This is a genomic window from Okibacterium endophyticum, from assembly GCF_054780075.1.
Map to the genome: position 1 here is coordinate 735,078 of NZ_BAAGXA010000005.1, position 115,343 is coordinate 850,420.

100 protein-coding genes, 3 tRNA genes, 1 other RNA gene and 3 pseudogenes (2 of these 107 cut by a window edge) are annotated in these 115,343 nt (G+C 65.1%); 65 read left to right on the forward strand and 42 right to left on the reverse strand.

Going from position 1 to position 115,343, the window contains the following annotated elements:
* The 3 genes from ACYVF5_RS07775 to surE all read left to right on the forward strand — a co-directional run.
* Positions 1–1,101: the 3' portion of a glycoside hydrolase family 3 N-terminal domain-containing protein gene (locus tag ACYVF5_RS07775; protein ID WP_460944980.1), read on the forward strand. Its footprint begins 99 nt before the window's first position; the window shows 1,101 of its 1,200 coding nt (coding positions 100–1,200); the start codon falls outside the window, past its left edge; its stop codon occupies positions 1,099–1,101.
* A gap of 90 nt (positions 1,102–1,191) precedes the next feature.
* On the forward strand, positions 1,192–2,211 hold the full coding sequence (locus ACYVF5_RS07780) for a PfkB family carbohydrate kinase (RefSeq protein ID WP_460944982.1): 1,020 nt from the start codon (positions 1,192–1,194) through the stop codon (positions 2,209–2,211).
* Positions 2,212–2,281: 70 nt separating this feature from the next.
* Positions 2,282–3,079, forward strand: coding sequence for a 5'/3'-nucleotidase SurE (surE, locus tag ACYVF5_RS07785; RefSeq protein ID WP_460944984.1), 798 nt, complete (start codon positions 2,282–2,284; stop codon positions 3,077–3,079).
* Between the two features lie 4 nt (positions 3,080–3,083).
* Here surE and ACYVF5_RS07790 read toward each other — a convergent pair whose 3' ends face one another.
* From ACYVF5_RS07790 to ACYVF5_RS07815, 6 genes are all read right to left on the reverse strand, one after another.
* Positions 3,084–4,121 carry an FUSC family protein gene (locus tag ACYVF5_RS07790; RefSeq protein ID WP_460944986.1) on the reverse strand — a complete coding sequence of 346 codons (1,038 nt, stop codon included), beginning with the start codon at positions 4,119–4,121 and terminating at the stop codon, positions 3,084–3,086.
* Positions 4,122–4,125: 4 nt separating this feature from the next.
* Positions 4,126–5,256: a winged helix DNA-binding domain-containing protein gene (locus ACYVF5_RS07795; RefSeq protein ID WP_460944988.1), complete on the reverse strand. Its 1,131-nt coding sequence runs from the start codon at positions 5,254–5,256 to the stop codon at positions 4,126–4,128.
* 82 nt (positions 5,257–5,338) lie between these two features.
* Positions 5,339–6,361, reverse strand: a complete 1,023-nt coding sequence (locus tag ACYVF5_RS07800; protein ID WP_460944990.1) for an App1 family protein — start codon at positions 6,359–6,361, stop codon at positions 5,339–5,341.
* 114 nt (positions 6,362–6,475) lie between these two features.
* Positions 6,476–7,144 (reverse strand): DedA family protein, encoded by a 669-nt coding sequence (locus tag ACYVF5_RS07805; RefSeq protein ID WP_460944992.1) that lies wholly within the window; start codon positions 7,142–7,144, stop codon positions 6,476–6,478.
* A gap of 18 nt (positions 7,145–7,162) precedes the next feature.
* The gene (locus tag ACYVF5_RS07810) at positions 7,163–8,128 is read right to left on the reverse strand and encodes a M56 family metallopeptidase (RefSeq protein ID WP_460944994.1); all 966 of its coding nucleotides are present in this window, start codon (positions 8,126–8,128) and stop codon (positions 7,163–7,165) included.
* 18 nt (positions 8,129–8,146) lie between these two features.
* Positions 8,147–8,527, reverse strand: a complete 381-nt coding sequence (locus ACYVF5_RS07815) for a BlaI/MecI/CopY family transcriptional regulator (protein WP_460944996.1) — start codon at positions 8,525–8,527, stop codon at positions 8,147–8,149.
* Positions 8,528–8,647: 120 nt separating this feature from the next.
* Between ACYVF5_RS07815 and ACYVF5_RS07820 the strand changes: the two genes are divergently transcribed.
* From ACYVF5_RS07820 to holA, 8 genes are all read left to right on the forward strand, one after another.
* Complete coding sequence (locus ACYVF5_RS07820; protein ID WP_460944998.1) at positions 8,648–10,060, forward strand: cytochrome ubiquinol oxidase subunit I; 1,413 nt, start codon at positions 8,648–8,650, stop codon at positions 10,058–10,060.
* A 9-nt stretch (positions 10,061–10,069) separates the two neighbouring features.
* Positions 10,070–11,107: a cytochrome d ubiquinol oxidase subunit II gene (cydB, locus tag ACYVF5_RS07825; RefSeq protein WP_460945000.1), complete on the forward strand. Its 1,038-nt coding sequence runs from the start codon at positions 10,070–10,072 to the stop codon at positions 11,105–11,107.
* Positions 11,104–12,756, forward strand: a complete 1,653-nt coding sequence (cydD, locus tag ACYVF5_RS07830; RefSeq protein ID WP_460945002.1) for a thiol reductant ABC exporter subunit CydD — start codon at positions 11,104–11,106, stop codon at positions 12,754–12,756. Before cydB ends, cydD begins: the two co-directional genes overlap by 4 nt.
* Positions 12,753–14,459, forward strand: coding sequence for a thiol reductant ABC exporter subunit CydC (gene cydC, locus ACYVF5_RS07835; RefSeq protein ID WP_460945004.1), 1,707 nt, complete (start codon positions 12,753–12,755; stop codon positions 14,457–14,459). The genes cydD and cydC overlap by 4 nt, the downstream gene beginning before the upstream one ends.
* 128 nt (positions 14,460–14,587) lie before the next feature.
* Positions 14,588–17,152, forward strand: coding sequence for a leucine--tRNA ligase (leuS, locus tag ACYVF5_RS07840; protein WP_460945321.1), 2,565 nt, complete (start codon positions 14,588–14,590; stop codon positions 17,150–17,152).
* Between the two features lie 216 nt (positions 17,153–17,368).
* Positions 17,369–18,022 carry a ComEA family DNA-binding protein gene (locus ACYVF5_RS07845; RefSeq protein ID WP_460945006.1) on the forward strand — a complete coding sequence of 218 codons (654 nt, stop codon included), beginning with the start codon at positions 17,369–17,371 and terminating at the stop codon, positions 18,020–18,022.
* Positions 18,019–20,367, forward strand: coding sequence for a ComEC/Rec2 family competence protein (locus ACYVF5_RS07850; RefSeq protein ID WP_460945008.1), 2,349 nt, complete (start codon positions 18,019–18,021; stop codon positions 20,365–20,367). Before ACYVF5_RS07845 ends, ACYVF5_RS07850 begins: the two co-directional genes overlap by 4 nt.
* 29 nt (positions 20,368–20,396) lie before the next feature.
* Complete coding sequence (holA, locus tag ACYVF5_RS07855; protein ID WP_460945010.1) at positions 20,397–21,443, forward strand: DNA polymerase III subunit delta; 1,047 nt, start codon at positions 20,397–20,399, stop codon at positions 21,441–21,443.
* On the opposite strand, the gene ACYVF5_RS07860 is transcribed toward holA, so the two are convergent.
* Positions 21,444–22,283, reverse strand: coding sequence for an alpha/beta hydrolase (locus tag ACYVF5_RS07860; RefSeq protein WP_460945012.1), 840 nt, complete (start codon positions 22,281–22,283; stop codon positions 21,444–21,446). It abuts the gene before it with no gap.
* 222 nt (positions 22,284–22,505) lie between these two features.
* On the reverse strand, positions 22,506–22,847 hold the full coding sequence (locus ACYVF5_RS07865; RefSeq protein WP_460945014.1) for a helix-turn-helix transcriptional regulator: 342 nt from the start codon (positions 22,845–22,847) through the stop codon (positions 22,506–22,508).
* A gap of 337 nt (positions 22,848–23,184) precedes the next feature.
* On the opposite strand from ACYVF5_RS07865, the pseudogene ACYVF5_RS07870 reads away from it, so the two are divergent.
* Positions 23,185–23,647 (forward strand): annotated as a pseudogene (locus ACYVF5_RS07870) (transposase); the annotation flags it as partial.
* 615 nt (positions 23,648–24,262) lie between these two features.
* Positions 24,263–25,530, forward strand: a pseudogene (locus ACYVF5_RS07875) (IS3 family transposase).
* Between the two features lie 270 nt (positions 25,531–25,800).
* On the opposite strand, the gene ACYVF5_RS07880 reads toward ACYVF5_RS07875, so the two are convergent.
* The 3 genes from ACYVF5_RS07880 to ACYVF5_RS07890 form a co-directional block, all read right to left on the reverse strand.
* Positions 25,801–26,280, reverse strand: a complete 480-nt coding sequence (locus ACYVF5_RS07880; RefSeq protein ID WP_460945016.1) for an RHS repeat-associated core domain-containing protein — start codon at positions 26,278–26,280, stop codon at positions 25,801–25,803.
* Positions 26,281–26,485: 205 nt separating this feature from the next.
* Positions 26,486–26,746 (reverse strand): 30S ribosomal protein S20, encoded by a 261-nt coding sequence (gene rpsT, locus ACYVF5_RS07885; RefSeq protein ID WP_460945018.1) that lies wholly within the window; start codon positions 26,744–26,746, stop codon positions 26,486–26,488.
* A 110-nt stretch (positions 26,747–26,856) separates the two neighbouring features.
* Complete coding sequence (locus tag ACYVF5_RS07890) at positions 26,857–27,600, reverse strand: alpha/beta fold hydrolase (protein WP_460945020.1); 744 nt, start codon at positions 27,598–27,600, stop codon at positions 26,857–26,859.
* A 126-nt stretch (positions 27,601–27,726) separates the two neighbouring features.
* On the opposite strand from ACYVF5_RS07890, the gene lepA reads away from it, so the two are divergent.
* From lepA to hemW, 3 genes are read left to right on the forward strand one after another with little or no spacing between them, the layout of a single operon-like run.
* Positions 27,727–29,592, forward strand: a complete 1,866-nt coding sequence (gene lepA / locus ACYVF5_RS07895) for a translation elongation factor 4 (RefSeq protein WP_460945022.1) — start codon at positions 27,727–27,729, stop codon at positions 29,590–29,592.
* Between the two features lie 3 nt (positions 29,593–29,595).
* Positions 29,596–30,249, forward strand: a complete 654-nt coding sequence (locus tag ACYVF5_RS07900; RefSeq protein ID WP_460945024.1) for a DUF1990 family protein — start codon at positions 29,596–29,598, stop codon at positions 30,247–30,249.
* The gene (gene hemW / locus ACYVF5_RS07905; protein ID WP_460945323.1) at positions 30,249–31,472 is read left to right on the forward strand and encodes a radical SAM family heme chaperone HemW; all 1,224 of its coding nucleotides are present in this window, start codon (positions 30,249–30,251) and stop codon (positions 31,470–31,472) included. The genes ACYVF5_RS07900 and hemW overlap by 1 nt, the downstream gene beginning before the upstream one ends.
* A gap of 6 nt (positions 31,473–31,478) precedes the next feature.
* On the opposite strand, the gene ACYVF5_RS07910 is transcribed toward hemW, so the two are convergent.
* Positions 31,479–32,105, reverse strand: coding sequence for a DUF4870 domain-containing protein (locus tag ACYVF5_RS07910; protein WP_460945026.1), 627 nt, complete (start codon positions 32,103–32,105; stop codon positions 31,479–31,481).
* Positions 32,106–32,335: 230 nt separating this feature from the next.
* On the opposite strand from ACYVF5_RS07910, the gene hrcA reads away from it, so the two are divergent.
* From hrcA to leuA, 13 genes are all read left to right on the forward strand, one after another.
* Positions 32,336–33,364, forward strand: coding sequence for a heat-inducible transcriptional repressor HrcA (gene hrcA / locus ACYVF5_RS07915; RefSeq protein ID WP_460945028.1), 1,029 nt, complete (start codon positions 32,336–32,338; stop codon positions 33,362–33,364).
* An 82-nt stretch (positions 33,365–33,446) separates the two neighbouring features.
* The gene (gene dnaJ, locus ACYVF5_RS07920) at positions 33,447–34,547 is read left to right on the forward strand and encodes a molecular chaperone DnaJ (RefSeq protein ID WP_460945030.1); all 1,101 of its coding nucleotides are present in this window, start codon (positions 33,447–33,449) and stop codon (positions 34,545–34,547) included.
* 9 nt (positions 34,548–34,556) lie between these two features.
* A complete protein-coding gene (locus ACYVF5_RS07925) occupies positions 34,557–35,288 on the forward strand; it encodes a 16S rRNA (uracil(1498)-N(3))-methyltransferase (RefSeq protein WP_460945032.1) in 732 nt (243 codons plus the stop codon).
* Between the two features lie 39 nt (positions 35,289–35,327).
* Positions 35,328–35,681 (forward strand): histidine triad nucleotide-binding protein, encoded by a 354-nt coding sequence (locus ACYVF5_RS07930; protein WP_460945034.1) that lies wholly within the window; start codon positions 35,328–35,330, stop codon positions 35,679–35,681.
* A gap of 52 nt (positions 35,682–35,733) precedes the next feature.
* Entirely contained in the window at positions 35,734–36,756 is a 1,023-nt protein-coding gene (locus ACYVF5_RS07935; protein WP_460945325.1) for a PhoH family protein, read from the forward strand.
* Positions 36,753–37,220: an rRNA maturation RNase YbeY gene (gene ybeY / locus ACYVF5_RS07940; RefSeq protein WP_460945036.1), complete on the forward strand. Its 468-nt coding sequence runs from the start codon at positions 36,753–36,755 to the stop codon at positions 37,218–37,220. The genes ACYVF5_RS07935 and ybeY overlap by 4 nt, the downstream gene beginning before the upstream one ends.
* Positions 37,217–38,503 carry a hemolysin family protein gene (locus tag ACYVF5_RS07945; RefSeq protein WP_460945038.1) on the forward strand — a complete coding sequence of 429 codons (1,287 nt, stop codon included), beginning with the start codon at positions 37,217–37,219 and terminating at the stop codon, positions 38,501–38,503. Before ybeY ends, ACYVF5_RS07945 begins: the two co-directional genes overlap by 4 nt.
* 2 nt (positions 38,504–38,505) lie before the next feature.
* Complete coding sequence (gene era / locus ACYVF5_RS07950) at positions 38,506–39,399, forward strand: GTPase Era (RefSeq protein ID WP_460945040.1); 894 nt, start codon at positions 38,506–38,508, stop codon at positions 39,397–39,399.
* 91 nt (positions 39,400–39,490) lie between these two features.
* On the forward strand, positions 39,491–40,693 hold the full coding sequence (locus ACYVF5_RS07955) for a sensor histidine kinase (RefSeq protein WP_460945042.1): 1,203 nt from the start codon (positions 39,491–39,493) through the stop codon (positions 40,691–40,693).
* Positions 40,690–41,376, forward strand: a complete 687-nt coding sequence (locus ACYVF5_RS07960; protein WP_460945044.1) for a response regulator — start codon at positions 40,690–40,692, stop codon at positions 41,374–41,376. Before ACYVF5_RS07955 ends, ACYVF5_RS07960 begins: the two co-directional genes overlap by 4 nt.
* A 58-nt stretch (positions 41,377–41,434) precedes the next feature.
* Positions 41,435–42,196, forward strand: coding sequence for an ABC transporter ATP-binding protein (locus ACYVF5_RS07965; RefSeq protein ID WP_460945046.1), 762 nt, complete (start codon positions 41,435–41,437; stop codon positions 42,194–42,196).
* A gap of 2 nt (positions 42,197–42,198) precedes the next feature.
* Positions 42,199–43,584, forward strand: a complete 1,386-nt coding sequence (locus tag ACYVF5_RS07970; RefSeq protein ID WP_460945327.1) for an ABC transporter permease — start codon at positions 42,199–42,201, stop codon at positions 43,582–43,584.
* Positions 43,585–43,763: 179 nt separating this feature from the next.
* A complete protein-coding gene (gene leuA, locus ACYVF5_RS07975) occupies positions 43,764–45,566 on the forward strand; it encodes a 2-isopropylmalate synthase (RefSeq protein WP_460945047.1) in 1,803 nt (600 codons plus the stop codon).
* A gap of 208 nt (positions 45,567–45,774) precedes the next feature.
* Here the strand turns inward: leuA and ACYVF5_RS07980 are convergent, their stop codons facing one another.
* Complete coding sequence (locus ACYVF5_RS07980) at positions 45,775–46,452, reverse strand: trimeric intracellular cation channel family protein (RefSeq protein WP_460945049.1); 678 nt, start codon at positions 46,450–46,452, stop codon at positions 45,775–45,777.
* A gap of 81 nt (positions 46,453–46,533) precedes the next feature.
* On the opposite strand from ACYVF5_RS07980, the gene recO reads away from it, so the two are divergent.
* Together recO and ACYVF5_RS07990 are read left to right on the forward strand one after the other, a co-directional pair.
* Complete coding sequence (gene recO / locus ACYVF5_RS07985) at positions 46,534–47,259, forward strand: DNA repair protein RecO (RefSeq protein WP_460945051.1); 726 nt, start codon at positions 46,534–46,536, stop codon at positions 47,257–47,259.
* Positions 47,260–47,355: 96 nt separating this feature from the next.
* Entirely contained in the window at positions 47,356–48,165 is an 810-nt protein-coding gene (locus ACYVF5_RS07990; protein WP_460945053.1) for an isoprenyl transferase, read from the forward strand.
* 276 nt (positions 48,166–48,441) lie between these two features.
* Here the strand turns inward: ACYVF5_RS07990 and ACYVF5_RS07995 are convergent, their stop codons facing one another.
* Positions 48,442–49,116: a DsbA family oxidoreductase gene (locus tag ACYVF5_RS07995; protein ID WP_460945055.1), complete on the reverse strand. Its 675-nt coding sequence runs from the start codon at positions 49,114–49,116 to the stop codon at positions 48,442–48,444.
* A 95-nt stretch (positions 49,117–49,211) separates the two neighbouring features.
* Positions 49,212–49,715 carry an aminoacyl-tRNA deacylase gene (locus tag ACYVF5_RS08000; protein ID WP_460945057.1) on the reverse strand — a complete coding sequence of 168 codons (504 nt, stop codon included), beginning with the start codon at positions 49,713–49,715 and terminating at the stop codon, positions 49,212–49,214.
* A gap of 34 nt (positions 49,716–49,749) precedes the next feature.
* Between ACYVF5_RS08000 and dusB the strand changes: the two genes are divergently transcribed.
* From dusB to ACYVF5_RS08040, 8 genes are all read left to right on the forward strand, one after another.
* The gene (dusB, locus tag ACYVF5_RS08005; RefSeq protein WP_460945059.1) at positions 49,750–50,910 is read left to right on the forward strand and encodes a tRNA dihydrouridine synthase DusB; all 1,161 of its coding nucleotides are present in this window, start codon (positions 49,750–49,752) and stop codon (positions 50,908–50,910) included.
* Positions 50,911–50,920: 10 nt separating this feature from the next.
* Positions 50,921–52,165: a deoxyguanosinetriphosphate triphosphohydrolase gene (locus ACYVF5_RS08010; RefSeq protein WP_460945061.1), complete on the forward strand. Its 1,245-nt coding sequence runs from the start codon at positions 50,921–50,923 to the stop codon at positions 52,163–52,165.
* Between the two features lie 36 nt (positions 52,166–52,201).
* Entirely contained in the window at positions 52,202–54,100 is a 1,899-nt protein-coding gene (dnaG, locus tag ACYVF5_RS08015) for a DNA primase (protein ID WP_460945063.1), read from the forward strand.
* 9 nt (positions 54,101–54,109) lie between these two features.
* Positions 54,110–54,937: an ABC transporter ATP-binding protein gene (locus tag ACYVF5_RS08020; protein ID WP_460945065.1), complete on the forward strand. Its 828-nt coding sequence runs from the start codon at positions 54,110–54,112 to the stop codon at positions 54,935–54,937.
* A 145-nt stretch (positions 54,938–55,082) separates the two neighbouring features.
* A complete protein-coding gene (locus tag ACYVF5_RS08025) occupies positions 55,083–55,694 on the forward strand; it encodes a PadR family transcriptional regulator (RefSeq protein WP_460945067.1) in 612 nt (203 codons plus the stop codon).
* Positions 55,691–56,416 carry an ABC transporter ATP-binding protein gene (locus ACYVF5_RS08030; RefSeq protein ID WP_460945069.1) on the forward strand — a complete coding sequence of 242 codons (726 nt, stop codon included), beginning with the start codon at positions 55,691–55,693 and terminating at the stop codon, positions 56,414–56,416. Before ACYVF5_RS08025 ends, ACYVF5_RS08030 begins: the two co-directional genes overlap by 4 nt.
* On the forward strand, positions 56,413–59,346 hold the full coding sequence (locus ACYVF5_RS08035) for a hypothetical protein (RefSeq protein WP_460945071.1): 2,934 nt from the start codon (positions 56,413–56,415) through the stop codon (positions 59,344–59,346). Before ACYVF5_RS08030 ends, ACYVF5_RS08035 begins: the two co-directional genes overlap by 4 nt.
* 17 nt (positions 59,347–59,363) lie before the next feature.
* The gene (locus ACYVF5_RS08040; RefSeq protein ID WP_460945073.1) at positions 59,364–59,837 is read left to right on the forward strand and encodes a DUF1990 family protein; all 474 of its coding nucleotides are present in this window, start codon (positions 59,364–59,366) and stop codon (positions 59,835–59,837) included.
* Between the two features lie 382 nt (positions 59,838–60,219).
* Here the strand turns inward: ACYVF5_RS08040 and ACYVF5_RS08045 are convergent.
* Positions 60,220–60,292, reverse strand: a tRNA-Asn gene (locus ACYVF5_RS08045).
* A gap of 63 nt (positions 60,293–60,355) precedes the next feature.
* Positions 60,356–60,925, reverse strand: coding sequence for a peptide deformylase (gene def, locus ACYVF5_RS08050; protein ID WP_460945075.1), 570 nt, complete (start codon positions 60,923–60,925; stop codon positions 60,356–60,358).
* A 42-nt stretch (positions 60,926–60,967) separates the two neighbouring features.
* On the opposite strand from def, the gene ACYVF5_RS08055 reads away from it, so the two are divergent.
* The 3 genes from ACYVF5_RS08055 (at position 60,968) to ACYVF5_RS08065 (ending at position 63,401) form a co-directional block, all read left to right on the forward strand.
* Positions 60,968–61,891: a DMT family transporter gene (locus ACYVF5_RS08055; protein WP_460945077.1), complete on the forward strand. Its 924-nt coding sequence runs from the start codon at positions 60,968–60,970 to the stop codon at positions 61,889–61,891.
* Between the two features lie 135 nt (positions 61,892–62,026).
* Positions 62,027–63,310: a glycosyltransferase gene (locus ACYVF5_RS08060; RefSeq protein WP_460945079.1), complete on the forward strand. Its 1,284-nt coding sequence runs from the start codon at positions 62,027–62,029 to the stop codon at positions 63,308–63,310.
* 17 nt (positions 63,311–63,327) lie between these two features.
* Positions 63,328–63,401: transfer RNA gene (locus ACYVF5_RS08065), tRNA-Ile, on the forward strand.
* A 116-nt stretch (positions 63,402–63,517) separates the two neighbouring features.
* Here ACYVF5_RS08065 and ACYVF5_RS08070 read toward each other — a convergent pair.
* The 4 genes from ACYVF5_RS08070 to ACYVF5_RS08085 all read right to left on the reverse strand — a co-directional run bounded on the left by ACYVF5_RS08070 (position 63,518) and on the right by ACYVF5_RS08085 (position 65,767).
* A complete protein-coding gene (locus tag ACYVF5_RS08070) occupies positions 63,518–64,093 on the reverse strand; it encodes a DUF3618 domain-containing protein (protein WP_460945081.1) in 576 nt (191 codons plus the stop codon).
* The gene (locus tag ACYVF5_RS08075; RefSeq protein ID WP_460945083.1) at positions 64,090–64,506 is read right to left on the reverse strand and encodes a phage holin family protein; all 417 of its coding nucleotides are present in this window, start codon (positions 64,504–64,506) and stop codon (positions 64,090–64,092) included. Before ACYVF5_RS08075 ends, ACYVF5_RS08070 begins: the two co-directional genes overlap by 4 nt.
* The gene (locus ACYVF5_RS08080) at positions 64,503–65,258 is read right to left on the reverse strand and encodes a hypothetical protein (RefSeq protein ID WP_460945085.1); all 756 of its coding nucleotides are present in this window, start codon (positions 65,256–65,258) and stop codon (positions 64,503–64,505) included. The genes ACYVF5_RS08075 and ACYVF5_RS08080 overlap by 4 nt, the downstream gene beginning before the upstream one ends.
* Positions 65,259–65,431: 173 nt before the next feature.
* Complete coding sequence (locus ACYVF5_RS08085) at positions 65,432–65,767, reverse strand: 4a-hydroxytetrahydrobiopterin dehydratase (RefSeq protein WP_460945087.1); 336 nt, start codon at positions 65,765–65,767, stop codon at positions 65,432–65,434.
* Positions 65,768–65,967: 200 nt separating this feature from the next.
* Here ACYVF5_RS08085 and ACYVF5_RS08090 point away from each other — a divergent pair, with 200 nt between their 5' ends.
* The gene (locus ACYVF5_RS08090) at positions 65,968–66,471 is read left to right on the forward strand and encodes a DUF3145 domain-containing protein (RefSeq protein ID WP_460945089.1); all 504 of its coding nucleotides are present in this window, start codon (positions 65,968–65,970) and stop codon (positions 66,469–66,471) included.
* Between the two features lie 177 nt (positions 66,472–66,648).
* Here ACYVF5_RS08090 and ACYVF5_RS08095 read toward each other — a convergent pair whose 3' ends face one another.
* The 6 genes from ACYVF5_RS08095 to aceE form a co-directional block, all read right to left on the reverse strand.
* On the reverse strand, positions 66,649–67,884 hold the full coding sequence (locus ACYVF5_RS08095; protein ID WP_460945091.1) for a beta-ketoacyl-[acyl-carrier-protein] synthase family protein: 1,236 nt from the start codon (positions 67,882–67,884) through the stop codon (positions 66,649–66,651).
* Between the two features lie 93 nt (positions 67,885–67,977).
* Complete coding sequence (locus ACYVF5_RS08100; RefSeq protein WP_460945093.1) at positions 67,978–68,226, reverse strand: acyl carrier protein; 249 nt, start codon at positions 68,224–68,226, stop codon at positions 67,978–67,980.
* 73 nt (positions 68,227–68,299) lie between these two features.
* Positions 68,300–69,325: a beta-ketoacyl-ACP synthase III gene (locus ACYVF5_RS08105; RefSeq protein ID WP_460945095.1), complete on the reverse strand. Its 1,026-nt coding sequence runs from the start codon at positions 69,323–69,325 to the stop codon at positions 68,300–68,302.
* Between the two features lie 13 nt (positions 69,326–69,338).
* Positions 69,339–70,259, reverse strand: a complete 921-nt coding sequence (locus ACYVF5_RS08110) for an ACP S-malonyltransferase (RefSeq protein WP_460945098.1) — start codon at positions 70,257–70,259, stop codon at positions 69,339–69,341.
* Between the two features lie 79 nt (positions 70,260–70,338).
* On the reverse strand, positions 70,339–71,550 hold the full coding sequence (locus ACYVF5_RS08115) for a PucR family transcriptional regulator (RefSeq protein ID WP_460945329.1): 1,212 nt from the start codon (positions 71,548–71,550) through the stop codon (positions 70,339–70,341).
* The gene (gene aceE, locus ACYVF5_RS08120; protein ID WP_460945100.1) at positions 71,547–74,273 is read right to left on the reverse strand and encodes a pyruvate dehydrogenase (acetyl-transferring), homodimeric type; all 2,727 of its coding nucleotides are present in this window, start codon (positions 74,271–74,273) and stop codon (positions 71,547–71,549) included. Before aceE ends, ACYVF5_RS08115 begins: the two co-directional genes overlap by 4 nt.
* Positions 74,274–74,505: 232 nt before the next feature.
* Between aceE and ACYVF5_RS08125 the strand changes: the two genes are divergently transcribed.
* Together ACYVF5_RS08125 and ACYVF5_RS08130 are read left to right on the forward strand one after the other, a co-directional pair.
* Positions 74,506–74,985 carry a peroxiredoxin gene (locus ACYVF5_RS08125; protein ID WP_460945102.1) on the forward strand — a complete coding sequence of 160 codons (480 nt, stop codon included), beginning with the start codon at positions 74,506–74,508 and terminating at the stop codon, positions 74,983–74,985.
* 41 nt (positions 74,986–75,026) lie between these two features.
* Positions 75,027–75,099: transfer RNA gene (locus ACYVF5_RS08130), tRNA-Val, on the forward strand.
* Positions 75,100–75,253: 154 nt separating this feature from the next.
* Here the strand turns inward: ACYVF5_RS08130 and ACYVF5_RS08135 are convergent.
* Both ACYVF5_RS08135 and ACYVF5_RS08140 read right to left on the reverse strand, forming a co-directional pair.
* Entirely contained in the window at positions 75,254–75,901 is a 648-nt protein-coding gene (locus tag ACYVF5_RS08135; RefSeq protein ID WP_460945104.1) for a response regulator, read from the reverse strand.
* Entirely contained in the window at positions 75,879–77,168 is a 1,290-nt protein-coding gene (locus ACYVF5_RS08140; protein WP_460945106.1) for a sensor histidine kinase, read from the reverse strand. Before ACYVF5_RS08140 ends, ACYVF5_RS08135 begins: the two co-directional genes overlap by 23 nt.
* 123 nt (positions 77,169–77,291) lie before the next feature.
* Between ACYVF5_RS08140 and ACYVF5_RS08145 the strand changes: the two genes are divergently transcribed.
* Complete coding sequence (locus tag ACYVF5_RS08145) at positions 77,292–78,035, forward strand: ABC transporter ATP-binding protein (protein ID WP_460945108.1); 744 nt, start codon at positions 77,292–77,294, stop codon at positions 78,033–78,035.
* Positions 78,032–79,381, forward strand: coding sequence for a hypothetical protein (locus ACYVF5_RS08150; protein WP_460945110.1), 1,350 nt, complete (start codon positions 78,032–78,034; stop codon positions 79,379–79,381). Before ACYVF5_RS08145 ends, ACYVF5_RS08150 begins: the two co-directional genes overlap by 4 nt.
* Before the next feature lie 84 nt (positions 79,382–79,465).
* Here ACYVF5_RS08150 and ACYVF5_RS08155 read toward each other — a convergent pair whose 3' ends face one another.
* The 4 genes from ACYVF5_RS08155 to ACYVF5_RS08170 all read right to left on the reverse strand — a co-directional run bounded on the left by ACYVF5_RS08155 (position 79,466) and on the right by ACYVF5_RS08170 (position 81,486).
* Positions 79,466–79,843: a hypothetical protein gene (locus ACYVF5_RS08155; RefSeq protein WP_460945111.1), complete on the reverse strand. Its 378-nt coding sequence runs from the start codon at positions 79,841–79,843 to the stop codon at positions 79,466–79,468.
* A gap of 138 nt (positions 79,844–79,981) precedes the next feature.
* A complete protein-coding gene (locus tag ACYVF5_RS08160; protein ID WP_460945113.1) occupies positions 79,982–80,377 on the reverse strand; it encodes a DUF1304 domain-containing protein in 396 nt (131 codons plus the stop codon).
* 121 nt (positions 80,378–80,498) lie between these two features.
* On the reverse strand, positions 80,499–80,843 hold the full coding sequence (locus ACYVF5_RS08165; RefSeq protein ID WP_460945115.1) for a hypothetical protein: 345 nt from the start codon (positions 80,841–80,843) through the stop codon (positions 80,499–80,501).
* Positions 80,844–80,988: 145 nt separating this feature from the next.
* Positions 80,989–81,486 carry an anthrone oxygenase family protein gene (locus ACYVF5_RS08170; protein ID WP_460945117.1) on the reverse strand — a complete coding sequence of 166 codons (498 nt, stop codon included), beginning with the start codon at positions 81,484–81,486 and terminating at the stop codon, positions 80,989–80,991.
* A gap of 124 nt (positions 81,487–81,610) precedes the next feature.
* On the opposite strand from ACYVF5_RS08170, the gene ACYVF5_RS08175 reads away from it, so the two are divergent.
* The 4 genes from ACYVF5_RS08175 to rnpB all read left to right on the forward strand — a co-directional run bounded on the left by ACYVF5_RS08175 (position 81,611) and on the right by rnpB (position 84,585).
* Positions 81,611–82,573, forward strand: a complete 963-nt coding sequence (locus ACYVF5_RS08175) for an AraC family transcriptional regulator (RefSeq protein ID WP_460945119.1) — start codon at positions 81,611–81,613, stop codon at positions 82,571–82,573.
* A 9-nt stretch (positions 82,574–82,582) separates the two neighbouring features.
* Positions 82,583–83,404, forward strand: a complete 822-nt coding sequence (locus ACYVF5_RS08180) for a Nif3-like dinuclear metal center hexameric protein (protein ID WP_460945121.1) — start codon at positions 82,583–82,585, stop codon at positions 83,402–83,404.
* A gap of 32 nt (positions 83,405–83,436) precedes the next feature.
* Positions 83,437–84,174 carry a zinc ribbon domain-containing protein gene (locus ACYVF5_RS08185; protein ID WP_460945123.1) on the forward strand — a complete coding sequence of 246 codons (738 nt, stop codon included), beginning with the start codon at positions 83,437–83,439 and terminating at the stop codon, positions 84,172–84,174.
* 47 nt (positions 84,175–84,221) lie between these two features.
* An RNA gene (rnpB, locus tag ACYVF5_RS08190) (RNase P RNA component class A) lies at positions 84,222–84,585 on the forward strand.
* Positions 84,586–84,769: 184 nt separating this feature from the next.
* Here the strand turns inward: rnpB and ACYVF5_RS08195 are convergent.
* Both ACYVF5_RS08195 and map read right to left on the reverse strand, forming a co-directional pair.
* Positions 84,770–85,645, reverse strand: coding sequence for an ROK family protein (locus ACYVF5_RS08195; RefSeq protein ID WP_460945126.1), 876 nt, complete (start codon positions 85,643–85,645; stop codon positions 84,770–84,772).
* A 2-nt stretch (positions 85,646–85,647) separates the two neighbouring features.
* A pseudogene (gene map / locus ACYVF5_RS08200) lies at positions 85,648–86,525 on the reverse strand (type I methionyl aminopeptidase).
* 34 nt (positions 86,526–86,559) lie between these two features.
* Between map and ACYVF5_RS08205 the strand changes: the two are divergent.
* The 4 genes from ACYVF5_RS08205 to ACYVF5_RS08220 all read left to right on the forward strand — a co-directional run bounded on the left by ACYVF5_RS08205 (position 86,560) and on the right by ACYVF5_RS08220 (position 91,842).
* Complete coding sequence (locus ACYVF5_RS08205) at positions 86,560–86,748, forward strand: SPOR domain-containing protein (RefSeq protein ID WP_460945128.1); 189 nt, start codon at positions 86,560–86,562, stop codon at positions 86,746–86,748.
* A 170-nt stretch (positions 86,749–86,918) separates the two neighbouring features.
* On the forward strand, positions 86,919–88,274 hold the full coding sequence (locus tag ACYVF5_RS08210; protein WP_460945130.1) for a glutamine synthetase family protein: 1,356 nt from the start codon (positions 86,919–86,921) through the stop codon (positions 88,272–88,274).
* A 29-nt stretch (positions 88,275–88,303) separates the two neighbouring features.
* Positions 88,304–91,312, forward strand: coding sequence for a bifunctional [glutamine synthetase] adenylyltransferase/[glutamine synthetase]-adenylyl-L-tyrosine phosphorylase (locus ACYVF5_RS08215; RefSeq protein ID WP_460945132.1), 3,009 nt, complete (start codon positions 88,304–88,306; stop codon positions 91,310–91,312).
* 206 nt (positions 91,313–91,518) lie between these two features.
* The gene (locus ACYVF5_RS08220; protein ID WP_460945134.1) at positions 91,519–91,842 is read left to right on the forward strand and encodes a TFIIB-type zinc ribbon-containing protein; all 324 of its coding nucleotides are present in this window, start codon (positions 91,519–91,521) and stop codon (positions 91,840–91,842) included.
* A 293-nt stretch (positions 91,843–92,135) separates the two neighbouring features.
* On the opposite strand, the gene glnA is transcribed toward ACYVF5_RS08220, so the two are convergent.
* Positions 92,136–93,560 carry a type I glutamate--ammonia ligase gene (glnA, locus tag ACYVF5_RS08225; protein WP_460945136.1) on the reverse strand — a complete coding sequence of 475 codons (1,425 nt, stop codon included), beginning with the start codon at positions 93,558–93,560 and terminating at the stop codon, positions 92,136–92,138.
* A gap of 133 nt (positions 93,561–93,693) precedes the next feature.
* Between glnA and ACYVF5_RS08230 the strand changes: the two genes are divergently transcribed.
* Entirely contained in the window at positions 93,694–94,119 is a 426-nt protein-coding gene (locus ACYVF5_RS08230) for an RDD family protein (protein ID WP_460945138.1), read from the forward strand.
* A 111-nt stretch (positions 94,120–94,230) separates the two neighbouring features.
* Here ACYVF5_RS08230 and ACYVF5_RS08235 read toward each other — a convergent pair whose 3' ends face one another.
* Positions 94,231–94,941, reverse strand: a complete 711-nt coding sequence (locus ACYVF5_RS08235; RefSeq protein WP_460945140.1) for a DUF4191 domain-containing protein — start codon at positions 94,939–94,941, stop codon at positions 94,231–94,233.
* A gap of 120 nt (positions 94,942–95,061) precedes the next feature.
* On the opposite strand from ACYVF5_RS08235, the gene ACYVF5_RS08240 reads away from it, so the two are divergent.
* Positions 95,062–96,717 (forward strand): protein kinase family protein, encoded by a 1,656-nt coding sequence (locus ACYVF5_RS08240; protein WP_460945142.1) that lies wholly within the window; start codon positions 95,062–95,064, stop codon positions 96,715–96,717.
* 28 nt (positions 96,718–96,745) lie between these two features.
* On the opposite strand, the gene sucB is transcribed toward ACYVF5_RS08240, so the two are convergent.
* The 3 genes from sucB to ACYVF5_RS08255 all read right to left on the reverse strand — a co-directional run bounded on the left by sucB (position 96,746) and on the right by ACYVF5_RS08255 (position 101,630).
* Positions 96,746–98,602 carry a 2-oxoglutarate dehydrogenase, E2 component, dihydrolipoamide succinyltransferase gene (gene sucB / locus ACYVF5_RS08245; protein WP_460945144.1) on the reverse strand — a complete coding sequence of 619 codons (1,857 nt, stop codon included), beginning with the start codon at positions 98,600–98,602 and terminating at the stop codon, positions 96,746–96,748.
* 52 nt (positions 98,603–98,654) lie between these two features.
* Entirely contained in the window at positions 98,655–100,028 is a 1,374-nt protein-coding gene (gene lpdA, locus ACYVF5_RS08250; protein ID WP_460945146.1) for a dihydrolipoyl dehydrogenase, read from the reverse strand.
* Between the two features lie 93 nt (positions 100,029–100,121).
* A complete protein-coding gene (locus tag ACYVF5_RS08255) occupies positions 100,122–101,630 on the reverse strand; it encodes a leucyl aminopeptidase (RefSeq protein ID WP_460945148.1) in 1,509 nt (502 codons plus the stop codon).
* Between the two features lie 105 nt (positions 101,631–101,735).
* On the opposite strand from ACYVF5_RS08255, the gene ACYVF5_RS08260 reads away from it, so the two are divergent.
* The 4 genes from ACYVF5_RS08260 to ACYVF5_RS08275 all read left to right on the forward strand — a co-directional run bounded on the left by ACYVF5_RS08260 (position 101,736) and on the right by ACYVF5_RS08275 (position 106,316).
* A complete protein-coding gene (locus tag ACYVF5_RS08260; RefSeq protein WP_460945150.1) occupies positions 101,736–102,671 on the forward strand; it encodes a proteasome assembly chaperone family protein in 936 nt (311 codons plus the stop codon).
* 402 nt (positions 102,672–103,073) lie between these two features.
* Positions 103,074–104,312 carry an RNA polymerase sigma factor gene (locus ACYVF5_RS08265; RefSeq protein WP_460945152.1) on the forward strand — a complete coding sequence of 413 codons (1,239 nt, stop codon included), beginning with the start codon at positions 103,074–103,076 and terminating at the stop codon, positions 104,310–104,312.
* Positions 104,305–105,600, forward strand: coding sequence for a Mur ligase family protein (locus ACYVF5_RS08270; RefSeq protein WP_460945154.1), 1,296 nt, complete (start codon positions 104,305–104,307; stop codon positions 105,598–105,600). Before ACYVF5_RS08265 ends, ACYVF5_RS08270 begins: the two co-directional genes overlap by 8 nt.
* Positions 105,597–106,316 (forward strand): type 1 glutamine amidotransferase, encoded by a 720-nt coding sequence (locus ACYVF5_RS08275; RefSeq protein ID WP_460945156.1) that lies wholly within the window; start codon positions 105,597–105,599, stop codon positions 106,314–106,316. Before ACYVF5_RS08270 ends, ACYVF5_RS08275 begins: the two co-directional genes overlap by 4 nt.
* A 201-nt stretch (positions 106,317–106,517) precedes the next feature.
* On the opposite strand, the gene ACYVF5_RS08280 is transcribed toward ACYVF5_RS08275, so the two are convergent.
* The gene (locus ACYVF5_RS08280; protein WP_460945158.1) at positions 106,518–106,751 is read right to left on the reverse strand and encodes a DUF7455 domain-containing protein; all 234 of its coding nucleotides are present in this window, start codon (positions 106,749–106,751) and stop codon (positions 106,518–106,520) included.
* 137 nt (positions 106,752–106,888) lie between these two features.
* On the opposite strand from ACYVF5_RS08280, the gene ACYVF5_RS08285 reads away from it, so the two are divergent.
* Complete coding sequence (locus ACYVF5_RS08285; protein ID WP_460945160.1) at positions 106,889–108,991, forward strand: DNA gyrase/topoisomerase IV subunit B; 2,103 nt, start codon at positions 106,889–106,891, stop codon at positions 108,989–108,991.
* A 193-nt stretch (positions 108,992–109,184) separates the two neighbouring features.
* On the opposite strand, the gene ACYVF5_RS08290 is transcribed toward ACYVF5_RS08285, so the two are convergent.
* Entirely contained in the window at positions 109,185–111,650 is a 2,466-nt protein-coding gene (locus ACYVF5_RS08290; protein ID WP_460945330.1) for a DNA gyrase/topoisomerase IV subunit A, read from the reverse strand.
* 104 nt (positions 111,651–111,754) lie between these two features.
* On the opposite strand from ACYVF5_RS08290, the gene ACYVF5_RS08295 reads away from it, so the two are divergent.
* The 3 genes from ACYVF5_RS08295 to ACYVF5_RS08305 all read left to right on the forward strand — a co-directional run.
* Positions 111,755–112,879, forward strand: a complete 1,125-nt coding sequence (locus ACYVF5_RS08295) for an alkaline phosphatase family protein (RefSeq protein ID WP_460945162.1) — start codon at positions 111,755–111,757, stop codon at positions 112,877–112,879.
* Positions 112,880–113,133: 254 nt separating this feature from the next.
* Positions 113,134–113,970, forward strand: coding sequence for a DeoR/GlpR family DNA-binding transcription regulator (locus ACYVF5_RS08300; protein WP_460945164.1), 837 nt, complete (start codon positions 113,134–113,136; stop codon positions 113,968–113,970).
* Positions 113,971–114,103: 133 nt separating this feature from the next.
* Positions 114,104–115,343 carry the 5' end (the start) of an NPCBM/NEW2 domain-containing protein gene (locus ACYVF5_RS08305; protein ID WP_460945166.1) on the forward strand. Its footprint extends 1,421 nt past the window's final position, so only the first 1,240 of its 2,661 coding nucleotides appear in the window; it begins with the start codon at positions 114,104–114,106; the stop codon falls past the right edge of the window.

Here is a 115,343-nt window from a genome sequence, read left to right on the forward strand (position 1 = left end):
GGTGAGGGCAGTGCCCCGCCCGAACCGACGGCGAGCGCGCCCGAGACGACGGCTGAGCCCCGTCCAGACGCGACGGTCGCGTGGGCACGGCGAACACTCGCGTCGATGTCACTGGAGGAGAAGATCGCCAGCACGCTGATGCTGCACGTTCCGGGCACGGACGCCGCCCGCATCCGCTCCTTCGTTGAGACGCATCAGCCAGGGGGTCTCATTCTCATGGGTGACAACATGCCCGCGGACGTGGATGCTCTCAACCGGCTCGTCATCGAGATCACGCCAGACCCCAGGGTTCCCCTGCTCATCGGCATCGACCAGGAGGGCGGGGAGGTCAAGCGAATCGAGTCCGATCACTGGCCGGCAGCCCGGAGCCTCAAATTCGAGGAGCCAGCCGCTGCAGAGACAGCCTTCGCCGCACGGGCACAGCTGCTCTCGCACGCCGGAGTGAACATCAATTTCGGAATCGTGGCCGATGTGACCGCAGACCCCGGCTCGTTCATCTACGGGCGAGCGCTCGGAACGACTCCCGACTCTGCTGCGGAGCGCGTCGCCGCGGCCGTTCGTGGAGAATCCGGTGAGGTGCTGTCCACTCTCAAACATTTTCCCGGGCACGGCTCTGCGCCGGGGGACTCACACGTCAGCGTGCCGTCGACGGCCAAGACGTTCGACGACTGGCTGGCGTCGGACGCCGTCCCGTTCGTCTCCGGGATCGATGCGGGCGCCGGGGCCGTGATGTTCGGGCACCTGGCATACACCGCCGTCGACCCGCAGCCGGCATCGCTGTCGCCGGGGTGGCATGACGTCCTGCACAACGATCTCGGCTTCGACGGGATCACGATCACAGACGACATGGGCATGCTCGTGAACACCGGCTTGCCGGAGTACCAGAATCCGTCGGAGAACGTTATACGTGCCCTCGCGGCGGGGAACACGATGATCCTGTACATCCTCGGCGCCGTCGATCCAGCGACGATCGTCGCCGATGTCGTGGCAGCCGTCGAGCAGGGGCGCATCGCCGAGCAGCAGATCGATGACGCCGCGCTCCGCCTGCTCGTCGAGCGCCGGCAGATCGGCGCGGAGTGGATGCCGATGGTCAGGCGCTGACGGCTTCGGCGGCACGCCTGTGAAAGCGAGGGGTCGACGAGTAACGTGAGAGCAGGGATCACGTCGTCTCACCGATCGAGGAGCCGCCTCATGACCCGGAAGACACCGTCAGCCCCGCCGAGCGGGGGAACGGCGAGGGGTGTTGTCATCTTCTCGCCTTCGCCGATTCTGACGGTGACGATCGAAGACCAGGCGGACGCTGCCGACATCCATGTGCATGCCGGAGGACAGGGCGTCTGGCAGGCGAGAATGCTTCGAGCGCTCGGCATCGACGTCACGATGTGCTGTGCTCTCTCGGGTGAGACCGGTCGTATCGTCGAGCATCTGCTCGACGACGAGGGATTTCGTGTGCTGGCCGTGCGGCGGCAGGCGCGAGGGGCCGCATACGTGCACGACCGTCGCAGGGGTGATCGGATCGCGATCGCCGAGAGCGAGGGAACACCGCTCTCTCGTCACGAGATCGACGAGCTGTATGGCCTCACCCTGCGCGCGGCCCTCAACTGCGGGACCGCCATCTTGAGCGGGCCGATGGGGAGCGAAGTCGTCCCGGCCGACATCTATCGCCGTCTTGCCGCTGATCTGCGTGCCTCCGACTGCACGGTGATTGCCGACCTGTCGGGCGAGCGCCTGACCGCGGCGATCTCTGGTGGCATCGACGTGCTGAAGGTGAGCGACACCGAGCTCAAGTCAGACGGCTTCGTCACCGACACGGATGTGGGGCAGCTCGTGCGTGCCATGCACGGGCTGCGGGAGAGAGGGGTCGGCCACGTCATCGTGACCCGGGCAGCCGAGGCGGCGCTGCTCCTCGCGGACGGACGTGTGAACGAGGTGCATCTTCCCACCATGCAGCCCGTCGACACCAGCGGAGCCGGCGACTCGCTCACCGCGGGCGTGGCTGCGACGCTGGCGGCCGGTGGGTCGATCGAAGAAGCGGTTGCGCTGGGGGCAGCAGCAGGAGCACTCAACGTCACTCGTCACGGGTTGGGAACGGGGGAAGGCGAGACGGTCTATGAGCTCAGGGGTCGCGTGCGGTTGTATCCGGTCGAAGACGGCGAACGAACGACGACGATCAGCCCGGATGAACTCGCGAGGAGGGTGAAGGAGCGGTGAGCCCGACGGTGAGAACGCCGGTCACGAACGATGGTGAGGACCTTGATCGCGAACCGGTGAGGGGCCGAACATGCGGACGCTGATCACAAACGACGATGGAATCGATTCTCCCGGGCTGCTGAGGCTGGCGTATTCAGCCGTCGAGGCCGGTCTTGACGTGGTGGTGGCGGCACCGGAGTCGGAGCGAAGCGGGAGCGGAGCGGCCATCACGGCCACAGAGAGCGACGGCGGGATCCTTGTGGAGCGCCGGCATCTGGAAGGGCTGGACGGCATCGACTGCTTCGCGGTGCATGCGGCTCCGGCGCTCATCGCTCTCGTTGCAGGCCACGGTGCATTCGGCGACCCTCCGGATCTTGTGCTCTCCGGAGTGAACCGGGGAGTGAACCTGGGGCGCGTCGTCCTGCACTCCGGAACCGTCGGTGCGGCGGTCACGGCCGGCGTCAACGGCAAGCGAGGCCTGGCGGTCTCTCTCGATGTGGGCCCGAAGACGCCCGAACCGCGCTGGAGCGTCGCCGCACGGCTCGCGCAAGAGCTTGTGCCGCTGTTGCTCGATCAGCCGCAGGGAACCGTTTTCAACCTCAACGTGCCTCAGTGCGATTCCGACCGTATGCCCGAGCTCAGGGCGGCGACGCTCGCCAGTTTCGGTATCGTGCAGACCACGATGGCGGAACGCCACGACAAGCGCATCCGGCTGTCTGTCGCCGATCCATCTGACCCTCTCGAGCCGGGAAGCGACGCACAGCTGCTTGAGGAGGGATTCGCGACGGTGAGCTCGATCAGCTCTCTGCACGATCTGCCCATGCCGCCGCTCCCCGAACGGGGCGTCTCGCCCCACGGGGCGGTCGCCGGTGCGCAGCACATGCGCTGAGCAGCTATTCGCCCACGATCTCTTCCCGAATGCGGCGAAGGTCCTCCATCAGGGAGCCGATCAGTATCCAATGATCGGGGTGGGGACGGCGGATGATGAGTGGTGCTGTGAGCGCCGGCATCGGGGCGCTCTGGCCACCGTCGGCATCCTGAACCTGTTCGGGCGGTCTCGTGAGCAGTCGCAGATCGTGCGCCGCTCGCTCGAGTTCGGTGGCGATCGACTGCACGGTGCCGTCATGGTGCAGATCTTCGGCATAGTGGTCGCGGAACGCGCGGGTCATGCCGACGGTGCGGGTCACGATGGCCGTGAGCCGATTCAGCAATTGCTCGGTCTCAGAGAGCGCCCGTCTGTGAGCTGTGCGCCGTGGATTGAGAGTGAGGGACTCCTCTCCCTCGGCCAGCGCCGCCTGCGCTGCCTCTCGCATCGGCCGCAGCAGTCTCGCCTCGATCATGAGCGTATCGAGCTGTTGCCTCGACTGCGGAGACCGCAGCGCGGCGGCGAGCCGATCGAGTGACTGCGCGACCTCGGCGGCGAGCAGGCCGACGGCCTCTCGTGCCGGCCCCAGGCGCACGGGCGGAACGATGATCACGTTGACGATGAGCCCGATGGCGGCTCCGATGAGGGTTTCGACGATGCGTTCGACGGCGTATTCCGGTGAGGCGGCGCCGATCGCGAGAACAAGCATCGCGCTGATCGGAATCTGATTCGCCGACGGGGGAGTGAGGCGGAACAGCCATCCGACGAAGATCGCGATGACGACGGTGATCAGCACGATCCAGGTCTGCTCGCCGAAGAGCAGGCTGATCCCGAGCGCGATCACAACGCCGATGATCACCCCGACGCTGCGTTCGACGGCGCGCCCGAAAGACTGGTTGATGCTCGGCTGAACCACGAGCAGGGCGGCGATGGCCGCGAAGATCGGGAGCTGGACGGGGAGCAGGAGACCGGAGACCACCCAGGCGAGGATGGTGGCGACGCTCGTCTTGGCGACCTGCAGAAGCGGCAGCCGCGATGCCGTTCTGATCTTCGGGACGATGCGCATGTGTCTACGCTACGACAACGGTCACCGGCTTCCCCCTGAAAGCGCCGTATGCCTGGATCGAGCGTTCGAAACCGGTGCGCGTCGAGGTGCTGATCGATTCGAACGGGGTGAGTCCGATGTCGATCGACCTGGCTCGTTCCTTCTTGCTCCAGGTGCCCACAACGCGCCCGCGGTTCTGCACGGTCGGCATAAAGACGCCGTTGTTGCCCGGCACGATGCGTGAGCCGTGGTCGACGTGCATGGTGAAGGCGCGGTTGCGATATCCCAGCACCGTCTCGTCGAATCCCGGCAGCGCATGCACAAGGCGCGATGACGGGGATGCCGAGACTGACGACGAAAGCCGCACGAGCTCCACCCCAGAGGCGCTCACCCGCTCGACGTCGTCTTCGAGGCTCGCCACGGCGGTGCGGGCGTCGCCGAGGGTGATGCCCGCCCACCATGCGAGGTCGTCGACGGATGCCGGCCCATGCCCTCGAAGATAGCGGCGCGCGAGTTCGTGAAGAGCCTCGTCGCGCGTGAGCGCAGGCGCGCTCGGGATCCAGTCGTCGCACCACACGAAGAGCTGCTCGCTGCTCTCGAACGGGCCGAGGCAGATGAGGCCCTGGCGCGCGAGATGACCGAGCAGGTGCGGGCCTCGTTGCCCGGTGGGGTCGACGCCGCCGCGTTGGATCGCGGTCATCAGGTCGGCCCGTGAAAGGCGTTCATGCGCTGAGAATGCACTCTCGACGGCCTTGGCGGCGCGTGTGAACTCTGCGGTGCCGAGGTTCAGCTCGCGGAAGCGGCTCGCCAGACCGGCCGTCGTCCGCGCGGCGGTGAGCGACAGCATCCAGCGGAGGTCTTCGCCGGCGATGGCGTGCAGTGTGCCCCGCATCGGCCACGAGCGCACGAGGTGCCTGCTGTCGAACGCATCGCGCACCTGAGCCATGGTCGGCGAGTTGGGGCTTCTGACCGCGAGCGACCAGAGAAGGCCGGCGAGATCCTGCCCCTGCATGGCGTGCATGTGGCGGACCACATCGGCGATGTCTGATCCGCCTTCGGCGACATGCGCCTGTGGTGTGCGAGCGTGACGGTCGGACAGCAATTGATTGGCGAGACGCTGCTGCCTGACGGCGGCAGCGGTGAGAACCGGCGTCATCGTCGACTGCGGGTGTCGTGGGCGCTGATCATGCGGTCAGGCTAGCAGCCGCCGCTGACGGGGCGCGTCGCCTCGATGCGTCTCACAGAAGACCGAGTTGCTCGAGCTGGTCGAGAAGACCCGCGCCGTCTGGGGCGTAGACCCACTTCGGGCTCGCCCGGCCATGGTCTTCGGGCTTCGAGCGCCCGCCCGCGAGAACCGCCTCACTCGTGGACAGCTGGCGGATGGCCACAGCCGCGACACTCTGCGGGTGTTTCTGGGCGAACTCGCCATAGATGTCTTCATCGTGCTGGCCGTCGTCGCCCACGAGAACCCATCTGATGTCGGGGAACTCCGTCGCCAGTCTCTCGAGGTTCTCCTGCTTGTGCGCGCGGCCGCTGCGGAACAGCCTGTCATGGGTCGGTCCCCAGTCGGTGAGGAGCAGGGAGCCGGCGGGGTACAGATGCCGCGAGAGGAATCTGGTGAGCGTCGGTCCGACGTTCCAGGCACCCGTCGACAGATAGATCATGGGGGCGCCGGGGTGCGACCTCACGAGGCGCTCGAGCAGCACCGACATGCCCGGCACGGGCGTGCGGGCGTGCTCGTCGAGCACAAAGGAGTTCCATGCCGCGACCAGCGGACGCGGAAGCGCCGTCACCATCACCGTGTCGTCGATGTCTGACACGACTCCGAACCGCACGGCGGGGTCGACGATGTAGATCTGCGCTGTGGTCTCTGGTGACGCCTCCGTCCGAAAGCGGACCGGTTGCCAGCCGGGCACGAGCGAGGCCGGAAGCACGACGTCGATCACGCCGCCGCGGTCAGCCGTCACGCTGTGCTCGGTGTCTCCGACGGTGATGGTGACCTGTGCGTCACCGACGGGAATGCTCGTGAAGCTGCGCCAGCCCCTGATCCTCTGCTGCGGCGAATCCGACGGCGACGCGACGAGATCGTCTGGCGCGGCCATGAGCACCCGGCCGAGCACACGCACCCAATCGGCGGAGCCGTAACCGGCATAGGGAATCACCGTCGCGACACGACCGCGTTTGCGAGCGCGACGCTGTCGCCAGTCCAGGAACCAGTCGTCGAGACGAGCGGCCCTGTGGATGCGAGGAGTCCTGTTCATAGGTACTGCGTCGTCTGCTCCTGGAGAGGCGGGCTGAGCTTCTGACACCCACACAGTCTGTCATGCATTCGTCACAGGGGTGAGCGACGACGTTCGTCTGGCGATGACACCCGTTCAGACGTCATCCGTCGGTTCCGGCTGCTGCTCGTTGTGCATGTGGCGTGATTCACGTCTGTGCAGCAGAGTCTTGACGACCCAGGCGGCGACGAGGAACGCGGCCAGGATCCCGACGAAGACATAACCGGCGAAGTGCAGGCTGTCGGCGAGCTCACGGTAGGTTCCCGCCGCCGCCGAGGCCACCGAGACGTAGGCGGATGACCACAGCAGGCAGGCCGGGGCCGTCCAGGCGATGAAGGTGCGGTATCTCATCGCGCTCATCCCGACGGTCAGCGGGATGAGCGAGTGCAGCACGGGAAGAAATCGTGAGATGAAGACGGCTATGCCTCCGCGTTTGGCCAGATAGTTCTCGGCCCGCACCCAGTTGTGCTCGCCGATCCGGCGACCGAGCCCGCTGGCGCGAATGCGCGGCCCGAAGAACCGGCCCAGTGCGAAGCCGATGCTCTCCCCGATGAGAGCGCCGAGGAGCACGGTGACGACGAGTGCGACGAATTGGAACGGTCCGTCGACGCCCGTCGCAGCGACGATGACGACCGTGTCACCCGGCACCACAAGACCGATCAGAACCGATGTCTCGAGCATGATGGCGACACCGGCGATCAGGGTGCGCAGGAACGGGTCGACGCCCTGCACGGTATCGAGCAACCAGGTGAGGACGTCGTTCACACCGAGATACTAGAGGAATCAGCTGAGCAGGAGCAGCACGGGCGGCACGGCGAGCAGCGCGACCGACGCCGTGATGACGGCAATCCTGAGTGTGAGGGGGTCTGGTGAGTCCTCGGCCAGGAGCCGTGAGATCCGCGGACCGATCATGCCTGCTTCGGCGGGGTGCGCCTCGGCCTCGTGCGAGGCGGGTGTCAGGGTGTCGGAAGACGCGAGGGGGCCATGGGCGTCCGCCGACGCACCTGTGCCCACCAGGGCGATCGCCGTGGCGAGTGTGTGATCGTCGACCTCGCGACGTGCGCGGTCGTCGGCAAGCATCTCCACGAGGAGCGCAACGGCGTTCTCAGCACGGTTGGCGATGGGAAACCAGGGGAGTGCGCTGTGCCACGACTTGAACGCGAGGAGCACAAGGTGATGCTGCTGTTCCAGATGCGCTCGTTCGTGTGCGATGACACCGCGAAGCTGTTCCGCATCGAGGATCTCCAGGAGTCCGCCAGAGAGCACTGTGACCGACCTGATAGCACCGGGCAGGCAATAGGCCACGGGCGCCGAATGCTCGAGAAGCCGTGTGTTGGGCGCATCGGGCATCGGAGCGCTCAGCAGCTGGACGAGCGAATGGTGCCTGCGCCGCTGCCTCTCTGTGCGGATGGAGGTGAGGGCGAGGTTGAGCAGCAGGTGGAGCGCGAGCAGAAAGGCGAAGCACAGGGCGAAGGCGTGCGCGATGGATGCGTCTGGGGGCAACGTGCCGGCGATGGTGTGCGCAACAAGTGCATCGACGCCGTCGATGAGCGTGTGGCCGAAGGGGATCAGCCCATAGGTCACGAGGGACCCGATCATCGAGAGCCCTCCCGCGAGGGCGATCGCCTGCCAGAGCACGAGCGCAGTGCCGGGAGCTCGTGACGGCCACCTGGCATGCGAGAGAGCGATGGGCACGGGCCACGCCAGGCAGACGGCAAGACAGGCGAGGGCGACCGACGCGACGAACATCAGAGCCGGCCCGCTGCGTCAGTTCTCGCCGCGTGCCCCGAGCAGGCGGCGAAGCGTGGCCGCCTCTTCTGGTGATACCTGCCCGATGAACCGCGCAAGAGCCGCCTCGCGGTCTGGCACGGCGCCGAGGACCTCATGCATCAATTCTGCCGTGTGCTCGGCCCGCGTCGTCACCGCGCGGTACAGGTGCGGGCGCGTGTCGCGATCACGCTCGACGAAGCCCTTGTTCTCGAGTCGCGAGAGCACCGTCAGCACAGTGGTCGATGCCAGTTCCCTGTGCACGTGGCCGTCGCTTCCCGGCTGCATCAGCCGATCTCGGAGGTCACCGGACGAGAGCGCGCTGTCAGCAGCCCACAGCACGTCCATCACCGATCGTTCGAGTTCACCGAGTGTCGCCATAAGAACAGACTACGGGGTTTTCCCCAATAGTTCTACATGGCGTAGACAAATGTTCTACACTGTGTAGAGATTGGTCTTCTACACTCCGTAGAACGATCGGGATATCACCGCGGAGGTGACGTGAACGAGCTCCTCGACCCGCTGCTGCTCTCGCGCTGGCAGTTCGGCCTGACAACCATCTACCACTTTCTGTTCGTGCCGCTCACGATCGGCATGGCGGCGACTGTCGCGATATTCCAAACCGCGTGGGTCCGTACCGGGCGGGTGCACTACCTGCAGCTGACGCAGTTCTTCGGCAAGATCTTTCTCATCAACTTCGCGATGGGTGTCGTCACCGGCATCGTTCAGGAGTTCCAGTTCGGCATGAACTGGTCGGACTACTCCCGGTTCGTCGGCGACGTGTTCGGAGCACCTCTCGCATTCGAGGGGCTTCTCGCCTTCTTCTTCGAGGCGACGTTCATCGGACTGTGGATCTTCGGATGGAAGAAGCTCCCGCCACGCCTGCACCTGGCATCCATCTGGGCGGTTGTCGTCGGGTCGATCACCTCCGCCTATTTCATCCTGGCCGCCAACGCGTTTATGCAGAACCCCGTCGGGTTCGCGATCAACGAAGAGAAAGGACGCGCCGAGCTCACGAGCATCGGCGAGGTCCTGACCAACCCCGTGGTTCTCGCCGCCTTCCCGCACACGATCTTCGCGTGTTTTATGGTGTCGGCCGGGCTCGTCATCTCCGTCGCGGCCTGGCACCTCTCACGAAACCAGCACCTCGACACCATGCGTCCCGCTCTGAAGTTCGGGATGTGGGCGATGGCGGTGTCCGGTGTGCTCACGGTTCTCGCAGGAGACCAGCTCAGCCTGACGATGGTCGCGACGCAACCCATGAAGATGGCAGCGGCAGAGGCGATGTACAACACCTCGAGCGGGTACGACGCTTCTTTCTCGCTCTTCACGCTCGGCACACCCGACGGTTCGTCCGAACTGTTCTCGATCCGGGTGCCCTACCTGCTCTCGTTCCTGTCCACCCATACGTTCGATGGGACCGTCGAGGGGATCAACAACCTGCAGGAACAGTACGTCCAGCTGTACGGACCTGGCGACTACGCACCGATCGTCTGGGTCACCTACTGGTCGTTCCGCTGGATGATCGCACTCGGCCTGATGCACGTCTTCGTCGCCGTCGTCGGACTCTGGATCACCAGGAAAGGGCGGATGCCGCGGCAGCGCTGGATCTGGAAGGTCGCCATCTGGTCGTTCCCGGCGTCTCTGGCGGCCATGATCCTCGGCTGGGTGTTCACCGAGATGGGCCGGCAACCGTGGCTGGTGTTCGGCCTGCTCAGAACCGAGGACGGTGTGTCGCCCGGCGTGAGCGGAGTCGAGGTGCTGATCTCGCTCCTCGCGTTCACCGCGATATACGGGGTCCTCGCCGTTGTGGAGTTCAAGCTGATCAAAAAGGCCGCGCAGACGGGTCTGACGGTCACGCATGACGATGACGACGCGGGTTCTGCGCCGAAGATCATCGAGACGGTCTACTAGGAGCTGATGATGGATCTCACCGTACTGTGGTTCTGGATTATCGCGTTCTTCTTCGTCGGGTACTTCGTTCTCGACGGATTCGACTTCGGTGTCGGCATGTCGCTTCCGTTCCTCGGCCGTGACGACACGGACAGGCGCCAGATCATCAACACGATCGGCCCCGTGTGGGACCTCAACGAGACCTGGGTCATCGTTGCGGGCGCAAGTCTGTTCGCGGCGTTCCCCGAGTGGTATGCGACGCTGTTCAGCGGGTTCTATCTGGCATTGCTCGTGATACTGCTCGCCCTGATCGCCAGGGGCGTGTCGTTCGAATACCGGCATCAGCGCCCGGAGGCGCTGTGGAAGCGTCGCTTCGACCGGATGATCGTGATCGGGTCTGCGGTTCCCGCTCTGCTGTGGGGCGTCGCGTTCGCGAACATCGTGCAGGGTGTGCCGCTGGACGCCGACCACAACTACACGGGAAGCATCTTCGACCTGCTGAACCCATACGCGCTGCTCGGGGGTGTGACGACTCTTCTGCTGTTCTTCACCCACGGCGCGGTCTTCGTGTCGCTGAAGACCGATGGCGACCTGCGCGTCAGGGCTCGCAGGCTCGCCGCACGTGTCGGCATCGTCGCTGTTGTGGTCGCCGCGGTGTTTCTCACCTGGACCGTGCTCACCCACGGCACGCCCGCCGCTGCCGTCTTCGCCGCGGTCGCCGCTGCGGCTCTCGTCGCCGCTCTTGTCGCCAACGCCCGCGGTGCAGAGGGCTGGGCGTTCGGCCTGATCGCGCTCACCACGGCCACGGCTGTTCTCGCACTCTTCGCCTCACTGTTCCCCGCCGTGATGCCCGCGAGCAACGATCCCGCCAACAGCCTCACCATCGTGAACGCATCGTCGAGTCCATACACGCTCGGAGTGATGTCGTGGACGGCGCTGATCGCGCTTCCGCTGATCCTGCTGTACCAGGGCTGGACGTACTGGGTGTTCCGCAAGCGGGTCACCCGCGCGCACATCGAGGGGGCGAATGCGACCACAGACGGCGGAGCGAAGGCGCCGTCGACGTGAAGCCGCTCGATCCGAGGCTGCTTCGGTATGCCAGGCGCTCGCGTTCGGCGCTCGCTCTCGGCGGAGTGATCGGCTTTCTGCAGACGCTCTGCACCGTCGGCTTCGCCTGGCTCGTCGCGACGATCGTCGACGGGGCGATCGCCGGCGAGCCGATCGGGAGCCTCGTCCCTCTCATCGGATGCCTGGCTGCCGTTGTGCTGCTGCGGGGCGGCTTCGTCTGGGCGACGGATGCCGCCGGCGCGCGTGCGGCCGCGGTCGTCAAGAGCGAGCTTCGCCTGGCTCTCGTCAGCGCGGTGACCGATCTCGGTCCTGCGTGGGTGTCCAGGCGCAGCGGCGCCTCGCTCGCGACGCTCATCGGGCGCGGCATGGACGCTCTCGACGACTACTTCGCGAAGTACATTCCCCAGCTGATCCTGACGTTGATCGCGACGCCCATGATCGTCGCCGTGGTCGCGTGGTTCGACCTGATCTCTGCGGTCATCATCGTCATCACGCTGCCGCTGATACCGGTGTTCATGGCACTCATCGGCTGGGCGACCCAGGCCGCCCAGCAGCGACAATGGGCCACGCTCGGCCGGCTCTCATCCGGTTTCGCCGACTCCATCGGAGGTCTCGCGACCCTCAAGATCTTCGGCAGGCAGACACGGCTCATCGAGCGGATGCAGCGCATCAGCCGTGAGTACAGGTTCGCGACCATAAAGGTGCTGCGGGTCTCATTCCTCTCGAGCTTCGCCCTCGAGCTCGCGGCCAGCCTGTCCGTGGCGATCGTCGCCGTGACGATCGGCATGCGCCTCATCGACGGACAGATGCCGTTCGCCATCGGGCTCTTCGTGCTTCTGCTGGCACCGGAGGCGTTCCTGCCGCTGCGGCAGGTGGGAGCGAACTTTCATGCGGCAGCCGAGGGACTGGCCGCCGCGCAGGATGCCTTCGACGTGCTGGACGAGGTGGGCTCGGGCGACGCGCACGATGCGCCCGACCGGCTGGAACGGCTCGACCTCATGCGCGGCGACCGGGCGGTGGTCGAACTGGTCGACGTCACCGTCGACCACGGTGACGGCCTGGTCGTCGGCCCGCTCAACCTGACCGCGCGTGCTGCGGAGCTGACGGTGATCACGGGACCGAGCGGTGTGGGCAAGTCCACGGCGATCCAGGTGATCAACGGTTTCGTCCCGGCGTCCGGCCTCGTGCGCGCCGCGCCGCGTGAGCGCACGGGATGGTCACCGCAGAAGCCCAGCCTCGTCGCGGGGTCCGTCAGGCAGAATGTCGCCCTTGGGGTAGAGGCCGTCGACGAGGAGGTTCTCGCCCGCTCCATGGCCATCGCAGCAGCCGACGATGTGAGCGTCGACCAGATCATCGGGGTGCACGGCACCGGTGTCTCCGGTGGTCAGGCGCAGCGTCTGTCGATTGCGCGTGCGGTCTATCGTGTGCTCGCTTCGGACGGTGAGCTCATCATGCTCGACGAACCCAGCTCGGCGCTCGATCATCGCACAGAGGCGAGTCTGATCGACGGGCTCCGTGAACTCACCGCCGTCGGCATCGCCGTGCTCGTCGTCAGCCACAGGCAGAGCATGATCGACGCCGCAGATCGCGTCGTCCGTATGGACGCGCACGGTCGCGCCGGGATATGTGAAGAAGAGGTCGTCGGATGAGAGCTGGACGCCTGTCGGGTGACGAGCGAGCAGTGCTCGCCACAGCTCTGCCCCACACGAGACGAAACCTTCCCGGGGTCTTCTTCGGCATCCTCGCCGCTCTGTGCACAGTTGCGCTTCTGGCGACGAGTGCCTTCCTGATCACGCGCGCCGCCGAGCAGCCGCCCGTGCTGTATCTGTCGATGGCCGTCGTCGGGGTCAGAGGGTTTGCCCTCGGGAGAGCGTTCTTTCGCTACCTGGAACGCATAGCCACTCACGATGCAGTCTTCCGGCAGCTCGAGAACGTGCGTGTGAACCTGCTCGAGCGGCTGATCCCGCTGGCTCCGGCCGGACTCGGCCGCACCAGACGAGGGTCGGTGCTCGAAGCGATGGTGTCAGACGTCGATGAGCTGCAGAACCTGAGCCTGCGCGTGGTGCAGCCGCTGGTCACCTCTCTCGGCGTGGCCGTGATCGCTGTCGCGGGTGTCGCCCTGCTGTCCCCAGGAGCGGCCATCGGTCTCTCTGCCTGCCTCGTTCTGGGTTTTCTCGTCGCGAGCGCTGCCGTGCGTGCCGTCTCTGCCGGGGCCGAGCGCTCCATCGCGCCGAAACGGGCGACCCTGACGAACGCCGTGCTCGACTACGTCGGAACCCTCGACGTGCTCATCGCGTTCGGTGCAGACGCCGAGTACCGCGGACGCGTGGCCGCCGCGGACGCCGCCCTCACGAAGGCCCTGTCACGACGAGCCGTCGGCGCGGGAGTCGCAGCGGGTGCACTGAGCCTGTTCTCGGGAATCGCGGTGGTGATCGCCCTGTTCGCGGGCATCCCGGCGCTCGACGCGAGCGCCGGTCTCACCGGCCCCGCGTTCGCCGTGATCGTGCTTGTGCCGATGGCCGTATTCGAGATCGTCGCGATGGTCCCCCTTGCGCTTGCCGCGTGGCGTCAGGTGCGGGCGAGCGCGGTCAGTCTCGCCGCCGTCGCGCCCGCACGGATTCCGGATTCGATCCCCATCGACCGGATCGGTGACGCCGATGACGATGATGGAGAGCCGGTGGTCTTCACCCCGGATGGCCCGGCCATCACCCTCGACGAGGTGAACGCCACCTGGCCCGGTGCATCCGAACGCTCTCTCGAGAGAATCAGCCTCAGCATCCGTGTCGGCGAGAAAGTGCTGGTCGAGGGGCAGAGCGGAGCAGGCAAAACGACTCTCGCACACCTTCTCGTGCGATTCATCGAGGCGGACGGGCGTTATCTTCTCGCCGGTCGCGACGTGAAGGCCATGTCGCCCCAGGCTGTGCGTGATCACGTGGGCCTCTGCGAGCAGAACCCGTACCTGTTCGACGAGAGCATCAGGCAGAACCTGCTCTTCGCGCAGGACGACGCGACGGATGCCGAGCTCATGAGCGTGCTCGACCGTGTCGGCCTGTCCGCGTGGGTTCTCGAGCGGGGCGGGCTGGATGCTCGTGTCGGAGAACGGGGCCTGCTGGTCTCAGGGGGCCAGGCGCAACGCATAGCCCTTGCACGCGCGCTGCTGCGCGATTTCGACGTCATCGTGCTCGACGAGCCGACGGCGAACGTCGAAGTCGATCTGGCCGACAGGCTGATCGCAGACCTGCTGAGTGCCGCGGCAGACAGGACTGTTCTTCTGATCTCGCACGCCGATGTCGACGTATCCATGATCGACACCCGTGTCACTCTCGATCGTGGGCGTCTTCTGGCGCGGTGATCGTCGTCGCGGATCGGGTGGGGGCGAGGACCTGTCTGCGCACGATAGTCTGGAGTGCCCGCCCCGCACAGTCCGATCCGGGCCCACACGCATCCGCTTTCTACACGAATGAGAGTTCCGTGCCGCACGTGCAACAGCCAGCCGCTCACGAAGCCGAAACCTCCGCAGAGGTCTATGACTTCGCCGCTATTCAGAACAAGTGGCTGCCGGTCTGGGAGAGCATAAAGCCCTTCGCCACGAACGACGAGACGGACACCCGGCCGCGCAAGTATGTGCTCGACATGTTCCCCTATCCGTCTGGTGATCTTCACATGGGTCACGCGGAGGCCTTCGCGCTCGGCGATATCGTCGCGCGGTATTGGCGCCAGCAGGGGTTCAACGTGCTTCACCCGATCGGCTGGGACTCGTTCGGCCTGCCCGCCGAGAACGCCGCCATCAAGCGGGGGATCGATCCGCGTGAATGGACCTACGCGAACATCGCCCAGCAGAAGGCGAGCTTTCGCACCTATGCGCCGTCGTTCGACTGGGACAGAGAGCTGCACACCTCTGACCCCGAGTACTACAGATGGAACCAGTGGCTCTTTCTGAAGCTCTACGAAAAGGGCCTGGCCTATCGCAAGGCGAGCCCGGTCAACTGGTGCCCATTCGACCAGACCGTGCTGGCCAATGAACAGGTCATCGACGGCCGCTGTGAGCGCTGCGACAACCTGGTCACGAAGAAGAACCTCACCCAGTGGTATTTCCGCATCACCGACTACGCCGATCGCCTGATCGACGATCTCAAGCAGCTCGAGGGGTCGTGGCCGTCGAAGGTGCTCAGCATGCAGCGCAACTGGGTGGGCCGTTCGTCTGGGGCTGACGTCACCTTCCGCATCGAAGGTCGCGACGAGCCCATCGATGTCTACACCACTCGTCCGGACACCCTGTACGGCGTGACGTTTATGGTCGTCGCACCGGATTCCGACCTCGCGGCAGAGCTGGCAGAGGGCGCGAGCGCCGATGTCCGCCTGCGTTTTCAGGACTACGTCGACAAGGTGAAGGGCGAGAGCGACATCGATCGTCTCAGCACCGAGCGCGAGAAGACCGGTGTGTTCCTGGAGCGATACGCCATCAATCCGCTGAGCGGTGAGCGGCTGCCGATCTGGGCGGCGGACTACGTGCTCTCGGACTACGGTCACGGCGCCATCATGGCCGTGCCGGCGCACGACCAGCGAGACCTCGATTTCGCGCGCGCCTTCGAGCTTCCTGTGCGTGTTGTCGTCGACACGAATCAGCCTGTCACGGGAGCGATTCCCGTGCTCGTCGACGGCCAGCTTCCAGACGACCTGCCGCCACTCGACCCGTTCACCACGGGGCAGGCGCTCACCGGAGCGGGACGGCTCATCAACTCGGGCCCGTTCGACGGTCTGAGCAAGAACAACGCGATCACCAAGGTGACCGAGGCGCTGAAGGCGAGCGGGCTGGGCAGACCGGCCAAGAACTATCGCCTGCGCGACTGGCTCATCTCGCGTCAGCGCTACTGGGGCACCCCCATCCCGATCATCCACTGCGAGAGCTGTGGTGAGGTTCCGGTGCCAGACGACCAGCTGCCGATCGTGCTGCCGCCGGCGGAAGGACTCGATCTTCAGCCGAAGGGGACCAGCCCGCTCGGCGCAGCGGACGACTGGGTGAACGTGCCCTGCCCAACGTGCGGTGGACCGGCACAACGCGACTCAGACACGATGGACACGTTCGTCGACAGCTCGTGGTACTACCTGCGATACCTCTCGCCGACGTCGGACGAGGTCGCGTTCGACGTCGCGCAGGCCGAGAAATGGGCGCCGGTCGACCAGTATGTCGGCGGTGTCGAACACGCCATCCTGCACCTTCTGTACTCGCGCTTCATCACCAAGGTGCTCTACGACCTCGACTACGTGAGCTTCACGGAGCCGTTCAGGTCGCTGCTCAATCAGGGCATGGTCCTGATGGATGGCGCCAAGATGAGCAAGAGCAGGGGCAACCTCGTCGAGTTCGCGAGCGAGCTCGAGGCGTATGGCGCAGACGCACTGCGTGTGACGCTTGCCTTCGCGAGCCCGCCCGAGGACGACATCGACTGGGCGGACGTCTCTCCGGCCGGTTCGGCGAAGTTCCTCGCGCGGGCATGGCGTGTGGCACACGATGTGACAAGCGAACCAGACGCGATCTGGAAGAACGGTGATGCCTCCCTCCGGCGTGTCACCCACCGCTTTCTCGCCGAGGCGCCCGGGCTCGTCGAGTCCTACAAGTTCAACGTTGTGGTCGCGCGCCTGATGGAGCTCGTGAACGCCACTCGAAAGGCCATCGACTCCGGTGCGGGGCCAGCGGACCCGGCCGTGCGCGAAGCCGCCGAGGTGACGGCTGTCGCCCTGAACCTCTTCGCGCCGTATACGGCTGAGGACATGTGGTCGATTCTCGGTTATCAGCCGTCTGTCGCGCTCGTGCAGTGGCGAAAGCCCGATCCCGCTCTGCTGGTGGAAGAGAGCATCACCTGTGTTGTGCAGGTCGACGGCAAGGTTCGGGACCGCCTTGAGGTGAGCCCCAAGATCGATTCAGACGAGCTCGAGAAGCTCGCCAGAGCATCCGCCGCCGTGGCGAGAGCAGTGGGAGACCGGCAGATCGTCAACGTGATCGTGCGCGCCCCGAAGATCGTCAACATCGCGACCAAAGCCGCCTGACCCAGCACTCTCATCCGCTCCCTGGCGTCCGCCTGACGTTGACGCCTCAGTGGCGTGTTCAGCCGTCGCCAACGCACCGAATGCGCGCACATTCGGTGCGTTGGCGCCGGATGAATGCGGCGAATCGCGTTCTGCACAGAGACCACCACGGTGAGTGATCTCCACCGGTTCTGAGCGCGACCCACGGAGCGCGACAGCGTTCCATAGTCTCGCTGCATGCCCGATTCCGGCGTGCGGCACGAGAAGCGCTATCGTCGGCGCCACGATCCCGACCTGACGGTGGCCCGCGGCGTTTCGACGCGTGCGCGCATCGGTGTCGGGGCCGTTGTGGTGCTCCTCATCGGCGGACTGGCCCTCACTGTTCTGGTGTCGCTTGTCGGCAATCGGGGGCAGGGGACGCCTGTTCCTCTGCCGACAGAGACGTCGTTCCCCACAGCGCAGGGCGAGGCATCGCTCTACGTGCACGTCTCCGGGGCCGTATCGGCCTCCGGGGTCTATCAGCTTGCCGAGGGCGACCGTGTCATCGATGCCGTCGCTGCGGCCGGCGGGTTCGCTGCGGACGCCGATCAGGCTGCCGTGAATCTTGCCCGATTCGTCGTCGACGGCGAGCAGATAGTGGTTCCCGCCGTCGGCGAAGCGCCGCCGCCGGTTGCGGATGCCGGTGGCGGGGCGGCCGGGCCGGGCATCAACATCAATACGGCATCCGCTCTCGATCTCGAGACCCTTCCCGGTGTCGGCCCGGCACTCGCCCAGAGCATCGTCGACTGGCGAACCGAGAACGGGCCGTTCGGTTCGGTCGATGACCTGCTGAACGTCTCGGGCATCGGAGAGAAGACTCTCGAGGGGTTTCGCGAGCAGGTGACGATATGAGCGCTGGGCACCGTCTTGTGCCGCCGGCAGTCTTGTCGTGGGCGGCCGCCTGGGTTCTCATCGTGGCGGAAGAACCGGCCGCGATCGTCGCATGCCTGTGCTGGATGGGCGGTGTTGCCGCGTGCATGATGATGGCTGCGCGGCTGTCCGCTGCGCGTGCGAGCTGGTTCGCACCCGCGGCGCTGGCCCTCGTGGCGGTGGCGATGGTCGCATCCGTTGTCGCTCTCGTCGGAGAACAACGCCATCCGCAGGCGTTCCGCGACGCGGCGGACTCGAACGCTCGGGGTGAACTCCTCGTTCGCGTCGACGACAAGACCGAACCGTACACCGGCGGACTCCTCGCCGGGACGAGTGCGCAGGCGCCGGCGGCCGAGCGTGTGAGCGGGACCGCGATCGAGCTGACGGTGGGGGAGGAGCGCGTGGAATCGGCTGTGCCTGTTGTGGTGATGGCCCCGGCGGCCGAGACACCACCCGATATCGGCGCCACCGTCCGGGTCACGGGCGACATCGTTGCGGCGGAACCGGGCGACGCGGCTGCCTTTCTCGTCTTCTCTGACGACCCCGTGCAGCGTGAAGGCACTGCGCCGTGGTACCTCTCGTGGGCGAACGAACTGCGCTCGGCGTTTGTGGAGTTGGCGTCGTCCTTGCCCGGAGCAGGGGGCGACCTGTTGCCCGGCCTCGCGGTCGGCGACACGCGAGCCGTCGACGACGATCTCGACGAGGCGATGGTCGCCAGTTCACTCAGTCACCTCACGGCGGTTTCAGGAGCGAACTGCGCAGTGATCGTCGCCGTGGTGAGCCTTGTGCTCTCCGTCGGGCGTGCGCCTCGCTGGCTGCGCATCTCTGCATCGCTTCTCGCACTCGGCGGCTTCGTGATTCTGGTCACCCCAGAACCGAGTGTCGCCAGAGCGGCCCTGATGGCCGTCGCCGTGCTGATCTCTCTCGCCGGCGGGCGCCCGGCAGCCGGCCTGCCCGTGCTCTGCATGATCGTGGTGTGCCTGGTGATCAGCGACCCGTGGCTGGCGCGCAGCTATGCCTTCGCGCTCTCGGTGCTCGCGACGGCCGGCTTGCTCGTGCTCACGGCGCCGATCACCCACATGCTCGCCCGCGTGCTGCCGCGGATGCTTGCAGCACTCATCGCGATTCCGCTTGCCGCCCAGCTGGCGTGCCAGCCCGTGCTCGTGCTGCTTGAACCCTCGATTGCGCTCTACGGGGTGCCGGCCAACCTCATCGCCGGGCCGGCAGCCCCGGCCGCAACGATGCTCGGGCTGTTCGGGTGCGTGTTCATGCCCCTCTCTGAGCCGATCGCCCTGTGCCTTCTCTGGCTCGGCTGGGTTCCCTCGAGCTGGATCGCCGCGGTGGCGACGACTGTCGACGGCTTGCCGCTTGGGCGCCTGCCCTGGCTACCTGGAGCGGCGGGCGCTCTGCTCTGTGCGCTGATGACGATACTCATCTGGCTCTGTCTTCGTTCGAGGGCGCGTGTGCAGCGTGTGCTCGCTGTCATCTGCACCATCGTCATCGGCACGGCGGGTGTGGTGTCCGTCGGCATGCTGATCGGTGCCCACGTCGGTTCCCGGCTTGCGCTTCCGTCTGACTGGCGAATCGCCGCATGCGACATCGGGCAGGGTGATGCGGTATTCGTCCGCTCACACGGTGCTGTCGCCCTCGTCGACACCGGACCCGATCCGGAGCTGCTCGCCGAGTGCATCGGCCACCTCGGGATCGACAGCATCGACCTGCTCGTGCTCACGCACTTCGACATGGACCACGTCGGTGGTGTGCGAGCTGTTCGGGGAATGGTCGTCCACACTCTGAGCGGGAAACCCGAGAACGCGTCGGACGAGCTGCTGCTCTCGGAGCTGCAACAGAACGGGAGCGCTCTGCAGATCGGGCAGGCGGGAGACCGGGGGACACTCGGCGCGCTCAGCTGGCAGGTGATCTGGCCGAAACGCAACGCGACCAGCATGGCGACGGGGAACGACGGGAGTGTCGTCGTTGTTCTCGAGGGCGATGGCAATCGGTCGCTGTTCCTGGGTGACCTCGGAGAAGAAGCGCAGGAGGCACTCGTTGCGACGGGCGCACTGAAGGGTGCGTTCGACGTGGTGAAGGTGGCCCATCATGGCTCCGGGGATCAGAGCGAGCGACTGTACAGCATGATCAGGGCGCGTGTTGCGGTGATCTCCGTCGGGCGTGACAACGATTACGGCCATCCGACGGCGTCGATCCTCGCGATCCTCGCGCGTTCGTCGAGCGTGGTGCTGAGGACTGACCACGACGGCCTGGTGGCCATCGAGGGCAGCGGAGAGCGACTGTTCGTGTGGACGCAGCGGGTGCACCCACCGTGATCCTCTGTCGGCAGTGGCGGTTAGGCTTGATGCGGGAGGCAACAGTGGCAGTAGCACGCGGCGGGCCGGCGCGCGCGACCAAGGTCGCGATTCCGCAATTGAGCTGGAATCAGGTGCGGCCTGCTCCTGTCGTTCTGGTGTCTGGCACACAGGGGTTTCTCGCCGACCGGGCGATCAAGATGCTGAGGGAGTTCCTGAGGGCAGAGGATCCCAGCCTCGAGGTGAGCGATATCGCTGCGGACAGCTATGCGCCGGGTGAACTCATCACGTTGGCCAGCCCCTCGCTGTTCGGCGAGCCGCGCCTCGTCAGGGTGACGGGCGTCGAGAAGTGCTCAGACGAGTTCATGGCAGATGCCATCGCGTATCTCGAGCACCCTGCAGAGGGCGCATACGTGGTTCTGAGGCACGCGGGCGGTGTCAGGGGCAAACGACTGCTCGATGCTGTGCGGACCAGCAAGGCGGCGGCGATCGAGATCGTGTGCGCCGAACTGAAGAAAGATGCGGAGAAGCACGATTTCGCCGTTGCCGAGTTCAAAGCGGCGGGCAAGCCGATTCGCCCCGCCGCGCTGCGGGCGGTCGTCGCGGCATTCAGCGACGATCTGGCCGAACTCGCCGGCGCGTGCGCGCAGCTGATATCGGATACGGCTGACGAGATCACCGAGGCGACGGTCACGCGATACTACGGCGGGCGGGTCGAGACCAACGCGTTCACCGTTGCGGATGCCGCGATCGGCGGCCGTTACGGTGACGCGCTCGTCGGCCTGCGCCATGCGCTGGACTCGGGCGCCGATCCGGTGCCGATCGTCGCGGCCTTCGCCAGCAAGCTCCGCACGATGGCGAAGCTCGCCGGCTCACGCGGCTCGTCCGGTGATCTCGCGAAGCGTTTCGGCCTTGCGCCGTGGCAGGTCGACCGGGCCAGGCGCGACCTGAACGGCTGGACGGACGAAGGGCTCGCGCGCTGCATCAGTATGCTCGCCGAGACCGATGCGAACGTCAAGGGCGCCGGTCGTGACCCGGTGTACGCACTCGAGCGGATGGTGCACGTCATCGCGAGCCGTGGCCGTGCGGCCGTGTGATCAGGGGCCTGGCCCAGACGGCGCCATCTGGGCGCCCTGCTGCGCGCCCCTGCTCCACGCCGCAATCAGCGAGATGGTGGGTGCGAACGCCTCGAGAGCGGGACGGTTCAAAAAGGCGTGGCGAGTACCTTTCAGAACGTGGTGCTGCACGTCAACTCCTGAGGCGGCAAGCTCGGCCGCGAACTGATCACCGGACGCGCGCATGTTGTCCTGTTCAGCGTTGACGACGAGTGTTCGCGGGAACTGGTCAAGCTCCCGGCCGCCGACGAAGGCATATCGATCGGCAAGCGCCGCTCTTGAGCCGGCGTAGTTGCGGTTCATTGCGTTTAATGCCCACACCGAGTGAGTGATCCTGCGGTGACCACGCGATCGCTGATGAACGTCCACCACTGGGGGATGCGCGGCGTGGAAGAACCCGTACGCGAACACGGTGCCGACTGGAGGCAGGCTTTCGTCTATCGCGCGCAGAGTTGCAGCTGCGGCCAGACAGGCTCCCGCACTCGCACCTCCTAGGATCACTCCGTTGGGCGATCGAGCGGTCACCTCTCGATAGGCGATGAGCACATCGTCTAGCGGTAGGGGAAATCGGCCTCGTGGCCGTCCCATTCTGACCCAGCGCATGCCGGGAATCGGTGCCAGGCGGTAACCCGCAGTCGCAACGGTCACGCCGTGCTGAGCGAGCGACTGTGCAACGGCATGCGCCTCGGGCTGATGGAGACCTCCTCGGAAGAAGCCGCCCCCATGTAGCCAAAGCAAGGCCGGTCCGGACGGCGTCCGGTCGCGTGGCCGTGGCTCGTACCAGCGGACGGCGACAGCATCGGGAGGATCGACCTCATCCATCGAAGCGGTTCCCGTTGCGCTTGGAAACCGCCAGGTGTCCGGCAACAGGGATCGTTGCCTGCCGGATCTTCAGTGCCCACCCGTTGGCCGCCTGTCGTACATCGTGACGACGAAGGCCAGCCTCTGTCGCCGTTCGTGAATCCGAGTGCCACTCTTCGAGATACCGTGCGCGCGCAGCAGGCGGCAGTGAGGATGCGAGCACGCGAGGCCCCAGGTCACCGCTCATACGGCAGTTCCAGCCACGATCCGGCTGGGAACGGCTGCGGAACGTGCCGCCTGCGCATCCCACCTCGATCGAGCTGCGGTCACCGCAGCTCGTGCGGCATCGGCGCCCTCCTGAGCCAGTTCGTGGAGGCGTCTCCGCGGTCCAGTCCGTTCGGGATCGTTCTCCCACTCAGACGTCACCCACCCGGCGCCTTCAAGTCGCTCCAAAATCGGATACACGCTGCCAGTGGGCCGTCCCGTCTGCTTGACGACGAGCAGCCCCCGCATCGGGGTTCCGCCACCAAGCAAGACGTCGAGCACATCGACGGTGGCCGGGGTGATCCGACTAAGAGGAACCATGGCGCGACGTTATCAGAATATATGTAGAGATAGGCCTAGTGGTCATGCCGCGGCGAGCTGGACGCTGCGACAGCAGAAGCGTTCCGGGACGTAATGGAAGACGTCGAGCTGAGTGCCCTGCGGTGGTTGGGCTATGACCTCGTCGGGGAGCGGGCTCGACACCGCGTCGGATTGGGTGCAGGCAATTCTCGCGCGTTGGATAGGCGGGGATCGGCGCTCACGGCCATTGACGATAGTGAGCTGTTCCCTCAAGTTCGCTGATTCCTCACTCGGACGTAACCGGCAACGGCGGTGGTCAGCGCCAGGATGCCACAGAGAGCAGCCATTAATTCTGCAATGCATCGTCCACCTCATCCGCAACAGCTTCCGTTACGCCGGCAGGCAGCATCGCGATGCGATCGTGAAGTCCCTCAAGCCGGTCTATACGGCCCCGTCCGGCCGCGAAGGACCGGTTCGAGGAGTTCGCGGCTGAGCGGGGCGGCCGGTATCCGGCGATCGTGCAGCTCTGGCGCAACTCCTGGGCAGAGTTCGTGCCGTTCCTGGAGTATGACGTCGAGATCCACCGTGTGATCTGCACGACGAATACGATCGAGTCGATCAACGCCCGCTACCGGAGGGCGGTCCGGGCGCGGGGGCACTTTCCCAACGAGGCCGCGGCGATCAAGTGGTTGTACTTGCTCACACGATCGCTTGATCCCACCGGCGCGGGCCGGGCACGCTGGGTGATGATGTGCAAGCCCGCGCTGAACGCGTTCGCGATCACCTTCGCCGGACGGTTCGAAAGAACAACTCACTCATGAAACCGCCGGACCCCACACACCGTCTATCGGACAGACCCGCCGCCGTAGCTGTAGGGGTGTTTCTCTTGCCCGGAGGGGTCCATTTGGGTGAAGCGACCAGGTAATGCCTGAGATCAGACGACCTACTCGAACCGATCGATGGATCAAGGCTTAGTGTTGGAACGCCCCTGTCGGCTGATCTGAACCAATCGTATAGCCGTTACCGTTGCGAATATTCCGCTGAAAACGCACATAAGGGTCTTGGCGATGAGGTCCGGGTTGAAAAATAGAAACCCTGCGAAGATAGCGCTGAAAACAAGCAGAGCGAATGTCAGGAACGGCACGGAATTATAAGGTTTCATATCAGTAGAAGCATTCATTGAGAGCGGAACCGACCGAGTAAACCGTCCCGGCTACTCCTAGTATGTACGCGATCGTTTGTAAGGCGGCAATGCCGAACGTTGCCGCAGCTGCGAGGCACCCGGGCAAGAGAAACGTGGCAATTGCTAGGCCGACTACAGCCGCGACAGCAAACAAAGCTGCTCCCGTACATTGGGCATCCAGCCCAGTAGGATCCAATGCATTATGAATCGTCCCCGGTGTGATGCCATTTCCTTTGGAAGGAAGATGTTGATCATGCCGAAGAGGATTCCGGAGGAGACGAAGCAGCGCGCGATCAGGCTCGTGCTCGATCATCTCGATGAGTATCCGAATCTGACGGCCGCGTGCGAGTCGGTCTCGACGCGGCTCGGGTTCGGGGCTGAGTCGCTGCGCCGGTGGGTGCGTCAAGCGCAGGTCGATGCGGGAGATCGTGAGGGGGTCACGACGAGCGAGTCGGAACGGATCCGCAAGTTGGAACGTGAGAACCGTGAGCTGCGCGAAGCGAACGCGATCCTGAGGGACGCGGCGGTTTTCTTCGCCGGGGAACTCGACCCCCGACGCCGCTGATCCTCGGGTTCATCGAGGAACAGCGGTCCCAGGGGTGCTCGTCGGGTCGATCTGCAAGGTCTTGCGTGAGCAGGGTGTGCAGGTCGCCGAGCGCACCTATCGGGCTTGGAAGCATGCTCGGCCCGGCAGTCGCGATGTCGAGGACGCCGCCATCATCGACACGATCATGGGGATCAGGATCAACGCGGAGGGCGAGCTGACGCCGGAGTCGATGTATGGGCGGCGGAAGATGACCGCGCTGTTACGCCGGCAGGGCCTGGGCGTATCGAAGCGACGTGTGGACCGGCTGATGCGGCTGCTCGGACTCAATGGGCTCGTGCGCGGGAACGCGAACGACGATCTCGGATCGCAATGCGGCAAGGGCCCCGGACCTATTGGATCGCGACTTCACGGCCGAGGCTCCGAATCGACGCTGGGTCGCGGACTTCACGTATGTGAGGACGTGGACGGGATTCACGTATGTGTCGTTCGTGATCGACTGCTTCTCCAGGGCGATCGTCGGCTGGCATGCGAGCACGATCAAAACGACCCCTCTGGTGACGACTGCTCTGCGGATGGGCCTGTGGCGACGCGACCGCGCGGGACATCCCGCAGAAGACGGGTTGATCCATCACAGCGATGCCGGCTCGCAATTCACGTCCGTGTCCTTCGCCGAGACACTCGCGCTCGAAGGCATCGCCGCCTCGATCGGTTCCATCGGCGATGCATACGATAACGCCCTCGCCGAGTCCACGATCGGGCTGTTCAAGAACGAAGCCATCCGTGACGGATCACCATTTCGACAAGGACCGCTGAAGACGATCGACGACGTCGGATGGGTCACCGCAGGATGGGTCGAGTGGTACAACGGCAGGCGTCTGCACTCCACCCTCGGCGATGTCCCACCCGACGAGTTCGAGACCGCGTACTACGCTGGCCTCGAAACGCCTCACCGCCCGGTGCTGGCACCCGCATAGGAACGGCACAGAACCGGGGACGGTTCAAAAGCCCAGTTTATGAGTTCGATGAATCGTGGCGCTCAACCGCCGCTGATCGTCTGTCTGCCCTGCGTAACGTCAATATGGCCATAGCAATGAGGATCAGCGTGATGAGGCCAAACATCGCCGCAAACCACACATTCCGACGTGTGATTTCCACTACGCAAAGTCCGGCACTAACTACAGCCCCGATGAGGTAGAGGATGGCGCTCAACCACGATTTTTGGCGGGTCAATCTATTTGAGTTCATCAGAAACACTGCTCCAGAACGTCAATGTACGATCCTGTGACCACGAGTAGCTCTCCAGTGAGCGCGATTCCGAACAGTACGGCGCCAACGCCCGTCGGAGCTGTAACGATTCCTCCCACCGCCGTAGCAACCGCTACAAACGTGGCTCCAGCGTAGACGAGGAACGCCGAAGTGCACGAGGTTCCTTGGGGATCCTTCGAATTTATGGGGTTGCATCCTGCATAGGCGTACGGATGTGCCTCTTGCCCGGATGGGTCCATTTGTGTGAAGCGGCCTTGTGATGCGTCGTAGTAGCGGGCTCCGAGTTTGTAGAGTCCGTTGTCGTCGTGGTGCCCGGCGATGTAGCGGAGCGTGTTCTGGGCGACTGTGCTGTTGGTGGATGCGGCGCGGGTTTCGCCGTAGGGCGAGTAGCTGTAGCCGCCTTCGTAGCTGCCTGTTGACGAGAACATGCCGACAACGGATCCGAGGTGGTCGAGCACGAAGTAGTGTGTGTCGGCGGCTCGGAGGCTGACGATTCCGCCTTCGTCGGTGCGGGTGTAGTTCTGAGTCGTGCTCCGACGCTGCCAGAGCGTGTTCGATCCGTGTTCGGCGTTGTGACCGGGTGATCGGCTCGACCGAGCGATCGGGTTAACGACGAACGGACCCCGTCGCGGGGTCCGTTCGGTCGGTAGGTGACCTTCGGGTCTACAGGGAGGCAACCTTCTTGGCGATAGCCGACTTGCGGTTAGCCGCCTGGTTCTTGTGGATGACGCCCTTGCTCACAGCCTTGTCGAGCTTCTTGGCGGCGAGCTTCGCGCTTGCCTCTGCCTGAGCCTTGTCGCCTGAAGCGATCGCCTCACGGGCATTGCGCACGACTGTGCGAAGCTCGCTCTTGACGGCCTTGTTGCGGTCGTAAGCCTTCTTGTTGGTGCCAATTCGCTTGATTTGCGACTTGATGTTTGCCACGTTTATGCGCTTTCGTTTGATTCTTGATCGGATGTGCCGGTCAGCGCGAGAGGGGCGCTTCACAGCGAATTTCGTGTGGTGTCATTCCACACGCAAGCCAACAACCGACTTTACCAGCTCGATGCCTCAGGAGCTAATCCCGCGTCGCCGAGTGCGCCCGCAGCATCCCTGACGATTGCTGTGAACGCATCTGGCGCCACGAGGCTCACCAGGTGCGTCGCCCGCGGCACAACGATATAGGGGGCGTCGGGCCTCACCCGGCGGTAGGCACGGGCATCGATCCGAAAATGGTCGAACCCGCCCACAACGAACCAGAGCGGTCCGCGATACGCGGAGAGGCTCTTGAGCGGCTTGGTGGTTCCGACGGCGGCGAGCGTGTCTGACATGACGTCGAGAGCGACCCCTCCGGCGTTGATGTCTTGTGTGCCGGCGGCCGGCAGAGCGAGGCTCGCGAGCGTGTTGCTGAGCCACAGCCCCCGGTCGGGCAGACGATGGATGCCGCGTGCCAGCGCCCGGTAGGCCGCCAGACCTGGTCCCCGTGGGAGCGCATGGCAGCTGGCCGCTACGAGCCCTGCGAGACGCTCCGGGTGTCTTCCGGCGTATTCGATCGAGAGGTAGCCGCCGAGCGAGAGCCCGACGACGAGCGGTGGTCGGCCGGCGCCGGTGACCGCGTCGTCGATCGCCTGCATCGCACCCTCGATGGTGAACGGCTCGCCGATCCTCTTCCCGTGCCCGGGCAGATCGATCGCCTCGACGGCGTACCCCTCTGCCGTCAGCACCTCGAGCTGCTCACGCCACATCGTGGCCGACGTGCGGATGCCGTGCACGAAGATGATCGGCGGTGCGGCAGCCATACCGTTATGGTACGGGCCCTCGGATCGAGGCACAGTCCCGAGCGGCAGATCGGTTCGCGGGCGTGCGGCCCGCTCTCGTGGGACAATGGCTGTTCAGTCCAACGCCAAGCAACACTTAAGGAACGCGTGAGCCCCCAAGCCGTCACGGCACTCGAGCCTGCCGCCACCGACCCGGCGTCGATTCGCAACTTCTGCATCATCGCGCACATCGACCACGGAAAATCGACTCTCGCCGACCGGATGCTGCAGATGACCGGCGTCGTATCCGATCGCGACATGCGGGCCCAGTATCTGGATCGTATGGACATCGAACGAGAGCGCGGCATCACGATCAAGAGCCAGGCCGTGAGGATGCCGTGGAAGCTGGGCGAGCGCACGTTCGCGCTCAACATGATCGACACCCCCGGTCACGTCGACTTCACCTATGAGGTCTCGCGGTCGCTTGCCGCGTGCGAGGGCGCGATCCTGCTCGTCGACGCCGCACAGGGGATAGAGGCGCAGACCCTCGCGAACCTCTATCTCGCCCTCGAGAACGACCTCGAGATCATCCCGGTTCTCAACAAGATCGACCTGCCGGCTGCAGACCCGGACAAGTATGCGAAAGAGCTCGCCAGCCTGATCGGCGGGGATCCTGACGACGTCTTGCGTGTGTCGGGGAAGACGGGCGCCGGCGTCGAGGAGCTTCTCGACAGGGTGGTGGAGCGCGTTCCCTCCCCGACAGGAGACGCAGACGGGCCCGCTCGCGCGATGATCTTCGACTCGGTCTATGACACCTATCGTGGCGTCGTGACCTACGTGCGGATGATCGACGGTCGTCTGACTCCTCGCGAACGGATCCAGATGATGTCGACGCGCGCCACCCACGAACTGCTCGAGATCGGAGTCTCGTCGCCCGAGCCGACCCCGACGAAGGGACTGGGTGTGGGCGAGGTCGGGTACCTCATCACCGGTGTGAAAGACGTTCGCCAGTCGAAGGTGGGTGACACCGTCACAACCGCCTCGAAGCCGTCGACAGACCCGTTGCCGGGATATACAGATCCGAAACCGATGGTCTTCTCCGGGCTTTACCCCATCGACGGCGGCGACTACCCCGATCTGCGCGAGGCGCTCGACAAGCTGAAGCTCTCTGACGCCTCGCTCAACTACGAGCCAGAGACGTCGGTGGCGCTCGGCTTCGGGTTCCGGTGCGGGTTCCTCGGCCTGCTCCACCTCGAGATCATCACGGAACGCCTTGAACGTGAGTTCGGGCTCGACCTGATCGCGACGGCGCCGAGCGTGACCTACGAGGTCACCACCGACGACAAGAAGACGGTCACCGTCACCAACCCGAGCGAGTTCCCCACGGGCAAGATCGCTTCTGTCTCTGAACCGGTCGTCAAGGTGGGGATCCTGGCGCCGAAGGACTTCGTCGGCACCATCATGGAGCTCTGTCAGAGCAGGCGGGGCAGCCTGCTCGGCATGGAGTACCTCGGCGAGGACAGGGTCGAGTTGCGGTACAGCATGCCGCTGGGCGAGATCGTCTTCGATTTCTTCGATCATCTGAAGAGCCGCACCCAGGGCTACGCCTCGCTCGACTACGAACCCATGGGTGAGCACGAGGCAGACCTGGTGAAGGTCGACATCCTGCTGCAGGGCGAGCAGGTCGACGCGTTCAGCGCGATCGTGCACCGCGACAAGGCGTACGCCTATGGTGTGCTGATGACGGAGCGGCTGAAGAAACTGATCCCCCGGCAGCAGTTCGAAGTTCCGATCCAGGCTGCGATCGGCGCGCGTATCATTGCTCGCGAATCGATCAGGGCGATGCGCAAGGATGTGCTGGCCAAGTGCTACGGCGGTGACATCACCCGAAAGCGCAAGCTGCTCGAGAAGCAGAAAGAGGGCAAAAAGCGTATGAAGATGGTCGGCAAGGTCGAGGTTCCCCAAGAAGCCTTCATCGCGGCTCTTTCCGGCGACACCGAGAAAAAGGGCGCTGAGAAGAAAGAGAAGAAGTAGGCCATGCGTCGCAGCACTTTCGAAGACGAGCCGGTCGATTACGCGGCGGTCGGGTCGACCCAGGCGTCTGATCTGATGCAATATCCCCCAGAGGGGTTCGTGCCGTTCGAGCAGTCTCTCAGGCTCGGCAGCGGCGAGGAACGATTCGGGCAGGCGTCTGCGTCGCTGCTCAGCTGGTCGGTTCAGAAGGCGAGCGGGGTGCAGGTGAGCGACCTGCACACGGCGACGGGCCCGCAATACGGAGGAGTCCGCTTCGCCGAGGACGGCACGGCTCTCGAGCCGATTCCCGTGTCGACGGAGCAGAAGTACGCCGAAGACGGCACACCGTATGTCACCGCCGGCACAACGGCGAGCATCCATGGCCGTGTCGGACGATTTAACGTCGACGCACGTGTGCGTGTCGTCTACGTCATCGACGAGCCTCGCACCGTCGCCTTCGCCTACGGAACCGTGCGCGGACACCGGGTGAGCGGTGAGGAGGCGTTCATCCTCGAACACCGCGACGATGACTCCGTGTGGTTCACTGTCCGCGCCGTCAGCCGCCCTGTCACGTGGTATTACCGCCTGATTCCGGGACTCGCAGGCATGCGGCGCAAGAGACTGGCGACGACCTACCTCAGGGCGCTCTCGCCCCTGTGGTCTTCGCCGACGGCCTGATGCCGGGCGCGCTTCCTCTCGCCGATCCCGCACCAGACGACGGCTTGCTGCCCGCGAGCGTCGAGCACGGAGCTGTCGACCGCAGCCTCGGGGTGTATGTGCACGTTCCGTTCTGCCGGGTTCGATGCGGGTACTGCGATTTCAACACCTACACGGCGACAGAGCTCAGGGGTGCAAAGCAGTCCGCCTACGCCGACGAGGCAGCCGCCGAGATTCATCTCGCGGGGCGTGTGCTCGGTGCGGTGATCTCGACACCCAGGCCGGCGAGCACTGTCTTCTTCGGTGGCGGCACCCCCACTCTTCTGCCCGCCGCCGATCTGGTGAGCATGCTGGGGGCGGTCAGACACACCCTCGGCGTCGACGATGACGCCGAGGTGACCACGGAGGCGAACCCGGACTCCGTGGACCGGAGGTACCTGGATGCCCTCGCCGAGGCGGGGTTCACCCGTGTGTCGTTCGGCATGCAGTCGGCGGTGCCGCACGTTCTGAACACTCTCGAACGAACACACGATCCCGACAACGTGGCCAAGGTCGTCGGCTGGGCGAAGGCGGCGGGCCTTCAGACAAGTGTCGATCTGATCTACGGAACACCGGGGGAGCGTCTCGAGGACTGGGAGCGCTCGGTGCAGGCCGCCGTCGAGCTCGAGCCCGACCATATCTCTGCGTACGCGCTCATCATCGAGGACGGAACGAAGCTTGCGCGGCAGATCCGCAGGGGCGAGGTGGCGCAGCCGGACGATGATCTGCAGGCCGACATGTATGAGCTGGTCGACGGCGAGCTCGAGTCTGCCGGCTACGCCTGGTACGAAGTCAGCAACTGGTCGACCGGCGATAAGACGATATCCCGTCACAATCTCGCCTATTGGACGGGTCAGGACTGGTGGGGCGTGGGTCCAGGAGCACACAGCCACATCGGCGGGGTCCGCTGGTGGAACGTCAAGCACCCGGCCGCTTACGCCCAGCGCATGTCGGCGGGCCTGTCGCCTGCCGCGGGCCGGGAAACCCTCGACGACGGTGTGCGTGCCCTCGAGCGCGTGCTGCTCGAGAGCCGAACCAGAAAAGGGCTCGCGATCGACATCCTGACGAGCGAGGGGCGTCGTGCGGTGGCCGGCCTGATCGCAGAGGAGCTCGTGAACGCACAAGCCGCCCTGCGCGGCCGAGTCGTGCTGACCCTGCGAGGGCGGCTGTTGGCGGATGCCGTTGTGCGACGGCTCACCGACTGAGGACTACTACTTGATCATGCGGATCGCGAAGAAGTAGCGATAGGGCTCCCCATTGTTGACCTTCACTCCGGCGATGATCGCAAAGATCACACCGAGAATCCACGGCACATAGACGAGGAAGAAGAAGAGCCCGGCGATCCCGAAGGTGATGACTGTCAGAATGGTCATCAGGATGCCGAGACCGATCGAGAAGATCGCGACGGTGATCTGAAAGTTCAGGGCTTCTTTCGCCTCTTGGTTGGTGAACGGCCCCCGGTCTTTGAACACGAGCCAGATGATCAGCGGCGGGACGAAGCCGAGAACCCCGCCGAGGTGCCCCCACATCGCCCACTGCTTGTCCTGCTCCGGCGTGAGCGGGTATCCGCCGGGCTGCTGCCCGGCATATTGCTGTCCCTGGTACGGAGGCTGCTGACCTTGGTACGGGGGTTGCTGCCCCTGGTAGGGAGGCTGCTGCCCCTGGTACGGGGGTTGCTGCCCCTGGTAGGGAGGCTGCTGCTGCCCCTGGTATGGGGGCTGCTGCGGCGGGGGCGGTGCCTGACCAGCCGCGGGCTGCGGCGGAGGGACATCGCCGGAGGGCTGCTGAGGCTGTCCGCGAGTCGGGTCCTGAGGGGGCTGCGCCTGAGGGTCGGTCATGGCCGGTCCTTTCAATCGGTTGCGCGTGCGATGTGACGCGACGTCTTCGGTGTCTTCGCGAGCGAATGTGTGCAGCTGCCGACGACGTAGACCAACGCTACTGCCTCGGATCGGCGTGAGGCAATGACCCAGAGCCGCGTGGCGCGGGGTAGAATTGGCACTCAGGGTTGTCGAGTGCCAGACATCCGCGGAACTGGCGGTCGACACACGGATGCACGGGAGGTCAGGTCATGAGTACCGTTTCAGACCGCGGTCTCGCTGTGTTGCGAGCCATTGTGCACGATTACGTCGCGAGTCGTGAGCCCGTCGGGTCTAAAGCCATCGTCGAGCGGCACGCCTTCGGAGTGTCGGCAGCGACCATTCGCAACGATATGGCGCTTCTCGAAGAAGAAGAACTCATCGCGGCACCGCACACGTCGTCCGGGCGCGTGCCCACAGACAAGGGCTACAGGCTTTTCGTCGATCAGCTCGCTGATCGACGGCCGCTGAGCAGCGCACAACGACAGGCGATCGAGACATTCCTGGGCGAATCCCTCGGTATCGACGACGTGCTCGCCAGAACCGTCCGGCTGCTCGCACAGATCACCGGTCAGGTCGCCCTCGTCCAATACCCGTCGTTCGCCAGGGCTCGCGTGCGCCACATCGAACTGGTCTCACTCACAGAGACGAGATTGCTGACGGTGCTCATCACAGACAACGGGCGGGTCGAGCAGCGAGTCGTCGAACTGTCGAAGCCCGTCGAGACGCAGTCCCTCGACGATCTCAAATCTCGTGTCAACTCTGTGCTCGTCGACACGAGTGTCGCTCAGGCGGCCGAAGCGCTCGACGGTGTTCGTGTCGAAGCCGACCATCCCGATGAGGAACTCGTGACGCACGTCGTCGATGCGATCGTCGACGAGCTGAGGGAGTATCGCCATGACCGCTTGGTGATGGCCGGCGCAGCGAACCTCGCTCGAACCGAGGACGACTTCCACGGCAGCCTCTTTCCCGTGCTCGAAGCGCTCGAGCAACAGGTGCTGCTGCTTCGCCTGTTCGCCGAGATGCAGGCGGACCAGCACGGTGTGTCGGCGAGCATCGGGCGCGAGAACGCCTCATTCGGGTTGGGGGACACCTCCGTTGTCGCGAGTAACTACAGCCTCTCATCTGGCGAGCTCGCCCGACTCGGCGTGCTCGGCCCGACCAGGATGGACTATTCGGGAAATATGACGGCGGTGCGGGCGGTTGCACGTTACCTGTCGAGGCAGTTCGGCGACGACTGACCACTGCATGCGTAGCTCGACGCGTTGAATCAGCGGCGGCCCTTCGAGCCAAGGGGCCGCCCACTCTGACGAAAGGCCCTTGGTGGCAGACCACTACGAAGTCCTCGGGGTATCACGTGATGCCTCCGCCGATGAGATCAAGAAGGCGTACCGTCGTCTTGCGCGCGAGCTGCATCCGGATGTCAATCCCGAGGCCGACGCCTCTGAGCGGTTCAAGGCCGTGACGCATGCGTATGACGTGCTGAGCGACCCCGAGCAGCGCCAGCGCTATGACATGGGCGGGGGCAACGGCGGTCTCGGCGGACAGGGATTCGGTGGCTTCGGAGACATCTTCGAGACGTTCTTCGGCGGGCAGTCGCAACAGCGAGGACCCCGTTCGAGGCGGGAACGCGGCGAAGACGCACTGCTTCGCGTCGAGGTCGACCTCGACGAGGTCATCTTCGGAACGCATCGGGACATCGACGTCGACACGGCTGTGCTGTGCGACACCTGCAAGGGGTCGTGCTGCCAGCCGGGAACCGCACCCGTGACCTGTGACATCTGCCATGGAACCGGGCAGATACAGCGTGTCGCCCGTTCGCTGCTCGGCAATGTGATGACCTCGTCTCCCTGCGGCACCTGCCGCGGGTACGGAACAGTCATCGCGACTCCGTGCGTCACGTGCCAGGGCCAGGGCAGAGTCCGTGCACGCCGCACGGTGTCCGTCGACATTCCAGCCGGTGTCGAGACGGGCCTTCGATTGCAGATGCCGGGCAGCGGAGAGGTCGGCCCCGCCGGTGGCCCGAACGGTGATCTCTACCTCGAGATCAAGGTGAGGCACCACGAGGTTTTCAGCCGGAACGGCGACGATCTTCTGTGCACTCTCGAGGTGCCGATGACCGATGCCATTCTCGGAACGACGACAACGCTTCACGCGCTCGACGGCGACGTCGAGATCGAACTCAAACCGGGCACGCAGAGTGCCGAGGTCATCACCGTGAGGGACCGCGGCGTCACGAAGCTGCGCGGCTCCGGGCGCGGCGACCTGCGGATCGGTGTCCAGGTGGTCACACCGACACGTCTGGATCACAAGGAACGTGAACTGATCAAGAAATTCGCGTCTGGGCGCAAGCAGAACGGCCCACAGCTCGGCACCTTCCAACAGGGACTGTTCTCGAAGCTGCGCGACCGTTTTCTGAGCTGAGCTCCCCGCATGAGCACACTCTTCCTCAAAGAAGACCTGCGGGACGTCCTGCCGGGTCACACCGTCGAGCTGTCTGGGCCTGAGGGCCGGCATGCGGTCTCTGCGAACCGTCTGCGTGTCGGTGAGCGGCTGCTGATCGGGAACGGAAGCGGGCTTCTGGCCGGAGGCACTGTCCACACCATCGCAGCAGGCGTTCTGACGATGCGCGTCGACGAGGTGCACCACCACGACGAGCCGATGCCGCGGATCGTTCTGGCACAGGCGCTCGCGAAGGGCGATCGCGACGAGCTCGCGGTGCAGAACTGCACAGAACTGGGTGTGTCCGGCATCATTCCGTGGAGCGCGTCGCGAAGCGTCTCGCGATGGCAGGGGCAGAAGGCGGAGAAAGGCGCGGATCGGTGGCGCGCGATCGCCAGGGAGGCCTCGAAGCAGTCGGTCCGGCCGTGGGTGCCAGAGGTTCGCTCCCTGCACACGGCACACGATCTGGCACAGCTCGCCGCCTCGACCACGATGATCGTGCTCGAGCCGACCGCCGACCGCCGGTTGAGCGCCCTGGCGCCACCCGCCGACAGAGACATCGTCATCGTCGTCGGACCGGAAGGGGGTCTGTCGCCAGACGAGATCCGGGCGTTCACCGAGGCCGGCGCGGTGTCTGCCAGACTCGGCGACGAAGTCCTGCGGACCTCATCGGCCGGGCCGGCGGGGCTTGCCGTTCTGAACGTCGCGCTCGGGCGATGGTGAAGAGGGGTCGACACGAGCTGAGTTCCGTAGGATGGGGGCATGCCTGAGACCGAGCCGAGCATCTTCAGCCGAATCATCGCCAGAGAGATCCCCGCGACGATCGTCGCCGAGACCGAGCGATTGATCGCCTTCAACGACATCGCGCCGAAAGCGCCAGTGCACATCCTCGTCGTGCCGAAGACCACACGGTTCCGCAATGTCTCGGAACTGGCGGCGGGCGACCCAGACCTGCTGGCGGAGCTCGTGGGCCTCGCAGACGAACTGGCGCGTGACCACGCGAACGGTGAGTACCGGCTCGTCTTCAACACCGGCGAAAGCGCCGGACAGACGATTTTCCATGTTCATGCCCACGTGCTCGCGGGCGGCCTCGAGGAGGGCACACTTGCCGACTGACGACTCCGGTTCACATCGGGCCGAGAAGCGACTGCACATCGACGGCGTCGCCATGGTGCGGCTGTTCGGCCCGCAGGATCGCCTGCTCAGCGAGATCGAGCGTCAGTACCCCGAAGTCGAATTGCACGCGCGCGGCAATGACCTGACCATCAGCGGGGACCGGGAACAGGTGGAGGCGACGGCAGCGCTCATCGACGAACTGATCGTGATGGTCAGAGAGGGACAGGATCTCGGTCCGGTCGATGTGCAGTCGTCGGCACGTATTCTGCAGAACGGCTCTGGCAGCCCCGCAGAGCTGCTCGGTCAGGCGATCCTGACGTCTCGCGGAAAAAGCATCAGGCCGAAGACTCTCGGCCAGAAGCGGTATGTCGACGCCATGGATGAGTTCACGATCGTGTTCGGCATCGGGCCGGCCGGAACGGGCAAGACCTACCTCGCCATGGCGAAGGCCGTTCAAGCCCTGCAACGCAAAGAGGTCAACCGCATCATCCTGACGCGACCTGCCGTCGAGGCAGGCGAGCGACTCGGATTTCTGCCCGGCACACTCACAGACAAGATCGATCCGTACCTTCGGCCTCTCTACGACGCCCTGAACGAGATGATGGACCCCGAGCTGGTTCCCAAGCTCCTGGCGGCGGGAACAGTCGAGGTCGCTCCGCTCGCATACATGCGCGGGCGCACCCTCAACGATTCGTTCATCGTGCTCGATGAGGCGCAGAACACCACTCCGGAGCAGATGAAGATGTTCCTGACGCGATTGGGCTTCGGCTCGAAAATGGTGGTCACCGGAGACGTGACGCAGATCGACCTGCCGACGGGAGCATCCGGACTGCGACTGGTCACCCGTGTGCTGAAAGACGTCGACGACATCCATTTCGCCCAGTTGACGAGCGATGACGTTGTGAGGCACAGCCTTGTCGGCCGCATCGTCGACGCATACAGCGAATACGACCAGGTGAAGCAGGCGCAGCGATACGAACGCGAGCAGGCGCACGAGTTCGCCAACCGCGCCGATCGCGCGGCCGAACACCGGCGCCCGACAGACCGTCGCTCGGGAAAAGGACACAGCTCGTGAGCATCGAAATCAACAACGAGTCAGCGGTCGCCGTCGACGAGAGTGCGCTGCTGCGTCTCGCCGACTTCGCCCTGGGAGCAATGCACGTCAGCCCAGAGGCCGATCTCAACATCGTTCTCGTCGACGAAGCCGCCATGGAACAGCTGCACGTGCAGTGGATGGACGAGCCGGGCCCGACAGACGTCCTCAGCTTTCCCATGGACGAGCTCCGCCCCGGCACAGAAGAACAGCTCGCGCCCCCGGGACTGCTCGGTGACATCGTGCTCTGCCCTCAGGTCGCAGAGGGGCAGGCCGGGACCGCAGGCCATTCCACACTCCAGGAGCTTCTGCTTCTCACCACACACGGCATCCTGCACCTGCTCGGATTCGACCACGCAGAACCAGCAGAAGAGCGTGAGATGTTCGGCATCCAGCGCGACATCCTGCTCGCCTTCTCCGTCGAGGAGCGGCGCACCAGGCAATGACGCTCTTCTGGTTCGTCTGCATCGCCTTTGTGCTCGTCGCATTCGCCGGACTGATGGCCGCGACAGACGCGGCACTCGGCGTGAAATCCAGATCCGACATCGCCGAGTTGGCCGAGTCCGGCCGATCCAAGGGCGCGCTCGGCGCGATCGCGCGCGACCCCGGCGCTCATCTCAACGTGATCAGTTTCATGCGTATTCTCGCCGAGACATCCGCAGCCGTGCTCGTCACGCTCGCGTTCGCCCTCTCGATCGACGACCCGTGGCTGGTACTGCTCTTCTCGGCGCTCATCATGACAGCGGTCTCCTTCGTGCTCGTCGGGGCAAGCCCGCGCAGTTACGGACGATCGCACGCAGACGCCATTCTTCGCCTCACCGCGCCGATCGTCAGGCTTCTGCGGGTGCTGCTGGGACCGATCGCGAACGCACTCGTCGCATTCGGCAACCGGGTGACCCCGGGGGTGGTCACGGGAACGTCGTTCTCATCGGAGGAGCAGCTGCTCAGCATGGTCGATGAGGCGACGGCGCTCGAGGTGCTCGAAGAAGACGATCGAGAGCTGATCCACTCCATTTTTGAGTTCAACGACACAGTGGTCAGGGAGCTCATGATTCCGCGCACCGACATGGTGACGGTGGATGCGGACGTGCCGGTCGACCAGGCGATGGGGCTGTTCCTGCGAACCGGGGTCTCGCGTATGCCCGTCACCGCTGGTGACGTCGACGAGGTCGCGGGGGTTCTCTACCTCAAAGACGTCGTCAGGCTTGTGCATGAACGCGATGCGAGCGGCATCCCGGTGCGGGAGCTGGCGAAGCCCGCTCTCTTCGTGCCCGAATCGAAGAAGGCCGATTCCATGCTGCAGCAGATGCAGACGGAGTCGAATCACCTGGCGATGGTCGTCGACGAGTACGGCGGAATCGCCGGCCTGGTCACGCTCGAGGATCTCATCGAAGAGCTCGTGGGCGAGATCTCGGACGAGTACGACGTAGACATGGCAGAGGTCGAAGAGCTCGGCGACGGACGCTACCGGGTGAGTGCACGTCTCTCTGTGGGCGAGCTCGGCGAGCTCTTCGACCTCGAGCTCGAAGACGAAGACGTCGACTCGGTCGGCGGACTGCTCACGAAAGCCCTCGGGCGCCTGCCCGTCGCCGGATCGACGGTCACCACGAGCGGCCTCGTGCTCCAGGCAGAACGCACGGAAGGCCGACGCAAACGCGTCAGCACGGTCATCGTGTCTCGCACAGAGGCGCTGAGCGACGTGCAGACCTCATACAGAGAAGAGAACTGACCATGGATGCACCTTTCCGAGCCGGATTCGTCTCATTCGTCGGCCGACCCAACGTGGGAAAGTCGACACTGACGAACGCTCTCGTCGGTGAGAAGGTCGCGATCACGAGCCCCAAGCCTCAGACGACCCGAAAGGCCATCAGGGGCATCGTCCACCGCGAGCACGGTCAGCTCGTCGTCGTCGACACACCCGGTATCCACCGCCCACGGACCCTGCTCGGCGAGCGGCTGAACGACCTTGTGCAGTCGACACTCGCCGACGTCGACGTCATCGGATTCTGCGTGCCGGCCAACGAGAAGCTCGGTCCAGGCGACCGCTTCATCAACGAACAGCTTGGCGGCTTTCCGCGGGCAAAGAAGATCGCGCTCGTGACGAAGGTCGACCAGGCATCGAGTTCGAGCGTTGCAGCGCAACTGCTCGCCGTTCAGAGCCTGCGCGAATGGGACTCGATCATTCCGATCTCGGCGGTCACCGGCGTGCAACTCGAGACAGTCGTCGACGAGGTCATCGCCCTGATGCCGGTCTCTGAGCGGCTCTATCCCGAAGACGCCGTCACAGACGAGTCGACGGTGGATCGCATTGCCGAGTTCATCAGAGAGGCGGCGCTCGAAGGGGTCAGAGACGAGCTGCCGCACTCGCTCGCCGTGACCATCGACGACATGATCGAACGAGACGACAAGGACCTCATCGAGATCTTCGCGAACCTGTTCGTCGAACGTGACAGCCAGAAGGCGATAGTCATCGGGCGGCAGGGCTCGCGGCTCAGGGATGTCGGTGCAACGGCGCGCGAGCAGATCGAGGCCCTTCTCGGAAAACAGGTCTTTCTGTCGCTTCGCGTCAAAGTCGCCAAGGAATGGCAGCGGGATCCGAAGCAGCTGGGGCGTCTGGGGTTCTGACCGTACATCTCACGGATGATCTTCGGATGCCGTCGGCTGATTCGCGGGCGAAAGGGACCGTTCGGGTTGTGCGGCGAACTAGCGTGATCCTATGATCCGTCAGCTCGCCCCCTACCAGCTCGCCGTGGACATCGTGATCGCCGCGATGTTCGGCCTGGTGCTGCTCCCCATCGTCCTCGGCGACGGCCTCGCCGGTGTCATTGTGCACCTCGGGATGACCGTTTCTCTCGCGCTGCGACGGCTCTCGCCCGGCCTCGCGCTCGCCATCGCCTGGGTGAGCGTCTTCGTGCAACTCGGCAGCGGTATGCAGGCGATCGTGCCCAACGTCGCCATCCTCGCCGTGCTGTACACAACCGGCTCGTACGGCGACCGGTTGTCCAAGTGGGCAGGCCTGGCCTCCGCCTGCATCGGGGGAGTGGTCGCCGCCGTCTACACGACACTTGTCCTCTACGCGGGCACGGCGGGGTCGTGGTCTGTGAACGAGGTGTCGCAGGTCGTCTTCACCTCGGCGGTCGGGTCGATTGCAGCGGTCTTCGTGTTCGGGCTGTCGTGGACCCTCGGGTTGCTCGCCCGCACCACCCGCGAAGCGCGGGTGGTCAGGGAACAGCAGTTCCAAGCACTCGAACAGCAGCGGCTCGCGCAGCAGGCTGTCGTCGTCGAGCAGGAGAGAAACCGGATCGCGCGCGACATGCACGACGTCGTGGCGCACTCGCTCGCCGTGGTGATCGCTCAAGCCGACGGCTCCAGGTACGCACACCGCGGCGATCCGGAAGCACTGGGCGAAACGCTCGGCACCGTCGCCGACACCGCCAGGGAGGCGCTCGCTGATGTGCGGCTGCTGCTTTCAGAGCTTCGCCATCGACAGGGCGACGGTCCGCAACCAGTGGTCGCAGACCTCGAGCGCCTGATCGAGCAGATGGGTGCCGCGGGACTCGACGTGAGAACTCACGAATACGGCACGAGGGCGCAGATGCCTGCCGGACACCAGATCGCGCTCTATAGGATCGTGCAAGAAGCCCTGACGAACGCACTCAGGCACGGCGACACCGGCCATCCGGTCTCGCTCGAACTCTGGTGGATCGAACAGGGTGTCAGCTTTCGCATCGAGAACGCAATGGTCTCGCCGTCGGTGACGCGTCCGGCGGCTGCCGGCATCGTGGGCGGGCACGGTCTTCCCGGCATGCGAGAACGTGCGGAACTCACCGGGGGCTGGCTCGCAATCGAAGTCCGAGACGGGCGCTTCCGGGTCTCGGGAGCCCTTGCGCCTGCGCACGTGGGAGGATCGGGATCATGAACGAACCCATCAGGGTCGCCCTCGTCGACGATCAGGGACTGTTCCGCGCCGGCATCCGGATGCTGATCGAGTCCCAGCCAGACCTCGAGTTCGTCGGCGAAGCGGGAGACGGTGCAGCGGGAACCGAACTCGTCCGCGCCCAGCATCCCGACGTTGTGCTGATGGACGTGCGGATGCCGGTGATGGACGGCATCCAGGCGACGTCAGAGATCATCGAGGGCGCGGCGCGGCGCGGCGTCGCTGCCCCTCGCATCATCGTTCTGACGACGTTCGACCTCGACGAGGGCGCGGCTCGCGCACTCCGGATCGGAGCCAGCGGATTTCTTCTCAAGGACACCCAGCCGGAGTTTCTGCTCGCCGCCGTCCGGACCGTCCACTCTGGCAGCGCCGTCATCGCGCCCGGAGCCACGAGAGCTCTCTTCGAGCACTTCTCGAGCGCGACACCCGCGCGTGAGGTCCCTGCGGAGTTCCACTTTCTGACCTCTCGGGAACTCGAGATCTTTATGCTGGCCGCGCGAGGGCTGAGCAACACAGAGATCGCGTCCCAGGAGTATCTGAGCGAAGCCACGGTCAAAACCCACATCTCGCGTGTGCTGTCGAAACTGGGCCTCAGGGACCGCGTGCAGCTCGTCGTCTACGCGTACGAGCACGGTCTTATGCGTCCCGATCATCCGCAGGGATGACTGTGGTTCACTCTGCCGCACGACGCGGCGGGGCATGGCCGTTCCATAGCCTGAAACCATGGAAATCACGACAACAGACATGGGGCTCGCCGCACGCGTCACCCATGTGACCAAGCGGTTCGGTGTCGGCCAGGGCGCCGTCGTCGCGCTCGACGACATCTCGATCGGGATCAGGCGTGCTGAGTTCACCGCGATCATGGGCCCGAGCGGCTCGGGCAAATCGACCCTGATGCACATCATGGCGGGTCTGGATCAGGCGTCGGCGGGCCGGGTCTGGCTGGGCGACACCGAGATCACCTCGCTCGACGACACGGCGCTCACGCGCCTGCGCCGTCGACGCGTCGGGTTCGTGTTCCAGTCGTTCAACCTGGTGCCGACCCTCGACGCTCGGGCGAACATCCGCCTGCCGTTCGATCTCGACGGGCGCACGCCGACCATGGCCGAGGCCGCATGGATCGACCAACTGGTCGATTCGCTCGGCCTGCGCGACCGTATGGGGCACAGACCGCACGAGCTGAGCGGCGGGCAACAGCAACGTGTGGCCATCGCCAGGGCCCTCGCCACCCGCCCTGACCTCGTCTTCGCAGACGAGCCGACGGGAAACCTCGATTCGCGCTCAGGGCGTGAAGTGCTCGCGCTCCTCGCGGACGCGTGCGCCCGGTTCGGCCAGTCGATAGCCATGGTGACACACGATCCGGTCGCCGCCAGCCATGCCGATCGCACGCTGATGCTCGCGGACGGACGCATTGTGCACGAGCTCGGCCGCAAGAGCCCGGCGGAGATCTCGAACTTTATGCTCACGATGGAGCAGACAGCGTGAGGATGCGGTTCAGGGACTACACCTCCACTCTGATCGTCACGGCGCTTTCGGCAGCTTTCGGCACAGTTCTTCTGCAGGGCACAGACGTGCTCACCGCCCTGATCGCCGCCGACGACATCTCTCAGAAGGAAGCAGTCGGAATCGCGCTGACACTCGTTTCAGTTGTGTTCTTCGCGATAGCCGTCTTCGTGGGCGCCATCGTCACGGCGAACACGGTCGGAACGGTGATCGCCGGCCGCACCCGTGAGATCGCACTGATGCGCCTGATCGGTGCGACCGCTCGCCGGCTGCGGGTGACCGTCGGAGCCGAAGGACTCGTCGTGGGTTTCATCGGTGCCCTCATCGGAGGGGTTGCGGGAGTCGCGCTCACCACTGCCGCTGTCGCGATCGGAGTCGCCTCGGGCGCCATTCCGGCTCTCCGGTATCAGCTGTTCACACCACAGCTCGCGCTGCCGCTCATCGCCGTAGCGGTCATCACCTGGCTGGCCACCTGGGTCGGCTCGCGTCGAATCCTTGATGTGACTCCCATCCAGGCGACAGGCGCTGCTCTCGAGCCGAGCCACGACGAGGCCACGAGCCGCCGTGTGCGCAACGGGTTCGCACTCGCGCTGGTGATCCTCGGCGGAATCCTCCTCACGGCGTCGATCGTGCTCGGACAGATCACCATGGGCGCGGTGCTCATCGGCATGGCAGGGGGGATTCTCTCGTTCAGCGGGATCGTGCTGGGTGCTCCCGTCATCATGCCGCCGATCCTCAACGTCGTCGGGCGGATGCTCGGGCGCGGCCCGGCGGCATCCATCGCAGCCGCCAACGCGGTGCGTCACCCGGCACGCAGCGCACGCACGACCATCGGACTCGTCATCGGCGTCACTCTTGTCACGATGTTCGCGGTCGCCGCACAGGGGTACTACGACATGATCCAGCGGAGCCGCGAGATGTATCCGGCCGACTACGGTGACGTCGACCCCATTCTCACGCTCACGATCGGTGTGTTCTCCGTGCTGTTCGGCTTCTCTGCGCTGATCGCCGCTGTCGGCATGGTCAACAACCTCTCGCTCAGCGTGATGCAACGCCGTCGGGAGCTCGGCCTGCTTCGCGCGCTCGGCTTCACGCGTGCGCAGGTGCGCCGCATGATCTTCGCCGAGAGCATCCAGATGACCGTCGCTGCCGTGGGCTTCGGCGTTGTGCTCGGCATCGTCTATGGCTGGGCCGGAGCTCAATCGCTTCTCGGCTCGATCCTCGGCGGCGAGTTCATGCTGCCGACTGTGCCGTGGCTCGTGATCGTCGGCGCCGTGGTGTGTGCAGCAGTGCTCTCGGCCGTCGCAGCCGTCGCGCCTTCGAGGCGGGCGACACGGGTCTCGCCCGTGCACGCCCTCGCCGTGGAGTGACACCGCCGCTGCCATCGGTGCGGGACCGGCCCGTTGGCAGCGGTGCGCCCACGGTGTTAGTCTTGTCTGGTGTTCTCAGGTGTGCTCCTTCTTAGCTGCCGCGACGAGGCTTAGTCCAAAGCCCCTCTCGTCGCGGAGTTCGTCGTCGGCTTGAGATCAGAGGCGAAAGAAGAAGACCAATGAAAAACACGCAAACGGCATCGTCGATGCCCGTCCACAAATACCGCCCTTTCCACGAGCTGTTCACCGTGGACCTGCCGGACCGCACCTGGCCGAGCAAGCGGATCAAGACCGCGCCGCGCTGGTGCGCCGTCGATCTGCGAGACGGAAACCAGGCGCTCATCGACCCGATGAGTCCCGAGCGCAAGCGGATCATGTTCGACCTGCTCGTGCGGATGGGTTACAAAGAGATCGAGGTCGGCTTTCCGAGCGCGAGCCAGACGGACTTCGACTTCGTGCGCAGCCTGATCGAGGAGGGGGCCATCCCTGACGACGTCACGATCCAGGTTCTGACGCAGGCACGCGATCACCTCATCGAACGCACCTATGAATCGATCAAGGGCGCGAAGCAGGCGATCGTGCACCTCTACAACTCCACGAGCATTCTGCAGCGCGACGTCGTCTTCCGCACGGACAAGCAGGGCATCGTCGACATCGCCCTGACCGGGGCACGGCTGTGCCGCGAGATGGAGAAGCTCGTTCCCGGGACCACCGTCTACTACGAGTACTCCCCAGAGAGCTACACGGGCACCGAGCTCGAGTTCGCCGTCGACATCTGCAATCAGGTTCTCGATGTCTTCGAGCCCACCCCCGAGCGCAAGGTCATCGTCAACCTGCCCGCCACCGTCGAGATGGCGACGCCCAACGTCTATGCGGACTCGATCGAGTGGATGAGCCGGAACCTCAACCATCGCGAGAACGTGATTCTGTCATTGCACCCGCACAACGACCGCGGAACCGCCGTGGCGGCGGCAGAGCTCGGTTATCTGGCCGGTGCGGACCGCATCGAGGGATGCCTCTTCGGCAACGGGGAGCGAACGGGGAACGTCGACCTGGTGGCGCTGGGCGTGAATCTGCTGACACAGGGGATCGACCCGCAGATCGACTTCAGTGACATCGATCAGATCAAGCGCACAGCCGAGTACTGCAACCAGCTGCCGGTTCCCGTGCGCAGCCCGTGGGCGGGCGATCTCGTGTTCACGGCGTTCAGCGGGTCCCATCAGGATGCCATCAAAAAAGGATTCGAACGTATGGCGGCAGATGCTGCCGCGGCGGGCACGTCCGTCGACGAACTCGTCTGGGCCGTTCCGTACCTGCCGATCGATCCCAAAGACCTCGGTCGCAGCTACGAAGCGGTGATCAGGGTCAACTCGCAGTCGGGCAAGGGAGGCGTCGCCTACCTGCTCAAGAACGACCACGCCATGGACCTGCCCAGAAAACTGCAGATCGAGTTCTCGGGTGTGGTGCAGGGTCACACCGACAGCGAGGGCGGCGAGTTCACGAGCGACGACATCTGGCGCATCTTCACAGACGAGTACCTGCCGAGTGCTGTCGAAGAACAGCGGTGGGGGCGTTTCGAGATCACGTCGACCCGCACGTCGAGCAACCTCGACGGCGCAGTCGAACTGGCCGTCGACCTGCGTGACGGGTTCTCGGTGATCGAGGCAGCGGCCACCGGAAACGGACCGATCGCGGCGTTCCTCAACATCATGCGCGATCGCGGCGTCGAGGTCACCCTCTACGACTACGTCGAGCACGCCATGAGCGCGAGCGGTGACGCACAGGCCGCTGCGTATGTCGAGCTCCAGGTCGAGGGCACACGGCTGTGGGGCGTGGGGATAGACGCCGACATCTCGACGGCATCCCTCAAGGCCGTCGTCTCAGCTGTCAACAGGGCCATTCGCAACGGTGACGCAGCGAGCGGCGCAGAGCCACATCCGCAGAGCCTGAGCCGGTCAGAGCCTGAGCCGGTTCGGGCTTGAGTCGCTTCGTCGTACCCCGCACACATCTTCGGAGAAACGATCGACATCGCTGTGCTCACCGGCGTGTCGCTCGCGCTGATGAGCGATCTCCGAAGTTGTGCACAGACCTCCACTCGGATGCGGTGGGCTCGGCGGACAGCTGCGCGGACGCGGACTTGTGACGGTCGCGCTTCCGCTCCCTCGCCGTGCTCCGGGCCACTGAACGAGGTCAGTCGCGCGGCCTTCTGCCGCGCGGCCGGCGCCAGTTCGGCCAGGTGCTGATGGCGCGTTGTTCGGGAAGACTCCAGCCGAATCTCACCGACAGCAGGCGGGTGATCGTGGTGAAGACGACGCACGTAATGGCGGCGAGGGCGATGGGAACACCCAGGAACGACATGGTCACGAGTGCACCGGCTCCGATTGCGGCCGCCGCCGCGTAGAGCGAGCCCACGTGCATCAGTGCGACGGGCAGGTTCAGCATCACATCGCGGAGCACAGACCCGCCGACGGCAGCGACGACGCCGACGAAGATGGCGGGGATGAACGGGATTCCCGCGGCGAGCGCCTTGCTCGCGCCGATGGCGCCGAACAGCCCGATGGTGAGGGCGTCGAGCCCGATGATAAGGGGGTTCAGCCGAACGAAGGTGTGGAGCAGGAGCATTCCGAGCAGGGCAGAGGCGGTGGCGACGACGAGGTACCAGTTGTTCTGCAGCATCGCGGGAACCTGGTTGAGCATCAGGTCGCGGATGAGGCCGCCCCCGAGCCCCACGACCACGCCGATGATGGCGATTCCGAGCCAGTCGAGCCGGCTTTCTCTGAGGCGGGCGGCGAACATGGCGCCCTGGACCGCCCCGACGCCGACGGCAACGAGGTCGGTCCACAGTGGAATGACGAATGCTGGGCTCACGGCTCCATCTAACCTCACTGTTGCCGTGGTGGGTCGCCGCGCCTCGCGGCTGTCGCCCAGCGATGTGCGAGATACTGGGGTGTGCCTGTCTATCGTGATGAAGCAGTTGTGCTGCGCACCCACAAGCTGGGTGAAGCCGATCGCATCGTCACGATGCTGTCACGCCGGCACGGCAAGATTCGCGCGGTCGCCAAAGGAGTGCGGCGCACGGCATCCAAGTTCGGATCGCGTCTTGAGCCGTTTATGGTCGCCGACGTGCAGCTGTGGGAGGGCCGAACGCTCGACGTCATCACCCAGGCAGAATCGCTCGGATCGTACGGGGCGCTGATCGTCAGCGACTACGACGCCTACACGGCGGCGACGGTGATGGTCGAAACGGCGGATCGGGTCACAGAGGCCGAGGGCTCGCTGCAGCAGTATCTGCTGCTCGTCGGAGCGCTTCGCGCCCTGTCTCGCCGTGACCATCCGGCAGGCCTCATCCTCGATTCCTATCTGTTGCGTTCACTCTCGCTTGCGGGGTGGGCGCCGAGCTTCTTCGACTGTGCCAGGTGCCAGGCCGAGGGGCCTCACACACACGCGGTCGTGCAGTTGGGCGGTGTCGTCTGCGACGACTGTGCGCCCCAGGGAAGCCCTCGGCTCGACCCGCAGACGATCGGCCTGCTCTCTGCGCTGCTCACGGGTGACTGGCCATACGTCGACGAGAGTGACGGCGGCACGAGGTCACGCGCGAGCGGGGTCGTGGCAGCCTACGCCCAGTGGCATCTGGAACGAGGGCTGCGTTCCCTGGCCTATGTGTCTCGCGAATGAGCGTGAACGTCGCCGTGACCCGCGCCGCAACCACGGCACCCGCGAAAGAAGAGTGACTGCACAGATGAATGCGATTGCACAGACGAATGAGCGCGTGTGACCCCTAAACCGTACACACACAAAGACGCCGTCGAATTCCGTCCCCTCGACTGGACGGGCGTGTACCCGCCCGATATCGACAGGCGTGCGGTGCCAGAGCATGTCGCCCTCGTTATGGACGGAAACGGCAGATGGGCCAATGCCAGGGGACTGCCGCGCGTAGAAGGACATCGTGCAGGCGAAGCGGCGCTTCTCGACGTGGTCGCCGGGGCCATACAAATGGGCGTCAAACACCTGTCGGTCTATGCGTTCTCCACCGAGAACTGGGTGCGGTCGCCCGATGAGGTGCGTTTTCTGATGGGCTTCAACCGCGACGTGCTGCACCGCAGGCGCGATCAGCTCAACGAGTGGGGCGTGCGAGTGCGATGGGCTGGACGCAAGCCGCGCCTCTGGGCATCCGTCATCAGGGAACTGCAGTTCGCCGAGCAGCTCACGGCCCGCAACGACGTGCTCACGCTCACCATGTGTGTCAACTACGGGGGCCGCACCGAGATCACGGATGCCGTCAGGGCCCTGGCCGAAGACGTCAAGGCGGGCAGGCTGAAGCCGTCAGGCATCACCGAGAAGACGATCGCACGTCACCTGTACACACCCGAGCTTCCCGACGTGGACCTGTTCGTGCGGAGCTCGGGGGAGCAGCGCACAAGCAACTTTCTGCTCTGGCAGAGCGCCTACGCCGAAATGGTGTTCCTCGACACCCTCTGGCCGGACTTCACACGAGAGGACCTGTGGCGCGCCATCCAGATCTATGCGGACCGTGACCGTCGGTTCGGCGGAGCTGTGGACGCGCCCGGCTCCACCCGCTGAGGCGACCCGTGGCTCCGGTGGTCGAGCAGGACCGACGGAGCGCCAGCGACGCCGGACCGTGTCGAAACCTCTCGCCTCGACGAGCTCGACCACCGAGGGGGTCTCGACGAGCTCGACCACCGACCGCGTGGACTCAGCCCTTCGCCGCGGGAATCTCGCACACGCCGTCGACGCACACAGCGGCATCCGTGCTGCCCAGCGGCGTGAGCGGGCTCAGCAGCGGCATTGCCGGTGTATCTGCTGTCGAGACCGACGGGCCGGTGGCCTGATCACTCATCATGCGGGTGCCTGCGCCGATGTCTGCGACACCTGCTTCTTACCGGCGACCTGCGCGAGAACCTGAGCGAAGGCCTCGGTCTCCTGTGCCCCAGACACCCCGTACTTCTCGTCGAAGACGAAGAACGGCACACCCTGGATGCCGTATGCTGCAGCCTGCGCGACATCCGCTCTGACATCGGCAAGGTATTCGCCGTCGGTCAGCGCTCGCACGACATCGTCTCGGTCGAAGCCCAGACCCGCGGCCAGATCGGCGAGGTCATCGATGCGTCCGACGTGGCCGCCGTCGATGAAGTACGCCTTGAGCAGCGCTTCTTTCATCTCGAGCTGGCGTCCGCGGGATTTCGCATAGTGCAGGAGCTCGTGTGCTTTCACCGTGTTGGTCTGATGCATGTGCTCGTAGTCGTATTCGAGTCCGACGGACGCGGCGATGCCGACGACGCGACCGATCATCTGGTCGACCTGCAGCAGCGAGAGACCCTTGCGCTCTGCGAGATACTCCCTCGGGGTGCCCTCGTAGTCCACGGGGGTGTCGGGTGCAAGCTCATACGAGTGGTAGACCACCTCGATGTCTCCATCGAACCGGGCGGCCGCGGCCTCGAACCTGCGTTTGCCGATGTAGCACCACGGGCACTGCACGTCTGACCAGATGTCTACTTTGATGGGCTCGCTCACGACTGGTTCAACACACCATCGCGCCGGCTATTCCCGAAGCGACATCCACCCACGGGAACACGTCTCAACCTGCCACGGCCAGACCGGCTGCCGGTTCACTCGGGTTCGCTGATGTCCGTCACGACGGCACCGAGCGCAGCCAGAAGCGCGTCGGCATCCACGGCAGCGCTGAAGCCGTGGCGTCCTGCCCCCATCCAGACTCTTCGTCCGGCCATCGTCGCATCCACATAGACCGGCCACGCGGTTGTGCTCCCGAGCGGGGTGATCGTGCCCCGTTCATAACCCGTCGCCTCGAAGGCGAGCTGTGCATCGGGCAACGACAGCTTGTTGACGCCGACTGCCTCTCGCAGCCTCGGCCACGAGATCTTGCGTCCGCCCGGAACGAGGGCGAACAGGAACGTGCCGTTCTTGTGCTTCACCACGAGGGTTTTCACGATGTCGGCCGGTTCGACGCCGAGCAGAGCGGCTGCGCCCTCGAGGTCGGCAGCGGCCGGGCGAGCCACGATCTCGACCGAGAGGCCGAGAGCTTCAGCGGATTGCCGCACACGGAGATCGCCAGCCGGTGGTGCGCCTGCGGACGAAACTGTCGGTCCGGTCATATGTTCAGCCCCAATCTGGGAGAATTGACGGGTTATGTCACTCTCCTCAACGATACGGCCGGTGCGGCCGCTCACGATCGGGTCGATCACGCTCGACGTGCCCGTTGTGCTTGCGCCGATGGCCGGGATCACCAACACGGCCTTCAGGCGACTCTGCCGCGAGTTCGGTGCGGGGCTCTACGTGAGCGAGATGATCACCTCTCGTGCTCTCGTCGAACGCACCCCGGAGACGATGCGACTCATCACTCACCACGAGTCGGAAACCCCTCGCAGCATCCAGCTCTATGGCGTAGACCCGAAGACTGTGCGCGAAGCGGTCACCATCCTCGTCGCAGAAGACCGCGCGGATCACATCGACCTGAACTTCGGATGCCCGGTGCCCAAGGTCACGAGAAAGGGCGGGGGAGCGGCTCTTCCGTGGAAAGGCGACCTCTTCAGGCAGATCGTCGAGGGAGCCGTCGAGGCCGCGGGAGATGTTCCCCTGACGATCAAGATGCGCAAGGGCATCGATTCAGACCACCTGACCTACCTCGAAGCCGCTCGTGCCGCCGAGGGCGCCGGCGTCGCGAGCATCGCCCTGCACGCGCGCACAGCCGCGGAGTTCTATTCCGGCCAGGCCGACTGGTCGGCGATCGCCACGCTGAAAGAGACGATCACCGGGGTTCCGATTCTCGGCAACGGCGACATCTGGGCGGCTGAAGACGCCGTGCGCATGATGGACGAGACCGGGTGCGACGGCGTGGTCGTCGGTCGCGGATGCCTCGGCCGGCCCTGGCTGTTCGGGGACCTGGCAGCGGTCTTCCGTGGTGAAGACACCCGCTATCGCCCGAGTCTCGGCCAGGTGGCCGCCGCGTTCAAGCGGCACGCCGAGCTTCTCGCGGAGTTCTTCGACAATGAAGAACGCGGGTGCCGGGACATCCGAAAGCATGTCGCCTGGTATTTCAAGGGCTATCCGGTCGGCGGGGACCTGCGCACCCGCCTGGCCACGGTCGAGAGCCTGCAACAGCTCGATGAGCTGCTCGCAACACTCGATGCGGACCAACCGTACCCGGGCGAACCGGCGGAAGGGCAGCGAGGCCGCGCGGGAACGCCAAAACGCCCCGTGTTGCCGGAGGGCTGGCTGCAGTCGCGATCGCTCGGTCTCGATGAGAAGAGCGAACTCGGTCAGGCGGAGCTGGACACCAGTGGCGGGTAGAGCGGGCGAGATGCCGTCTGGATACACGATGGACGACTCCGAACGCCGGCACCCCGAACACCACTCCTCGCGTCGAAGCGACTTCGCCAGGGACCGGGCGCGGCTTCTGCACTCGAGCGCGTTGCGGCGGCTCGCGGCGAAGACGCAGGTGCTCAGCCCGACCGCCGGGCTCGACTTCGCGCGCAACAGGCTGACGCACTCGCTCGAGGTCGCACAGGTCGGTCGCGAGCTTGCTGCGAATCTCGAGCTCGAGCCGGATGTGGTCGACACCGCGTGCCTCGCGCATGACCTGGGGCATCCGCCGTTCGGTCACAACGGGGAGCGCGCACTCAACGAGTGGGCACTCGATGTCGGCGGGTTCGAGGGGAACGCACAGACCCTGCGAATCCTCACCAGGCTCGAACCCAAGGTGTTCGACGACCAGGGGCGGCCCTTCGGCTTGAATCTCACGAGGGCCAGTCTCGATGCCAGCTGCAAGTACCCCTGGCCAGAGAGTGAAGCGGTGCGCGATCCAGGGGGCCGGGTGAAATTCGGATTCTTCGACGATGACCGTGCGGTCTTCGACTGGCTTCGTGCCGGTGCCCCCGACCGGCAGAAATGCATAGAGGCGCAGGTGATGGACCTCTCAGACGACATCGCCTATTCGGTGCATGACTTCGAGGATGCCATCGTCAACGAATACATCGACCCTGCGTTCTTGAGCGCCAGAGCCGGGCACGACTCCCTGATCGCCGCGGTTCAGGCGTGGGCGGGCGACGCGTTCACGATCGACGACCTGGCATCGGCGTTCGACAGGCTCGCGGCCTCGAGGGTGTGGATGTCGAGCTGGGATTCCTCGAGGCGTGACCTGGCGAAGCTCAAGAACTTCACCAGCCAGATGATCGGGCATTTCGCGGGCGCCGCGACGGCGGCAACGAGAGAGGCCTATCCGCAGGACAGTCTCGCCCGGTTCGGCGGCAACGTCATCGTGCCGCACGACGTGCAGGCAGAGATCGCCGTGCTCAAGGGTGTTGTCGCCGCATTCGTGATGTCGAGCGACAGCAGGCAGCCGATCTATCGACAGCAGCGCGATGTGCTCACGGCTCTCGCAGAGTCGCTGTTCGCTGCGGGGCCGCAGGCGCTCGACCCCGGCTTCGCGGCGGACTGGGCCGCCGCCGGTGACGATGCTGCTCGCCGGAGGGTCGTCGTCGATCAGGTGGCGAGCCTGACGGACCAGTCGGCGTTGGCCTGGCATGCGCGCCTGGACCTGACGTGAGGGTCAGCGGTGCCCGCGCGCGGATAGGATGATCGAATGGCAGGCCGAATTCGTCAGAGCGACATAGACGAGGTCAAGTCACGCACCAATATCGCCGATGTGATCTCGGAGTACGTCAGCCTCAAGTCTGCCGGCGTCGGCTCGATGAAGGGCCTGTGCCCGTTCCACGACGAGCGCAGCCCCAGTTTTCACGTTCGGCCGCAGGTCGGCTTCTATCACTGCTTCGGATGCGGTGAGAGCGGCGACGTCATCTCGTTCCTGCAGAAGATGGACCATGTCACCTTCGCCGACGCCGTGGAGCGACTGGCTGCGCGAGCGGGGCTCGAGCTGCACTACGAAGACGGCCAGGCGTCGAACGACCACGGAAACAGGGCCAGACTGCTCGCGGCGAACCAGGCGGCGGCGCTCTACTTTCAACAGCAGCTGCATGCACCAGAGGCCGAGGTCGGCCGCGCGTTCCTCGGTTCTCGGGGCTTTGATCCGGCGGCCGCGGAACGGTTCGGCGTCGGCTATGCCCCCAAGAGCTGGGACGCCCTCACCAAGGCGCTCAGGGCGCAGAACTTCACCACGGAGGAGCTCTCGGCCGCCGGCCTGGTGTCGCAGGGTGACAGAGGCGTCTACGACCGGTTCAGGGGGCGACTGGTGTGGCCGATCCGCGATGTCACCGGGCAGACCGTCGGGTTCGGCGCCCGCAGGTTGTTCGACGACGACAAGGGCCCGAAGTACCTGAACACCCCGGAGACGGCCATCTACCACAAGGCGCAGGTGCTGTATGGTCTCGATCTCGCCAAGCGCGACGTGTCACGGGGCAGGCAGGCGGTGGTGGTCGAGGGTTATACGGATGTTATGGCGTGCCACCTCGCCGGTGTCACGACAGCTGTGGCCACCTGCGGCACGGCGTTCGGCGTCGACCACATCAAGGTGCTGCGGCGTGTGATGGGCGACGACAGTGCGTCTGGCGAGGTGATCTTCACGTTCGACCCGGATGCCGCCGGCCAGAAGGCGGCAATGCATGCGTTCTCAGAAGAACAGCGTTTCGCCGCGCAGACCTATGTCGCTGTGGCCGCAGACGGACTCGACCCGTGCGACCTGCGGCTCGCCCACGGCGATGGAGCGGTGCGCCGGCTGGTCGAGCAGAAAGAACCGATGTACGAGTTCGTGATCCGGCAGACGCTCGCCGGTTTCGACCTCGAGACGGTCGAGGGGCGGGTCGGCGCGCTGCGGGCGGCGGCGCCGATCGTCGCCGACATTCGAGACGCCGCGATGCGTCCCGGTTACACCAGGGTGCTCGCCGGCCATCTCGGCCTCGACCTGCCAGACGTGCAGGCGGCCGTGAGCAGGGCGTCGCGCGCCGTGCAGAACCGGGGAGCCCAGAACCGGGGAGCGGAAGGCAGGGGAGCAGAACCGGGGCAGGCCGGTTCTCGTCAGGGCGCGGATGCGCCTGAACCGCCTGCGGAACGGCAGGCATCCATCCGCGATCTGCCGGGAGACCCGGCCACCCGGCTCGAACGCGACGCCCTGATGGCGATTCTGCAGCATCCGGATCTCGCGGGTGCCGAGCGGGTCTCACGAGCGATGTTCACGGCATTTGCGAACCCGTCGCTCGCGATCGTTCGCGACGGCATCTCGGCAAGCATGGACGCGTTCGGCACCATGGGGTGGTTCGATAGCATCGTCGAGAATGTGCCGGCGCCGATCGCGCCGCTCGTTCAGCAGCTTGCGGTCGCCCCGATCCCGGAACGATCCGAGCGTGAGCTGAGCGGTTACGTCCGTGGTATCACCACCTCGCTGATCGACAGGGACCTTCTTCGCCAGTTGCACGAGATGCGTGGCCGCCTGCAGCGGACGGACATCCAGGACCGTGAGGCCTATCGAGCCGTGCAATCCGAGCTGGTGGCCCTCGAGGGTGAGCGCAGGCGACTGCGTGAGGAATAAGCTCGGCATATGAGAAAGCCAGACGATGACAGCGAGGTCGTCAGGATCGACGACCTGACCGTTGACTATCCGGCCCACGGCGCGAGCAGTGCGCACCGGGTGATCGACGGTCTCACTCTCGACATCGCCGAGGGTGAGGTCATCGGCGTGATCGGCGAGACCGGTTCTGGCAAATCGACGCTCGCCAGGGTGCTGTCCGGTGACCTGATCACGTCTCGTGGCACCGATCCGGCACCGGTGATCTCGGGCGGAGCAGCCTGGGTCGCAGGGTATGCCCTTCGAGGCATACGAAAGCGCAACATCGCCAGGCTCAGCTTTCACGTGGCCTACCTGTCCCAGGATGCCGGCCAACGGCTGCCGGCGGAGCTCACGGTCGGTGAGACGATCGCGGCCCCCGTGCTCGAACGCGACAAGCGCTACAACCGCAAGGCTCTCGGACTGAGGGCTGCAGAGCTGCTCGACGGCGTGCAGCTGCCACTCTCGCTTCTCGACAAATACCCGTTCGAGCTGTCGAGCGGGCAGCGCCAGCGTGTGGCGATCGCTCGAGCACTCGTCTTCTCGCCGCGGCTGCTGATCGCTGACGAACCGACCACGGGCATCGACGTCACGGTCAGAGGAGCGGTAACCGATCTCATCGGGCGGATGCAAGAGCAACGCGGGCTCTCGGCGATCCTGATCAGTCACGATCTTCCGCTCCTGCGCAGAGCGACCAGCCGTGTGGCTGCGCTCCACCGGGGGAGTCTGATCGGCCTCGCCCCCATCGACGACCTTCTCACCGGGGCGGATCATCCGTTCCTCGCCGGTTTCGCGGCCAACGCCGAGACGTTGCACCCGTAGGAGGTGCTGCATCCGTAGACGGGCGAAGACACTCCCTCTGAGCGCAGGTCTCGCACGATCGGCGCGTTGCACTGTTATTGCTCCCTGAGCATGCAATAGGGTGACAGTACGCGGTACGCATTTTGCGGCCGATGGAGGAGTCCGCATGAGCGTCAGACAGGGTTTTTTGGCCATTCTCGATCAGGATGCCTGTTACGGGTATCAACTGCGAGCCGAGTTCGATCGCAGGACCGGGTCGACCTGGCCTCTCAACGTGGGGCAGACCTACTCGACGCTCGATCGTCTCGAGCGTGACGGCCTCGTCGTCAAAGGCGAGATGGATGCCGAGGGCCACCAGTACTACGAGATCACCGACGCCGGTCGCGCCGAGGTGCGCCGCTGGCTCGATACACCGGTGGAGCGCGGGCAGGTGTCGAGAGATGAGCTGGCGGCGAAGCTCGCGATCGTCGCAACGCTTCCGGGCGTCGACGTCTCAGCGGTTGTGCAGACTCAGCGTCGTGCGTCGTTCGCGGCTTTGCAGACGCTCACCCGCAGCAAGAACGCGAGTACCGATGCTGATGGCCCCGAGGAGCTGGCCTGGCAACTCGTGATCGACTCGCTCATCTTTCAGGCAGAGGCAGAGGTGCGCTGGCTCGATCACGTCGAGGCGAAGCTGCGTCGCCACGCGGATCGTGTGATGAAGGTCAAGGATGCATCGCAGCGACCGCGCCGAGGCCGGCCGTCTGGCGCGATCGCGGGAGCAGGGGGCGCGCAATGACGGCGGAGCTCCTGCGCCTCGATGGCGTCTCTCAGCAATACGGCCACGGTGCCACCGCGGTCACGGCGCTGTCCGGCATCGACCTGGTCGTCAACGAGGGCGAACTCGTCGCGGTGATGGGCGCATCCGGGTCGGGAAAGTCGACGCTTCTCGCCGTCGCCGGCGGGCTGAGCAGTCCGACGGCCGGTGAGGTGGTCGTTCAGGGAACCTGGCTCAGCGAGGCGACACTGGCAGATGTGGCTCGGCTGCGCCGTCGGACACTCGGATATGTCTTTCAAGACTTCAACCTGATCCCCACGCTTACCGCCCGTGAGAACGTGTCGCTCCCGCTCGAGCTCGACGGCTGGAAGCCGCGCAAGGCGCGCTCGGCCGCTGATGACGCCCTCGCGAGCGTGGAACTCACCGACCGCGCCTCGCATTTTCCCGACGATCTCTCCGGCGGACAGCAGCAGCGTGTGGCGATCGCCCGCGCTGTGGTCGGGCCGCGCAGCATCATTCTGGCCGACGAGCCGACGGGTGCTCTCGACAGCGAGACCGGCGACGTGGTGTTGCGGATGCTTCGGCGCCGTGTCGACGCGGGCGCCGGCGGAATTCTGGTCACCCACGAAGCGAGGCACGCGGCCTGGGCGGACCGGATCGTGTTCTTGAGAGACGGACGGATCGTGGACGAGTCGGCGGTCGTCCCCGTCGAGTCGCTGCTCAGCGGATCGACTGAGCGATGACGTCGGGCAGTCGCCGTGATGCACGCGCGGCACGTGCCGCAGAGAGCGGACGCCGCACACGCAGGCCTCGGGGATTCCGCGCACCGCGCTATCGGCGCGACGAACCGGTCATCGAGCAGAACCGCCTGATCCGCAGTTTCGCGGAATGGCGCATCGCGATCCGTCTGGGTCGACGATCGGTGATGCGCACGCTGGGCACGAGCGTCGTGGTCACCATCATGGTGGCGCTGCCGGTCGCGGGATTCTCTGCGGCCGCGCTGGTCGGTGAGAGCTCGTCTCCGACAGCTGCCGAGAAGATCACGGCAGAGCTGGGTCAGAACGAGGCCAGGCTCTATACGTATTACGCCCCCGATCCCGCGCTGCGGCAAGACCCGTTCGATCCGGGGCATGTGCAGTACGACACGCCCACCGGAGCGCCTGAGAATCAGGGCGCGTCGGGTGAGCCGGTCGATCCGCGGGAGTTGTTCCCGGCGGGCACCGACATCACGGAACTCACCCAGACGCAGGTGAGCGCAGAGACGGCCGCGGGCAGAGGCAGTCTGGTTGCCACTGTCGGGCCGGTGTGGGACGAGTCCTTCACCGGCCGGTTCACCATCACGTCTGGTTCGGCACCACGGGCGCCGACCGAGATCATGGCCACGGAGGCCGCGCTCGGGCGACTGGGAGCAACTGTCGGCTCGACGGTCACGCTCACGCAACCGCAGCCGATCGAACTGACCATAGTGGGTGTTCTCGACGATCAGATGACGCCCGACTCCATCGAGGAACTCTACCTCGGCACCAGCACGCTCGATCCCGGGAGCGTTCAAGGCTCGACCAGCTATTACCTGCCTGACACCGTGATCGAGCGTTCGGACCTCGACCGGCTGAATGCACAGGGCGTCACGGTGTTGTCGAGGGCGATCCTGTCTGGCGCATCGTCATTCGAGGTTTCGGCGACGGGCTCGTTCTGGCTTCTGTACGGAGTCGTGCTCGTGCTCGCGGCCGCGTTCGCCGTGTTCGAGATCATTCTGCTCGCGGGGGCCGCGTTCGCGGTCGGGGCGCGCAAACAACAGCGCGCCCTCGCGACCGTCGCCAGCGTGGGTGGCGGCAGACGGCTGCTGTTCCGCATCGTGACGGCGCAGGGCCTTGTGCTCGGGCTGCTCGGGGGTCTGATCGGTGTAGCCGTCGGCATTCCGGCCGGTGCCATTTTCATGGCGTTCACCGGCGATGGCAGTGCGAGCAGATACTGGGGCTTCCACCTCAACCCACTGTCGATGGTCGTCATCGCTGCCCTCGCTGCGATCGTCGGGTTGATCGCCGCGATCGCACCCGCTCGTTCGGCAACGAAGTTCGACACCCTGGCCGCTCTGCGGGGCAGCAGAAAACCCGCTCCACTCAACCGTAAGAGGCCCGTGGTGGGCCTCGTGTTCATGATCGGGGGAGCTGCGCTCACCCTCGTCGGCGCACTTGTTCTGCGAATCGCCACCGAGCGTGTCAACATACCACTCGATGCCGTCTACTGGACCGGCATCGCTGCATTGCTCATCGGGCCGATTCTCGCGCAGATCGGCATCATCATGTGCGGCGCGCTCGTGTTGCGCACCATCGCACGGGGGATGTCGCGCATCGGCCTGGGAGCCCGGCTCGCGTCGCGCGACAGCGCCACGAATCCCTCTCGTGCTGTTCCGGCCTTCGCGGCGATCATGGTCACAGCATTCATCGGCGTCTTGGTCATCAACTTCGCGACGTCGACCCAGCACTCCTCTGAATCCTCGTACCAGTACCAGATTCCCCTGGGCGAGGTGCAGGCATGGATGCCCGTCGACATGAACGGCGAACTCACAGCTGATCCCGGTGACGTCACCGCGGCTCTCGAACGCGATCTCGATGTGGAGAGCAGCGCCGTGATGTCGTCGGTGCGCGTGGAGCGATCATCGGACGGAGCGCTGATCGCCGCTGTTCCGATGCCGTCGGTTCCACCGCAGAACCTGTGCCCTCTCGACGAGAACTCGCCCGAATACGATGCCGACGTGTTCGATGACTCCGGTTCAGCTGACCATGCGGAGGCGAGACGAAACATCAGCGAGAACGATTGGCGCTGCGGGCAGGATCAGGGCGGATACGTCGACAGCGGCGCCATTCACATCCTCGATCCGAATGACCTCGCTCTTCTGCTCGGCGTGCAGCCGAGCACCGAGGCGAGAGACGCTCTGCAGGCGGGAGGGGCCGTGTCGTTTCGTCGCGAATATGTCGCCGATGGCGAGTTGACGATCGACTGGTGGCCGCCGGAGATCGCGAACGGCGCGCGACCGCTCCCCGATCCGACACGGGCCGTGGCATCCGAGACGATCCCGGCAGTCGTCCAAGAGCCTGACATGCCCATGTGGTTCGGCCTGGTGATCACTCCGCAGACTGCGGAGAGCCTCGGACTCGCGGTGACGCCGTCGGCTGTCGTCGCATCGCTCGATACCCCCGCTACGCAGGCGCAGCTCGACGCGACGACCGAGGCGCTCGAAGCACTCGGTTCGAGTCTCTACTATGAGCAAGGCCCGAGCGACGGCTCGCTCATCTGGATCCTCGGAGCCCTCGGCCTGTGCGGCGTCCTGTTCCTCGGGGCGAGCGCAGTGGCGATCGGCCTTGCGCGCGCGGATGGCAGGCAAGACGACGCGACGCTGGCCGCTGTCGGCGCCACACGGATGCTGCGGCGCACCTTCGCGTTCTGGCAGGCGATGATCATCGCGGGCATCGGGGCGGTCACCGGCACCCTCGCGGCTCTGCTCACGAGCTATGCCTTCTCGTTGATCGATCCGTCTGGGTCGCTCATGTTTCTGCCGCCGTGGCCTGTGCTCGCTGCCCTGGTGGTTGGGATGCCCCTGTTGATCGCGGCGGGGAGCTGGCTCGTCGCGTCGAAGCCGACCACGCTGGCGCGGCGGGTGGCGATCGGGTGAGCACAGCATCAGCGTGCATGACTGCCCCCGAGCTTCGTGAATGGCCTCCGAGCGACGATGGATACAGGCGCTCGGACGTGTCGGCGGGTGTGGGGAGTGGTGATGAGGCGTGGGAGCGCGTTGCTCGGGATGTGCTGCGCTGGCGGGTGAAAACTGCGAGCGGATTCACTGTGGACTCGCCCGGCCCGGTGTCGTGTGGCGACCGTGTCGTCGTCAAAGCGAGCCTGTTCGCCGTGACCGTCGTTGAGCCGGTCGAGGTCATTGCCGTTGTAGAGGAGCCGGACCGGGTCGGGTTCGCCTACCGCACGCTCCCGGGACATCCTGTCAGCGGAGAGGAGGCGTTCATCGTGCATCGTCAGGACGACGAGGTGCGTCTCACGGTGCGTTCGTTGACACGGGCCGCGCCAGAACAGCCGTGGAGAGCTCTCTACCCACTGCTGCGGATCGCGCAGCGAATTGCTCGGAGGCGCTATCTGCGCTCGTTCCGGTGAGTGGCGTTCAGCGCGTTTTCATGGCTCTTCACAACGCAGGGTGTACTCGCGGCGGGGCGTCGGCTACCGGCAACGGTGCAACGCGATGTGATCTGCATGTGGATGAGCCCGTCGATGCTGGTCGCATCGCGGATGCTCATCATCTCCACAGGAAGTGAGCCGCTGTAGCGGATGTCTTGCTGCATCGCGCGATCAGGTGCGTAGCCGGCCGCATCCCACGCGTTCAGGATACGTTCGAGTGAGCGGGCGTTGTCCGCGGTGTGGAAGTCGAGGGTCAGGTTGAGTGGGTGCCGGCGTCGCCGCAGGCTGCGGAAACGCCGTTGTGAGCGATTCATGAAGCAACAAGATCCCCTGACTTCCGCGGAAATCAGGGGATCGTCAGCTCCCCGAGTTGGACTCGAACCAACAACCTATCGGTTAACAGCCGATTGCTCTGCCAATTGAGCTATCGAGGATCAGTGCAGTGCGTAGCCACTTTATCAAAGGATCGCCCAACTCAAAATCGAGGGGCCCGTCGCTCAGGCGTCCAGGTCGTCGAGCCCGGGCAGCCAGCTCACGCCCGGCACGTCCCAGCCCCGCTTGCGCGCGATCTTCGACACTGTTTTGTAGTCGCGGTCATCGAGGCGATCGACGTAGAGGTACCCATTGAGATGATCGAACTCGTGCTGCAGAATCCGAGCACGCCATCCGTCGACCCTCATGCTCACAGGGTTCTGATCCACGTCTACGCCCGTGATCAGCGCCTGCTCTGCACGGCGGAGCGGAAAGCGTTCGCCGGGGAACGACAGGCATCCTTCGGACTCCGTGTCTTCGTCGGGCTCACCCGGATCCGGGGGAGTGATCAGCAGGTCTGGATTGATGACCACCCCGCGCCAGGGCTCACCGGTGTCATCGGTTCCGTATCCGTAGGTGAAGAGTCTCAGGCCGACGCCCACCTGCGGAGCGGCGAGACCGACGCCAGGGGCGGCATCCATCGTCTCGAACATGTCGGCCACAAGCTGACGAAGCGAGTCGTCGAAGTCCGTGACGGTGGCTGCCGGGGTGTGCAGAACCGGGTCACCCATGATGCGAATCGGGAGAATTGCCATTCGTTGAGCCTAACCTCTGGAAGCTCGGGATAAGCTCGGGCTGTGACTTTTGCCGTGGACGATCTGAGTGAGATCACGATTGAGTTCGTACGCAATCCGCGGCAGTTCATCGGCATCCCGCTCGCGGTCATCGGCGCCGTCTTGTTGTCGCTCGGTGCGCAGTTCCAGCACCGCGGTGTGACCAAGGTCGAGATGCGCTCGGGCACCACCGCGAGCACCGGTCTGAACTCCAAACAGCTCATCGCCCTGCTGACGAGGCCGTCGTGGGTGTTCGGCACGGTGATGCTCGGGCTGGCCATCGTCTTTCAGCTCTCGGCGTTGTGGTTCGCACCGCTGATCCTCGTTCAGCCGCTCGGGGCGATAGCCCTCGTCATCACGTCGGTGCTGAACGCGCGTATACACAAGGTGAAACTCAACAAACGCTCGGTCATCGCCATCGTCGCCTGTGTCGGCGGCGTTGGCCTGTTCGTGACCCTCGCCGGTTTCGTCGCTGTGGAGAAGCCCGTCACCGATGTCAAGCTCATCACCATCCTGATCACCCTCGCCGCGGTGATCGCCGTCTTCGTCGTGGCGTTCGCCATGCTGCGCAAACGGTTCAAGGCGATCTTCTACATCATCGCCGCCGGCTGCATCTACGGTTTTGTCGCCACCCTCGCCAAAGTCGTGCTCAGCCGGATCCAGCAGGAGAACTTCGACTGGCTCACGGTGGTGTGCGTGCTCGCCCTGCTGCTCGGCACGGCGCTCGGCGGATACTTCGTGCAGACGGCATACTCGTCGGGCCCACCGGACCTCGTCATAGCGGGTCTCACCGTCATCGACCCCATGGTGGCCGTCGCGATCGGCATCGTCGTTCTCGGAGAAGCCAGCGAGGCGCCCCTGTGGGCCGTCGTCGGATTCGTCATAGCGGGTACCGTGGCCGTGTGGGGTGTGTTTCAACTGGCACGTCACCATCCGCAGTCCACCTGACGCACGACACGCGGCTGCGTGCATCGAACGAGCCAGTCGGTAGAATCGAATACCGATTCCTGTTGGGCTCACACGATCCGACGGGCTGTGACCGGGTGCCATGCACCGGCCGATGACGGAGGAAGACCCCCACCCTTGCCTGATTCCCATAACGAGCCGCGACGCGGCGATGCAACAGAACCCGCCTCTGACGCGAGGCAGACCACACAGACGCCACGACCGCTGAGGGTCGTGATCGGCGCTGACACCTTCGCGCCCGACGTCAACGGAGCCGCACGCTTCGCAGAGCGGCTCGCGGCAGGAATGGTGGCTCGCGGCCACGACGTGCATGTCGTCGCTCCCGCCGCCTCGCGCAGGCACGGAACCTGGACCGAGACCCATGAGGGTCAGCCGATGACGATGCACCGGTTGTACAGCTGGCGGTGGTACCCGCACGACTGGCTCAGATTTGCCCTGCCCTGGACCATCAACCGCAACAGCGCCCGCATCCTCGAGAGGGTGAAGCCAGACGTTGTGCATTCGAACTCGTTCCTCGTCGTCGGGCGTGGCCTGTCTCTGCAGGCGGAGAAGCGCGGAATCAGAGTCGTCGCGACCAACCACGTGATGCCTGAGAACATGCTCGAGTTCACTCTCGTGCCCAAGGGCATGCAAGAGAAGCTCGTCTCCTGGGCATGGGGCATGGCCAAACGCACGCTCAGCAGGGCCGAATCGGTGACGACCCCGACACAGAAGGCGGCGCAGTTCCTCGAACGGTACACAGGCTTGCGCGGGGTGCATGCGATCTCGTGCGGCATCGACGCGCACAGATACACACCGAGCTTCGACCCGCCCACCGACAAACGTATATTGTTCGTCGGTCGTGTCACCGGTGAGAAACAGATCGACGTTCTCATCAGAGCATTCGCCCAACTGGACCCCGGTCTCAACGCGAAACTCGAGATCGTCGGCGGCGGCGATCAGAAGAACAACCTCGAGAACCTGGCGAAGCAGCTCGAACTGGGTGACCGGGTGCGCTTCACCGGATACGTGAGCGACGACGAGCTGCGCGAGGCATATACGCGGGCGACAGTGCTCGCCATGCCGTCGATCGCAGAGCTGCAGAGCATCGTGACGATGGAGGCCATGGCATCCGGTCTTCCGGTCGTCGCAGCAGATGCCATGGCGTTGCCGCATCTGGTGCACACGGGTGAGAACGGATACCTGTTCGAGCCGGGCAATGTCAACGAGCTCGCCGAGCGGCTGACGGATGTTCTCACGGCGTCGAGCGAAGAACTCGCACGTATGAAACGCAATTCGCTGAAAATGATCGAGGCGCACGACATCCAGCGCACCATCTCCACCTTCGAGAGCCTGTATCGTGGAGAACCGGTGACGGATCCCATCACCGAGGTCGAGTCGGCGGCAACCACCGACGACTAGACCACACCACCCACCACGGGGCGTTAGCTCAGCTGGTTAGAGCAGCGGACTCATAATCCGTCGGTCGCGGGTTCAAGTCCCGCACGCCCCACCGTGATCGTGAAGAGCTCGTCCAGGCAGAGTTCGTCCCGCAGACGGAACCGGCCGAGGACCGGAGGCGACGATGTCGCCACGGCCACCGACCGGCTCTCGTTCCGCGAGCTCTGACTAGTCGTTCTGAAGGCTGTGCTTCGCTCGACTCGCCTCGTCCCTGAGCTCGTCGGCACCGGACGACGCCTCTGACCTCACATGCTCGAAACCCTCGGCCGCCGTGTCGCCGACGGCTTGTGCCGCATTCTGTGCGGGCTCCTTGAGGTTCTGCGCGACGCCCTTTGCGGCCTCCTGCGCCTCATGCACCAGCGGTTGCGCGGCATCCTTCACTGCTGCAGCCGCCTTCTTCTCTGCATCGCTCGAGGGGATCAGCGAGGCCGCCAGCCAGCCGACCCCGAAGGCGATGAGCCCGACAGCGAGGGGGTTCCCCCTGGCCTTCTCAACGGCGCGATGCGGGATGTCTCCCACGGCATCCGAGGTGTCATGGGCGGCGCTCGTCACGTGGTCCTTGGCGTCTTCTGCCACGCCCATCACACGATCCTTGACCGACCCGAGGGCATTCTTCGCCTTCTCGGTCTGACGATGGACCGCCTTGGACGGGTTCACCTTGTCTGCCAGGGCATCGACGTCGCCTCCGAGCTCGCGGCGAGTGGCCTCGATGTTCTCCCGGATCTCATCAGGGTTGTTCGTCATTTGTTTTCCTCGTTCCTTGCGAATGTGTCTGGAATCTTCTTCACCGAGTCGACCGTCTGCGGGGCGCCTGTGACGCTGGCGAGTTTCTTGCGCCCGTTCAGGTAGAGAATGAGCGCGACAACGCCCCAGATGACGGCGATCACGAGACCCGACCAGGCGTTGCCGATGAGATGGCCAAGACCCCACCACGCCGCAATCGAGACGAACAGCACGGCCATCATTGCCGCGTAGGCGGCGCCACCCAGCATTCCAGCGCCCTTGCCTGCTCTCGTCGCAGACTCCGTGAGCTCGGCTTTGGCGAGTTGGACCTCCTGTCGCATAAGCGTGGAGATGTCTCGGCTCACCTCGCTCAGCAGATCACCGAGCGATGTGCGCGCTGCGCGTGCCTCTGAAGGTGTCTGTTCGTCTGTCATGGTCGACCGTCTGCATTCCCCGTCAGCGGCCCACCGACGACGAAGCCGTCTGTCTGCTCAGCGCTTGGCAGCCCCGATGTTCCGCCCGGCATCTCGGTCGCCGGTGGTGGGGGAGTCTGGGCGCCGGCAGGCGCCGAAGGTCGCTCACCAGACGCGCCCGGCTGTGTGCCCTGACCGGAATCGGCCGACGGCGAACTTCCCGAGGCGACCTGTGCGTCGTCCTTCAACGACCGTGTGAGGCGACCGGCGGCGAGGCCGGCACCGACCGCCAGTGCGATGAACATTCCAGGACGGCGCCGAGCGAATGAGCTCACCTCGTCGACGAGGGAGCCCGGATCACGTTCGTCGAGCCACGACGCCACCGACTCAGCACGGCCGGCGGCACCCTGCACCAGGCGTGAGGCCGTGCCGTTCGAATCGGATGCCGCGGCCATCGTCTCGAGCTCGTCGCCGAGCGATCGCAGACCCGAGGCGACTCTTTTCTGCTGGACCTGTGCCTGCTCGTGCAGCTCGGCACGTGTATCGCTCCAGAGGTCTTTCGCCTGGGTCTTCGCTTCTTCGGCGACGTGCGACGCCTCGGATTTCGCGGTGTCCGCGACGTCGCGCCCGGTGCTCGCTGCTTCTTCGCGCAGGTGTGAAGCCTCTTCTCGGGCGGTCTGCATGGTTCCGCTGCCGCCAGGCGCGCCCGTTGTGTCGTCGCCGGTGCGTGACGAGCCACCGACGCCCGGGCCTGCTGGATAACTGTCTGACATGGTGTTGCCCTCCGTGCGTCATATGCGCGAGCGGGCTGTGTGCCTGCGCTCGCTCGTGGTGCCAATCTGCACGGAGGGGAAACCGCGCCCAAGGCGCTTTCCTCACACCGAGACGAGGGTTATGATGCAGCGCCTGCAGAGGTGGGGCGCCTTGTGTGCGGCGCGCCGCTTGGTCAGGCCTGTGGGTACCTCGGTGTCTCCGCAGCGGCCTCCATTCTGTCGGCCGCCTCGCTCACCCGCCGGGCGGCATCCAGATCACGCGAGGTGACCCCGCCGGCGTCGTGCGAGGTGAACGTCACAGACACGGCTTTGTAGCTCCACGTCAGATCCGGGTGGTGGTTCATCTCTTCGGCGATGTCGCCGACCGCAGCGATGAAGTCGAGAGCGGCCCTGGCGCTCTTCAACGAATATCGGCGCGCGATGCCGCGGTGTTCCGCCCGCCATCCGGGCAGCTGCGCGAGATGCTCCGCGATCTGATCGTCGCTGAGTGTGTTCTTGTTCTGAGTCATGGTTCCTCCCGTTCCTCAGCATGGCACCTTCGGCCAGATGCATCGAGGCGACTCGAATGACACGCTTGTGATTATGGCCCTGTGTCGGGCATAATGTGACCGAGACCATCGGTCGCCAATCGAATATCTTGATGCCGCAACAGTCCGGTCATCCGTTTTGGGTCGTAGGGGAAGACGCACCCAACGAAACGGAGGACAACATGGTGGCATCTGCTGCACGAGGAGTGATTTTGATTCACTCCTCACCACGCGCGCTCTGCCCACATGTCGAGTGGGCAGCCGGTCGCGCCCTCGGGCGTGCCGTCAACTTCTCATGGGTCGAACAGCCGGTGCTCAAGGGGTGCCATCGCGCGGAGTTCTATTGGGAGGGCACTGCGGGAATGGGCGCTGCCATCGCATCGTCGCTTCGCGGCTGGGAGCACCTGCGTTTTGAGGTGACCGAGGACCCCACGGCCGGAACGGACGGCGGACGATGGCTTCACACACCCGATCTCGGCATCTTCTATGCACAGACGGACTCGGTGGGCAACATGGTGGTCCCTGAAGACCGCATCAGGTATGCGATGGAGGTCGCAGCGGGCGATGCCGCGGAGCTTCAGCGTGAACTGCGCGTAGCCCTCGGGCAGGCGTGGGACGACGAGCTCGAGTCGTTCAGGCACGCGTCGGATGATTCGGCGGTGGTGTGGCTGCACAAGGTCGGCTGAACCTCGCTCCGGGCACGGGGTGAACCGCGGCACAAGGCGCGCAGGTCGGCGAAGATCCCGGCAGGCTCGCACGGGTAGCGCTTCACCCCGCAGAACACGAAGAACCCCCGACGGTGGCTTCCCGTCGGGGGTTCTTCGTATCTGATGCCGAGGTGCGGATGCCCCGCTCCGCGGGCTCTACACGCTGCGGAATGCGACAACCGCGTTGTGGCCTCCGAAGCCGAACGAGTTGCTGATCGCGAGAAGATCCCCTGAGCCGAGCTGGCGCGGCTCGGTGACAACGTCGAGAGGGATCGCGGGATCCTGATCGGAGAGGTTGATCGTCGGCGGAGCGACACGTTCTGAGAGGGCCTTGACGGTGAAGATGGCCTCGATCGCCCCTGCGCCGCCGAGCAGGTGGCCGGTTGACGCTTTTGTGGCCGTGACGTTGATGTTGTCGAGGTGATCGCCGAAGACGCGTCGCAGGGCGTTGTACTCCGCGATGTCGCCGACGGGTGTCGAGGTCGCGTGTGCATTGATGTGCGCCACGTCGTTCAGGCTCAAGCCCGCGTTCTCGATGGCATCCTTCATGGCCCGAGCCGCCGCTGAGCCCTCGGGGTCAGGTGCGGTGATGTGGAATGCGTCGCTCGTGACCGACCCGCCGAGGAGTTCGGCATAGATATGGGCACCGCGTGCCTGTGCGTGCTCAAGGGTCTCGACGACGAGGGCGGCGCCGCCCTCGCCGAGAACGAACCCGTCACGGGTGCTGTCGTAGGGCCGCGATGCCGAGGCGGGGTCGTCGTTGCGGCGCGACAGTGCCTGCATCGACGCGAAAGCGGCGATGGGGAGAGGGTGGATGGCGGCTTCTGAACCACCGGCGATGATGACATCGGCGAGGCCGGCCTGCAGATGGTCGTATGCGTTCGCGATCGACTCCGTGCTCGATGCACAGGCTGAGACGACAGTCCGCTCGCCGCCGCGGGCTCCGAGAGCCATGCCGATGGCGGCGGCGGGACCGTTCGGCATCAGCATGGGCACCGTCATCGGCAGCACGCGCCGAGGGCCGCGTTCGCGCAGGGTGTCCCAGGCGTCGAGCAGCGTCCACACACCGCCGATGCCGGTCGCCCAGTCGATGAGCATCCGCTCGGGTTCGACCTCTGGTGATCCGGCGTCTGCCCAGGCCTCGCGGGCGGCGATGAGGGCGAACTGGCTCGACGGGTCGAGACGTTTGGTCTCGACGCGTTCGAGGACGTCGGCGGCGGGGACAGCGGCTGTCGCGGCGAACGTCACCGGGAGCTCGTGTTTGGCCACCCACGGTTGTTCGAGGGAACGTGCTCCCGACGCCCCGGCGAGAAGATTCTCCCAGGACTCCGTGGCGGTTCCGCCGAGGGGTGAACTGGCGCCGATTCCGGTCACAACAATTCTTCTGGTCATTCGATTACTCTCTTGATGGCGGGTGGGGCACAAGGACTCCGAAGACGGACAGAGGCGCGTGCTGCGCCCCTGTCCGTCGCCGTGGACAGCTGATCAGCCCTGTGCGTTCACAATGAAGGTGACGGCGTCTCCGACGGTCTTGAGGTTCTTGACCTCTTCGTCCGGAATCTTCACGTCGAACTTCTCTTCTGCGTTGACGACGATTGTCATCATCGAAATCGAATCGATGTCGAGGTCGTCTGTGAAGGACTTGTCCAGCTCAACCGTGTCGGTTGCGATGCCGGTCTCGTCGTTGATGAGCTCGGCCAGGCCGGCAAGAACCTCTTCGTTGGACAGTGCCATGGTTGTATCTCCTTGAGTATCGATTGACCGTTGATCAGTTTATGGGCAGGGGCGGTGTTGTTCGTTCGACTCGCTAGGGCAGCACGACGACCTGTGCGCCGAAGACGAGTCCGGCGCCGAACCCGATCTGCAGCGCCAGGCCTCCAGAGACCTCCGGATGCTCTTGGAGCAGACGGTGCGCCGCGAGGGGGATCGACGCGGCGGACGTGTTTCCCGTCGTCTCGATGTCACGGGCGATGACAACGGTCTCGGGCAGCCCGAGCTGCTTCGCGAACTCGTCGATGATGCGCATGTTGGCCTGGTGGGGAATGAACGCGGCCAGGTCTTCAGCGGTCACGCCGGCCTCTTCGAGCGCCTGCTTGGCGACCTTGGCCATCTCCCAGACGGCCCAGCGAAAGACCGTTGGGCCTTCCTGGCGCAACGTCGGCCATCCGCTTCGCCCCTCGCGAAAGTCGATGAGCGTGGCGTTCATGCCCACGGCATCGCCACGAGAGCCGTCTGAGCCCCATACCGTCGGCGAAATGCCCGGGTAGTCGCTCGGGCCGATCACCGCGGCGCCCGCACCGTCGCCGAGCAGGAACGAGATGGAACGATCGGTCGGGTCGACGACATCCGACAGCTTCTCTGCTCCGATGACGATCGCGTATTTTGCCGCTCCGGCCCGGATGAGCGCGTCGGCCTGCGCCACCGCATAGGAATACCCGGCGCACGCGGCGTTCAGGTCATAGGCCGCAGCGGGATTCGCCCCCACACGGTCGGCCACGATGGCGGCCATCGACGGCGTCTGCTGCACGTTGCTGATCGTGGCGATCAGCACGAGGTCGATGTCTTCTGGCGCGACCCCGGAGGCCTCGACCGCCTCACGTGCCGCGTCGGTGGCGAGGTCGACCGCCAGAACTCCGTCCGATGCGCGAGTTCGAGCGACGATGCCCGTTCGCTGACGAATCCACTCGTCCGAGGAATTGATGGGCTCGATGAGGTCCTCGTTGGGAACGCTTCTGTCCCCTCTGGCCGCGCCCATCCCGAGAATGCGTGTGAACGCCGGTCCGGTGGACTGTTTGAGGGTCGGGCGTTCACCCGATGGCTGAGTGGATGTCATGGACGGCTTTCGGTCAGGCACTCGCGCGGGCGAGTTCGAGGGCGGCGGCAATGTCGTTCGGATGCTTGACGGCAACCGTCGGGATGCCCTTGAGCGCGCGCTTCGCGAGACCGACGAGGGCGCCGGCGGGTGCGAGCTCGATGATCCCGGTGACCCCGGCATCGGCGAAGGCGCTCATACAACGGTCCCAGCGCACGGGGGAGGCGACCTGTTCAACGAGCAGGTCGGTGAATCGCTCGCCGGAGGTCACGGCGCTGCCGTCGTTGTTCGTCCACAGTGTGAGCGCCGGATCGGCGGGATCGAGCTCGGCGGCCACGTTTCGCAGTGTGCTCTGCGCCGAGCGCATATAACGCGTGTGGAACGCACCCGCGACCTGCAGGGGGATCACCCGTGTTCCTGGCAGTGGTGATTCAGAGAACTCAGCCAGGGCGTCGAGAGCGCCGGCGACAACGATCTGGCCGCCGCCGTTGTAGTTCGCAGCCTCGAGCCCGAGCTCGGCGAGCCGAGACTGCAATGCCTCGTCGTCTGCTCCGATCACCGCACTCATCCCCGTGGCCTCTGCGGCTGCGGCCGCGGCCATCGCATTCGCGCGCGCAGCGACGAATCGCATCGCAGATGCTTCGCCCAGGACTCCTGCACCTGCCGCTGCCGTCACCTCACCGACGGAGTGACCGGCGATGCCCGAGACGTGATCCATCACGCCGGCATCCGCCAGTGCGCGCATCGTCACGAGTCCGGCGGCGACGATCAGTGGCTGTGCCACGGCCGTGTCGCGAATGGTGTCAGCATCTGAGGTGGTGCCGTGCGCGATCAGGTCGACCCCTGAGGCCGCGGAGTACGACTCCATAAGAAGACGAGCGCTCTCGTTTTCGAGCCATGGGGCGAGGAAGCCTGGTGTTTGCGACCCCTGACCGGGGCAGACGATGACGATCACTGTTCTATCTTGCCAATCCGTTGGGGTCGTGTTGCAGCGAACGCAACAAAAGAATGAGGGGTTCCTTTGTGGGACTCATCTAACGTCGGCGTTTCGTTCCGTCTGGTTCGGCGATCGATCCGAGAATCAGGGCCGACTGCAGAATGAGGGCTTCGCGTGCGCCCGTGGCATCCCATCCGATGACGTCTGTCACCCGCTTGAGCCGGTACCGCACGGTGTTCGGGTGCACGAACAACTCGCGAGCTGTCGCCTCGAGCGAACGGCCGTTGTCGAGGTAGCACCAGAGCGTCGTCACCAGCTCCGTCGAGTGGGCGTTGAGCGGGCGGTATACGCGCTCGACGAGTGTCGTCCGGGCGAGCGGGTCGCCGACGAGCGCACGCTCGGGCAGAAGGTCATCTGCCTGGACCGGACGAGGTGCGTGCCTCCAGCTGCTGGCGACCGCGAAACCCGCGAGTGCGGCGCGCGCGCTCGCGGATGCCTGTGCAAGCGTCGGCACCGCATGTCCGAGCACGAGATGGCCGGTTCCGAAGCCGGGCTCGAGCTGCTCCGCGATCTCGATGAACGTGAGGGCCGCCGCTGTGCCGGCCGGCTCGTCTTCACCGGCCACCGGGGGCTCCGACCGGCCGATGACCAGCACAAGCCTGCTGCCCTGCACCCCGATCAGCACGTCGGCGGCCATATGCCTCGCCGTCCGACGCAGGTGGTCCACGTCGAGCTGCGGTGGTGTCGTTCCGACGAGCACCGCGACTTCGCCGTGACCGTGCCAGCCGAGCGCGGCGATTCGGCTCGGGAGCTCGTCGTCGGCCTCGCCAGACAGGATCGAGTCGACGACGAGTGCCTCGAGCCTGGCATCCCACAGCCCTCTGGCTTCGGCGGCGCGCGCATAGACGTCCGCCGCGGCGAAGGCGATCTCTCGTGAGTAGAGCAGGATCGCCTCGCGAAGGTCCTGCCCGCCGTTCTGCACCCGCTCCTCGACCACTTCGACGGTGATCTTGATGAGCTGCAACGTCTGCTGCAGGCTCACCGATCGGAGCAGTTCCCTCGGGGCGGCGCCGAAGACATCCGCTGCGATCCACGGCGTCGCACGTGGGTCGTCATACCACGCGATGAACGAGCTGATGCCCGCCTGGGCCACGAGACCGACGGCGGAGCGCCGCCCCGGCGGCATTTCTGCGTACCAGGGCAGCGTCTCTTCCAGCCGTTTGAGCGTGACCGTGGCCAGCTCACCGGAGATCCGGCGGAGCCACGTCAGCGTTTCAGGCTTCGAACGCGCCACGACGAGGGGTGTCAGCTCTCGCCGCCGGCATTGCCGGTGGTGCCGGCATTGACATCGAGCAGACGGTACTTCTCGATGGCCTGCGCCGGAAGTGAGGCATCCACCTCGCCCCTGAACGCAAGCAGCTCGAGGGCGCGAACCACGATCGAGGGGCCGTCGATCTTGAAGAACCGCCTGGCCGCTGCCCTCGTGTCAGAGAAGCCGAAGCCGTCGGCACCGAGGGTGGCGAAGTCGCCTGGCACGAACTGCCTGATCTGGTCTGGAACCGCGTGCATGTAGTCCGTTGCGGCGACGAACGGCCCTGCTGCATCCTTCAGCTTGCTCGTGACGTACGGAACGCGCTGCTCTGCGCCCGGGTTGAGAAAGTTGTGTTCCTCGGCGGCGATGCCGTCGCGACGCAGCTCGTTCCACGACGTGACCGACCAGACATCCGCAGACACCCCCCAGTCCTCGCCCAGAAGCCGCTGGGCCTCGATCGCCCACGGCACCGAGACGCCGGATGCGAGCAGTTGCGCCTTCGGGCCGGGGGATGGAGATTCGTTCAGCAGGTAGATCCCGCGCACGACGCCGTCGACATCGAGGTTCTCCGGCTCGACCGGCTGCACGATCGGCTCGTTGTACACCGTGAGGTAGTACATGACATTGGGGTCTGTGTGCTGGCCTCCGTACATCCGTTCCAGGCCGGCCCGCACGATGTGGCCGATCTCGTAGCCGTACGCGGGGTCGTAGGCGACGACAGCGGGGTTCGTCGATGCAAGCAATGGCGAGTGACCGTCGGCGTGCTGGAGCCCTTCGCCGGTGAGCGTTGTGCGGCCGGCTGTCGCCCCGATGACGAACCCCCTCGTCATCTGGTCGCCCGCGGCCCACAGAGCATCGCCGGTGCGCTGGAATCCGAACATCGAATAGAAGACGTAGACCGGGATCAGGGGTTCGCCCTGAGTCGAATATGAGGTGCCGGCCGCGGTGAACGCGGCAACGGCGCCGGCCTCGTTGATGCCGACGTGAAGGATCTGGCCCTGCGGGCTCTCTTTGTATGCAAGGAGCAGTTCGCGGTCGACGGAGGTGTAGTGCTGGCCGTTCGGGTTGTAGATCTTCGCGGTCGGAAAAAAGGCGTCGATGCCGAACGTGCGTGCTTCGTCTGGAATGATCGGCACGATCCGGTGACCGAAGTCCTTCGACCGCAGCAGGTCTTTGAGCAGTCGCACGAACGCCATGGTGGTGGCGATCTCTTGAGTGCCGGAGCCCTTCTTGGCGATCGCGTATGCCGAGTCGTCTGGCAGGGTGAGCTGGGTGTACTTGCTCCGACGCTCGGGCAGGTATCCGCCCAGCGACCTGCGGCGCTCGTGAAGGTACTGGATCGCCTCGTCGTCGTCGCCGGGGTGGTAATACGGCGGCAGGTACGGGTTCTCTTCGAGCTGTTCGTCGGTGATCGGAATGCGCATCGAGTCGCGGAAGGACTTGAGGTTCTCGAGCGTCATCTTCTTCATCTGGTGTGTCGCGTTGCGCCCCTCGAAGCTGGAGCCGAGCCCGTATCCCTTGACGGTCATGGCCAGGATGACCGTCGGCTGGTCCTTGTGCTCTGTTGCGGCTTTGAACGCCGCATACACCTTGCGGTAGTCGTGGCCGCCGCGCTTCAGGTTCCAGATCTGCTCGTCGCTGTAGCCCTCCACCATCTTGAGGGTGCGCTCGTCACGCCCGAAGAAGTTCTCGCGCACATACGCGCCGCTCTCGGCCTTGTAGGTCTGGTAATCGCCATCCGGTGTCGCGTTCATGAGGTTCACGAGCGCGCCGTCGTTGTCGCGCGCGAGCAGGTCGTCCCACTCCCGGCCCCAGATCACCTTGATGACGTTCCAGCCGGCGCCTCTGAAGAAGCTCTCGAGCTCCTGGATGATCTTGCCGTTTCCGCGAACCGGCCCGTCGAGGCGCTGCAGGTTGCAGTTGATCACGAAGTTGAGGTTGTCGAGGCCCTCGTTGGCGGCGAGCTGAAGCTGACCGCGGCTCTCGACCTCGTCCATCTCGCCGTCGCCGAGGAACGCCCAGACCTGCTGGTCGCCGGCATCCTTGATGCCCCGGTTCGTGAGATACCTGTTCGACTGTGCCTGCCAGATGGCATTGATCGGGCCGAGCCCCATCGAGACCGTGGGGAACTGCCAGAACTCGGGCATCAGGCGCGGGTGAGGGTAGGAACTCAGGCCGTTCGGCGCGTGCGACTTCTCTTGACGGAAACCGTCGAGCTGATCGGTCGAGAGGCGTCCTTCCAGGAATGCGCGGGCATAGGTGCCGGGGGAGGCGTGACCCTGGATGAAGATCTGGTCTCCGCCGCCTGGGTGGTCCTGACCGCGGAAGAAATGGTTGAATCCGACTTCGTAGAGGGCGGCAGACGACGCGTAGGTCGAGATGTGGCCGCCGACGCCGATTCCGGGGCGCTGCGAGCGGTGCACCGTGACGGCCGCGTTCCAGCGGATCCACCGGCGGTAGCGGCGTTCCAGCTCTTCATCGCCGGGAAAGTCCGGCTCGTTCTCAGGGGCGATCGTGTTGATGAAGTCCGTTGTCGGAACCATCGGAACACCGAGATGGAGCTCACGTGAGCGCTTGAGCAGGCTCAGCATGATCTCGCGAGCGCGTCCGCGCCCGTGAACGGCGACGAGCTGGTCGAGCGACTCTTGCCATTCAGCGGTTTCTTCGGGATCGGCGTCGAAATTGTTGACCGAATACGGGTCCTGGTCGTTGACAGTCACCGTCGACCTTTCTCTATGGGGCAGATCGTGCCAGGTGTGCACAGGTGCGTCCATGGGTCGGGTTACGACTCATTGCACCACGATTCAGCCTAGCGACTCACCACAGCACACGTGACCAGTTTGCACATTCGAAGCGCGGGTCTAGGATGTGTCTCCGTTGCACAACAGCGCATGTTGCGCCGTATCCGCTGCGACGGCCGGCGATGACGGTGATGAGGAGTAATGAGTACCGATGGCACTTGAGAACGCGACGATGGCGCCCGATTTCGAATTGGTGAATCAGTTCGGCGAGCCGGTCAAACTGAGCGATTTCCGTGGGAAGCGGGCGGTCGCGCTCGTCTTCATTCCCTGGGCGTTCTCGGGCATCTGCTCGGGTGAGGTGTGTGAACTGAGCGAGAACCTCGAGCTCTTCGCCGAGGCCGACGTCGAAGTCATCGGTGTGTCGATCGACCACAAGTTCGCCCTGCGCGCCTGGGCCGAGCACGAGGGATACACCTTCACACTGCTCTCAGACTTCTGGCCGCACGGGCAGGTGGCGAAAGAATATGGTGTGTTCCTCGAATCCCGTGGAACCTCGAACCGGGCGACATTTGTGATCGACGTCAACGGAATGATCCGGGCGAGTTTCATCACGGCGCCTGGCGAGCCGCGGCAGCTGGCGGCGTACCGCGCGGCGCTCGACGATCTGCGGGCCCAGCCGGTGTCGTTGTAAGGGTGTCGTTGTAAGATGGAGCGCTGCCTCGGCAGCGACGAGGGCCTTTAGCTCAGCTGGTAGAGCGCCACGTTTACACCGTGGATGTCATCGGTTCGATCCCGGTAGGGCCCACAAACAGCGGCACCAGCAGAGGAAAACAGCTCGAGCTGAGGCCGCGACGGCCGAAATCGCCCTATTCTCGCGCTGGTTTCCTATTCTCGTGCCGATTGAGTGGCGGGCAGCCGCCTGAGCACGGCGAGAGTATGAGCGGCACCGGAGCGCGCGATCACCGCGCCTGCAGAAAGGTGAGGATGGCGCGCACCCGACGGTTCTCTCCGGTCGGCTGCAAGCCGAGCCCGGCGAAGATGTTGCCGACGTGTTTGCGCACGGCGGCATCGCTGATGAACAGGCGTGCACCGATCTCGCTGTTCGATGCGCCCTCCGCCATCAGTGCGAGCACCTCCCGCTCGCGAGCTGTGAGAGCGTCCATCGGGCCGGGCCGTTCCCGACGCAGCAGATGTGTTGTCACCTCGGGGTCGATGACCGTTCCCCCTCGTGCGACTGATTCCAGCGCGTGCTCGAAATCCGTGATGCGATTCACGCGTTCCTTCAGCAGATAGCCGACCGATCCTTCGGGAAGAGTCAGCAGCTCGCGCGCGTAGCGATCGGCCACGTACTGCGAGAGGACGAGGATCGGCTGCGCCGGATGCCCGGAGCGAATCGTCAGGGCAGCGCGCAGCCCGTCGTCGGTGCGGTCTGGAGGCATCCGCACGTCGGTGACGACCAGGTCGGGCGCGACCGGGAGCGATCCGTAGCGGGCGAGGAGCTCGGGCGCACTGGCCACCGTGCCGACCACCTCGTGCCCGAGGCGCTCCAGGAGGGCCTGCAGTGCCTCCCTCAGCAGGGCGGCGTCATCGGCGAGCAGAATGCGCATGCCTCACCTCTTCCTCGGCTGCCTCGCCCGGCGGCGCATCCCGCGGAAGCGTGAGCGTGAGTATGGTCGGTCCGCCCGCTGGGCTGAAGATGCCGAGTTCGCCACCCAGTGCGTCGGCTCGCTCGGCGAGACCACGCAATCCCGTTCCCCGGTCGATGTCGACGCCGCCGTGCCCGTCGTCCCGAGCTTCGATTCTCGCTGACGAGCCGTCTGCTGTGAGAGCCACCCTCAGATGTGCGGCGGCGGTGTGCTTGGCCGCGTTGCTCGCCGCCTCGGCGACGAAGAAGTAGCCGGCGGCCTCGGCAGCGGGCGACAAGCGAGGAAACCCCCTGTCGTCGATGCGGAGCGGGATCGCGCTTCGTCCCGCGAGTTCCTCCAACGCTGCCGTCAACCCGTGGTCGGACAGAACAGCGGGATGGATGCCGCGCACGGTTTCTCGCAAGGCGGTCAGCGCACGCCCGGTCTGTGCCTGAGCATTGGCGAGCGCTTCGCGCGCCGCGTCGTCGTCACCGGATCTCAGCTCGAGCTCGAGCAGTCCGAGCCGCGCTGCGATGGCGACAAGCTCCTGCTGCACACCGTCGTGCAGATCACGCTCGATGCGTCGGCGCTCCGTCTCGTGTGCGGCGACGATCGTCGCTCGCGAGCGGGTCAGCTGCTCGACGCGTCGATCGATCTCCACGGTGCGCGGTGCGATGAGCCAGCGGACGCACGCACCCTGTGCCGCGGCGAGCGCGGCGTTGACATAGCCGAACAGCACCATCAGGGGCACGATCACGAGAAACGGTGGCCACCAGTTCTCCGGTCCCAGCACAAGGTGCGCGTCGCCGAAGAGGTCGACGTCGATCTCGTGTTGCGCCGCGGTGAGAGGGAGGACGACGAGGATGGCGATGCACATCACCTGGACGAAGACGACGATGAGCGCGATCGTGCCGACGATGATGCCGACGAGCATCGAGAGCGTCTCGCGCCAGGTCGCCGGCTCTGTGAGGCGGATGTTCAGCCAGTTCCGTTGCTCTCCTCGTGGCACGCGGACGTGCCCGCTCGGCGGTGTGGGGAGCCCCAGCATCCGGAGGCGCCGACGTTCCAGCGCCGCGACGAGAACCGCCCAGAGCGGCAGGATGACGATCGTGACGACCAGAACCGGGGTGAGCGCGACGGCGAGCATCGCGCTGAGAATCGTGTAGACCAGTCCGAGCCACGGCCACCGAGAGGCGAGGAACCGCCACGGCGGCAGCATCAGCCCCTGCCAGACGGTTCTCGCGCGCATTCGCTCAGACTACGCATCCGGTGCTGTGTTGTCCCGTCGCGCACGAAAGAGTAGCGCCAGGTCTACCACGGCATTCGCCTGCGCTCCGCTGCACATCCGTCGCTCATCGACTGTGCTGGACGCATGACAATCTCGGCCTCGGCCTCTGCCCCGATCCTGTACGCCCGCGCAGTGGCGAAGAGCTACCCGCTCGACCGTGCGCGCAGCGTCCATGTGCTGCGCGACATCGATCTGCACGTCGATCGCGGCGAGATGGTGAGCGTCGTCGGCCCGAGCGGTTCGGGCAAATCGACGTTGCTCTACTGTCTCGCGGGGCTCGAACGCGCCGACAGCGGCGAGATCGCGCTCGACGGCGAGCGCCTCGACACCGCGTCGCACACCACGCTCTCGCGCCTGCGGCGGGACCGGATCGGATTCGTCTTTCAGAGCTACAACCTCATCCCGTCGCTCTCGGTGCGCGAGAACGTCGCTCTTCCCGCACGGCTGGCGCGCCGCAAGACCCCCGACGTGACAGCCGCTCTGGCCGCGGTCGGGCTGTCAGATCATGCCGGAAAGCGCCCCGGCGCCCTCTCCGGCGGTCAGCAGCAGCGCGTCGCCATCGCCCGTGTGCTCGCCGCTGAGCCGCAGATCGTGTTCGCCGACGAGCCGACGGGGGCGCTGGACACGACGACCGGAGCGCACGTGCTGGAGCTGCTGCGCGGGTACGCGGTCGGCGATCGCAGCGTCGTGCTCGTCACCCACGACCTGGATGCCGCGGCGCGCGCCGATCGCACGGTTGTGCTGCGAGACGGCGCCGTCGTCGCCGAGCTCACGCGGCCGACGGCGACGGAGATTCTCTCCGTTATGCACTCGAGCGCCGCCGCGTGATCCGGCTCGTCATCGCCGAGCTTCGTTCGGGTTGGGCGTCGTGGGCGGGAGTGATCTTCGTCTCGGCGGTCACCGCGCTGGCCTGCGGCATCGCCGTGAGCATGCTCGAGACCGGCGTCCACGCCGGCGGCGACCATCTGCGCGGGTTCTCGGGTGGAACCGCCGCGATCTTGATGTTCAGCGCTCCCAGCGGCATCGCGGTGATCGCCGCGATCACACGGTTGGCGGTAGACCTCGGGCGTCCCGGATATGCCCGCTGGCAACTCGCGGGGGTCGGGCCCGCACAGACGGCGTTCGTCGTGGGGATGCAGATCGCCGCAGCGAGCCTCGTGGGGGCCATGATCGGCCTCGGTGCGACCACCGTTCTGGCGGAGCCGGCGATCCACGCGGCCTTCGAAGACGGATCGGGTGGGTACACCGAGATCCCCATCGTCACGGGCCCCCTCACCGCGGCTCTCACCGTTCCCATAACCGTCGTCGTCGCGTTGCTGGGCGGACTCCGTGCCGCATGGGCTGCCGCTCATACCCCTCCGCTCGCGGCGCTGCGCGAACCGGAGACAGAGGCCAAGCGGATGCGCTGGTGGCGCTGGATCCTGCTCGCCGCGGTGATCGCGGGCGCGGCGGCGTTCTTCCGCTCGCTCTTCGCGACGGACACGCGCAGTGTGTTCCTCAGCCAGGGGCCGCTCGTGCCTGTCATCGTCACCGTCGTTCTCGTTGCCGCCGGCCCGGTGCTGTATCCCTGGCTGCTGCGCGGGTGGACCGCGCTCATTCCCGCGCGGGTGTCGACCTCGTGGTATCTCGCCCGCCATCAGGCGCGTTATCACCTGGGGCGCAGCACCGCATCGATCACACCCCTGTTCGTCGGGACGGCGCTGATGGGCGGCCTCTTCACGATGACGGCGACCGTCGACGCATCACTGCGCGCCGGTGGCGAGCACGGTGTGACCCTGGGGATCTGGCAGGTGCTTCTGATGCTCGGTGGCCCGGTGCTGCTGGCCGCGATGGGCGCGGCCGTGGTGATCTTCATGAGCAACAGGACACAGGGGTACGAGCAGGCCCTGCTGCGGGCGGGCGGCGCCTCGACGTCGGCGATCGTCGCATCCGCTCTGTGGCAGGCGGTGATCCACGTTGTGACGGCGACGCTGCTCGCGGGGATCGCGATCGCGACGACGGCCTTGGTGACGGCCGCCGCGCTCGCACGTTTCGTGCCGCCGATACCCGTCATCGATGTCGTGGCCGCGCTGGTGCTCGTCGGTGTGGGCTTGCTGCTCACCGTGGCAGCGACAGTGCTCCCGGTCGCCGCTCGTGCACACGAGTCGATAGCGTCACGGCTCGCCGCCGCGTGACGGGTGAGCAACGCTGTCGGAACGGCCGCCGATTCCGCCTGGATCGCGCAACCGCAGGGGCTGGATCGGGGAACGACAGACGGCTCAGGCGGCCCGACCGTTGCGCTGGCGTCGTGCGCTGATGAACGAGCGGACGCCCATCGCGATGTACACCACCAGAACCACGAACATCACGACGCTCAAGATGATCGCGGCCGGGCGCTCTGCGGTGCCGGCGAACAGTTCGCCGATTCGAACGACGTTCATCAGCGAGCCGAGTGCGCCGAGCAAGGCCACGACGAGCGCTGCATGGATGGCGTGACGATGCAACTTCTCCGATCGGGCCAGAAAGCCGCACACGAGCATCAGGACTCCGACCAGGCTGGGAATCAGCGCCGTGAAGCTTGCGGCGTCGGTCAGGATGTAGCCGATGATCCCGGCGATCGTCAGAAGTGCTCCGACAATGAGAGTAGCTGCGGTCATAACTCTGAGTTCCTTTCATCGGGGGCGCTATGCAGACATCTTCCACACATCCTCGCTGAGAAAACGGATGTCGTCGGTCGCGCGGTCGTCGTCCGCCACCCCAATACTACGGGTCGTAGAATCCGCCGTGAAAGTGCTTCACACCCCGGTGGCGAGGCTCACCAGGTAGAGCACCACCGTGATCAGCGGAAAGAAGCCTTGGATCAGGGCGGCACGGACGCGCCCAGGGCCGTTCGTCACGAGGACGACAGCCGCCGCGAGCATGCAGAGAACACTGAACAGACCGAGGGCGAAGCCGGCGTCCTGCACCCCGAATCCGTAGAGAATCGAACCGAGGAGCGCACCGACGGCGAGAAAGAGGTTGTAGAACCCCTGGTTGTAGGCAAAGGCGGCCATCGCGTCTGCGTCTTCTTGCGATGTGACGCCGAACCGTTTCCAGACGGCCGGACGACGCCATCCGATCGACTCCCAATAGAAGAACAGCACGTGCACCGCGGCAGAGAGGGTTGCGGCGATCGTTACGAGGATGGCCATGTGCCGAGCTTATGGGCGTGTGGCGTGTCTCGCCAGAGACGCGCCGTCGTGCGGCCGTCAGCCCTTGTCGGCGGGGACGACCACTGCGACGGCTGTCAGGTCGCCTCCAGCGGACCGGAGATCATCCTTCAGAGGGCGGGGGAGGTGACGGCAGGTGCCACTCAGACACGAACTCTTCGACGGTCTTCGTGGCGAGGTCGGCGCGAACCTGCCGCAGCAACAGATCGGCCTCTTCAACGTGACCGGCCGGGGTGCGGATCACCTCGACGCCTGTTGCGCGGCGCGTCACGACCAGATCAACCGTCGAGCCCACTCCCCAGACGTCACCGAACGCGGCCGCCGATACCGCTGCGACAACCCAGCGCGCACCCTTCTGAAACACGTTTCCCCGGCGCTCCTCGATGTGTGCGTTGAGAAAACTCGCGGCGGGCTCAAGAGGTTCGACGAACTCTTCGTCACTCGGCATATGGTTCTCCTCGTTCCGCAGAAGTCTATGAGACCCGCGATGCCGGGCCTGCAGAGGCCCGCTGCAGACGTCGGCCCGGTCGTCGGCGAACCAGGCGCTGAGGGGGCGGATGCCGGCACGGCGGTCGAGTCGGCAGGGGAGGCGTTCACAGCGCCGGAGCGTTCAGGCCGACAGCGACGATCAGGGTGACAGCGCCGAGGGCCGAGGTGGCGCCACGCAGGTGATTCGCACGCGTCCACTGCCGCTCGATGACCGTCCACTCTGAAGCGGATGCCGCCGAGTGCGGGTCCAGCCGCGCGATCCGATTGTTTCTCGGCACGTTATACACAATGGTGCTGACGAAGGCCGACAGCGAGAGCGCAGCACCCGCGACGCCGCTCACCGCGCCAGGGTCAGGCGGATGCGTGACCGCCGCCACAACGATGACCGCGGCGGCCGTGAGCGCCGACGAGAGGAACGCGACCATAAACGGACCTCTTTCGGCAGTGACATTGATCCTCTGCATGGCTGAGATCGCGTCGGCGCTCGGCCCGCTGCGCAACACAGGCATGACCATGCTTGAGAACGCGAAGTACACACCACCGGTCAAACAGGCTCCGAGAGCCGCAGCCGCATAGAGTGCTGTGTCGAGTACGGCGGTCATCGTGCCTCCCGGCTGAGTCCTGCTGCATGAGTGGTCTGTGCTGCACATCCATTAGATCCGGTCACAGCGGGACGAAGAATAGCGAAGAGTGCAGAGAACATACGACAGCGTCTAGCCTTGTGGCGTGGATCCGCTCACCCACCTGCTCGATCATCCCCGCGCCCAGGGGGTCTTCGCCCTGCGTGCCGTGATGCGTGCCCCGTGGTCAATAGACGTTCGCGACGGCGCGGCGCTGACGGTGCTGGTGGTCACAGACGGGTCCGCTTTGTTCAGCAACGGCGTCATCGATGTGCTGCTGCAGCCCGGCGAGCTCGCGCTGATTCGCGGACCAGAGTCCTATCGGGTCGGTGACGAGGCGGCATCCGAACCGATCGCCATCATCGAACCTGGCCAGGTATGCCGAACTCCGGCTGGTGCAGACCTCAGCCTGACCATGAGTCACGGTGTGCGCACCTGGGGCAACGACGAACACGGTCCGAACCGGATGATCATCGCCAGCTACGAGAACGCGAGCGAGGCGGGCAGGCTGGTGACGGATGCTCTGCCCGCGGTCGTGCATATTCCCGCTGGGCAGATCGAACAGTCGCTCATCGACCTGCTCGTGCGAGAGGTGACAGCGGACGCGATCGCGCAGACCACACTCGTCGATCGACTCGTTGATGCGGTGCTCATCTCAGCTGTGCGGTGGTGGGTCACCACTCACCCGTCCAAGACTCCCGGGTGGATCAGCGCGACCAGGGACAGCGCTGTCGCCGGCGCTCTCTCGGCGATCCATGAGCATCCGGAATGGGTATGGACTCTCGCCGAACTCGCGAGACGAAGCCACGTCTCACGTGCGACACTCGCCGCGAGGTTTCGGAACCAGGTCGGGATTCCGCCGATGGCCTATCTCACGACCTGGAGACTCGCCCTGGGTGCGGACCTGCTCACCGATCCGCAGCGCACTCTGGCCTCGATCGCCGAGAGCGTCGGATACGGCAGCCCGTTCAGCTTCAGCGCCGCCTTCACACAGCGTTTCGGTGTGAGCCCTGCCGCATACCGCCGTCGGAAGAACGAGCGCACGGTCTCTGCCGCGACCGTGCTTTAGGCTGAGGGCGTGTCGTATTCGCTCTCAGAGGTTCTGCAGGTCTGTGAGCGGCTCTGGCCGGCCGCCGGGGCCGAAGGCTGGGATGCATCCGGGCTCGTCGCCGGGCATCCGGATGACCGAGTGTCGCGGATCCTGCTGGCGGTCGACGCGGTGCACGACACAGTGGACGAGGCCGTCGAAGCGGATGCCGACCTGCTGATCGCGCACCATCCGCTGCTGTTGCGCGGAGTCACGTCCATCGCCGCCGACCAGTACAAGGGCGCGGTTCTCACCCGCCTGATCCGCTCGGGCTGCGCACTGCTCGCGGCGCACACGAACGCCGATGTGGTCGACGAGGGCACCTCCGGCGTTCTTGCCTCGAAGCTGGGGCTCGTAGACGCCGTTCCGATCGTGCCGTCGCCGGCCGGCGACACGGGGATCGGGCGGATCGGCAGGCTGCGCGAACCGACGACCCTCGGGCGCCTCGCACAGGCGCTCGGCGCCATTCTGCCGGCGACGGCCACCGGCGTGCGAGTCTCGGGAGACTATGACGCCACGGTCGAGAGCATCGCCCTCTGCGGAGGTGCGGGTGATTCCCTGCTCGGCTCTGACGCCGTGCGCTCCGCGGACGTCTACATCACAAGCGATCTCAGACACCACCCGGCCTCTGAGGCGAGACAACAGGCCATGCTCTCCGGCAATCGGCCGTTCCTCATCGACGTGTCACACTGGGCGAGTGAGTGGCTCTGGCTCGACACCGCTGCCGAACGACTGAGGCAGCGGCTTCCCGAGCTCGATGTCACCGTGAGCGAGCTTCGCACCGACCCCTGGGATTTCGTCGTCACACAGTGACGGCCTGTATGCACCACGAAAGAAGAGACCACGTGAAAGCCAGCCTCGCAGAGCAGAAGAAACTGCTCGACCTGCACGACATCGACACGGCGGTCGCCCGGTTCGCCCATCGGCAGAGGAACCTGCCCGAGAACGCCGAGATCGCAGCGGTCACCGCCGAGCGCAATGAGATTCGCGGCCGGCTCGCCACCGAACTCGGCACGCTCGAGGATGCCCGCACCGAGCTCTCGCGCATCGAATCAGACGTCGCGATGGTCGACGCCAGAATGAAGCGCGACACCGACAGGCTGACGAGTTCGTCGTCCGTCAAAGACGTCGCCGCTCTCGAGAGCGAGATCGAGTCGCTCAAGGCGCGCAAGAACGCATTGGAAGACGCGCAGCTCGAGGTCATGGAGCGTGTTGACGCCGCCGAGAAGATCGTCGAGGCGACGCGGGGGGTCGAGCAGGGTCTGACCAGCAGGCTTGACGATCTTGCCGAGCGCCGCTCTGCCGCACTCGACGAGATCGCGAACGAGACGGCATCCCTCACCGCTCAGCGCGGCGCCCTGCAGAACTCCGTCGCGGCCGACCTCTATGCCCTCTATGAGCAGCGCAGGGCGAAGGGGGGAACCGGGGCGGCACTGTTCCGCGCCGGAACCTGCGGCGCCTGCACGATCACGCTGACCGGGAACGACCTGCAGTCCGTGCGGTCGGCGGAGATCGACGAGGTTCTGCAATGCCCGGAGTGCTCGAGCATCATGGTGCGCACCGAGGAATCCGGGCTCTGGTAACGCTGGCGGCCTGCGCCGAGCGACCCACTGTAGACTTCAGGTGTGGATGGGTCGGTGAGGCGGCCGCGTCATCACGTGTGATGCCGAGGAACGTCCGGGCTCCGCAGAGCAGGACGGTGGGTAACACCCACCCGGGGCAACCCGCGAGAACAGTGCAACAGAAAGCAGACCGCCGGTGTCTTCTGACGCCGGTAAGGGTGAAACGGTGGTGTAAGAGACCACCAGCGGTCGGGGTGACTCGACCGGCTGGGTAAACCTCGTCCGGAGCAAGGTCAGACAGAGAACAATGAGGCTGCTCGTCTCGTTCTCGGGTAGACCGCTAGAGGGGCACGGCAACGTGTCTCCGAGAGAGATGGCCGTCGAGACGCGCAAGCGTCTTCACAGAACCCGGCGTATGATCCGGCCCATTCACATCCGGTTCGAGCGCGGCGTCGAGCACACCCGGTTCGAGCGCGGGGCGGCCGGCGCGGGAGTAGGTAAGACGCACGGTGAGAGGTCGATAGCACCGAAAACATCCTCACCTCGCGCCTTTCTCCTCTCTTCGAGGGGCGAACGCCATCGGAGTCTGGACGGGTTCGGTCAGCGGGGAGGGCGATCAGCGAGCGTCGTCGACCGCGGGGGCCAGGTGCTCTGCGGCGCCGGATGCGAGGGATGCCGCACCGAGGATACCGGCGTTGTTCCGATGGACGGCCGGCACGATAGGCGTCGTGAGCGTGAGGAGTGGCAAGAACTCGTTGTACTGCTTCGACACCCCTCCGCCGACGACGAACAGGTCGGGTGAGAAATAGGCCTCGAGCCTGTCGTAGAAGGTCTGCAGCCGCGCGGCCCACTCTTCCCAGCTGAGACCGTGCCTCTCGCGCGCCGAGTTGGCCGCAACATGCTCGATGTCTTTGCCGTTGATCTCCAAGTGCCCGAGCTCGGCGTTGGGAATGAGCACGCCGTTATAGATCAGGGCCGTGCCGATCCCGGTACCGAGCGTTGTCAGGATCGTCAGACCGGCGGCATCCTTCGCCGCGCCGAACATCGACTCTGCGACGCCCGCGGCATCCGCGTCGTTCACGAAGCTGATCTGGCGGCCGAGTGTCGATTCGAAGAGCTTCTCTGCTTCGAGACCGATCCAGGCGTCAGAGATGTTGGCCGCAGACATCGTTCTGCCCGCTCGCACGATGGCGGGAAAACAGACGCCGACAGGAAGCTCTGAGACAGGAAAGGCTGGCTCCGGCGGTTCATGTCCCCGTTCAGAGGCCGGCGACACAGAGGCCGGCGACACAGACGCCGGCATCCCTTGTGACAGGGCAGTGAGCTCAGCGAGCACCTCTGCGGTGGTCGAGAGGATGTCTTGGGGTTTGCCGCCCGCAGGCGTCGACATCTTGACGCGTTCACTCGCGAGCTCGCCGGTGGCCAGGTCGATGACAGCACCCTTGATTCCGGTGCCGCCGATGTCGATTCCGATCGCGTGCTCCGCGGTCATCGTCAGCCTTTCGCCGTGGGGAGGGTGAGGATGTCTGCGCCGCGTTCCGTGACGACGAGGGTGTGCTCGAACTGGGCGGTGATGCTCTTGTCTTTCGTCGTCACGGTCCAGTCGTCGGCCCAGATGTCCCACTCGTGTGTGCCGAGCGTGAGCATCGGTTCGATGGTGAACACCATGCCGGGAACCATCACCGTGTCATAGGCCGGTGCCGAGTCGTAGTGGGGGATGATCAGCCCCGAGTGGAAAGCCTCGCCGACGCCATGGCCGGTGAAGTCGCGGACGACCCCGTAGCCGAAGCGTTTGGCATACGCCTCGATGGCGCGGCCGATCACGTTGACCTCCCTGCCGGAGCGACAGCCTTGATCCCGCGGCGCAGGGCTTCTTCGGTACGCTCCACGAGCAGGCGGACCTCTTCTGACGGAGTGCCCACCACAAACGTTCTGTTGCTGTCGCCGTGCAGGCCGTTCTTGTACGCGGTGATGTCGATGTTGACGATGTCTCCGTCTTCGAGCACCGTGTTGTCTGGGATGCCGTGGCAGATCACCTCGTTCACCGAGCTGCAGACCGACTTGGGGTAGCCGCGGTAGCCGAGCGTCGACGGGTAGGCGTCGTTCTCGATGAGAAACCGGTGTGCAATGGCGTCCAGTTCGTCTGTTGTGGTGCCGGGGCGCGCGTTCTCGCCGACGAGGGCGATCGCATCTGCGGCGATCCGACCGGATTCCCTGATGAGCTCGACCGCCTCTGGCGAGTACACGTCTGAGCCGGTGAAGGGATCGGGAGCGCTCTTGCCCACATAGTCCGGACGTGGGATCGTGGAGGGGACACTCCTCAGAGCAGAGAGAGTGCCGGGGGTCAGATGTCCGTTCTGGTCCTTGGGCATCTCATCAGTTTAGCCATTCGACGAAGGACGAACCGTGACCGAAGATCCGTCGACCCAGTACTGGTACAACATGAAGACGGGGGTTGTTGAGCACGGTTATCAGTCACCTTCTGTCGATCGAGTGGGGCCGTTCGAGACACCGGAGCAGGCCTCGCACGCGCTTGAGCGGCTGCGTGAGAACAGCTCCAGATGGGCCGAGGAAGAAGCCGCAGACGAGCGTTGAGCGATGCCCGCGCTCGCACGGTCGTATCCGGTCGCATCCGGTCGCGGGAGTCATCTCGGGCGTGGCCCGAACCCGTGTGCACATCCGTGCTCAGCAGGGACGTGTGCCACGATCTCGTTCGGAACGCACTAGCCTTAGACCGAGTGTTCTCGCACCGGAAAGAGGAGTGAATGGATAAGCAGCGCGACTTTGTTCTTCGCACCATTGAAGAGCGCGGGGTCAAGTTCATCAGGCTCTGGTTCACCGACGTCGTGGGAACACTGAAGTCGGTCGCGATCGCCCCCGCAGAGGTTGAGGGCGCATTCGCCGAGGGACTCGGATTCGACGGTTCGGCCATCGAAGGGTTGAGCAGATCGTTCGAATCCGACCTGCTGGCGCACCCGGACCCGACGACCTTCCAGATCCTGCCGTGGCGGGGTGAGGTCGACCCGACCGCGCGCATGTTCTGCGACATCACCACTCCCGACGGCGTGCCATCGGTGGCCGACCCCCGCAACGTGCTCAAGCGCACTCTCGAGAAGGCGGCTGACCGCGGATTCACGTTCTATACCCACCCAGAGATCGAGTTCTACCTGCTCAAGTCCGCCGAGTTCGGCGTCGGCGGGCCTGAGCCTGTCGACTCTGCCGGCTATTTCGACAATGTTCCGGGCGGCACGGCGCACGACTTCCGCAGGCGTTCGGTGCGGATGCTCGAAGACCTGGGCATCTCTGTGGAGTTCAGTCACCACGAGGCCGGTCCCGGACAGAACGAGATCGACCTGCGCTACGCAGACGCACTCACGACGGCAGACAATGTGATGACCTTCAGGACCGTTGTGAAAGAGGTGGCGATCGAACAGGGCGTCTACGCGACGTTTATGCCGAAGCCGTTCTCGGACCAGCCCGGTTCAGGAATGCACACCCACATGTCGTTGTTCGAGGGCGACACCAACGCGTTCTATGAGGCCGGAGCCCAGTATCAGCTGTCCAAGGTGGGCAGGCAGTTCATCGCAGGGCTCCTGCACCACGCGCCCGAGATCACGGCCGTCACCAACCAGTTCGTGAACTCATACAAGCGCCTCTGGGGCGCCGCGGCGGGCGCGACGCTGCTCGAGGCCCCGAGCTTCGTCTGCTGGGGCCACAACAACCGTTCCGCTCTCGTCCGCGTTCCGCTCTACAAGCCGAACAAGGGGCAGAGCGCACGCGTCGAGTACCGCGGCATCGACTCCGCGGCCAACCCGTATCTCTCGTACTCCCTGATGCTCGCCGCCGGGCTCAAAGGGATCGAAGAGGGGTACGAGCTTCCCCAAGAGGCCGAGGACGACGTGTGGAGCCTGAGTGACGCCGAGCGGCGCGCTCTCGGCTACACGCCCCTTCCGTCGAGCCTCGATCACGCTGTGCAGCTGATGGAAGAGTCTGAGCTCGTCGCCGAGACCCTGGGGGAGCAGGTGTTCAATTACGTTCTGCTCAACAAGCGCAGGGAATGGGGAGAATACCGCGCCCAGGTGACGCCGTACGAGCTCGAGAAGCACCTCGGCAGCCTGTGACTGCAGCTCATCGCGCTCATTCATAACGTATGCCCAGACAACGCACAGCACTGACAGAGCTGGCGCGCCTCGGCTTCGCCGAGTTGGGCGCGGTCAGCGCACTGCTCGATGAGCTGAACGGCCTGCTGCCGCTCGACACACCAGAGCTGCTCGCGAGTTTCACGGGTGTTGCTGATCCTGACCAGGCCCTGCGCGAGCTCGTCGCACTCGGCCGTGTCGATCCAGACCGTCTGGGAGCCGTCGTCGCTGATGCCGAACGCAGGGCGACTCTTCTCAAGGTGATCGGGGCATCGACCGGGCTCTCGGAGTTTCTGCAGCGGCATCCCGCTGAGCTTGACAGCGTTCCGAGACACGTGTCGTCGTTGCCAGACCGGGCAGAGCTGGATGCGTCGCTGCTCGAGGCCGTTGGCGCTCGTGAAGGGTTCGCCGCGGGCGCCGGCGATGTGCCGACCGCCCTGCGCGTCAGGTACCGCCGATGGCTCATGCGGATCGCCTGCTACGACCTCTCTGCCGAAGACCCTCGTGACGTCTTCGAAGACGTGGCGAGGGCACTCTCCGACGCTGCAGGCGCCGCTCTCGATGCCGCGATCGCCGTGGCACGGCGAGAACTCGTCGAAGGGGGCGCGGCTCCCCAGTTCACCGAGGACGAGGTGAGGGGCACCAGATTCGCGGTGATCGGCATGGGAAAGGCCGGGGCCAATGAGCTCAACTACGTGAGCGATGTCGACGTGATCTTCGTCGCCGAGGCCGACGAGGCATCCGGGCTCAGCACGTCGCGTGCGATCGATGTCGCCACCCGACTGGCGATGCTCTCGATGCGCGTCGTCGGCGAAGCCCAGATCGAGCCGGCGCTGTGGGAGGTGGATCCGAACCTGCGGCCAGAGGGCAAGCAGGGGGCCCTTGTCCGCACCCTCGACTCCCACCTCGCGTATTACGATCGATGGGCCAAGAGCTGGGAGTTCCAGGCGCTGCTCAAGGCGCGCGCGTTCGCGGGCGACAGGCCGTTGGGTGAGCAGTATGTGGATGCCGTTGCCCCCCTCGTCTGGTCGAGCGCGGCGCGCGAGAACTTCGTCGACTCCGTGCAGCGTATGCGTGTGCGCGTCACCGAGAACATCCCTGCTGACGAAGTCCACCGTCAGATCAAGCTCGGCCCCGGCGGTCTGCGAGACATCGAGTTCACTGTGCAGCTGCTTCAGCTCGTGCACGGTCTCGCCGATGAGAATGTGAGGCTGCGCGGAACTCTCCCGGCGCTGAGGGCGCTCACCGAGCTCGGCTACATCGGCCGGGAGGAGTCCGCGGAGTTCGCTGCCGACTATCGACTGCTCAGGGTTCTCGAGCACCGCATTCAGCTGAGCAAGCTGAGGCGAACGCACCTGATGCCACGAGATCCGGACGCCTTGCGTGTGCTCGCCCGCGCCTCGACGTTCGCAGGAACGGCTGAGGGTCTCATCACCCTCTGGGAGCACACGAAACACGAGGTTCGTGTGCTCCACGAACGGCTGTTCTACCGCCCGTTGCTGTCTGCCGTCGCCTCTCTCAGAGAAGACGAGCTCGCGCTGAGCGCCGAGCAGGCCGAGGCCCGGCTTCACGCGATCGGGTTCACCGACCCCCGCGGGGCGCTTTCCCACATCGGTGCGCTCACGGCGGGCGTCTCGCGACGTGCCACGATCCAGCGGCACCTGATGCCCGTGATGCTTCGGTGGTTCGCAGAGGGCGCCGACCCGGACTACGGTCTGCTCGCGTTCAGGCGACTGAGCGAGGCCATGGGCAGCACACACTGGTTCCTGCGCACACTGCGCGATTCCTCGGCCGTCGCGGAGCGGCTCACCCGCGTTCTGAGCGGCTCGAGATACATCGGCGAGCTGCTCGATCGCATCCCGGATGCCGTCGCCTGGCTTGAAGACGACGACGACCTGAGACCTCGTGAGCAGTCCGTTCTCGACGACGAGGTCGCCGCGGTGCTCTCTCGGCACGACGACCTGTCGACGGCTGCCAGGGCGATCATGGGCATGAGACGTCGTGAACTTCTGAGGCTCGCGATGTCGTCTGTTGTGGCGACGACAACGATCGGCGAGCTCAGCACAGGGCTGAGCGCCGTGATGACATCGACGCTCGGGGGAGTGCTCGCGGCGATCAGGCGGGAGCCCGGTCTCGGCGCTGACCTGGAGTTCGCCATCATCGCCATGGGGCGATACGGAGGAGCCGAACTCGGCTTCGGATCAGACGCCGATGTTCTCTTCGTCCATCGGCCCACAACGGGCGATGCCGAAACCACGCACCGCGCCTCGAACCGGATCATCGCGGAGCTCAAACGCCTCACCGAAGACAACAGGCTGCCACTCGATCTCGACGTCGACCTGCGCCCGGAGGGCAAGAACGGACCGGTGGCACGCTCACTGGACTCGTATCGCGCCTACTATCAGCGGTGGTCACTCACCTGGGAGGCTCAGGCGTTGCTCCGCGCACGCGGCGTCGCGGGTGACCCTCTTCTCATCACGGAGTTCGAGTCCCTCGCGGACGAGGTGCGTTACCGACCCGACGTGTCTGAATCGGACATCCGCGAGGTGAAGCGGATCAAAGCGCGGGTCGAGAACGAGAGGCTCCCGCAGGGCACAGACCCGTCGAGACATGTCAAGCTCGGGCCGGGGTCGCTCAGCGACGTGGAGTGGCTTGTGCAGCTGATCCAGCTCGAGCATGCGCACCGCATGCCGGAGCTGAGAACAACGAGCACTCTCGACGCGCTGGCGATCGCCGTTCGCAAGGATCTGCTCACCCACGACGACGCGCAGATCCTTCGGGAATCGTGGCTGTTCGCCTCTCGCCTGCGCTCGGCCATGACGCTCTGGCTGAACAAGACGACGGATGTTCTGCCGAGCGATCGGATGCAGCTCGACGGCATCGCACGGGTGATGGAGTATGCCCCGGGTTCGGCCACAAGGCTCGAAGAGGACTACCTGGCCGTCACCAGGCGCGCCAGGCGTGTCTTCGAGCGACGCTTCTACGGGGTGCCAGAGCGTCCGCCGTATCGCAGTGCCTGAGCCGAGCCACGGCATCCGTCACGCCGGGTTTTCACCACGCGCTACACCTCGTTCTCACCACGCGCTACACCTTTTGCGACGCGCGCCCCTAGCTCGTGTAGCGCGTCACAAAACCTGTAGCGCCAGCTGGTCGTGCGGCTCGATTCGCTGCATCCGTTCAGTCAGGCCTCATAGAATCAACCTGATCGCACAATCGAGGAGGACATGTGAAGTGCCCGAATGACTCAGCCACCCTGGTGATGAGCGAGCGCAGTGGCGTTGAGATCGACTATTGCCCCGAGTGCAGGGGTGTGTGGCTCGATCGTGGCGAACTCGACAAGATTCTGAGCCGTGCTGAGGCGGAGTATGCTGCTGCAGTTCCGGCCGCCCCGCCGCGCTACCAGGAAGCAGCGCCGGTTCAACCGCCCCTCCGCGATGGTTACACCAGCGGTTATGGCGATCGTGATCGCGACTATGACGGCAGGGATGGCGGGTACGGCGGATACCGCCGCAAGAAGAAAGAGAGCTGGCTCAGCGAGCTCTTCGACTAGCGGCGCGCCCTCGTCCGATTGAGCCTGTCGTGACCTCTCATTGGTCGAGTGAACCCCCGGTGCTCGAGCAGGCCGGTGGTCGAGCAGGCCGGTGGTCGAGCTTGTCGAGACATCCCGTCGGTTGAGCGGACCTCGGTGGTCGAGCCTGTCGGTGAGCGCCGATAACGAGTCCAACGGTTTCGACACGATCGCTCGTTCCTGGCGGCCTGCTCGACCACCGCAACGAAGAGTCCGCACGAGCTGTTGCTCGTGCGGACTCTTTTATGATGTTGCGGGCGGATCGCCGTGAGTTGCTACACCCCGTAGTAGAGCTCGAACTCGAACGGGTGCGGACGCTGCGCGAGAGGCTTGATCTCGCGCTCGCGCTTGTAGTCGATCCAGGTCTCGATGAGTTCACGTGTGAAGACGTTGCCGGCGAGAAGAAACTCGTGGTCGGCCTCGAGAGCGTCGAGCGCAGCCTCGAGCGATGCGGGCACCTGGGGGATGCTCTTCGCCTCTTCCGGCGGGAGCTCGTAGAGATCCTTGTCGACCGGCTCGTGCGGCTCGATGCGGTTCTTGATCCCGTCGAGGCCGGCCATCAGCTGTGCGGCGAATGCGAGGTACGGGTTGCCGGAGGCATCCGGTGCCCTGAACTCGATGCGCTTGGCCTTCGGGTTGGTGCCCGTGATCGGGATGCGGATGGATGCCGACCGGTTTCCGGCTGAGTACACGAGGTTGACAGGGGCTTCGAAGCCGGGAACCAGACGGTGGTAGCTGTTCACCGTCGGGTTGGTGAAGGCGAGCACCGCCGGTGCGTGCTTGAGCAGGCCGCCGATGTACCAACGAGCGATGTCAGAGAGACCGCCGTAGCCGTTCTCGTCGTAGAACAGCGGTGTGCTTCCGTTCCACAGCGACTGGTGGGTGTGCATTCCCGAACCGTTGTCGCCGAAGAGCGGCTTGGGCATAAACGTCGCGGTCTTGCCCCACTCGTTCGCCGTGTTCTTCACGATGTACTTGAACTTGAGGATGTCGTCGGCCGAGTGCACCATCGTGTCGAACCGGTAGTTGATCTCACCCTGGCCGGCGGTACCGACCTCGTGGTGGCTGCGCTCGAGGATCAGGCCCGCATCGATGAGCTTGAGGCAGATGTCGTCACGCAGGTCTGCGTGCTGGTCGACAGGGCTCACGGGGAAGTACCCGCCCTTGTACGGCGTCTTGTTGGCGAGGTTGCCGCCCTCTTCTTCACGGCCGGAGTTCCAGGCGCCCTCGCTCGAGTCGACGGAGTAGAAGCTCTCGTGCTGGTTCACTTCGTAGCGGACGTCGTCGAAGATGTAGAACTCGGCCTCCGGCGCGAAGAACGCCGTGTCTGCGATGCCCGTGGAGGCGAGGTACTTCTCAGCCTTCTTTGCGACCTGACGCGGATCCTTTGCATAGATCTCGCCGTTGCGGGGGTTGTAGATGTCGAACACCATGATGAGCGTGCGCTCGGTGCGGAACGGGTCGACGTATGCGGTCGTCACGTCGGGGATCAGCTGCATGTCGGATTCGTGGATGTTGGCGAACCCGCGGATCGACGAGCCGTCGAACAGCTGGCCGACGGTGAAGAACTCTTCGTCGACGGTCGCCGCGGGAATGTTGAAGTGCTGCTGAACGCCGGGAAGGTCCGTGAAACGGATGTCGACGAACTTGACGTCCGTCTCCTTGATGAACGTGAGCACCTCAGAAGAATCACTGAACATGTGAAGAACTCCAAATGGCTTGGTGTGTCGGAAGCAACGCGCAACCTCTCCTGAGGGTAGAGACACGGGGTTTCCCTATGGTGACACCCATGTTTCCAGCATGTTACACGTCTGCGCGGCGTAGAATCAGGGGATGCCCGTCTCACCCGCAGCCGAACGCTTCGGCGACCTCGCACCGAGCAGTTTTCCCGGCGAACGCCTCGGACTACCTGGGTCTGGGCGGATGAGTGTCGGGCGCCCTGGCAGGCGCATCGCCGCTCTCGCTATCGACTGGGCACTCGCCGTCATCATCTCACTGGCGTTCTTCAACTATGACGCCCTCGCGAATTACCTGATCTTCGCCGTTATGCAGCTTGTCTTCATCCCCACGATCGGCGGCAGCATCGGCCACCGCCTCGTCGGGCTGCGCGTCGTTCCGCTTGTCGGGGGATGGGTCGGCGTATGGCGCCCGGTCGTCCGCACGCTGCTGTTGTGCCTGATCGTCCCCGCGCTGGTCTGGGACTCGGACCAGCGCGGTTTTCACGACAAGGTCGCGGGGACGGTGCTCGTTCGGCTTTGACGCTCGCTGCGCCCAAGCGCTCCTGCGTATGTGACCTTTCCGGACCACGGTGCTCGAAAAGCCGGCCACATGCGTCCGGAAAGGTCACAGAGAGCCGGGTCGCTGAGGGGCTCAGCGGGCGCGCTGCGGGCGAACCTTGAAGGGGTCGACGCCCTTGGGGATCGGCAGGTTCGTTCCGAGCGACGCCAGACGATTGCGAACCGCGAGGATCTCGGGCTTCGTCAGCTTGGGCTTTCTGATGCGCTTGATTGCACGCGCGAGCTTGTACAGCGGCACTGCGTCGTCGTCGGGGCCCACATAGAGAACGTTCACGGGCACGTTCGGAAGGATGCGGTTGATCTTGCGCCGTTCGTCCTGCACGAGCCTCTGGGTGCGCGAGCGGGGGCCTTCTCCGACGAGAACGATGCCGCCCTTGCCCACGGCGCGATAGACGGCATCCTGCGTCTTCGCATTCGCGTTGACCGGCATCTCATTGCCCGTCCAGTTGCGTCCGAGTGAGCTGCGGAAGACGGCTCCGACAGCTCCCGGCTGGCCGGCGATCTGTTCGTATGCGGCACGTTCGGCGCGGCGGCCGAGAATGATCATGGCGGCCAGGATGCCGGCGAGAAGGCCGGAGATGACCCAGAGCACGATGCCGAGCACGCTGCCGCCCGAGATAAGCAGCGCCACGGCGATGCCAACGGCGATCGGACCGAGAAAACCGAGCAGCATCCACCACACGACAGCTGAATCGTGGCGACGGGTCATCTGGAAGACCTGCCACATCTGCTTCAAGCGACCGGGTTCTTTCGCAGCCTTAGCCGGCTTTTCCTTGCGTGCCATGGCTACAAGAATACGGCAGACATCGTGGGTGTTTCTGCACGTATCGACGAAGTCGGCCTACCTGTGCACAGGATGACCGCGCCGCGCCCCCTGCGTCGCTCGATGCTGCACGATAGCGGCATGCGAACACGAACACCTGAGGCTGCAGACGGCGGGCGGGCGACGTTGCAGAGCGCAGATGAGATCCTCCCTGGCACAGTCCTGTGCGGCTATCGGGTTGTGCGGCTTCTCGGCCGGGATGCCGACGCACGCAGCTATCTGGCGCATCGCGTTCCGCCATCCGGGCAGAAGGACTCGCCCGACGCCGCCGGGCGGCTTCGAACGGAACCGGTGCTCATACGGGTCTTCCACACGGCCGGATCAGCGGATCTCGTCAGCACCGCCCTGCGTGTGAGCGAACAGGTCGAGTCACCGTTCATCCAGCGACTGGTCGACGTCGGCACGCACCGACACCGGATCGTCGTGGCATGGGAGCAGACGCATATCAGCCTGGCCGCGCTGCTGCGGGCGCGCGGGTCGCTCCCGCAGGGCGAGGCCGTCACCGTTCTCGCGCCACTCGCACAGGCGATCGACGCCCTGCACCTGGCCGGGTACTCCTGCCGGTCGCTGACGACCGCGTATGTGCACCTGACATCAGAGGGAAGGCCCGTGCTCGCCGAGCTCGAGCGCGTCGTCGTTCCTGCAGGCGACTCCGACCGTGGACGGCTGCAGAGAGAGGACTACCGTGCCTTCGCGCGGATCTGTCGCGAGGTTCTCGGCTCCGGCCCCTCTGCTGCGGACGCCGCCGACGGGATCGAGCGCGCCGTCGAGAGCGACACAGACGACCTCTCGAGCGCCATCGAGTACCGTCTGTTCAGTCTGGCCGAGCCGTTGCCGGTTGATCTGAACGGCGGTCAGATCCACGCAGAACGGGTGTCGGGCAGCTCGCGGGCGCGTGCCGGAACAGGGCAGTTGTCGACCCGACGGGATGCAGAAGGGTTGCGGCCACGACGACAGGCGGAGCGAACACGCGGCATTCGCCGGGCAGCGCTGACGGCGATCGACCGCCTGTCGTGGCTGATCCCCGGCTCTCTGCTCTCCGTCGTCGAATCCATCGTCGGCCGGCGATCTGAGTCGCGGTCCGAACCATCGTCACCTCGAGACGATGATCCGCGTCGGGCAGACCGCCGCACCGCCGGCCGTGCTCCGGACAGCGGCGCAGACGAGGCCACGGTGCGTCGCGGCCCTCGTCCACGGGTGATCGGGCTCGCGTGTGCTGTCGCGGTCGTCGCCGTGACCGTCGGGCTGGTGGCGATACCCGAAGCAGACGAAACCAGGAGTGCATCCACATCGTCGGAGACCTTCGACCGCACGTCGACGGGCACGGCGGATGCGGGAGCTTCGACGGCAGAGGGGACCGAGGAACACGGGTCACCGCCCGAGGCCGCGGCCTCGGGTGACGACCCGGTGGTGGCAGCGCGCTACCTGCTTGCCGCGCGAGACGACTGCCTTGTGGCAGCCGACCGTGCATGCCTCGACGACGTCGACGAAGAGTCCTCGGCCATCCACGTCGCCGACGCGCATTCGATAGCTGTTCGGGCGGCGCCGGTGGAGGCGGCGTCAGGGGCAGAGATCACGCTGGAACTCGTTCAACGACTGGGAGACACAGCGATCGTGCGCACAACCGAGACGCGCGCCGAGGGTGAAACGGCAGAACGCCAGCCTGCGATCGTTCTGCTTGTGCGAACGACGGCCGGCTGGCGCCTGCGTGACCTCTTCGAGTCCGATGGGGTGTGATCCACCCCGTCGACCGGCTACCGAGCGATCAGATCCCGAGCGACTGCTCGAATTGACCGGCTTCGAGCCGGTTCTTCACCGCGACGAGGAACCGCGCGGCATCCGCACCGTCGACGATCCGGTGGTCGTACGACAACGCCAGGTACACCGTCGACCGGATCGCGATCGCATCCACTCCGCCCTGCGTCATAACAACTGGCTTCTTCGTGACGATGCCCGTTCCGAGGATCGCGACCTGCGGCAAGAAGACGACAGGCGTGTCGAAGAGGGCCCCGCGGGAACCGGTGTTGGTCAGGGTGAAGGTGCCGCCCGCCAGCTCGTCTGGTTTGAGCTTGTTGTTGCGTGTGCGCTCAGCGAGATCCGCGATGCTCTTGGCCAGGTCGGCGAGGGTCTGATCGGCGGCATCCCGCACCACAGGAGTGAGCAGCCCGCGTTCCGTGTCGACGGCGATGCTCAGGTTCTCGTGCTCGGGGTAGACGATCTGGTCGCCGTCGACGGTGGCGTTGATCACCGGGTAGGCCTTGAGCGCCTCAGCAGCGGCGAGCGCGAAGAACGGGAGGAACGAGAGCTTCACACCGGTCTGCTCGACGAAACGGCCCTTGACCCTGTCTCGGAAGGCGGCGACGTTGGTGACATCGACCTCGACGACGCTCGTGAGCTGTGCGGTCGACTGCATCGACACCACTGCACGATCGGCGAGGACCTTGCGCAGACGCGACATCGGCTGTGTGGTTCCGCGAAGCGGCGACGTCTCGAGAGGGGCGGCGGCGGGCGGGGCGGATGCCGTCGCCGCCGTGGCCGTCTCTGGCTTCTGAGCAGCGGACTCCGCCGCCTTCAGCACGTCTTCTTTGCGCACGCGGCCACCGACGCCCGTGCCCCTGACCGTCGAAAGGTCGACGCCCTTGTCTTGTGCCAGGCGGCGCACGAGCGGCGTCACATAGCTCGGGCCCTCTGATGGGGCCGATGGCTGTGACGGAGAGCTTTCCGCTTGCGGTTTCTGGGCCGGCTCTGCCGGCTTGGCAGCGGGCGCGGGCCGCTCGACTGCCTCGGTCTGTGCTGCAGGGGCCGGCTCCGGCTGTTTCGCGGGTTCCTGCTCCTGTGCGGCAGGTTGGGAACTCGGCTCGGCAGGCGGCTGGGCAGACGGCGCGGCACCCGAACCGATCATGGCGAGCACAGCGCCCACCTCGACGGTCTCGTCTTCTGCGGCCAGGATCTGCTGCACGATTCCGGCGACGGGCGAGGGGATCTCGGTGTCGACCTTGTCTGTCGAGATCTCGAGCAGCGGCTCATCGACCTCGACCTCGTCGCCGACCCCCTTGAGCCAGCGCGTGATCGTGCCCTCTGTCACGCTCTCACCCAGCGACGGCAGCACGACCGACTCCGCGTCTCCTGAACCGCCACCGGCGGCTGCGGCCTCTGGCGCAGGAGCAGACGATGCCGGCTGAGGAGCAGGACGCTCGGCGACGGGCTCATGCTGCGCTTCGGCCTCGTCGACGGCCGCATCGGCTGTCTCGGTGCGCGCAGCCTCTTCGGACTGTTCTGGTTCGGGTGCTGCTTCAGGTGCTCCGTCTGTCGCGGATGCCTCGGACGGCGCTGCTTCTGACGGTGCTGACTCTGGCGACGCGGATTCAGACGATCCAGCACCTGAGCCGTCGCCGATTCGCACGAGCGCCGCGCCGACCTCGACCGTGTCGTCTTCGTTCACGAGGATCTCCTCGATGACGCCCGCGACCGGTGAGGGAATTTCGGTGTCGACCTTGTCTGTCGAGACCTCGAGCAGCGGCTCGTCGACCTCCACACGGTCGCCGACCTTCTTCAGCCAGCGGGTGACCGTACCCTCTGTCACGCTCTCGCCGAGCGACGGAAGGCTGACGGATTCGCTCATGACCTTGTCTCCTTTGAAAACTTCTCGTTGTCTAGCTTAGTGATCAGCACGGTCAGAGAGCGTGTAGCGGTTTGCCGGCCAGCGCGAGGAACGCTTCTCCGAGCGCTTCGTTCTGGGTGGGGTGGGCGTGAATCAGCGGGGCGATGTCTTCTGGGTATGCCTCCCAGTTCACAGCGAGTTGGCCCTCTGCGATGAGCTCACCGACGCGTGCGCCGATCATGTGCACACCGACGACGGGGCCGTCGTTCACCCTGACGACCTTGACATTGCCCGTTGTGCCGATGATCTCGCTCTTGCCGTTGCCCGCGAGGTTGTAGTCGTATGCGGTGACCTTGTCTGCGCCGTACTGCTCAACGGCCTTTGCCTCGCTCAGTCCCACCGAGGCGACCTCTGGGTCGCAATACGTGACCTTGGGGATGTTCGAGTCCGGGATGACCACGGGGCTCAGGCCGGCGATCTCTTCGGCGACGAAGATTCCCTGCTGGAATCCGCGGTGCGCGAGCTGGAGGCCTGGAACGATGTCTCCGACTGCGTAGACACCGGGAACGCTGGTTTCAAGACGGTCGTTCGTGGTCACGAAACCACGGTCCATCTCGACACCCACGTCTTCGAACCCGAGGTTCGCCGTCGACGGGCCGCGTCCGACGGCGACAAGCAGCAGCTCGGCATCCACGGTCTCGCCGTTCTCGAGTGTCACGACGACGCCCGAGTCGTTTTGTGTCACCGACTGGAACCGCACACCGAGCGAGAACCCGATTCCGCGCTTGCGGAATGCCCGCTCGAGAGACTTGCTGATCGCTTCGTCTTCATTCGGGACCAGGTGGGGGAGGGCTTCGATGATCGTGACCTCTGACCCGAACGATTTCCAGACGCTCGCGAACTCCACGCCGATGACTCCGCCGCCGAGGACGGCGACCTTCTTCGGAACGTAGTCGAGCCCGAGCGCCTGCTCGCTCGTGATGACACGGCCACCGATGTCGAGGCCGGGCAGCGAACGGCTGTACGAGCCCGTGGCGAGCACAATGTGCTTGCCCGTTATCGTGTCGTCGCCGACGGCCACCGTCGTCGCCGACGTCAGACGGCCTTCGCCTTCGATGGTTGTGATGCCCCTGGCCTTGACAAGGCCCTGCAACCCTTTGTATTTCTTGGCGACGATGCCCTCTCGGTATGAGGTGACCCCCGCGATGTCGATGCCGTCGAACGATGTCGTGACGCCGTACTTCGAGGACTCCCTCGAGACATCCGCGACCTCGGCGGCATGCAGCAGCGCCTTCGTCGGAATACACCCTCGGTGAAGACAGGTGCCGCCGACCTTGTCTTTCTCGATCATGCCGACTGAGAAGCCGAGCTCGCTCGCGCGCAATGCCGCCGCGTAGCCCCCGCTTCCACCGCCCAGCACCACTATGTCAAAGGTCTGTTCCGACACTGAGTATCTCCTCGTGCATCCGGGATCTGGATTCATGCGCCTGTTGCTGTGAGAACAGACGTTCCGCGGGCGTTGTTCGCCTCCTCGACCTTACTACGCGTGTGCGTACGATTCAGCGACCGCGAGCAGCGCCCTGACACCGACGCCGCTCGGTCCCTTGCCGGTGAATCCGAACGGGCTGTCCGGGTTGTTCGCCGGACCGGCGATGTCGAGGTGCGCCCAGGGAATCGTCGCCGCGTCGTCCGAGTCGTCGACTCGTCCGACGAACTCACGCAGAAAGATCCCGGCGAGAAGCATGCCGCCGGCGGAGTTCCCGACCTTGGCATTCGCGAGATCGGCGACGTCGGACCGCAAAAGAGCCTTCAGCTCTGCCGGTTCGGGCATGGCCCAGAATCGCTCGCCTGCCGCGATCGCTGCCGAACGGACCCTGTCGATCATGTCGTCGTCGCCCATCACCGCGGCGTAGCGTTTTCCGAGTGCGACCGAGGCCGCTCCCGTGAGCGTCGCGATGTCGATGATGGCGTCAGGATGCTCCTCGCTCGCCGCCACGAGACCGTCGGCCATCACGAGACGGCCTTCTGCATCGGTGTTCGTCACTTCGACTGTCTTGCCGCCGCGTATCCGGAGAACGTCGTTCGGCCTGATCGCGGTTCCGGACGGCATGTTCTCTGCGATGCACATCCAGGCGGTGAGGCGCACCGGCAGGCCGAGTTTCGCGGCGGCGACGACCACGGCGAGCACAGTCGCCGCGCCGGTCATGTCGTATTTCATTCCCAGCATTCCGGCAGCAGGCTTGAGTGAGAGCCCACCGGTGTCGAACGTGATGCCCTTGCCGACGAGGGCGAGGTGGCTGCTCGCTTCACTCGGAGCGTAGATGACCTTGACGAGGCGAGGGCTTCTGCTCGATCCCTGCCCGACACCGAGGATGCCGCCGAAACCGTCTGCGGCGAGGTCGTGCTCGTCCCAGATCTTGACCTCGACGGGAAGGCCCGCTGCGGCGTCGACGGCGTGTTCCGCGAGCGTTTGCGGATAGAGGTCGATCGGCGGGGTGTTCACGAGGTCTTTCACGCGGGCGACGGCTTCGGCGACGACGCGTGATCGTTCGAGGGTGGATGCGATGACATCCGCTTCTGCGATCGACGCATCGATGTGAACGGTGATCACGCGCGGGGGCAGCATCGTGCCCTCGAGCGAGTCTTTTCGATACGCGGTGAACGCATAGCTCCCGAGCGCCGCCCCCTCGAGAAGGGCCGAGAGCTCCTCGACGGACGATACGGCAAGCGCGATCGCCACGTGTCCGACCCCGGTGAGCTGCCTGATCGCGCTGCCCGCTGCATATCGAAGGGCATCGGGGGTGGGCTCGTCTCCGATGCCGACGATCGCGATGCTCCCGGCAGAGACGCCGTCGACCGCCGGGATCCTGGTCACCTCATCCTGTCCTCCGCGCACGCCGATCGACGCCAAGGACTCACCGACACGGGCGAAGTCGCCGTGTGCGTGCAGTGACGGGCTCTTCCCGCCCCGGAGGGCTCCGAGCAGAATGACGTCTGCGTCGCTTGTGCGTGCTGGTTCGTGCGAGATGCGCATTTCAGAAACGGTCATGGGAATCACCCTAAACGGCATCCCTCGGGCGCTGTTCGCTCACGGCAGAGTCGGTGCCCCCTGAGCACGCCACGGGCGGCTATCGTCGACGCTTAGAGTGGAAACATGACATCTGCCGACGATCTCTTCGAGTTCACGGAGATAGCGGGTCGCGTGCCTGAGGGACTCGACCTCGTGGTGGCGCTCACCGGCTTCGTCGACGCGGGAGCAACCGCTGCGCAGTTCAACGAATACGCGCGCGACGTCATCGACCACCGTGTTGTCGCCGTGTTCGACAACGATCGTCTTCTCGACTACCGCGCGAGGCGGCCGATCATCTCTTTCGAGCAGGATCACCTGAGCGACTACACGCCGCCGAGACTCGAGCTCTCGCTTGCATACGACGACCTGCAGCATCCGTTCCTTCTGCTCACCGGCTACGAGCCGGATTTCATGTGGGAGGCCTTCGTTCAGCAGGTGCTCGGCCTGATCGACCGCTTCGAGGTGTCGCAGGTCACCTGGCTGCACGCCATCCCCATGCCTGTGCCGCACACCCGCCCGATCGGGGTGACCGTGAGCGGCACACGAGCGGAGCTCGTCGAGAACATGAGCGTGTGGAGACCGCACACGCAGGTTCCGGCTCACGTCCTCCACCTGCTCGAGTTCCGGATCGCTGAAAGGGGCGGATCGGTCAGCGGTTTCGCACTTCTGATCCCGCACTATCTCTCTGACACCGAGTTCCCCTCGGCCGCACTCGCGGCCATCGACAGCATCAGTGCGGCGACGGGGCTGATCCTGCCGACGGACGAACTCCGGGAAGAGGGCCGTGAGTTCGTTTCGCGCATCGACGAACAGGTCGGAGGCAACGAGGAACTCGCGCGCCTCGTCGGAACACTCGAAGAGCGCTACGACGCCTATATGGAGGGCTCGAGCCTTCCGTCGCCCCTCACGGACTCGGACGGTGTTGTGCCCACCGCAGACGAGATCGCCGCCGAACTCGAGAAGTTCCTGGCCGGTCGCCGTGGCCCAGACGAAACACCTCACGGTCCGTTTCCGCAGTGACAGGCGGCGTGTGCACGCAGCCGTGTAGGCACAACGCCGAATCGTCGAGGTCGAGGGAATACAAGCGGGCTCCCTGCGGTTGTAGCCCGAAGACATGATCAAAAGGGGCCGCCGGCGGCAACCTCACGCGCGGTCGGCCGATCGGATGCGATGCCGTGCGATGGCTCGTGCTCTCTGCAATCCGTGACATAATGGTGAGAAGGACCCGTTCATGTCCGTTGTGCCCGCGTCGTCGAAAAACGCCGGGTTCGACCAGGACTTGACATGGGTCTTAGTAATGTCCGAAAACACAGCAACGTGCGATAACAACCCAGACCCTCGAACCGCTCAGCGGGCCCGTTTGAGGGAGTGAAAGGGGCTCATATGGCCGCCAAGGCCGCACAGACTGCGGAAAAAGAAGAGATGATCACCACTCCAGTGGCACAGAAGACCCCCGCGAAGAAGACGTCGACCCCCGAGAAGACCAGCCGGACGGCAACGAAGGCGGCAAGCACGGGATCGCCGACCAAGCGGGGCGCAGCACACAAGAAGGCTGACGGCGATGCTGTCGACGACGAAGAGGTCGAAGACGCCGATGTCGCTGCCGTGGTCGTCGACGATGACGGAGAGGATTCGACGGATGAGGGTGTCAGAAAAACGGCTGCGACTGAAGAGGCGCTTCCGAAGGATGCCCTTGTGCTCTCGTCGGGAGACGATGACGAGGTTCCGGTCTATTCTGCGACCATCACCGGTGCGACAGCCGACCCGGTCAAGGACTACCTGAAGCAGATCGGCAAGGTTCCTCTGCTGAATGCGGCGGAGGAGGTCGAGCTCGCCATGAGGATCGAGGCGGGCCTGTTCGCCGAGGACCGTCTGGCGAATGCCGATGACCTCACGCCGCAAGCTCGCCGAGAGCTGCAGTGGGTGGCGAAGGACGGCCAGCGTGCGAAGAGCCACCTGCTCGGTGCGAACCTTCGACTCGTCGTCTCGCTCGCCAAGCGTTACACCGGCCGCGGGATGCAGTTCCTCGACCTCATCCAGGAAGGGAACCTCGGCCTGATCCGTGCTGTCGAGAAGTTCGACTACACAAAGGGCTTCAAGTTCTCGACATACGCCACCTGGTGGATTCGTCAGGCGATCACTCGCGCGATGGCAGACCAGGCGCGCACGATCCGTATCCCCGTGCACATGGTCGAGGTGATCAACAAGCTCGCGCGTGTTCAGCGCCAGATGCTGCAGGACCTCGGGCGCGAACCCACACCAGAAGAACTGAGCCGCGAACTCGACATGACGCCTGAGAAGGTCGTCGAGGTTCAGAAGTACGGGCGCGAGCCCATCTCGCTGCACACCCCGCTCGGCGAGGACGGCGACAGTGAGTTCGGCGACCTGATCGAAGACACCGAGGCCGTGGTTCCGGCCGACGCCGTGGGGTTCACAATGCTTCAGAAGCAGCTCGAGAGCCTTCTCGACTCACTGAGCGAACGCGAAGCGGGGGTCATCCGCATGCGCTTCGGCCTCGGCGACGGTATGCCGAAGACACTCGACCAGATCGGCGACACCTTCGGCGTGACACGCGAGCGGATCAGGCAGATCGAGTCGAAGACGATGGCGAAGCTGCGTCACCCGTCACGGTCGCAGTCCCTGCGGGACTACCTTGAGTAGACCCTCAGGTCTGAAATACGTTCTTCCCATCCTCATCGGACGCCTGGCTCGCTTCGCGACCAGGCTCCGAGGTGGGGGGAGTGCGCTGCCCGGGTACATCGTGCAGCGGTTGGCGCCGGGGGTTCTCTCCGGTGTCGCATCGCAGCTCCCGCACGGGGTGGTCTTTGTGCTCGGATCGAACGGCAAGTCGACGACCACGAACATCCTGACCACGATCGTCAGGGCGCATGGTCTGAAGGTGTTCACGAATCCCTCTGGCGCGAACATGCCGCAGGGGATCTACTCGGCTCTTCTCTCTGAGATGACCCTGACCGGGCGGCTCGACGCGGACATCGCGATCCTCGAGATCGACGAAGGCTATGGTCGTGTGATCGCAGAGCAGCTGAAACCGAAGTCCGCCGTGGTCTTGAACCTGCTGGTCGATCAGATCTACCGGTTCGGCGAGCCCGATCGGGTTGCGCAGATGTTCAGAGACATCCTGGGCGGCATCTCTGAATACGTGGTGTTGAACCGTGACGACAACTACCTCGCACGTCTCGGTCGTGAGCTCGAGGCAGAGCAGCGTCTCGATGTCGAGTATTTCGGAGCCTCCGCCGACGTGCAGAGCTCAGCACCGCATGGGCAGCTTTCCGCACGCGACTATTCCGGGTCTGCTGCAGTCGCTGCGGCGCCCGCCGTCGCAGAGGTCGTCTCGGTCCACGGTTTCGACGCGACGATCCGTATGCGGGGGGAGGAGCATCCCGTGCGGATGCCTGCACGCGGTCTGCACTATGCGGTCGATGTCGCCGCGGCGTTCACCCTCGCAGCTCGGAACCTCGGCGACCGATTCGACATCGGCACGGCTGTTGCGGCCGTCGCCTCGAGCAAAACCGTTTACGGCAGGGGCGAGATCCTCACGGTCGACGACCGCGAGATCGAGATCCTGATGCTCAAGAACCTCGCAAGCCTGCAGCTCAACCTCGACTATCTGACCGAGACACCCGATTCGGTGCTTTTCGCCTATGACGAGTCGAGCAAGGATCCCTCGTGGCTCTACAACGCCGATTTCTCGAAGATCGACCACGTGGATGTCATCACCGGGCCGAAAGGCGCGTTCGTCGCCCTGCGGCTCGCGTATGAGGGAAAGGCATTCGGAGTGATCGAACCGGACACGACGAAAGCCATCGACAGGATTCTCGCCGGACCACGACCGGCGAGCGGACGTCACACGTTTTTTCTCGACCACGACGAGATGATGCTCGCACGCAAGCATCTCGGATACCGAGACCTCGAGGCGGGCTCAGCATGACGGTCAGGATCCTCGAGCTCTATCCCTCTGAGCTCAACCTCAACGGCGACGCTGGAAACCGCATGGCCCTCGCCCGCAGGATGCGCCTGGCCGGCATCGACGTCGACGAGCTGAGCCATCATCCCGGCGACGAGTTCCCGTCGGCAGTTGACATCGTGACGATCGGAACGGGTTCGTCGAGCGCGGTCAGGAGTGTTGCACCAGATGTCGAACGCATAGCTCCCGCCCTTCGTTCGCTCGTCGACGACGGCGTCGTTCTGCTCGCAGCCGGTGCGGGCTTCCATCTGCTCTCACGACGCATCCGCATGCCCGATGGGGTCGAACTCGAGGGTGCCGGTGTGTTCGATGCCGCCATCGACTGCACAGCGCCCAGAGTGATCACCGAGGCATTCGGCATCGAGAGCGAGTTCGGCACGCTGATCGGCACGGAGAACCACACGGCGAGGAGTGTTCTCGCTCCCGGTGTGCGCCCGCTCGGAAAGGTGCTGAACGGGCGGGGCAATGGTGACGGACGAGACGGAGCCGTTGTGGGCAACAGCTATGGAACCCATGCTCATGGGCCTGTTCTCGTTGTGAACCCTCGATTCACCGATCACCTCATCGGACTGGCGTGTAAGCGCACAGGCGACATGTACAGCACCACAGAGGCGCACAACGAGCTGGATCGTGTGGTCGCAGCGGCGCGCGCGATCCTCGAGAAGAAGCTGCCCGCCTGAACCCGTGACGGGCAGAAGCCGGCGTGCGCACTGAAAGACCGCTGCAAGGCGTGACGACGGACAGTGCCAGACGACAGACGGCACGACAGACGGTAAAAGGGCGGTGCCCTCGACAGTGTCGAGGGCACCGCCCTTTTACAGGTCGCGGCGACGCGGCTCATCTCGGCCACGCTGCCGTGCGCCGAACAGGCTGTGCTGGTCTCAGGCGCGCTGGTCTTCGAGAAGCCGGTTGGATTCGTCGTGCCAGCTCTCCGCGATCGCAGAGAGCTTCTCTTCGTACTTCTTTCCGTGGTGGGCGCAGAACAGGAGCTCCCCGCTCGAGACGACGGCACGGATGTACGCTTGTGCCCCACAGCTGTCGCAGCGGTCTGCGGCGGTCAGCTGGGGCCCGGCAACAACGTCGACGTGACCGGTTTCGTTTGCGATCTGTGACATGAGCTCCTCCTGACCTCGTGGTGTTCACTGGTTACTCCATACAACCACGGACTCGTCGATTATCTGCCCCATCCACCCGCCAGTTCGCTCTGCGCGTAGATACCCGCGGCCGCTGTGTCGGTCGCAGCTTTCGTCGGATGCCGTCAGTAGGCTTGGGGACCGTGAGTTCTGACTATTCCGCGCGTCATCTCTCGGTGCTCGAGGGCCTCGAGGCGGTGCGCAAACGGCCGGGTATGTACATCGGCTCGACCGATTCCCGAGGGCTGATGCACTGCCTCTGGGAGGTCATCGACAACTCCGTGGATGAGGCCCTCGGCGGCTACGGCGATTCGATCACCATCGTGCTGCACGCGGACGGCAGCGTCGAAGTACGCGACCAGGCCCGTGGCATCCCCGTCGACGTCGAGCCGAAGACGGGCCTCAGCGGTGTCGAGGTCGTCTTCACGAAGCTGCACGCGGGCGGAAAATTCGGGTCCGGCTCGTATGCGGCGTCTGGCGGGTTGCACGGAGTCGGCGCTTCGGTCGTCAACGCACTGAGCGAGCGGCTCGACGTCGAGGTCGACCGCGACGGAAAGACCTGGGCGATGTCGTTTCACCGTGGTGAGCCCGGAATCTTCGCCGACACGGGCGCCCCCAGTCCCGATGCGCCGTTCACGCCGTTCGAAAGCCGCAGCGAGCTGCGTGTGGTCGGCAAGGTCAAGAAGGGCGTCACCGGCACACGTGTTCGGTACTGGGCCGATCGCGCGATCTTCTCGAAGGGCGCCGAGTTCCAGCTCGATGAGCTCGTCAGTCGCGCACGGCAAACGGCTTTCCTGACCCCTGGCCTCGCCCTCACGATCTCGGACGAGCGCGGTGACGAACCGGAGTCGCACCTCTTCGAATACGAGGGCGGGATCTCGGAATTCGTCGAGCACCTGGCGACCGACAGCGCCGTCACAGACATCTGGCGCCTCACCGGGTCGGGCAGTTTCACAGAGACCGTTCCGGTGCTGAGCGACACCGGGGCGATGGTCTCGACCGAACTCCAACGCGAGTGCCAGGTCGACATCGCCCTGCGGTGGGGGACGGGCTACGAGACCGTGATGAAGAGCTTCGTCAACATCATCGCCACGCCGAAGGGCGGCTCGCACCAGGCGGGTTTCGACCAGGGCATCGTGCGGTTCATGAAGCAGCAGATCGAGCAGAACGCCAGGCGTCTGAAGGTCGGAAACGACAAGCTCGAGAAAGACGACGTGCTGGCGGGCCTGACGGCCGTGCTCACCGTGCGTCTGCCAGAACCCCAGTTCGAGGGGCAGACCAAAGAGGTGCTGGGAACCCCCGCGGCGAAGAACATCGTCTCTGGTGTTGTGACGAGGGCGCTCACCGAGAAGTTCGCGTCGACGAAGCGCGACGACAAGGCGCAGGTGGCTCTGGTGCTCGACAAGATCGTCGCCGAGATGAAGTCGCGGATCTCGGCCCGCGCCCACAAAGAGACCCAGCGACGCAAGAACGCTCTCGAGAGCTCATCGCTTCCCTCGAAGCTCGTCGATTGCCGCAGCAACGATGTCACGAACAGTGAGCTCTTCATCGTGGAGGGTGACTCCGCGCTCGGAACGGCGAAGAACGCGCGTGACAGCGAGTTCCAGGCGCTGCTGCCGATCAGGGGAAAGATCCTCAACGTGCAGAAGGCATCCGTCTCTGACATGCTCTCGAACGCGGAGTGTGCCGCGATCATCCAGGTGATCGGCGCCGGCTCTGGGCGCAGCTTCGACATCAGCGCCTCCCGCTACGGCAAAGTGATCATCATGAGCGATGCCGACGTCGACGGAGCGCACATCCGCACCCTGCTGCTCACGTTGTTCTTCCGGTACATGCGGCCGATGATCGAAGAGGGCCGTGTCTTCGCGGCCGTTCCGCCGCTGCACCGCGTGGTGGTGATGAACGCGGGCTCCAAACCGAACGAGACCGTCTACACCTATTCAGAGAACGAGCTGAAGACCCTGTTGAGTCAGCTGAAGCGCTCGAACAAGCGCTACCAGGAGCCGATCCAGCGCTACAAGGGGCTCGGCGAGATGGACGCGGACCAGCTCGCGAACACGACGATGGATCGTGCGGGGCGGATGCTGCGGCGCGTTCAGGTTCCCGACGCCGAGCAGGCGGCGCGTGTCTTCGAGCTGCTGATGGGCAACGACGTCGCTCCCCGCAAGGAGTTCATCGTCGACAGCGCAGACCGCCTGAGTCGCGAGAGCATCGACGTCTGACCCATAGCCCTTCGTGCCCCACACAGCAGGTGGGGCATCGGTCCGCGTCACTGGTTCGCCCAGCGCTACACCTTTTGTGACGCGCGCCCCTAACTAGGGGCGCGCGTCACAAAAGGTGTAGCGCGTACGGGCGGTGAAGGGTGAAGGGTGAGGGTGATGGTGATGGGGTGAAGGTGGCGGGGAGGTCGGCGGCTCAGTGGGCGATGGCGCTGCCGATCGAGCCGATGATCGTGTCGAGGAGTGTTCCCGATGCATCCCGTCTGGCCCCCGCTTCTGGCAAGACGCGTGCCGTGCCGTCGGGACCGACGGCGTGCGCGGGCGCGGGGCCGACCCACGCGAACGACAGGGTGTCTTCCCCCTTGAGAAAACTGTGGGTCCTGACACCGCCCGTGGCGCGTCCCTTCGCGGGGAACTCCGAGAACATCGTGACCTTTGCCCGGCCGGGATCGGTTCCCGCGATGAGATCGGAACTCGTCGACACGGTCACAACGACGTTCTCAGCCTGTGGATCGACGGCTCCGAAGAAGACCACGTGAGCGGAGTCGGGCAGATTGATACCGGTCATCCCTCCGGCGGAGCGGCCCTGCGGGCGTACGAGAGCCGCAGAGAAACGAAGCAACTGGGCGGCCGACGTCACGAACGTGAGTTCCGCCTCATCGGATGTCTGTGCGGCTCCGACGACTTCGTCACCCGCCTTCAGGCCGATGACCTCGAAGTCCGGCTTCTTCGGCCAGTCGCCGGGTGAAACCCGCTTCACCACTCCGTTCCTGGTGCCGAGCACAATGGGATTCTCGCTCGTCAGCGACACGAGCGCGAGCACACGCTCAGCCCGGTTCGGGAGCGCGAGATAGTCTCCGATCCTGACACCCGCGGCGAGCTGCAGCGAGTTCGCGGGCACAACGGGAAGATCCACGGGGCTGAAGACGATCAGGCGCCCGAGCGAGGTCACCGCACCGATGTCGGCTCGCGATGTTGTGTCGAGCACCCCGAGCACTGCGTCGTGCTTCGTGCGGCGCCGTGCGCGAGCAGAGGTCTGCTCCTCGGATGCCGTCAGGTCGACGCGCACGGCACGACCCGTTGTGCTCAGGTACACCCGCGTCGGCGTGTCTGCGACCTCGAGCTGGGCACCCTGCTTCTTCGACGTCGCCGACGCGATGCTCGGCTTGGCCTCTGTGAGCAGCGTGCGGCGCGGGGTGCCGTACTTCTCGGCCGCCTCGGCGAGCTCGCGTGACACCTGTTCGCGAATCCGTGCTTCGCTCGACAGCAGCTCTTCGAGCAGTGCGATCTCTGACGTCAGCTGGTCTCGCTCTGCCTCGAGCTCGACGCGCGAGAACTTGGTGAGCCGCCGAAGCCTCAGCTCGAGGATGTACTCGGCCTGCGGGTGTGAGAGATCGAAGACGTCGATCAGTCTCGCTCTGGCCTGCTCGGAGTCGTCGCTCGAGCGGATCACCTGGATGACCTCGTCGATATCGAGGATCGCGATCAGCAGCCCCTCGACGAGGTGGAGCCGTTCGTTCTTGCGCGCCAGCCGGTACCGCGAACGCCTTGTGACCACCTGGATGCGGTGGTCCACATACACCTGGAGTAGCTCACGCAGCCCGAGGGTCTGCGGACCGCCGTCGACGAGCGCGACGTTGTTGATGCTGAAGCCGTCTTCGAGGGGCGTGTAGCGATAGAGCTGCTCGAGCACGGCCTGCGGGCTGAAGCCGGTCTTGATGCCGATCACCAGGCGCAGCCCGTGCTTGCGGTCGGTCAGGTCTGTCACATCCGAGATGCCGCTCAGCTTCTTGCTCGAGACGCCGTCCTTGATCTTCTCGATCACGCGCTCTGGCCCCACGAGGTACGGCAGCTCCGTGATCACGAGGCCGCTCTTGCGGGCCGACAGGCTCTCGACGCTGACCTTCGCCCTGGTCTTGAAGCTGCCGCGACCGGTCGCGTAGGCATCTTTGATGCCCTGCAGACCGACGATCGTCCCTCCGGTCGGAAGATCGGGACCCGGCACGTATTCCATAAGCTCATCGAGCGTCGCATCCGGGTGGGCGAGCAGGTGCCTCGCCGCACCGACGACCTCGATGAGGTTGTGCGGCGCCATGTTGGTGGCCATGCCGACGGCGATGCCACTGGCGCCGTTGACGAGAAGATTCGGGATCGCCGCGGGCAGCACATCCGGCTGCGTCAGCTGATTGTCGTAGTTCGGAACGAAGTCGACGACGTCTTCGTCGAGGCTCTCCGTCATGGCGAGCGCTGTGACGTCGAGTCTCGCCTCTGTGTATCGCGGTGCGGCCGGTCCGTCGTCGAGCGACCCGAAGTTTCCGTGCCCGTCGATGAAGGGCACGCGCATGGTGAAGCTCTGCGCCAGCCTCACCAGCGCGTCATAGATCGCCGTGTCTCCGTGAGGGTGCAGCTTTCCCATCACCTCACCCACGACACGGGCCGATTTCACATGCCCCTTGTCCGGTCGCAGCCCCATCTCGCTCATCTGGTAGAGGATGCGTCGCTGCACGGGCTTCAGGCCGTCTCGCGCGTCTGGGAGTGCACGCGAATAGATCACGGAGTATGCGTACTCGAGGAATGACCCCTGCATTTCGCTGGAGACGTCGACGTCTTCGATGCGTTCAACGATGTCTGTCGACGGTGTATCGGTTTTCTTTGCCAAGATCCTGGTTTCTCGGGTGACGGATGCCTGTGGTGCACACGGTGCACAGGGTGCGACCGGTGCGCATTGCGGGCGGGAAACTGACGGGCCATGCCACAATGGCCACAATGCTACCCATCAGAAAACCCGGCGCGAGAAGCCTTGCCGATGTTCTGCCGAATTCGGTGCTGTCCATGGACCGGCCGGGCGGTCCGCTTGATCTCGGCGCGGCAGAATCGGCGGTCGTCGTTCTCGTCGACGGCCTGGGCTCCGCGCAGCTGCGAGAACGCTCAGGGCACGCGCGATTTCTCTCGTCTCACGTCGGCGAGAGCATCTCGACGGTGTTCCCGAGCACAACCGCCTCTGCGCTCACGACCTTCGCCACGGGCGCCGAACCCGGTGTGCACGGGCTTGTCGGCTACAGAGTGCTCGACGAGGTGAACGATCGCGTTGTGAATCAGCTGACCGGGTGGGATGCACAAATGACGCCGAGCTGGCAGCGCGCACCAACCGTCTTCGAACGCTCTCGTGCCGACGGCATCCGTTCGTATGCCGTCGGCCCGCGCAGCTTCGAGAGGTCTGGATTCACCGCCGCCGTGCTGCGCGGCGCGGAGTATCGATCGGCCGACACTCTCGCGGCGCGTTTCGCCGAGGCCGCTCTTCTGGCACGGACACCCCGCACGCTCGTCTACCTCTATGTGCCAGAGCTCGACAAAGCCGCCCACAGGTACGGCTGGGAGTCTGACGAGTGGCTCGCCTGGTTAGAAGCGTTCGACAGCGAGCTGCGCACGGCGATGGGGTCATTCCCGCCGGGCGCCGGAGTGCTCGTCACAGCCGACCACGGCTGCCTCGACGTGCCGCATCGATCCCAGATCCTGTTCGACGCTGTGCCGGGGCTCATCGAGAACGTGATGCACGTTGGGGGAGAACCGCGGTGCCTTCAGCTCTATCTGGATCGGGGAGCAACCCGTGAGGATCGCGAGCGGCTCGCCTCGGCCTGGCACGACAGCGAGGGAGGCCGGGCCTGGGTGATGACGCGGGAGGAGGCCATTGCAGGCGACCTGTTCGGCGACGTCGACCGCGAGGTCGTGCCGCGGATCGGCGACGTGATCGTCGCGGCCCGCAAACGCGTCGTCTATTACGACGGCCGGGCAGAGGAGCAGAGCGCCAGGAACATGATCGGCCAGCACGGATCGCTGACCCCGGAGGAGACTCTTGTGCCCCTCGCGAGGCTGGGCGCATACGCTTCGTAGCGCGGCTGTGCCGCCGGGAGCGCCTCTCGTCGAGGCCGGCGCGCCATTCCCCGGGTGAACGCGACGCACCGGGACTGTCGTTGAATCATGGTGAGTCCTTTGTTCGGCGTCTTCGAGCCGGTCGTGACCGGATCCGCCCGGTGGACGCAACACCGGCCTCACCCTCGCCGGCTCGTCCGCCAGACTCACGACCATCGGTCTCAACTAAAGTGGGTTGAAGCACGACAACGGTCTACAGGGCAGTGGGGAAGACGATGGGCGCCACCGACGATCACAGCACCGACGATCACACCACCGAGGGTCACGGCGACGGAGAACGGCTGGGTCTCACGTGGTTGCGACGGGAGCGGATCGGTGCGGAGCTCGAGCGAACCGGCTTTGTGAACAGCCGTGATCTCGCCACCCGATTCGGCGTCTCCACCGTCACCATCCGTGGCGATCTGCGCGATCTGGAGCGACTTCACATGGTGAAGCGCGTGCGAGGCGGCGCGATCGCGGCGACTCTCGAAGGAGAGAAGCCGTTCGAGATAACAGCGACCGAGCATGAGGAGGAAAAGGCTGCCATCGCGAAGCGAAGTGTCGCGATGATCGAGCCCGGCATGTCGATCGTGCTTGACGTCGGGACCACCACGAGCGCGATCGCCACCGCTATCGCAGCCGATGTCGAACGACGTGGCCTGACCGTCTTCACCAACGGGATCAACATCGTCCACATCCTTCGTGGCATCCCGCGACTCGATGTGATCGTCACGGGGGGATCGGTGCGTCCGATGCAGCACTCGCTCGTCAACCCGTTGGCCACACTGCTGTTCGAGCATATTCACGCGGATCTCGCATTCATCGGGTGCACCGGAGTGGATGCCCGCCACGGGATCACGAACATCAACCTGCCTGAAGCGGAGGTGAAGTCGGCGATGGTGGCGTCATCGCGCCGAACTGTGGTGGTCGCGGATTCGAGCAAGCTTGGCAAAGTGTCGCTCGCAACTGTGTGTCCGTTGAGCGCGATCGAAAGCGTTGTGACAGGCAAGGCAGCCTCCGACGCTGCGCTCTCTGAGCTACGGGACCTCGGCACCCAGGTACTCGTTGCGTGACTCTCATAGCAAATACATAACAAAGCAAAGATATCGAAAGTCTTGACAAGCTTTCGAAGGCGCTGCTAGCGTCCCTCGTAATCACCAGGGATGTCTGAGCGGCGTCCCCTCCTACAACGATGTGGAGCAAATCTTGTCAAGAATTCGACACCCCTGGCCGCGCAGGATCGCGGCTCTTGCAGGTGCAATCGCTGTGGCGGCTGCGGGGCTGCTGGTCGCACGTCCGGCCGAGGCTGTGGAGCAGCCGATCGATCTCGGGAATTACGCTGACACCCCGCCGATGGGGTGGAGTACCTGGAACGAATTCGGTTGCGACGTCTCTGCCGACCTGATCGAAGAGATGGCGGATGCGATCGTCGCCTCGGGTATGGCCGATGCCGGTTATGAGTACGTCAACATCGACGACTGCTGGGCGGAGACGGCGCGTGATGCCGAGGGTAACCTCATCGCGGACACCGAGAAGTTCCCCGATGGAATCGCGGGCGTCGCCGACTACGTGCACTCGCTCGGATTGAAGCTCGGCATCTACTCCTCGGCGGGTACGACGACGTGCCAGCGCGTCTACCCCGGGAGCCTGGGCTACGAATACATCGACGCCAAGAACTACTACGACTGGGGAGTCGACTACATCAAGTACGACAACTGCGGCGGCCACACCATCACCACGGCGAACCCCGATCCCACCAAGTTCGACGACGGCGTCGACATCTGGCTTCCTGGAAGCGATGTGAACACCACCGAAGAGATCGGCGCCGAGCGACGCTACGAGCGTATGGGTCTCGCGATCCAGCAGGTTCAGCAGGAGGCGCTCGCCAATGGCGACGAGTGGGAGGTCGTCTATTCGCTCTGCGAGTGGGGCGACAACCAGCCGTGGCTCTGGGGTTCGAGCGTGGGCGGGGTGCTCTGGCGAACCACATTCGATATCCAAGACAGTTTCTCATCCGTGCTCTCGCTGCTCGACCAGCAGGTGGGCCTGGAGGAGTTCTCCGGACCCAATGCCTGGAACGATCCAGACATGCTCGAGGTCGGAAACGGCGGCATGACCGTCGAGGAGTACCGCACACACTTCTCTCTGTGGTCGTTGCTCAATGCACCTCTTATCGCGGGGAATGACGTGAGGACCATCGACACCGAAGAGGAGCGGGCAGCGGACGCCACGACGGCTGCCTACCATGACATCCTCACAAACGAAGCGGTCATCGCGGTGGACCAGGACTGGGGCGGCAAGCAGGGTTATCTTCTCCGGGACGACGGCGATCAGGAGATCTGGGTCAAGCCGATGTCCGACGGCCAGTCCGTTGCCGTGGTGCTCCTCAACCGCGGGGCCGAGAGCGCGAACATCACGGTGGACGCGTCGGAACTCCATGCGGCAG

Coding starts and splice junctions, on each gene's coding strand:
- ACYVF5_RS07970 (WP_460945327.1), top strand. CDS start 42,199: ATGCGGTTCAGGGACTACACCTCCACTCTGATCGTCACGGCGCTTTCG.
- ACYVF5_RS07910 (WP_460945026.1), bottom strand. CDS start 32,105: ATGACCGACCCTCAGGCGCAGCCCCCTCAGGACCCGACTCGCGGACAG.
- ACYVF5_RS08275 (WP_460945156.1), top strand. CDS start 105,597: ATGACGGTCAGGATCCTCGAGCTCTATCCCTCTGAGCTCAACCTCAAC.
- ACYVF5_RS08195 (WP_460945126.1), bottom strand. CDS start 85,645: ATGACCGCGGAGCACGCGATCGGAATCGACATCGGCGGCACCGGAATC.
- holA (WP_460945010.1), top strand. CDS start 20,397: ATGCGGGAGGCAACAGTGGCAGTAGCACGCGGCGGGCCGGCGCGCGCG.
- dnaG (WP_460945063.1), top strand. CDS start 52,202: ATGGCAGGCCGAATTCGTCAGAGCGACATAGACGAGGTCAAGTCACGC.
- ACYVF5_RS08210 (WP_460945130.1), top strand. CDS start 86,919: ATGGATAAGCAGCGCGACTTTGTTCTTCGCACCATTGAAGAGCGCGGG.
- ACYVF5_RS07965 (WP_460945046.1), top strand. CDS start 41,435: ATGGAAATCACGACAACAGACATGGGGCTCGCCGCACGCGTCACCCAT.
- leuA (WP_460945047.1), top strand. CDS start 43,764: ATGAAAAACACGCAAACGGCATCGTCGATGCCCGTCCACAAATACCGC.
- ACYVF5_RS08010 (WP_460945061.1), top strand. CDS start 50,921: ATGCCGTCTGGATACACGATGGACGACTCCGAACGCCGGCACCCCGAA.
- ACYVF5_RS08230 (WP_460945138.1), top strand. CDS start 93,694: ATGCCCGTCTCACCCGCAGCCGAACGCTTCGGCGACCTCGCACCGAGC.
- ACYVF5_RS07810 (WP_460944994.1), bottom strand. CDS start 8,128: ATGTTCGTCGCGTCGGTCGCCCTCGCCTGTCTTGCCGTCTGCCTGGCG.
- ACYVF5_RS08125 (WP_460945102.1), top strand. CDS start 74,506: ATGGCACTTGAGAACGCGACGATGGCGCCCGATTTCGAATTGGTGAAT.
- dusB (WP_460945059.1), top strand. CDS start 49,750: ATGTCACTCTCCTCAACGATACGGCCGGTGCGGCCGCTCACGATCGGG.
- ACYVF5_RS07795 (WP_460944988.1), bottom strand. CDS start 5,256: ATGACGCCGGTTCTCACCGCTGCCGCCGTCAGGCAGCAGCGTCTCGCC.
- cydC (WP_460945004.1), top strand. CDS start 12,753: ATGAGAGCTGGACGCCTGTCGGGTGACGAGCGAGCAGTGCTCGCCACA.
- surE (WP_460944984.1), top strand. CDS start 2,282: ATGCGGACGCTGATCACAAACGACGATGGAATCGATTCTCCCGGGCTG.
- ACYVF5_RS08085 (WP_460945087.1), bottom strand. CDS start 65,767: ATGACTCAGAACAAGAACACACTCAGCGACGATCAGATCGCGGAGCAT.
- cydB (WP_460945000.1), top strand. CDS start 10,070: ATGGATCTCACCGTACTGTGGTTCTGGATTATCGCGTTCTTCTTCGTC.
- ACYVF5_RS08025 (WP_460945067.1), top strand. CDS start 55,083: ATGAGCGTCAGACAGGGTTTTTTGGCCATTCTCGATCAGGATGCCTGT.
- ACYVF5_RS07790 (WP_460944986.1), bottom strand. CDS start 4,121: ATGCGCATCGTCCCGAAGATCAGAACGGCATCGCGGCTGCCGCTTCTG.
- ACYVF5_RS07850 (WP_460945008.1), top strand. CDS start 18,019: ATGAGCGCTGGGCACCGTCTTGTGCCGCCGGCAGTCTTGTCGTGGGCG.
- ACYVF5_RS08145 (WP_460945108.1), top strand. CDS start 77,292: ATGACAATCTCGGCCTCGGCCTCTGCCCCGATCCTGTACGCCCGCGCA.
- ACYVF5_RS08070 (WP_460945081.1), bottom strand. CDS start 64,093: ATGACGAACAACCCTGATGAGATCCGGGAGAACATCGAGGCCACTCGC.
- ACYVF5_RS07845 (WP_460945006.1), top strand. CDS start 17,369: ATGCCCGATTCCGGCGTGCGGCACGAGAAGCGCTATCGTCGGCGCCAC.
- ACYVF5_RS07955 (WP_460945042.1), top strand. CDS start 39,491: ATGATCCGTCAGCTCGCCCCCTACCAGCTCGCCGTGGACATCGTGATC.
- ACYVF5_RS08235 (WP_460945140.1), bottom strand. CDS start 94,941: ATGGCACGCAAGGAAAAGCCGGCTAAGGCTGCGAAAGAACCCGGTCGC.
- ACYVF5_RS07925 (WP_460945032.1), top strand. CDS start 34,557: ATGAGCACACTCTTCCTCAAAGAAGACCTGCGGGACGTCCTGCCGGGT.
- hemW (WP_460945323.1), top strand. CDS start 30,249: ATGCCGGGCGCGCTTCCTCTCGCCGATCCCGCACCAGACGACGGCTTG.
- ACYVF5_RS08100 (WP_460945093.1), bottom strand. CDS start 68,226: ATGGCACTGTCCAACGAAGAGGTTCTTGCCGGCCTGGCCGAGCTCATC.
- era (WP_460945040.1), top strand. CDS start 38,506: ATGGATGCACCTTTCCGAGCCGGATTCGTCTCATTCGTCGGCCGACCC.
- ACYVF5_RS08295 (WP_460945162.1), top strand. CDS start 111,755: ATGCTACCCATCAGAAAACCCGGCGCGAGAAGCCTTGCCGATGTTCTG.
- ACYVF5_RS08300 (WP_460945164.1), top strand. CDS start 113,134: ATGGGCGCCACCGACGATCACAGCACCGACGATCACACCACCGAGGGT.
- ACYVF5_RS08265 (WP_460945152.1), top strand. CDS start 103,074: ATGATCACCACTCCAGTGGCACAGAAGACCCCCGCGAAGAAGACGTCG.
- ACYVF5_RS07860 (WP_460945012.1), bottom strand. CDS start 22,283: ATGGATGAGGTCGATCCTCCCGATGCTGTCGCCGTCCGCTGGTACGAG.
- ACYVF5_RS08030 (WP_460945069.1), top strand. CDS start 55,691: ATGACGGCGGAGCTCCTGCGCCTCGATGGCGTCTCTCAGCAATACGGC.
- ACYVF5_RS07815 (WP_460944996.1), bottom strand. CDS start 8,527: ATGGCGACACTCGGTGAACTCGAACGATCGGTGATGGACGTGCTGTGG.
- ACYVF5_RS07935 (WP_460945325.1), top strand. CDS start 35,734: ATGGTGCGGCTGTTCGGCCCGCAGGATCGCCTGCTCAGCGAGATCGAG.
- ACYVF5_RS07900 (WP_460945024.1), top strand. CDS start 29,596: ATGCGTCGCAGCACTTTCGAAGACGAGCCGGTCGATTACGCGGCGGTC.
- ACYVF5_RS08165 (WP_460945115.1), bottom strand. CDS start 80,843: ATGCCGAGTGACGAAGAGTTCGTCGAACCTCTTGAGCCCGCCGCGAGT.
- glnA (WP_460945136.1), bottom strand. CDS start 93,560: ATGTTCAGTGATTCTTCTGAGGTGCTCACGTTCATCAAGGAGACGGAC.
- ACYVF5_RS08095 (WP_460945091.1), bottom strand. CDS start 67,884: ATGACCAGAAGAATTGTTGTGACCGGAATCGGCGCCAGTTCACCCCTC.
- ACYVF5_RS08040 (WP_460945073.1), top strand. CDS start 59,364: ATGACTGCCCCCGAGCTTCGTGAATGGCCTCCGAGCGACGATGGATAC.
- ACYVF5_RS08135 (WP_460945104.1), bottom strand. CDS start 75,901: ATGCGCATTCTGCTCGCCGATGACGCCGCCCTGCTGAGGGAGGCACTG.
- ACYVF5_RS08260 (WP_460945150.1), top strand. CDS start 101,736: ATGACATCTGCCGACGATCTCTTCGAGTTCACGGAGATAGCGGGTCGC.
- ACYVF5_RS08140 (WP_460945106.1), bottom strand. CDS start 77,168: ATGCGCGCGAGAACCGTCTGGCAGGGGCTGATGCTGCCGCCGTGGCGG.
- ACYVF5_RS08105 (WP_460945095.1), bottom strand. CDS start 69,325: ATGACATCCACTCAGCCATCGGGTGAACGCCCGACCCTCAAACAGTCC.
- ACYVF5_RS07890 (WP_460945020.1), bottom strand. CDS start 27,600: ATGGCTGCCGCACCGCCGATCATCTTCGTGCACGGCATCCGCACGTCG.
- ACYVF5_RS07780 (WP_460944982.1), top strand. CDS start 1,192: ATGACCCGGAAGACACCGTCAGCCCCGCCGAGCGGGGGAACGGCGAGG.
- ACYVF5_RS08280 (WP_460945158.1), bottom strand. CDS start 106,751: ATGTCACAGATCGCAAACGAAACCGGTCACGTCGACGTTGTTGCCGGG.
- ACYVF5_RS08075 (WP_460945083.1), bottom strand. CDS start 64,506: ATGACAGACGAACAGACACCTTCAGAGGCACGCGCAGCGCGCACATCG.
- ACYVF5_RS07865 (WP_460945014.1), bottom strand. CDS start 22,847: ATGGTTCCTCTTAGTCGGATCACCCCGGCCACCGTCGATGTGCTCGAC.
- ACYVF5_RS07945 (WP_460945038.1), top strand. CDS start 37,217: ATGACGCTCTTCTGGTTCGTCTGCATCGCCTTTGTGCTCGTCGCATTC.
- ACYVF5_RS08170 (WP_460945117.1), bottom strand. CDS start 81,486: ATGACCGCCGTACTCGACACAGCACTCTATGCGGCTGCGGCTCTCGGA.
- ACYVF5_RS08000 (WP_460945057.1), bottom strand. CDS start 49,715: ATGACCGGACCGACAGTTTCGTCCGCAGGCGCACCACCGGCTGGCGAT.
- ACYVF5_RS08155 (WP_460945111.1), bottom strand. CDS start 79,843: ATGACCGCAGCTACTCTCATTGTCGGAGCACTTCTGACGATCGCCGGG.
- ACYVF5_RS08090 (WP_460945089.1), top strand. CDS start 65,968: ATGGTGGCATCTGCTGCACGAGGAGTGATTTTGATTCACTCCTCACCA.
- hrcA (WP_460945028.1), top strand. CDS start 32,336: ATGAGTACCGTTTCAGACCGCGGTCTCGCTGTGTTGCGAGCCATTGTG.
- ACYVF5_RS08080 (WP_460945085.1), bottom strand. CDS start 65,258: ATGTCAGACAGTTATCCAGCAGGCCCGGGCGTCGGTGGCTCGTCACGC.
- ACYVF5_RS08020 (WP_460945065.1), top strand. CDS start 54,110: ATGAGAAAGCCAGACGATGACAGCGAGGTCGTCAGGATCGACGACCTG.
- ACYVF5_RS08035 (WP_460945071.1), top strand. CDS start 56,413: ATGACGTCGGGCAGTCGCCGTGATGCACGCGCGGCACGTGCCGCAGAG.
- ACYVF5_RS07960 (WP_460945044.1), top strand. CDS start 40,690: ATGAACGAACCCATCAGGGTCGCCCTCGTCGACGATCAGGGACTGTTC.
- ACYVF5_RS07800 (WP_460944990.1), bottom strand. CDS start 6,361: ATGAACAGGACTCCTCGCATCCACAGGGCCGCTCGTCTCGACGACTGG.
- ACYVF5_RS07930 (WP_460945034.1), top strand. CDS start 35,328: ATGCCTGAGACCGAGCCGAGCATCTTCAGCCGAATCATCGCCAGAGAG.
- ACYVF5_RS08160 (WP_460945113.1), bottom strand. CDS start 80,377: ATGGCCATCCTCGTAACGATCGCCGCAACCCTCTCTGCCGCGGTGCAC.
- sucB (WP_460945144.1), bottom strand. CDS start 98,602: ATGAGCGAATCCGTCAGCCTTCCGTCGCTCGGCGAGAGCGTGACAGAG.
- ACYVF5_RS08255 (WP_460945148.1), bottom strand. CDS start 101,630: ATGACCGTTTCTGAAATGCGCATCTCGCACGAACCAGCACGCACAAGC.
- ACYVF5_RS08285 (WP_460945160.1), top strand. CDS start 106,889: ATGCCGTCAGTAGGCTTGGGGACCGTGAGTTCTGACTATTCCGCGCGT.
- ACYVF5_RS08215 (WP_460945132.1), top strand. CDS start 88,304: ATGCCCAGACAACGCACAGCACTGACAGAGCTGGCGCGCCTCGGCTTC.
- ACYVF5_RS08240 (WP_460945142.1), top strand. CDS start 95,062: ATGCGAACACGAACACCTGAGGCTGCAGACGGCGGGCGGGCGACGTTG.
- def (WP_460945075.1), bottom strand. CDS start 60,925: ATGGCAATTCTCCCGATTCGCATCATGGGTGACCCGGTTCTGCACACC.